We start from the raw sequence: 115,343 nt of genomic DNA, 5'->3' as shown, positions 1-115,343 counted from the left end.
GAGCCTGCTTAATCCGGAACAATCCCTCCCCGGCCTGGGCCAATCCTATAATTTATTGTTCGACACCCGTGGAGAAATCCCGTCGCTTTTGATAGACCGCCCAGGGTATCTGACCGATCCCGCCAATTACTCCTTCACTGCCATTCAGCCTTATGCGGAAAAGAATACGGCAAATGCCGATGCGATCCGGGGGGACCTCGATTGGGATTTTGACGATGGCTCCCTGCTCCGCAAGCTGAGCGTGGGCGCGCGTTATTCTGCCAAGAGCGCGATCAACCGGAATACCACATGGGGCACTTGGACAACCATCGGGTCGACCTGCGCCAACTGGTCCACGCCAGAAGGCTGTTATCTTGCCTCCGACTTTCCGCAATTCATAGAGCCCAACCCGCTCCAATCCAGCCTGTTGCGGGGCCAAGCCGCGAACTCGGTCTTTGGTTCTGTACTGCAATGGCGTTTGAGCTCTGCCGCCAATCCCGAACAGGCCTTTGCCGATGTCCAGGCGATTTCTGGCCAGACCGTAGGATTCCGCAGCTTCGACGCTCCTGACGCGTTCAATGGCAGGATCAGGGAAAAGGATGTTTCGGCCTATTTTCGCGCGGCGTTCGCATCGACCATCTTCGGCATGGATTGGGACGGCAACGCTGGTCTTCGTTATGTGTTGACGGACGAGACCGGCAAGGGATTCCGCACCCTCACCTATCGCGATCCCAACGGCACCGTTACGCCTGGAACCGCACCGGAACAGGTGTCTGTTTTCGAACCTTATGAAGGTGGACGCAAATATACAAAATGGCTGCCCAGCGTGAACCTTCGCCTCAAGATGACGCCGGAATTGCAAGCGCGGTTCGCCTTCTCCAAAAACATCTATCGGCCTGATTTCACGCAGATCAATCCCAGCTTCACGCTGAGCCCGCTCTATAACGGCGACAGCATGGTGCCCCAGACCGTCGATCCCAGCCGGCCTTATGACGCCCAGACCAATCCATATGCCGGCACAGGGACAGTAGCCGGGAATGCGGATCTCAAGCCGCAGCGGGTGACATCCTTTGACGCAGCGCTGGAATGGTATTTTGCGCCGACAGGGTTCATCTATGGAACGATTTTCAAGAAGAACTTGCGTGATCTGCTCGATAGCCGAACCTTTGCACTCACACAGAATGTCGAAGGTCTGGGCAATGTCCAGTTCAACGTGACGTCGATCGTCAACGTCTCGAAAGGCGGAGTAAAGGGCTTCGAAATCGGCGGTCAGCGCTTTTTCGACTTCCTGCCCGGCTGGTTGTCTGGTTTCGGCATCCAGGCCAACTATACCTTGGCCGACAGCAATGCCGGCGTGGTCGCGCAAGGGACGATCGGCAGCACCAATCTGGTGGAGGTGCCGCTCATTGGACTGTCAAAGCACAGCTACAACCTCATCGCCCTCTACGACAAATATGGTCTCAACGCCCGGCTCGCCTATAATTGGCGGGGCAAATATCTTTTGACGACGCAAGGCGTTGGCACGCAGACATTGCCCGAATTTGTTCGCCCCTACGGCGTTCTCGACGCTTCGATCAGCTATGATTTCACGCCCAATGTGTCCTTCACGCTCGACGCGTCCAATATCACCAACACCAAATATCGCTCTTATCTGGCCGAACCCAGCAATATCCGCGACTTCAAATATGACGATCGCCGGATTTCAGGACGAGTCCGCCTGCGTTTCTGACGCGGGCCGGGGGCAGGTCTGCACGCCTGCCCCCTCCCCCCTTCGCGCTCTCGCCCTGCGGCGCTATACTCGCTTGGCTATAAAGACAGCAGGTAATCCATGGGCCACAATCAGGTGCGCGACATCGTCATAGTCGGCGGCGGAACGGCGGCATGGATGGCGGCTGCAGTGTTGGCCACGGGCCTTCCACAGGGCCGCGGGACGATCACATTGGTCGAATCCTCCGCTATTGGAACCGTAGGCGTTGGTGAAGCAACGATCCCGCCCATTCTGCAACTCAACAGGTTGTTGCAACTGGATGAGGGCGAATTGATACGCCGGACACAGGCAACCTATAAACTGGGCATTGAATTTCGCGACTGGCGCGAATTGGGCGCCAGCTATTTCCATCCCTTCGGCGCCTATGGCGCTGATCTTGGCGGGGTCCATTTCCACCATTATTGGCTGAAGACGCAACAGGGGGCGCTGTCCGACTATTCCCTGCCCGCGGCCGCGGCATATGCGGGCCGATTTGCCGCTCCTGTAGAGGATCCCCGCAACGTCCTTTCCCGTCTATCCTACGCCTTGCATTTCGATGCGACCCTTTACGCAGCCTATCTGCGGGACGTGGCGACGGGGCGCGGCGTCACGGCGCTGGATGGTCGCATTGTGGACGTTGCGCTGGACGGAGAAAGTGGATGGGTGCGCTCGATCCTGTTGGAGGATGGACGCGAGATCGCTGGCGATCTGTTCATCGATTGCTCGGGCTTTCGCGGGCTTTTGATCGAAGAGGCCCTCAACACCGGATATGAGAATTGGTCGCATTGGTTGCCAATGGACCGTGCTTTGGCCGTTCCGAGCCAATGCAGCGGCCCGCCCGTACCCTTCACGCGATCGACGGCGCAGGATGCGGGATGGATATGGCGCATCCCCCTGCAGCATCGAACCGGCAATGGGCACGTCTATTGCAGCAGCTTTGTTGATGACCAGCAGGCGGCCGATCGTCTGCTCGATCAACTTGACGCGCCCGCAATCGCCGATCCCCGTCCTCTGCGTTTTCAAACCGGTCGTCGTCCCAAGGCCTGGAATCGCAACGTGGTGGCGTTGGGACTGGCATGCGGTTTTGTCGAACCGCTAGAATCGACGTCCATTCACCTGATCCAGCAGGGCGTGACGACGCTCCTGTCGCTTTTCCCAAGGGATGGAATCAATAAGGCCGAGGTCGCTGAATATAATAGGCTGATGCAAAGGGATTTTGAACGCGTCCGGGACTTTGTTATCTTGCATTACAAGCAGACCTTGCGTCGAGACACGGATTTCTGGCGAGAAATGGCGGCAATGCCCGTCCCGGACAGTCTATCGCATCGCATGGAATTATTCGCTGCCAACGGGCGTGTCATGATCGAACCTGGCGAGCTATTTACGGAAACCAGCTGGGTTGCGGTGATGCTGGGTCAAGGCTTGACCCCGAACGGATATGATCTTCAGGCAGATCTCTTGCCCGAGGCTGAAGTCCGTGAAAAATTGGATCGCATGCGCACCACGATCGCGCGTGGCGTGCAGGCATTACCGACCCACAAATCCTACATTGACCGCCTGTGCGCCGGTTAAATCAGGGTTGCTCTTCCAAAGAATAAATCCGTTCCGTCAAGACCCATTTGACGTCGCCAGGGGCGCCGGGCAGGCGGCGCTGGAACCGCTCCATCAGGGCCTCCCACGCCTGGACGTCAGGGTCAGCGGCATCGGTCCGCGCCTTGGCTTCGAAGGAAAAGCCAGGCTCCGTTTCCATGATCATCGCCAATCGATCGAGCACATGCCAGATTTCCAGCGACACTATGCCGCTGGCCCGGATCGACCGGGTGACGTGCTCGGGCGGACCCCCTGCACGATGCCATTGGCGATAGGCGGCGACACTGGCATCGTCGGGATGAATGTCCAGCAGCAGGACGTGTCGCATTCTATCTCGCGCCATATGGCTCTCAATCCCTTTCCGGGTCGATCGTTATCAGCACGATGTCATTGGTGCTGATAGGCAATTCGCGGTCTATGCGCCCATCGCCCTTGACTACGATCTCCTCCATTATTTCGGGTTCATCGCGTGTCAAAGCCTGAAGCGACGCAATTTGTCGGGGCGTCAGCGACTTGGGCATCCCCATGTCGATATAGGCGGAATAGGCGTCATTGTGGCGATAGCCAGTGCGATGGATGCGCAGTCTGTAGCGGCCAGGGCGCACGCCCGTAAAATGGACCATCGCGTTGCCGAGCCCGATATTGGGCAGCAATTTTGTGTAGAAGGATCTGTTGCTGACGGGCTGCACCGGCTTGGTCCAGTCCCATAGCAGCAAACTGATCTTCGCATCCTGCGTCGCCGCCCAGCTTTGACGATCGACAGTCGGGATTGATTGCCCGCGGATGGCAGTCAGATATTTATAGGCGAACCAGGACGGCTTGCGAATACCTTGGGGATTCATCAGGCCAAAGCCCCCTTCAAAGGGCGCAGTGGGTGGACCGGGTTCCTCGAACAGGTCAGAATAGGTCCAATAACTCATGCCCTGCACGACCCCTTCGACCGATTTGAGCTTATCCAGAATATAGGGCGCACTGATATAGCTGTCGTGGATGGAGTCACGCGGGCTGTAGCTGGTGCTCCATTCGGTGAAGAATAACGGCGCATCGCGAAAAGCGGATGCCTGAATCTGCGATCGCACATTGCGCACATCGTCGGTGATGGCATGAGGATCATCGGACAATTTATTGTCCTCTTTGCCATTTTCATCCAGGAAGCCGCCATTGACCCCATAGCTATGGGTCGTCACGAAATCGACCGGCAAGTGGTTTTCCTGAGCAAAATTTAACAGATCCGGCACCCAGGCAGCCCCTGCCGTCCCAGGACCGCCCACGCGAAGCGCCGGATCAACGCTCTTGAGCGCCATGGCCGTGATTTTGTAGAGTTCGAGATAAGCTGCCTTGTCAGCCTTCTCCCAAAAACCATCCAGATTGGGTTCGTTCCAGACCTCAAAATACCAGCTTCGGACCTCCTGCGCGCCATAGCGCGCTTCCAGATGCCGGGCGAAGGCGTCGATCAGGGATCGCCACTCGTCAAGCTTTGGGTGAGATGTGTTGCCCTTCCAATAGAAAATCGAGCTGTCAGACGTCTTGAGCGCCTGAGGCGTGAAGCCCAGCTCGACAAACGGCTTGAGACCGCGTTTCAGCAGATCGTCGTAAAGACGGTCGATACCATCCCACACATAAATGATCCTACCGTCCCTGACCTGCACCGTCCTGAGGACGTCGTGAAAGATGGCATGGAAGCGAATATAGCGGAAACCCAGTTCATCGCGGGCGACCTGCAATTGCGCCATACTGTCTTCGCGCATCAGCGTGCCGGGATAGTCAGACCCGACCGACAGATTAAAAAACCGATCGACAGGTTCAGCCGCGCGACCCACATCCACCGTGATCGTGCGTTGCGCGGACGCCGAAACAGGCAAGCCCACGATCAGGAGGGCCATCGCCGATGGCAGACAGCGCCAAAACCAACGGACAAGCTCGAATATCGCGTTCATGGACGCTCGACCGTGATGGCTGCACCCGTGTAGCGGACCTGCGCGTCAAAATCCTGTTCGTCCCCGATTCCTGTGCCCGGCTTTACCCATTTGACGCGGATCGTACGGCTTTCGGGCATATCCTGCCATGCCTTGCCTTCCCTCTGGCCCAGGGATACCCGGCCATTCTTATCGTCGTAGCGAATGGCGATGCGGCTGAAATAGCCATTTTTATACTGTTCGCTGCGCCCATCATCTTCGTACAAGGAAAATTCGCCGTCTGCGCCTGGATAGATGGCCAGGGTCAGGGGAGCATCCCGTTTCTCATTCACATATTGGGTAACTGGCCCCATTGGAATGATTGCGCCAGCGCGCACAAATACCGGCATGCGTTCAAACGGCGCGCTGACCTGCGCATTTGTACCGCCTCGATAGGACTGGCCGGTGGTAAAGTCATACCAGATGGCCTGCCCCGGAAAATAAACATGCCGCGAGCGCGCTCGATATTGGGTGACGGGCGCGACCAAAAACGCATCACCAAACATATATTCATCGTTGATATCGCGCGCCGCAACGTCTTGCGGGTAGAGGGCGGCCATGGCCTTTATAATGCTCCCATCGCGCATATAGGTATCGGCCGCCAATGTGTAGATATAGGGCATCAAGCGATAGCGCAGCTCGTCATACCAGACCATTGACGACCGCATCGGCGATCCTTCGGGGCTGATTTCGTAAATCTCCCGATAGGGGAATTCCCCATGGCTTCGGAATAAGGGGCTGAAGGCGCCAAACTGAAACCATCGCAGATTAAGCTCTCGCCATTCGTCCAGATCGGCGGCTGCGGGCTTCTCTGCCGAATAGCGATCTTCCAGGGCAAAACCGCCGATATCATGCGTCCAGTTTGGCAGCCCGGACATGGACGCGTTGACGCCAGCCGATATCTGCGCTCGCAAATCGAACCAGCGCGACGCAACGTCGCCCGACCAGATGGCTGCGCCATAGCGCTGCAATCCACCAAAGCCTGACCGGGTCAACAGGAAAGGTCGGACATCGGGTTTATACTGTGTCCATCCCTCGTAAAATGCGCGCGCATTCATCAAAGGGTAGCTGTTGAAATATTGCGCGGCCGGCCCGATCGCGGTCGGTCCCATCGTGTCGATCCGCTCCTCGATCGACAGGTTGGAATGCATATCCGGTTCGCTGGCATCGGCCCACCAGGCGTCTATGCCCAGATCAGCCAGCTGCCGTTCAATCTGGCTCCAGAATATTTGCCGTCCCTTGGCCGAATAAGGATCATAGAAGGTGCTGGCATAGCCAGGCCCGACCCAATCCTTGTTTCCTTGCCTTAAATTGCCCTGGTAGATGGCTCCCGCCTGAGCCAGTTCCTTATAGTTCTGGGTCGTGGGATAGAATTTGGGCCAGACGGATATCATCACATTGGCGTGATCGGCATGGGCCGCGTCGACCATCGCCTTTGGATCGGGAAAGCGCGCCGGATCAAAGACATGGCTGCCCCATTCAGCATCGCGCCAATAACGCCAGTCCAGCACGATATTGTCCAGGGGGATATGTCGTTTCCGATATTCGGCGACGACATCGGTGAGTTCCTTGGCAGTGTCATAACGCTGGCGCGACTGCCAGAAGCCATAGGCCCATTTGGGGAGCATCTGCGCCTTCCCCGTCAACTGACGATAGCCCGCAATCGACCCTTCGATGCCGCCACCAGCGATAAACCAGTAATTCTTGGCTTGGCCAACCTCACTGGTAAACCAGATTGAATGGCGATCAGGCTGCGGTAGGGGGTCGCTATGGAAAAACGCCATATAGCCGGCGTTGGGCTCCCATTCTATGCGCACCTGCGCTGGCTTTCCGGCGGTCAGCGGCACGTCGAAATTGGCATACCAGGGGTTCCAGTTCTGGCGCCACCGGTCAAGCACCAATTTGCCGTCGACAAAGACCTTGAAATAGCTTGATCCGTAAAGCTGGAACTTGTGAACGCCGCTTGCGGTCGGATGGATATCGCCGGACCAGACGACCTTCTGCTTTTGTGCTGCATTGCCAGCTGTATTCTGACCACCCGTTGCCGCGACCGTCTTTGCTGTCGCGGCCTCTGGCCAGCGTTTAAGGTCACGAATATATTGATAGTTGATGCTGCCTTCCCGACGCGACACCACGCGCTTGCCGTCGAGATAATAGTCCGCCTGCCATCCCGGCTGCCCGCCACTTGTGACCGTCATGCCCTCACCGACCAGAGTGTAGGGCTTTGGATTTCCAAAGCGCGTGATGCTGTTATTGTCCCACAACAGGCCATAACCGCGCGTAGAGACGAGGAAGGGGACCGCGATGTCCATATTATGCTGCGCGAGTTCGACGTCCGCGCCGTTATGGTTCATCTGCGCATTCTGATGCTGGCCCAGGCCATACAGGCCTTCATCCGTCCCGCGGTTGAACTGCTGGGACACGGTCACGAACGTCTCTCCGCCCGCAGTCGCTGGCGCGAAGGCAACGGCGCGCGCTTCACTCAGGATCGGCGCTCCGGCTGGATCGAGGAACCGTACCGAACCAGTGTCAATGTCGATATCCGCTGTCGCTTGTGCAGCCTTGACCAGCACATGATGGCCCTTGGCGGTCACGCTATATGGTCCGGCCGCCGGCGGGTCCGGCGCCATCAGACTGGGCGCGCGCGGCTTTTTCACCATGGCTCGCGGAATGGCGACCACATGGAAAATCCGGTCGCCATGGACCGTCACCTCAACCCGCGCAGCGTCGCCCTTTGCGGGCGTGATGGCTACGCCGCCATCGATCCGGGCATATGGATCGCCCTGCGCCTGTACCGGCATTGACAGGGCCGTAGTGCTGACCGACGCCAGCATGAACAAAAATTTCATGGTCGTCCCCCGTCCTGTCAACGATAATGGCCCATGGTGATTTTCAGCACCTGCGGCAGGTCGGTGAGATTGAGGCCGTAATCAGTCTGATCGCCGTTCCAAACGCGAGTCATCACCCATTTGCCGTTTTCAAATCGGCCCTCTTCAGCGCGCAGCATGATGCCATTGCGCGGGGAGCCCGGCGCCGGCTCGAAATTCACCCGGACATGGTCGCCCACGAGCAGAAATTCGTCAGCCGACAGCTGAATAACTGCAAAGCCTCCGACCGGCTTGTCCGCATCGGGCGTCGGTTCCGGATTGAACATCGTCCATTCCTTCATCCCGAACTGCCACTGACCCCATTCGCCGCTGATTTTCCAATTACCCATGATGGTAGAGATGGGCGACCCATCATCGGGCTTTGCGCCGCCCCAGGTTGGGTGCTGGTAGGCCAGACGCGCCCAGTCCCGCATCATGGAGCCGACCATGGTATAAGGCAGCGCAAAAGCGCCGATCACCTTCTGGTCTACCGCCTTGGCGCCCAACGGATAATTATAATATCCGCTGCGGTCCATACCGAACGGGGCAAAGCCAATCGCGCCACGCCCGATGGCAGAATAGAAATAGCGCGCAAATAATTCGGAGTTGCCGATTTCCGGCACCATCAATGCATTGTCGGGTCGGGCATATTTGTCGAGATACTGAATGACATTGGCGCTTTTGCCGTCATAAATGTCCGGTGCCTGAAAATCGACTGACGGCGCGCCCGCCTTCCATATGTCAAGCACGTCCTGCTGAGGACCACCGCTGGCGACGCCGGTGGGATCGGGCACGTTCGACGGCCCCGCCAGCGATGCGTTCACATACATGGGCAGGGGTTTGATCGCCTTGCCCGCCTTGGCAATCTCTTCGACATAGGCTGCCGTGTACCACGTATTGAATGCGCGGTCGGCCTGATCTCCGAACGCCTCCCCCCATGTGCCCCGCTTTCCAGTAGCGCGCGAGAGGGTGGCAGGAATTGTCTGATTAAAAAGTCGATTTCCTTCGGCGCTGTAGTCGCGTGGGACGCGGTAACTGCCGGTCTCATTTTCCACCTGCATCATGATGACCGTATTCTGGGCATCATGATCGCGGATATATTCCATCAATCTGACGAACGCCTTGCGGTCGGCGGCCAGGGTCTGGCTACCATGTGCGCTCAATACGCCATGATCCTCGCCAGTCTTCGTTTTCAGCCGGGGGAACCGCTTGCTGTCGAGCTTCACCCAGTCGGGCGTATAGGCATAGCCGGTGTTCTTCCATGTGCCGAACCACAATAGCACCAACCGCTTGTCGTGCGATCGTGCCTGCTTCAGCAGCACGTCAAGATAGGAGAAATCAAATTTGCCCTCCACCGGTTCGATCTGTTGCCAGGCAACCGGGATTTCCAGCGTGTTGGCGTGCATTTCCTCCAATACCGGCCAGACCGTGTCGAGCATTGCGGGGTAATTAACCGCATTGTTCGCCTGCGCCCCCAGCATGAGGAATGGCGCCCCATCGACGATCAGGGCATGCCGACCATTCTGGCTTTCCAAGCGGGGAATGGGCGATGCTTGTTGAACTGGCTGCGCCTGCGCGGCGATCGACATCATCAGGCCAATCGTGGCGATCATGGACCGATAGTGCTTCATGCCTCTCCCCCTATTTCGCTATGTGACGCTGAATGCAGCTATGCGTCTGAGCCAAGAGCAATGCGCGCCCGGCTTTTCCGGTGGCGTCTAGCGCCCTGCCCTTCATACCCGAAATTTTCTCTGAGAAAAGAACTTTGCACCAGAAAAAGTCTGATTTATTCGTCTTCAGGCTCTGGCAGCGAAGTGAGCTCGGATGTTGCAATATGAAAACATATTTGCAAATATGCGATTTAAGCAAAAGATTTCAGGCGCCGGGCGTTGCACGATCTGCGACGAGATGCGTCGTCTATTGTGGTGGGCTGGTGCCAGGAGAGGGGTGCACGAAATGGGCGCGTACAGCAAAAGGCAATTATTGGGCGGCTCCTTGGCTGCGGCTGCTGCCGGTCTTGGCATGTCCGCCCGCGCTCAGGACGGTTCCGATGGTCGAGCCTGGCCCGATCCCGTTATCCCAAGGGGGCGCTACGATGGCAGCATGGCATCTTTGCGAACGCACTCGACGCCCGACTGGTTTGGCGACGCGAAATTCGGCATCTGGTCACATTGGGGGCCGCAGTCTGTGCCGCGCCAAGGCGACTGGTATGCGCGCTTCATGTATGTGCCGGGCCATCCGCATTATGACCATCATGTCAAGACATATGGCCACCCTTCCTCATTCGGCTACAAGGACATTATTCCGCTCTGGAAAGCAGAAAAATTCGATCCAGATGCGCTGATGCGGAAATATGCGGCAGCGGGCGCCAAATATTTCGTGTCCATGGGTGTTCACCACGATAATTTCGACCTCTGGAAATCTTCGACCCATCGATGGAACGCCGCGCTTATGGGACCCAAGCGCGACATTGTCGGGGAATGGCAAAAGGCCGCCCGCGCGCAGGGGCTGAAATTTGGCGTTTCGGAACATTTGGGTGCCAGCTACACCTGGTGGTATCCCAATCGCCTCTATGACCAGTTTTGGCCGAAACTCGGCTTGGCCTATGATGGCGCGGATCCGCAATATGCCGATCTCTATCATGACAATCGCGACGAACCTTTCCGCAACAGCGGCGAAAGCTGGTACACGAAAAAGCACGCTTTCCATCGGCTCTGGTTCAGCCGCATGCGCGACCTTATCGACCAGTATGACATAGACCTCCTCTATTCGGACGGCGGATTGCCATTTGGGCAGGTTGGCCGATCGCTGGTCGCTCATCTCTACAATCGCAGTAAAAGCGGCGCGGTATATACCTGCAAGGATTCGGGGTCGGGCGAATTCGACCCCGCATTCGTCCAGGATGTCGAACGCGGCGTGCTCAAGGGCATCAATCCACGCCCCTGGCAGACCGACACATCGAACGGCGACTGGTTCTATAGTGACGATTATGAATATAAAAGTTCGGCCCAGATCATCACGATGCTGGCCGACATCGTCAGCAAGAACGGCAACATGCTGCTCAACATAGTCCAATATCCCGATGGCAGCCTGCCGCCGCAATCGGAGGATTTGCTGGCTGACCTTGCACAATGGATGAAGATCAACGCGCCGGCGATCCACGGCACGCGACCTTGGAAGATTTTTGGTGAAGGCCCGACCGAAACTGCGGCGGGCATGTTCCAGGAAAAGAGCGACTATACCTCGCGCGATATCCGCTTCACAACCAAAGGCGACACGCTCTACGCAATGACATTGGGCGAGCCATCAGACACGGTCGCCATCTCGGCGCTCGCAAAGGCAAATCCGCATGACCGGCGCGCGATAAGACGCGTGCGGCTTCTGGGGCATGGCGCACCTGTGTCCTTCCGGCAAACCGATCAGGCGCTGGTCATCCAATTGCCGGCGTCGCTGCCTTCCCGCCATGCGAGCGCCTTTGAAATTCATTTTGCCTGATCGCCCGGGCTTATTTCCATTCATCGTTCAGCAGACAGGACATCCATGATCCGTTTCTCTATCCGCGCCAGCCGACTGGCTTGCCTCACGCTTGCTCTGGGTTTCACCACCAGTTTGGCGGGCGTCGCGCTGCCGACGACGGCCACTGCGCAGAGCGCCGCCGGCGATCCGGATTGGCCGGGCAAGGGCGATATTTTTGTCGGCACCTGTTATCAACCGGTCGATCGGTCGCCGGAACAGATCAGGCAGGACATCGCGATAATGAAGGCGGCCGGCTTCACCATGGTCCGCATGGGCGACCTGTCCTGGGACTCATTCGAACCTGAAGAAGGACGGTTTACCTTCGAATGGTTCGACGATGTCATTGCGCAAATGCATGCAGCCGGAATAAAAGTTGTGGTGGACATTCCGGGCCAGCCCGCGCCCATCTGGATGCACAAAAGCTATCCGGGCGTTGATCTGGTCAACCAGGATGGCGTGCGGTTGAACGCTGCAAGCCGTTACTGGGACAATATCAGCGACCCGGACTATCGTCGACTGGCCAAGCGGCTCGCCGAAAAGATGATGCAGCGCTATGCGCATAATCCTGCGGTCATCGCCTTGGGCTATGACAATGAAATCGGGAATGGACATATGTCCTATTCCGAAGCCGATCGATTGCGCTTCGTCGAATGGCTCAAGGCGCGCTACGGATCGATCGAGGCCTTGAACAAAGCGTGGGCGACGCAGCGCTGGTCGCGACGGATCAATACCTGGGATCAGGTCGATCTTCCCTATAACCGTGGTCCAGGGCCGAATGAACGCTATCTCGACCTGCATCGCTATTGGTCCGACGACACGGTGGGAGCGCTCAAGGATCTGGAATCCGTCCGTAAACAATATGCTTCCAATCTGCCGGTCGCGTCCAATTTCTGGCCGACAGCCTGGACCAAAGGCTTCAACTATCTTCGCGCTTGGCAGGATATTTCGACATATGGCGCCCAGGGTTTCTACCCGGGCGATCCCATGGGCGCATCCTTTGAAGTGATGATGAACCGGGCCGGACATCAAACCCCGGTGTGGTTCAACGAATTTACCGCTGGAGGCGGTGGCTATTATGGCACGCCGGGGCGATCGCGCATGTGGGCCTATTTCGGGCTTTTAAACTACTCGCAGACGTTCCTGGCCTGGACCTTCAATTCACATATCGGCGGGGAAGAACAGGCGCTATTCGGCCTTGTCGATCATGATGGCCGCCCGTCCTGGAAAGTGGATGAATTCGGGCAAATCGCACGCGAGTTTAAGACGCTGAAGACAATGGGGTTCCCCCGTTATCGGGACCCTGAGGTTGCAGTGCATTTCTCGTTCGACACCATGTGGCTTACCAGTCCGCCGCCCGGACCCAACACCATGCCAGAATATTTCAAGGGCAACTATACCGATCAGGTCAAGGAGGGCTTCAAGCCGCTCTATCAGGACAATATCGACACGGCGGTGATTGATATTGGCCACGATGCGATCGACAAATATAAGCTGGTCGTGCTGTCGAGCGCCTATCTCATGGACAAGCCCATGCGCGAGGCGGTCCGCGCCTATGTAAAACAGGGCGGAACCGTCATCATGACCGGATATTCCGACAAGGTTGACGTTACCGGCAAATGGTATGAGACGCCTTTGCCAGGCGATCTGACTGATGTTTTCGGTTTGCGAACCAATGAATTTTACCGGTCGCAAACGCCGCTTGAAGTGCGTTTTGGCGCCTCCACGCTGACGGGCACCGATCCTTATTATGAAGTGCTGGAGCCGAGCACTGCCAAAACCCTGGCAACCTTTGAAAATACACCGCGCAAAAGTCCGGCGATAACGGTCAACGCATTTGGCAAGGGACAGGCGATCTACCTGGCAACCGCGCCGCAATCGGCCCTTATGGGGCCATTGATCCGGTCGCTCTATGACCAACTGGGCATCGAGCGCGGCCCCGTCACACCCGATGGCGTGACCGCCCGGGAAGTGGACGGGCGCATTCTTTACGTCAACACGTCGGACAAACCTGTCGCCGTCCCCTTCTCGGGCGCCAAACAGAGCGCTTTGTCCGGGAAAAGCTATAGCGGAACAATCGACCTGCCGGGCTATGGCGTGGAACTTCTGCAATAGCCGCCAGGGAAATTGACAGTTATCACTTCGCCGATCATGACTTTTTACGGCGTTCGTTGGTTCAGGGAGATGAGATGCGCAGTGGCCCCAAGGCGAGCTATGCAGCGCCGGCTGTCGAAAAGGCATTTGAAATCCTGACCTTGCTTGGCGACCGGCCCGGCGGGTTGATGATCACGGAAATGGCCGTGCTTATGGATCGATCCGTCGGGGAAATCTTCCGGATCGTGATCGTGCTGGAAAAGCTTGGCTATCTCAGGAAATCGCCTGCCGACGATCGCTATTCCGTGGCGTATAAGCTGCTTGAACTGGCGTTTCGCGCCACGCCCGCGCAAGATCTCGTGGCGGCGGCAACACCCACGATGCGCAAGCTTGTCGTCGATACCGGCCAGTCCTGCCACCTCGTCGTCATCAATGAAGGCGCGGGGTTGGTCATTGCCCGGGAGCAAAATCCGGGCGTCCGTGGTTTTTCCCTGCGCCTGGGAGCAGAGGTCAATCTTTTGACCAGTTGTTCAGGCGCCGTGCTCCTCACTTATCTGCCCGCCGACATGCGGCAGAATGTCATTGATCAGGCCCTGCGGCTCTCGACGACCGGCATCAGCCTGAACGATATGGATGCCAAATTTGCGGTCATCCGCAAACGCGGGTTCGAACAGCGAAAAAGCTTCATCACGCGCGGCGTGACGGACCTGAGCTATCCCATATTCGGCTATGATGGAAAGGTGGTGGCAGCTCTCACCATCCCCTTCCTTGAGTTGATCGATGGATCGCAGAAGATCGATATGGTTTCCTGCAAGCGCATCCTGGGTGCCGCCGCAGCGGAAATTTCCGACACCCTCGGCCATACGCCCGCAGGATCAATGAAAGGGAATGATTAATCCCTGATATCGGCCTATGCCCGGCAGCGGCCCGAGGGAGACAAGGCCCGCGATCACGCCATCATTGTCTGCGATTGGCGTAGTCGAGCACTATCGCGTGCGCGTGGCGTATAGCGCATGGTGCGTGAGAATGTAGAGCGTCCTGCCGTCGTTGCCACCAAAGACCAGTTGCAAGGGTCGCTCGGGCACGTCTATCCGTCCAATCTCCTTGCCGTCGGGCGCGTAAACGAAAATCTGACCATTGGCGACATAGACACGTCCCTGCGCATCGGTGGCGACTCCTTCCCCGCCGCGGTTCGCGAACGGCTTGAGATCGGTCAAAGTGCCACCTGCACCCACCACGCCGCTATAGGTGCGGTTCTCCGATCCGTTGGTGACGAACAGCCTTTCGCCCGGCCGCGCCTGAACGAAGCCATAGGTGTCGAGTGCATCGGAAAAGCGCCGGCCGCGATGATCCGTCGGACCTTGGGAAAAGACGCGAAATGCCGGAAGCGCGACAGAGCCATCGGGCGAGACAAACTGCTGCGCCTTGGGCTTGGCCATGTCGCGTGCGAACATTTCCTGGAGCGTCGTGAAACGATAGGTGTCGGGGTCGATCTGGTCGCGAAATTCGCCGTTGTTCCACCAATTGACGGGCATGGTGACGATCGCATCCTTGTCCTGCGCGACCGGTGTCGGCGCAATGACGGTCATCTGCGTCTCGGGCGTGCCGGGCTTGAAGCTGTAGACCGTACCATTGCGTCCCTGCGAGGAGAGCACCAGCAAATTGCCGGATTTGTCGATCGTCAGATTGACAGGGTCGAGCGCGGCGTCGCGGACGATCTCCAGTCTGCCCTCCTCGGACCAGCGCCAGATGCGCTGAAACTGCCGATCGATGAAGTACAGCCTGCCCTCGGCATCCACTGCGCCGCCGCCGATCGAATGAAAGTCATCGGCCAGTTTTTCGACCGGCGCGCCAAGGCGGGACGGCTCGGGAGCAGCAGGATTATCCGTTACGTCGAGCACGGCAAATTCGCGCTCGCGCACGTCGATGCCGTGGGTCACGTCTTGAATCGCGTTGGAATGGGGAAATTTGGTGACGCGTAGGAACGTCGCGCAGCCATTTTCGTCGCACGTGCCAAGGCCGCTCTCGCCGTTCACATGCACATTGCGAAAACGAATGTCGCGCACATTATACAAGGTAACGGCCGCCGGCGCGGCCTTGCGCGTGCGGGTGACGCGATAGCCGTGAAAATTGGCGACCAGGATATTGTCGGAGTCGCGGATTTCCAGCGCGGTGGCGTCACCGCTTTCGCCCCCCTCTCCCTCGGTCTGCGGGGCCAGCAATTCCCAGTTGGACACCCGGTTCAGCGTGATTTCACTGCGGACATGATGTTCGACTGATGCCTGAATGATCCGTCCGGGCGTTTTCGTGTCGGAAATCAGGATGCCGGGATGCGCGAAGGTGCTGGGGCTCCATATATTGGCGAAGGTGCCGCCGCCGCCCTGCGTGACCCAAAGGCTGGCATATTGCCCGTCCCAGCGCCGCGCCGCATCGGGGTCGCCCGTGGCGTTGTTGTTATAGGGATTGACGCGCGTGCCATCGAGCAGGTTGGTGCCATGCCCGCCTTGGAATTTGACATCATTGACCATCGACTTCTCGCCGGCCTTCCACAGCAGGGCGGTCGCCCGCTGATTGGCGCCGTTGCTGTTGATGCCGATGCCCTGGACGATCGCATCGCCGCCCTGTGTGCTTTCGATGACGGCCTTGGGCGCGCCGACGCCTTGAAACCCTGGCGACCCGTCCGGCAGGACGATCTGCGTCAGGCTGGGGTGCAGGCCCACCAGCACCGTGTTTGGGCGCAGGCGCAAAGTGTCACTGACGCGATAGAAGCCGGCAGGCAGGTAGACGACGCGATGCGTGTCGATCGCCCGTTGCAACGCGGCGGTGTCATCCGTCCGGTCATCTCCCTTCGCGCCCAGCGCCCGCACGCTGACCCAGTCGCTGACCGGGGGCAGCGCGCGGATCGCGGCATCGCTCGCTTTTGGCAGGGCATTGAGCGCTGTCGCCTTCATGGCGGTTTCATAGGTGCCCATGCGCCCCGTGCCGGGCAGGGTCAGCCCATAGGTGAAGCTGTCGACCTTATAGGCGGCGCCCGTTCCTTGCTGGGTGCGGCCACTGTCCCGGAAATGCGCGAACACAGGCATGTTGGAAGCCACGACATTCTGGAAGCCAACCTGTGTATAGACATTCTCCTCGTTGGAGATGATGACGCCGGCCTTGGAAACATTTTCAAAGCGCATGTCCTGGCCCCACAGCCAGTCGCCATAGCCCTTGTCGATTTCGATGCCGACCGGCGTGTCGCGAATTGATACATTGACCATGGTCAACCCGGCTTCATGCTCCCGAATGGCGGCGTCGCGCTGCCCTTCGAATGTGGAGTCGACAAGGGCAAAGGGCCAGGCAGGGGAGGTTTTCTCGGCCAATATGCCATAGCGTCCGCCATAAAAGCGCAGATCCTCGGCTTCATTGGCGACATGATAAAGCCCGGCCAGCCCGGACCCGATGTGGAAGTCCGCGTGGGACACGAAACTATGCTGTGCCGAATGAAATCGGATCGCCGTCGCGGCCGGATTGCCATCCAATATGCGAAAATCGACATTGGCGAGCGCGGAGTAGAAGGTGCCGGGGTTCGCGTCGGCAATATTCTTGTTGAACGGAACGCTGCCCGCTGGCGGAAACGCCGCGGCCGGCGTGCCCATGTCGGTCTGGCGCTGGCTCCCAGTGAACATCAGCATATGGGCGACGCCCCGTTGAAATCCGGGCGTGTTCGCGCCAAGGAGGATGACGGGTCGCTGCGCGCCGATGCCGAGAAGCCGCACGCCGGGATAGAGGAACAATGTCCGGCTGATGCGATAGGTGCCGGCGGGCAGGAAAACGATACCGCCCCCGGCAGTCGCGGCCTGGTCGATCGCCTGCTGGATCGCGGCGCTGTCATCGGCGCGGCCGTCGCCTACGCCCTTCACCGTAACGGCACGCGGCTCGTCCGGGGCCGTCACATAGACGGATGGCGACGCCAGCGCTGGCTGCGCGCCCGCCAGGCACAGCAGCATCGATGCGCAGGCTCCGCTCAATCCGTATTTCATGCAATGCTCTCCACTGAGAAAAATATGTCCCGGCCGTGCAGGGCCGGGACAGGTGGGTGGGGACAGGGGATATCAGATCAGAAGTTGAAACGGACACCTGCACGATAGATGCGGCCCAATGTGTCATAGAGCGCGGGGTTGATGTCCAGACCGGTGTTGGTCTGCGGCGATGCCACGGGATCCTTGTCGAACAGATTGTCGACCTTGCCATAGATCGATACCTGATCCGTGATCTTGTAGGTCGCGCCCACGTCCATGTAGAAGGCGCCCTTCATCTTGTTGTAGTTGATCGTCGGGTGGTTGCCGGTCGATGCGGGGCAGCTGGACTGACAGACGATATATTGATTGCCGAAGGTGCCGTCGCTGAACCAGCGCTCCTGCACCGTCAGTGTCAGCTTGCCCGTATCGTAGGTCTGGACCGCCAGCCATTTCCAATCCGGCGTCGCGCCGTTGTTGGCGCCCGCCTGATCAACCGGATCGACGCCGGCGATACCGGCATTGACGATGAACTTGCGGATATGGGTGCCCAGCGCCCGGATCGTAAAGTTGCCCGGAAGGCCGAGCGGCTGCTGCCACTGATAGCTGGCTTCGATGTCGAAGCCACTGGTCTTCCAGGACGCCAGGTTGAATGGCTGGACGTTGACGAAATTCTGCTGCTGGTTCGCATTGTCGAGGCTGAAGCCCCCGCAGAAGGCTTGATTGCCTTCGAAGCAGAATTGCACGATCTGCTGCGCGGACAGGCTGGACACGACGCCATTCAGCTTGATGTTGTAATAGTCGAAGGACAGGCTGAGGCCCGGCGCCCAAGATGGCCGGGACAGAACGATGCCCAGTTCGGTGTTGCGCGCAATTTCCGGCTTGAGGTTCGGATTGCCGATCGTGTTCTGGAAGGTCGACACAGCGACATTACGGAACGGATCGTTGAAGTTGGGCAGCGTCGTCACCGTCGGCGCGGCGAACAGCTCCGACAGGTTGGGCGCACGCACGTCGCGCGACGTGACGGCGCGCAGGCGAATGCCATCCAGCGGCGTGTCCCAGGTGCCGCCGACCTTCCAGGCCCAGACCGTGCCCGACGTGCTATAATGGGTGCCGCGACCCGCCGCGTTCAGGTTCGCGCGGCCCGCGCCCTCGCTGTCGAACAGCGGCAGGTTGATTTCCAGGAAGCCTTCATAAACTTCATATTTGCCGCGGCCATTTTTGTAATTACCCGCCGCCCAGTTGCTGCCAAGGTCGGAATTGAGCAGCGGATCGGCTGGATAATTCTCGTCATTGGGGCTGAGTGGCGACACGCCTGCGCCATAGGGATCGGCGTTTACGCGATAAAATTCGCGCCGATATTCGCCGCCGAACGCCACCGCGAGCGGCCCTGCCCACAATTCGACCGGTTCGCCCGAAAAGTTGGCGCTGACCACGTCCTGCGTCAATTTGGTGTGCTGGAAGGGGCCATTTTCGTGCGGCGCGACATAGGCCAGCGCTGAGGCGGAGGGGGTGAAGTTGCCAAAGATGTTCATCGGCACGCAGCCATTGGCGCGCGCGACCGGATCGCGGCATACGACCGCGCCGTTCAGATTAATGGCATCGGCCGCCGCGACATAGCGGTTTTGCAGGACGATATCACGCACGCGAATGTCGGAGATCGTGATGCCATGTTCATAATAGGCGTCATAATTCCAGTCCGTGCCGCCCAGGCCGAACTGCCCCTTGAGGCCGCCGACGAAGCGATATTGCTTGCGATCGGTATAGACCTGCGGATCGGGCAGTTGCGCGTTGGAAGAGCCGAAGTCGAAGCTGGTGATGCCCGCCGCCGCACATTGGTCGCGGATCGTCTGCGGCAGGAACGCATTATCGCACTGCACGGTCAGATTGGAGCGATTATAGCCAGGGCTTGGCTGGTTATTGGTCTTCACCTGCGCTATATTGACCGTCAGATAGGCTTCATTGTTATCGGCAAAGTCATAGCCAAGGCGCGTATAGCCGTTGATGCGCTCCAGCGACGATTTGAGCGATGCGCCCGAACCGGGCGCGCCCGACAGGTCGCCACCCTGGCAGAAGCTGTTCCCCTGAAAACAATTGCTGACCCGGCCATTGCCGAGCGGCTGACCATTGGATCCATATTGGAAATTATAGGGCGTGCCGTTCGCGTCGAAAGCGATGCCCTGAAGCGGACCATTGTTGATCAGGCCATAGCGGGCATATTGGTAGGGCTGCGCATAATCGCCATAGACATATTGCGGCAGGCCGTTGTTGGTCTGGCCCGTGTTAAATAGCGTCGTGGCGCGATACCAGTCGCGGCTGCCGGCGAGATCGGTCCCGAAGTCGCCTGCGCCCACGCCCCCTTCATGGTCATATTCGCCGCTAACGACGAAATGCAGCCGTCCATCCATCGCCGATGCGCCGTATGCCGCCTGGACGAGCGCGGTCTCATCGTCGCCATATTTGGTGATGCTGCCCAGGATATTGCCCTTGAACCCTTCAAAACGGGTGTCGGTGATGAAGTTGACGACGCCGCCAACCGCGTCCGATCCGTAGGAAGCCGATGCGCCGCCCGTCACGACGTCGACGCGCTTCACCAGCAATTGCGGGAACATCGAAATGTCGGGGACGCCGGTCACGTTCGCGCCGACGACGCGCTGGCCGTCGAGCAGGGTGAGGGTACGGATGGTGCCCAATCCGCGAAGGGAGAAGGAACTGAGGCCCTGCTGACCGCTCGACGTGCTGAACGTGCCAGTGGCGGCGCCGGTCGAACCTTGCAGCGAGGGCAGCTGCGCGATGGTGTTGAACACATTGGGCTGCGCATTGTTGGCGATCTGCTCTTCGCCGATCACGGTGGTCGGCGTTGGCGCGGTGAAGCCGCTGGTGGTGATGCGCGACCCGGTAACGACAATGTCCGCGGCGCTCTGCGCCGATGTCGTGGCGGCTTCGTCCTGAGGGGCGACGTCGGCGACACTTTGTGCGTGCGCCAGGCCCGACAACGACATGATCGTTACCGCTACCAAACTTGCGCCCATGCAATGGCGGATAATGGACTTCCTCACCTTCCTTGATCCTTCCCTCTGTCGGCCACCCCCCCGGGTTGGCCACGCCTTGTGCGGCGATTATCGATTTCCCTATCGCAGCGGGGCTTCCGGAGCACTTACGACATAGGTCGTAGACGCGACGAAACCGCCGTTTTTCATGGCTTTGCTGCGTAAAGCGCGTGATGCGTCAGGATGAAGAGCGTTTGCTTGTCAGGACCGCCGAACAGGATTTGAAGCGGACGATCCGGCACGTCGATCCGACCCTTCTGCGCGCCGTCGGGACCGTAGACGAAAATCTGTCCATTGGCGACGAAGACGCGCCCCTGCCCGTCCACGGCAACGCTCTCGCCGCCGCGATTGGCGAAGGGCTTGAGGTCCACAAGCGACCCACCCTTTCCGATCGTCCCGCTATAGGTCATATTTTCCGAGGCGTTGGTGACGAATATCCGTTCACCCATTTTCCCGCTCACGAAGCCATTGGCGTTAAGCCCGTCGGACCAGCGCCAGCCGGTGTGATCGATCGGCCCCTGTTGCCAGACCCGAAAGGCCGGGAGCGCCAGGCTGCCGTCGGGGGAAACATATTCCTGCGCCTTGGGTGTGCCAACATCGCGCGCGAACATTTCGGCCAGCGTCGTGAACTCATAGCTTTTGTGATCCAGCTGGTCACGAAATTCGCCATTGTTCCACCAGTTCACGGGCAGCAAGGTACGCTTCTGGCTGGCTAGCCGCACCGGGGTGGGCTTGATGAGCGTCAGCGCGTCGAGCGGCCCTTCGGGATCGATCGAATAGACCCCGGCCTTGGGGCCAAGCGAGGAGAGTATGAGCAGATGCCCTGATGCATCCACGGCCAGATTGACCGGGTCCAGCGCCTGATCGCGCACGATCTCCAGACCCTTGTCCTCGCTCCAGCGGTGAATGCGCTGGAACCGCCGATCGATGAAGTACAGCGCGCCCTTGGCGTCCACAGCCGCCCCGGAAATGGACCAGAAGCCATCCTCCAGCTTCTCGACCGGGGCCATGCTTGGCGTGGGCGCCGGAATCGCCCGATCGGCCGCGCCGATGTCGAGCTTGGCAAACTCCCGCTCCCGGACGAACAATTTGCGCGAGACATCCTCGATCGCATTGTCGAACGGATATTTGCTGGCGCGCAGGAAAGTGCCGCATCCTTCATCGTCGCAGGTCGCATAGCCGCTTTCGGCGTTCACATGGACATTGCGAAAGCGGATATCGCTGGAATTATACAGCTTCACTGCGCTCTTTTCCGGCGCGTAGGTCCGGGTGACGCGATAGCCGTGATAATTGGCGAACAGCAGGTTTTTCGAATTGCGAATGTCGAGCGACACGGCGTCCGGTCCGTCGCCCACTTCCTGCTCGGTCTGGGGCGCCAGAAATTCCCAGTTCTGCACATTGTCGAGCACGAATTCATTGCGGGCATGATGTTCGACCGACATTTCATAGACATGGCCGGGCGTGCTGGTGTCGCTGATGTAAAAGCCGGCCTGGGCGAAGCTGTTGGGGCTCCATACGTCCGCAAATGTGCCGCCGCCGCCGTCCGTCACCCAGATGCTGGGATATTGCGCGTCCAGCCGATGGTCGGTCACCGGGTCGCCGGTATGGACCGTCAATGTCCCCAGCATCTTGCCGTCTGCGGTAGGCGTGCCGCCACCGCCCATGATCTTGACGTCTTCCACCAGGCTCTTCTCGCCTGACCGCCACAGCAGCGCCGACGCGCGCGGATTGACCCGGCCCGTAAACAACCCCAATCCCGACAGGATATTATCCCCGCCCTTGCGGCTCTCCAGGATCGGCAGCACCGATCCCAGCCCGGCATGGCGGGGGTTTTCATCGGGAATATAAAGCTGCGTGATGGCGGGATGCAGACCGATGAGAATGCTGTCCGGCCGCAAAGTCAGCTTGTCCGTGACCTTGTAGAAGCCCGTCGGGAAATAGAGGATGGGATGGGCATTGATCGCCTTTTGAATAGCGGCGGTATCGTCTGCCTTGCCGTCGCCTACGATTCCCAGCGTTCGGACATTGACCCAGTCTTGCATGGGCGGCAGGTCACGAATGGCTGGCGCGCGGCGGGCCGGCAGCGCGGGCAGCGCCTCGATCTCGGCATCGGTGCGATATTCGCCGACATGGCCCAGGTCCGGCACCATCAAGCCGTAGGAAAAGGACGCGACCTTATAGGCATCGCCCTTGCCGTCGACCGTGCGTCCGCTTCCGCGGAAGCGCGCGAAAACCGGGCTGTTCTTTGCCAGCGCATTTTCAAAGCCGATCTGGGTGAAAACATTGTTTTCATTCGAAATGACGACGCCCGCCCGGCTGACATTTTCAAAGCGGACATCCTTGCCCCACAAGCTGTCGCCATAGCCGCGGTCCACCTCGATCCCCACCGGCGTGTTGCGGATGGCCACATTGACCAGGGTCAGGTCGACCTCATGCTCGCGGATCGCGGCGTCGCGCTGGCCATCGAAGGTCGAATCGATCAGCGTGAATTGCCAGGCGGGGGAGGTCTTTTCCGTCACGATGCCATAGCGGCCACCTTGGAAATGGACATTTTCGATGATGTTGCCGGCCTGATAAACGCCTGCAAATCCATCCCCCAGGCGAAATTCCATATGGCTGAGGAAGGCGTGCTGCGCCATGTGGAAACGCACGCCGGCCGCCGCGGGATTGCCCGCGCCAATCTCTATGTCGACATTGCTCATCGCCGAATAGAAAGTGCCGGAATTGGCGTCGCGCACGACCTTGTCGCGGGGAACGATGGTGGGCACCGGCACGGGCACATCGCCGACGCGATATTGATCCCCGCCGCCAAAGACGATCATGGTCGACACACCCTGCTGGAACCCGGGAGTCCTGGCTCCTAGCAGGATGACCGGCCGCGTCGGACCCACGCCATAGATGCGCACGCCGGGAGGCACGACCAGCGTGCGGGTGATGCGGTAGGTGCCCGAAGGCAGGAAGACCATGCCATGACCGGTCTTGTCGCGCGCGCTATCGAGCGCTTGCTGGATTGCGTCGCTGTCGTCCGCCTGGCCGTCGCCCTTGCCCGCAACCGTAATCGCGCTCGGTTCCTGGGGGGCGGTGGGAAAGACCGATGGCTCGGCGGCGTGAGCCGCGTTCACGCCTACCATCGCGGTTGCGGTCAAAAGCGCCGCCATGATGTTGCGTCGGATCATCATCGCCTCTCCCAAATCATTGCATCCAGGAATAAGCGCTAAAGGACCATGGGGGTTGGGGCACTTGCGACAAAGGTCGTAGTTTTCAGGGGTTGGCCCGCGCTCCTATAGCATGATCCCACATAGCGACGCCTGTGCAGGGGTTTCGCACCGATTGCGAGGACCTGCTTTGTCGCCCCTACCTGACCCCGCTGCCACGCCGAATTTTGCCGTCATCGTGATGGGGGTCAGCGGCTGCGGCAAGTCCACGCTCGGATCACTGCTGGGGGCGGCACTGGACGCACCCTTTCTGGAAGGCGATGACTTCCACGCGCCCGAAGCGGTGGCCAAGATGCGCGCGGGCTGCCCCCTGTCCGACGAAGATCGCTGGCCCTGGCTTGATCGCATCGGCCTGGCAGCCAATGCCGCCGTTGCGACCCATGGCCGCACGGTGATCGCCTGTTCCGCGTTGCGCGCGGCCTATCGGGCGCGGCTGCACGCCGCCATTGCAACGCCCGTGCGGTTCATCCTGCTGGAAAATAGCCGCGAACGCCTGCTCGCAAGGCTGGCGTCTCGGGCCAACCATTATATGCCGACCAGTCTGCTCGACAGCCAGCTGGCAACGCTGGAGCGGCCAGGTCAGGATGAAGACGCCCTGATCCTGAATACAGACGCAGACCCCGCCGCATTGCGGGATGCAGTGCTGCACTGGCTGCGCTGATCGGCCAGAGCGTCAGGGCATCAGCCGCCGGCGTCCCTCCCACAAATGCCAGCGCATCGCCAGCGCCGCGCCCTCAGGGTCCTGCGCGCGAATGGCGGCGACGATCACTTCATGTTCTCGCAGCATCGTTTCGACGACTTCCGGGGGCCGGGACCGGGAAATGTCGACGCCTGCGCGCATGATCTTTTCGACATCGGGCCACAGCGCATCGAACGCCTGGATGAAGGCGGGATTGCCGGTCGCCGCCGCGATCCGCCGGTGCAGGTCCATGTCTTCGGCATGGGCTGGCTCACTGGACAGCAAAGCCTCGCGCAGCAGCGCCATGCCTTCCTCCACATGCGCCATTTCCTGCGCGGTTCGGCGGGTTGCCGCCAGCCGGGCCGCCTCCGCCTCCAGCACGAAACGCACTTCATAACTGCCCAGCGTCGTAGACAATTCGCTCATCGGCATGAAGGCTGCCAGCCGCTCGGAAGGCCGGCTCTTGACGAAGGACCCGGCGCCTCGCCGCGCCTCTGTAATGCCGTCCGACGCGAGCCGCACCAGCGCTTCGCGCACGATGGCGCGCGACACGCCAAAGGTTTCCGCGAGCTTCGCCTCTGACGGCAGGCGCGCGCCGACTTCCAGATCCTCCGACTTGATGATCTCGACGATGCCGGCATAGGCCTGATCGGACAACCGGATCTGGCTCATGACGTCGCCCGTGCTGCTGCGATGGCCATGACGGCTCCGCTCCCTAGATTATGCTGCTCGCCAGCATTACCAGCAGCAGGCCGACCACCGCCACCACAGTTTCCATGATGGACCAGGTCTGGAACGTCCCTGCCATATCGGTGCCGAGATAGCTTTTCACCAGCCAGAAACCGGGATCATTGACATGGCTGAAAAATAGCGATCCCGCTCCGATCGCCAGCACCATCCATTCAGGGTCCACGCCGGACGCGGCCACCAGCCCTTGCATCACGCCGGCCGTAGTGATCGTCGCCACCGTCGCCGAACCGGTCGCCAGGCGGATGCAGACCGATACGCCCCAGGCCAGTACCAGCGGCGAGATTGCGCCGCCGTCCGCCAACCGCACCAGAAGGTCGGACAGGCCGGCGGTCACCAGCACCTGCTTGAGCGCGCCGCCTGCGCCGATCGCCAGGATGATGCCGCCGGCCGGGGTCATCGCTTCGGTCCAGATCGCGCCCTGAATCCGGCTTTCGGTTATTCGGCGACCAAAGAGCAGCGGCAAGGCCACCAGCGTCGCGACCAGCAGCGCTACGACGGGATCGCTTACCCAGGCCAGCCAGGTGAAGTGCGCGGCCACGGGCGCGGGCATCAGGGCAACCGCTTGTCCTGCGGCGATGAGGACGACGGGCAGCAACACGGCCGTCAATGCCCGTCTCACCGAGGGCGTCGGCACATCGGCCCGGACCGGATCAAGCAAGGGGGGGCTGAGCTTCACGCCCGGGGCGGTGAAGCGTGCCAAGAGCGGACCCGCGATGATCGCGGTCGGAATACCGACGATCAGCCCGTAAAGAAGCGTGAGGCCCAGATTGGCGCCCAAAGCATTGACGGCCAGCAAGGGCCCCGGATGCGGTGGCACCAGTGCATGAACGACGGACAGGCCCGACAACGCTGGCAGCATGAGGCGCAGCTTTGCCGTGTCGCCATTCTGGCCGGCCGGCAAAGCCGCGGCCGCCGACGCGACGATCGGCAATAGCAAGACCAGCCCGGTCTCGAAAAACAGGGGCAGGCCAATGACGATGGCCGTCAGAAGACTTGCCCAAGGCGCGCCGCGCGCGCCCGACACTCGCAACGCCGCGCGGGCAAGACCGCCGGCGCCATCGGAAAGTTGCAACATGGCCCCGAGCCCGAGGCCGAGCGCGACCACAAGTCCGGTGCCGCCAAGGATCGCGCCAGCGCCTTTTTCGACGGCCTTGGCTGTTTCCTCCATGGGAAGTCCGGCCAGAAGGCCAACCGTAAACGCGCCGCAGAGCAATCCCACGAAGGGGTGCAATCGTCCGCGGATGATCAGGATGATGGAAAGCGCAATGCCGATGATGGCCGCTGCGATCAGCCGATAATCGGCGGGGGTCACAGGCGGCCCCCTTTCGGACAGTGCAGGCCCCGATCAAGCCGACGCAGTGCTATCGTCATCCTCTTCCCCCATGTTTTCGCTAACCAAGGACTCGGTGAAAACGTCCGTACTTTCTAAAATCTGTTAGACAGCTTTAGTCAGTAAAAGCAAGATATCCAGAATAAACGCGGCATATTTGATATTTTTGCTTGAACCTGTATGACCAGTGGCCATAGGATAACGCTAACGAATCCTAGTCAGAAGAAACTTGGTAGATTCTGAACCGGAACAGGGAGAGGGAAGATGCACGTCGCCTCGAATCCGCACGGCTATCGCGTTCACGACAATGGCCCACCCGCGCCGGCAGCTGTCACGCCGCCTCGCCTTACCCCCACGCAGATGAAGGTCATGCGTTGCGTCCACTCCGGTTTGCTCAACAAGCAGATCGCCTATGAGCTCGGCATGGCCGAAGCGACGGTGAAGGTCCATATGACTGCCCTGATGCGCAAGCTCAACGTGCGCAACCGCACGCAGGTCGCGATCATCGCCAATTCGCTCGCCTGGCTGCCGGACGCCTCCGATCGATCGCCGAGCAAAATGGCTGACTGAAAAGGTCGTTCCGACCTGTTACAGGGCGAAGCAAGGCGCTTGGCGCAACGGGAGAATAAGTCATGGACGGATCGCGACGATCGGCATTGAAAACGGTTGGCGCGGGGTTGGCCCTCTCCGCCATGGGCGCGGGGGCAGCCCGGGCCGCGCAGCGACCGATCGGCTATGCGATAGTCGGGCTTGGCTCTTACGCTACGCGGCAGATCATGCCCAATTTCGCCGGCTGCGAACATGCGCGCTTGGTGGCGCTGGTCAGCGGCACGCCCGAAAAATTGCAACGCTATGGCGAGCAATATAATATCCCGGCGACGCACCGCTACAGCTATGCCAATTATGATCGCATTCGCGACAATCCGGACATCGACGTGGTGTATGTCGTGCTGCCCAACAGCATGCATGCGGAATATAGCATCCGGGCGGCGCAGGCGGGTAAGCATGTCATGTGCGAAAAGCCGATGGCCATATCCGTGGCTGAATGCCAGGCGATGATCGACGCCAGCCGCAAGGCCGGCAAGCTGTTGATGATCGGCTACCGGTCGCGGTTCGAACCCTATAATCGTCTGGCCATTGACCTGGCGCGGCGCGGGCATGTCGGGCCGACGCGCATCATCACCTCTGAACATGGTTTCCCCATCCAGCCCAACCAGTGGCGGCTTGATCGCCCGTTATCGGGCGGCGGGTCGCTGATGGACATTGGCATCTACAGCCTCAACGCAACGCGCTATCTCAGTGGGGAGGAACCCGTGTCGGTCAGCGCGATCGAGGCGACCGACCGGTCCGACCCCCGCTTCCGCACTGTCGAAGACCGGATCAGCTTCCTGCTGCGCTTCCCATCGGGTATCGAGGCGACCTGCGTGTCGAGCTACAGTTCGGCGCATAATGCCTATCGTGTGGTCGGCACCCAGGGCTGGATCGACATGGAGCCGGCAACCCCTTATGAAGGCCATGCCATGCGCATCCGGAAGGACGGTGTTGTCGCTCCGCGCGTCCTCCCTGTCCCGGCCAAGAACCAGTTTGCCGGGCAGCTTGACCATCTTGCGGAATGCATCCTGAATGGCACCACGCCGATCGCGCCGGGAGAAGAAGGCCTCGCCGACCTGCGCGTTATCGAAGCCATTTATCGTTCGGCGGCGGAGGGGCGCACCATCGCCATGACCGCATGATCGGCCGTCGCACGATCCTCGCCGGCTTGGCCACGATTCCGCTCACGTCCATGCTGGCACAAGCGGCGGACGGCATGGCCGCGCCCCGCATTGACCGGCTCGATCCGGCGCTCGATCGCATTCTTGCGCCGGACGCGCAGGTAAAGGTCATCGCGCGTGGCTATCGCTGGGCCGAAGGGCCGGCCTGGGTGCCTCAGGGCGATTATCTGCTGTTCAACGATCCACCGTCCAACATCCTGTATCGCTGGACAAAGGCGCAGGGCGTCACGCCCTTCCTGTCCCCGTCTGGTTTGCAGACAATTGTGCCAGAGGGAATAAGGGAGCCGGGCCTCAACGGCATTGCGATCACGCCTGGCGGCATGTTGGCAGGCGCGGACAGCGGTACGCGCGCCATCGTCCAGATCGACCTGCGCACCAAGCAGCGCACGATCCTGGCGGATCGTTATGACGGCAAGCGTTTCAACAGTCCCAACGACCTGTGCGTCGCGCCGTCCGGGGCCATCTATTTCACCGATCCGCCCTATGGCCTGGCGCAGGCGGACGAATCGCCGCTGCGCGAGCTGGATTTCTGCGGGCTGTTCCGGCTTGATCCCGACGGCGCCGTCACATTGCTCGATCGCAGCCATCGCCGCCCCAATGGCCTTGGCCTTTCGCCCGACGGCGCCACGCTTTATCTGGCGCTGTCCGACGAAAAACGTCCGCAAGTGCAGGCCTATCCGATTGATGCTAAGGGCCAGACGGGCAGCCCCCGTCTGTTCCTGGACCTGCATGCCGAACTTGCCGCGGGCGAGCCGGGATTGCCCGATGGCATGGATGTGGCGCCGGATGGCCATGTCTTTGCGACCGGGCCGGGTGGCGTCCATGTCTGTGCGCCCGACGGCCGACGCCTGGGTGTCATTCGTACGGGCAAGGCGATCGCTAATTGTTGCATCGGGGACATGGGCAAAAGTCTGTTCCTGACGTCCAGCGACATGCTGGCCGTGGTCCCCTTGCGCACATCCTGATTGCCGGACCGCACTGGCCCGTTCCCCTCGACAAGCAAGAGTGATAGCGCTATCAATGCTGATGGACGTAGGTAAGCGGGAACCGCCCGCGCCGTCCGTAGGGGAGAAGATGCCGATGCGCCACCGCAGGAAAGCTCTATGTGCAGCGCTGCTGCTGAGTGTATCAAGCGCCCTTCCTGCCGCCCCCGCGCGGTTCGACCAGTTTCGCTACAGTGGCCAGGCGGATAAAGGCGTCGCGCCGCAAGAGGGCGAATTTCGCAATCCCATATTGGCCGGTTACTATCCCGATCCGTCGGTAACGCGGGTCGGCGACGTCTATTATCTCGTCAACAGTTCCTTTGCGCATTTTCCGGGTCTGCCGGTGTTCACGTCGAAAGACCTTGTGCACTGGACCCAGATCGCCAACGCAATCGACCGCCCCAGCCAGCTCGACTTTACCGGCCGGCGCATCTCGCAGGCCGTCTTCGCGCCTGACATCAGCTGGCACGACGGCCGCTTCTACATCGTCAACACCTGCGTTGAATGCGGTGGCAACTTTGTCATCACAGCAGACGATCCGGCCGGCCCCTGGTCGGACCCTGTCTGGCTCCCCTTCGAAGGCATCGACCCGTCGTTATATTGGGAGGGGGACAAGGCCTATATCGTCAATAACCGCGCGCCCGACGAGCCGCCCCGCTATGACGGCCATCGCGCCATCTGGATCCAGGAATATGACTGGCGCGCCGGCAAGATGGTGGGCGAGAGTACGCAGCTCATCAACGGCGGTGTCGACATCAGCAAAAAGCCCGTGTGGATCGAAGGTCCGCATATTTTCCGCAAGGACGGCTATTATTATCTGACCGCGGCAGAGGGCGGCACCAGCGTCAATCACTCACAGGTCGTGTTGCGCGCCAAATCCCTGCGCGGCCCTTATGTGCCGTTCGACCAGAACCCCATTTTGACGCAGCGCGACCTTGATCCCGCGCGCCCCGACCCCATCGGGTCCGCCGGTCATGCGAAGCTGGTGCAGACGCAAAAGGGCGACTGGTGGGCGACATTTCTGGCGGTCCGGCCCTATGCCGATGATTATTATAATATCGGCCGCGAAACATTCCTGCTGCCCGTGACATGGAAGGACGGCTGGCCGGTAATCTTGCCGAAGGGTGACGCCATTCCCCATACGCTCAAAGCCCCCGACCTTCCCCCGCAATCCGCCCCGGCGCTCCCCACCAGCGGGGACATCGCCTATACCGAAACATTCGATGGCCCCAAGCTGCCGATGCAGTGGATCGGCATTCGCACACCCAAACAGCCCTTCTATCGCCTGAGCAACGGCATGCTGGAACTGGACAGCGGGGCGCCGCTTGGCGACCTCGATGGCGTGCCGGCGTTCATCGGACGGCGGCAGCAACATGTAAACGCCACTTTTTCAACGACGCTACGCTATGTTCCGGAAAAGGATGGCGACCGCGCGGGCCTCGCGGCGGTCCAAAGCGACCGCAGCAACCTCTTCTTCGGCGTGACCCAGATCGCGGGTCGACCGATGGTCGCGCTCTATACCCGTGATGCGGCGGACGCCGATACGCTGGTACGATCCGCCCCCGTCGCGATCGATGGTCCCATCACCCTGACCATTCGCATGACCGGCGGAACGATGGGATTTGATTATACTGTCGGCGGCCATGCTCAAACGCTGGCGGACGATATCGATGCCACCTTGCTCAGCACCAAAAAGGCTGGCGGCTTCGTCGGCACGGTGGTCGGGCCTTATCATTATACGCCCGCGTCATGAGCGGACGGACATGGGCCCACCTCTGCGCGCTGTTGCTGGCCGCCGGCCTCGCTGCCCCGCTGCCCGCGCAAGTCTGGCGCTCGGATCAGGGCGATGGCACCTATCGCAATCCCGTGCTCTACGCCGACTATCCCGATCCCGACATCATCCGGGTTGGGGAAGATTTCTATTTCGTATCGACCACCTTCGCCAATGCGCCGGGCGTCACCATCCTTCATTCGAAGGATCTGGTGAATTGGCGGATCGCAAGCCATGTTGTCGATCGGCTGGATGGCGATCCGCGCTATGATCTGATCCAGGGCAATGCCTATCGCCGGGGCTTCTACGCCGCCAGCCTGCGCTATCATGATGGCCACTTCTACGTCGCGGTCACGCCCGTCGGGCACAAGACCCGCATCTATCGCGCAAAGACGATCGCCGGTCCCTGGACCTACAGCGAATTGGACCGCGAGGCCTTCGATCCTGCCCTGTTCATCGACGATGATGGGACCGCCTATCTTGGCACTTCTATCGGCAGCGACGGCACCGTCACGCTGCTGACGTTGAACAAGGACCTGACCACCGTCACCGCCGCGCGCAAAGCCTATTATAACAAGGGCGCGGAAGGATCGAAGATCATCCGCCACAATGGCTATTATTATCTCTTCAACGCCATACCCGGCAAGCTGGCGATGACCGTATCGCGCGCGCGCAGCCTGTGGGGTCCTTGGGAAACGAAGCCGTCCATCGACGACAGGACCGGGGGCCATCAGGGCGCGATCGTCGATATGCCCGATGGCAGCTGGTATGGTTTCGTCATGGTCGACGCGGGCGCGATCGGCCGCATGACCAATATCAGCCCGATTTTCTGGAAGGATGGCTGGCCCTGGTGGGGAACGCCCGATCGACCCGATGTCGTCCCCGAACGATCGCCCAAACCGATTGCAGGGCATGGCTTTTCCGAACCGCCGTCGTCCGATGATTTTTCGGCCACAAGACTAGGATTGCAATGGCAGTGGAACCATAACCCGGACGACAGCAAATGGTCGTTGACTCAGCGGCCCGGCTTTCTGCGGCTCCACGCCACGCGGTCCGACGGCATCTGGACGGCACGCAATACGCTGACGCAAAAGGCGCAGGGACCGCGCATGCGTGCGATTGCAAAGGTCGATGTGCAGGGCCTCCAGCCGGGCGATCTCTGCGGTTTCGGCAGTTTCGGCAAATATAGCGCGCAACTCTCGGTGGCCGGAGCTACGGGCGGCCAGCGCAGTGTGCGGATGCAGGTCACGGAAAGCACGCAGGACGGTCCGCAAACCAGCGTCCGCGTGCCCGCGCTTTCGCTGGATGCGGCGACGGTTTGGCTGCGTGCCGACCTGGATTTTCAGACCAATCTCGGCCGGTTCGCCTATAGCAGCGACAATCGGCAATGGCGCGATGCAGGTAGCCCCTTTCCGCTCGCTTTCGATTGGCGAACGGGCACCTTTCAGGGTCAGCAGATTGCTCTGTCCTGTTATAATCCGGGTTCTTCCGGAGGCTATATGGACGTCGACAGCGTCACGCTCATGCCGCTGGCTGACGCTATCCAGCCATAGGCACCGGTCGCCTCGCCACATTGCAAGGACCTTGTATGACGTTGCTCCGCTCTGTTCTGCCGCTCACCCTGCTGGTCGCCGGCACAACGCTTTCCGCGCAAAGCCCGGACCCGCTCGCGCCGACCGCGCGGTGGACCGCATACCAGGGCGGCAGCGCCCAATTGCCGCCGATGGGATGGAACAGCTGGAACGCCTTTCTCACCGAAATCGACGAAGAAAAACTGATGGGGTCGGCGCAGCGCATCGTTGACACGGGCCTGGCGAAAAAGGGCTATCGCTACATCAATATCGATGACGGCTGGTGGCTGAAACGCCGCACAAGCGATGGCCGTCTCATCATCCGCGCCGACAAATTCCCGTCCGCGCAGACGGACAAGGGCGATCCAACCTTCCGGCCGCTGACCGACCGGCTGCATCGTATGGGCTTCAAGGCTGGCATCTATTCCGACCTTGGCCGCAACAGCTGCTCCCAGGCTTATTCGGAAGGGCCCGCGCAGCTGCCCGAAGGCAGCGTGGCCGAACGAGAGGTCGGGCTCTATGGCCATAGCGACCAGGATTTGCGCCTGTTCTTCGCGGAATGGGGTTTCGACGCGATCAAGGTCGACGGATGCGGCATCCGCGCCTTCGCCGCCGACGCCCCCCGTGTACGCAGCGGTCAATATCGCGCCCTGCCGCCGCTCATCGACCAGCACAGCGTCGCCCGGTCGAATATCCCGGCTGTCAAGGCGCTGTTCGCCGACATCAATCAGTCGCTCGCCCGCTACAATCCCGACGGCGACTATATGCTCTCGCTCTGTATCTGGGGCAGCGCCAATGTCCGCGCCTGGGGCAAGGATGTCGGCAATATCTCCCGGACCAGCGACGATATCTCGCCGGACTGGAGCCGGATGCTGACCAATTATGACAGCGCTGTGCGTCGGGCTTTCTACGCGCATCCGGGCAGCTGGAACGATCCCGATATGCTGTTCATCGGCAAGGGCGATTTCGATGCCGCGCATCTTACCGAAGCACGGTCGCATTTCGCGCTCTGGGCGATGATGAACGCGCCCCTGCTGATCGGTGCGGACCTGCGCACCGTGCCGCAATCGTTGCTCGACATTTTCGGCAATGGCGACCTTATCGCCATCAATCAGGACGCAGCCGGAAATCAGGCAACGATCGCCTTCGACAGCGACGATCTGCAGATTTTGGTCAAGTCTCTTGCCAATGGTGACAAGGCCGTGGCGCTCTTCAACCGCACTGCGACACCGATGCAGGCCGTGTTGACGGCCGATCATCTGAAATTCAGCGCGGACAAGCCTATCGCGCTCAAGGATATGTGGACCGGCGATGCCAGCCAGTTCTCCGGCGAGCAGGCCTTCGACCTTGAGCCGCACCAGACGCTTGTGTTCAGGGCCACCGGCCAGCGCCAGCTTCGGGACGGTATGTATGTGTCCGAACAACCCGGGCGCGTGAATCCGGCGGTCGACGGCGTCAGCTATCCCGAACCCGATCCGACAATCCATCGATCGATCCCCGGCTGGCGTGGCACGCGCGGCGTGGGCGAACGCCCCCTCTATGCCGGCTGGGGCGGCGCCATGCCGGACGCCACGCCCTATAACCAGCCGCTCGCCATTGCCGGGAAGGCTTTCGGATCGGGCGTTGGGGTGCTCGCAAACTCCCGGCTCGAAATTCGCAATGAGGGCTTCAGCCGCTTCACGGCGCAGGTCGGCGTTGATGATAGCGCGCGCGATGCCGCCCATACCGTGCGCTTTACCGTCTATGGCGATGGTCGCAGACTGGCGAGCGCAAGCACGCGCCGGGGCGAGGCCGCAAAGCCGATCGACGTCGACGTGCGCGGCGTCGCGATCGTCGAACTGGTCGCACAGGCGCCGGACGCCCCTGGCGAGATGCTGCCGGTCAGTTGGGGCGATGCTGCCCTGAGGCGCTGACAGGCGGATCGTCCTGCCTCTCAAGCGCGGCCAGAGCGCGCAAGCCGCGCCGCGCCATCGGGGTGGTCAGCATGGTGCTCGCCAGCGCCATGAGCAACAGGGCGGTGAAGGTGCCGCCGCTGATGACTTGCCGGTCGAGCAGGATGTTGACGAAGATGATCATGATCAGCGCTTTGGTTTGCAACAACCAGCCAATGACGCCAGCTTCCCCGCGCCGCCATTGCAGCCAGTGCCCGGCGACGCGCAGACCGATCAGCTTGCCGCCGACCGCTGCGGCCAGTAGCAGCGCCGCCACCGCGATCAGGTCCACGCCCCCCATGGACCAGGCAGTGCGCAACCCGGTGCTGAGGAAGAAGACAGGCATCACGGTCAGCAACAGCATGTCGCGCAGCCGGTCGAGCGCCTGCGCATCGAACCAGGATCGATCGAGGATCACGCCGGCCAGAAAGGCGCCGACCATGAAATGCAGCCCGGCCCAGTCGGCCGCCAGTCCTGCCGCCGCCAGCCAGACCATCGACGCGCGCAATCGCTCTGCTTCTGCAAGCCGGCGCATCAGGAGGCGGATGCCCGAGGCAACGAAGGGAAAAGCGCAGATGAAGGCAAGCTGGCGTTCCATGCGCGGCCAGTCGAGCAGAATCACCGCCAGCACGGCCCAGATGGCGATATCATCCAGGCTGGCATAGCGCAGCACGCGCTGTCCCAGCGGCGTGCGCAGGATCGCCAACCGCTCCATCAACAGGATCAGGATCGGCAACGCCGTTACCGCGCAAGCCATGCCGATGCCCAGTATCGCCTGCCATGGCGCTCCCTTCGGTCCGATCCAGCCCGGATGCGTCAGGATCGCCGTGCCTGCCGCGCTGCCAAGCGCAAGCGGGGTCAGTAGCGCCATCCCCGCCGTCACCCAACTGTCCCGCCGCGCGGCCCATGCCGCGCCAAGATCAAGCTCAATCCCTGCCAGCCAGACGAACAGCATGACGGCCCATAAAGCGATGCCATTCAGCATGGTGATCGCGGTCGGCGTGAATATCCGTGCATGAAGCACCGGCGCGGCAGCGCCCAGCACAGCCGGCCCCAGCAGCACGCCGACCACAATCTGCACCACCACCAATGGCGCATGATCGGCATCGCCCAACAGCCGCCACGCAATCCATGGCATCCCCATGACAAGCACGAGGATCAGCAGAAATAACTCATTGTCCGTCATGCCCGCCCCAGACCGCCCTCTAACGCCTCACCGCCCGATCGGCATCTCGAATGGCCCGATTGGCAGCGGCGTCCCGTCGAACAGGTTCATGACAGGATAATCGGCCCAGGCATAGCGCACCCGCTCCGCCGGCTTGCCGTCTCCGGTCAGGATGACCTGATCCCCCTGCACCGTCGCGGGAACATAGCGGCAGGATTGGTCGTCCGACCCGCAAAGTTCAAACCCCAGCGCCTGCACCCCGCTTCGCAGGCGCAGCCCACCTTCGACGCCAGAGAAACGAAGGATGACGGTTCCGTCGCCGCCCTTGACCGCACTGGCCGCCTGCGGCCCCGCCCGCGCGATGGGCGCGTCATACGCCAGCGCGCGCATCACCCGCGCCAGCCGCCGCCCCAGTTCCTGCTTCTCGCCCGGATGAATATCGAAGGGATCGCCCAGATCAATGGCCGTCGCCAGTCCCGCATGCTTATCTGCCACGACGGCCTGACGTTGCGCCTCCCGCAGCCGTGCCCAGCCGCTATTCTCCGGCTTCGTAGCCGGCTCGCCATAGCCGGCCAGCTGGACAATCGCAAAGCTGAGGTCCGGTTGCCCGAACTGCCGCCGCCAGTCCGCCATCATCGCCGCCAGTCGATCGGCATAGCCGGGAATGTCGGTGTCGGATTCCCCCTGATACCAGGCGACGCCCTTCAGCTTGATCGCCCCGATCGGCGCGATCATCCCGTTATACAGCGTGCTGGTGCCCGTCACATCGCTCCATGGCACGCGCGGCGCGCCGGGGGGAGACATGCGCGCGACCGCGTAAGCCCAGCCGTCGCCCAGTGACACCGCATCGCCCTGCGCCGGGCGCAACGCCATGTCCGCCGCCGGCCCCAGCAGGCCGCCCTTGGCATAATTGTCGACGACATTGACGATCAGCACATTGCGTCCGGCCTTGAGGATACCCGCCGGCACGTTCAGCGTCGTAGGCTGCCAGGCGCGCGCACCCATGCCGACCGGCTGCCCGTTGATCCAGGCGCGTCCCACATCGTCCAGTGTGCCGAGCGACAGCGCCGCTTCGCCCCTCGCCTGCTCGGCTGTCAAGGTGAAGTCGCGCCGAAACCAGACCATCCCATTATAGTCCGCCAGGCGGGGGACATTCCAATCCTCCCACGCGCCGATCGCCGGCGCGTCGGTCCAATCCATCTTCGCATCCGCCTGCCAGGGCTCCGCGCCGGCGCGATCGCCTGTCGCCGCCCGCCACCAGCCTTCCCATTGCGCGCTCGCAGCCCTTTCGCCCTCCTCCGCGTTGCGGGCGTGAAGCGCCAGCAAGGCGGATTGCGCGCTATTGCCGACCGCCGCCTGCGCGCGTTCGCCCATCCACGGGCTGATCTGCGACCCGCCCCAGCTGCTCGCGATCGCGCCGATCGGGACACCTGCACTCTTGCGCAGGGTGCGCGCCATATAATAGCAGGCGGCCGAAAAGTCGGGGACGCTGTCCGGCCCCGCGGCTTTCCACAGGGGCGTTTGGGCAAAGGTGTCGCGGGGCTGGTCTGCAACGGCGCGAGGGATCGTCATCAACCGAAGCGCCGGATCCGCCGAGCTGCTTATCTGCCCCATCGCGTCCTGTGCATGGCGCACTTCCAGTTCCATGTTGGATTGCCCGGAACAGAGATACACGTCACCCGCCAGCACATTATGCGACACCACGCGACCCGACGGGCTGCGCGCCTCGATGTCGAACGGCTGACCTGTGGTGACGAGAGGGAAGGTCGCCGCAAAGCGACCATCCTTCCCTGCTTTGACCGAACGCTCCGCGCCACCCACAGATACCGTTACCAGCTTTCCGGCTGGCGCGGAACCGGTGATGGTGACGGGCTCGTCCCGTTGAATCACCGCATTGCTCCCAAACATCGGATCGATGCTGAGCAAATTGTCGCCCTGCGCCAAGGCGACCGATGGCATCGCCGCAGCCAAGAGAATTGATATCGTCCGCGCCTTCAGCATCGCCTTCTCCCAAATCCAAGTTTATAAACATGGTATCGCTACCACATCAGCCGTTATCCGCCCCGCAACATGCGCATGACGAGCGCGCGGATACGCCCGTAGTTACCCTCTTTCAGCGGCCCCAATATGCCGTGCCGCTCGGCGGGCAGGTGTGCCAGCGGATGGCCATCCGGCCTGAACACATAATGATCGAAAAAGGCGCGCCACGCCGCCCGTTCCGGCTCCGGCCGCTCGGCAATGGCGATCATCGACAGCAACATCGCAGCATAGGGCGCATCAGGCCCAGCTGCGGACGCATCCCACCAATAATTGGTCAGGATATTGATGCCATCGCGCGCCTTCACGCCGTGCCACCATAATTTGGGCAGATACAATGCATCGCCCGGGTTCAGATCAACGTGAAGCCTGCGCTGCGCTGCGGCCTCGAAACGCGGAAAGCGCTCTTGCGCGTCAGGGTCTATGGCTGCGAGCGATACCGGCTGCCCCGCCATGGTATGGTCGATCGGCCCCACATACAGGTCGCCAATCGCATCGGGCGGATACAGGGTGAAATGCCGCCGCCCCGCAACCGCGATCGCCAGATTGTCGAAACTGTCATAATGGCAGGCAATGTCGGACGCATTGCCGATCCAGAGGCGGGGCCGGACGTTGGGAGGCAGCAGCGCGCAGCCATGATCCTCGGCAAAACCGGGGAAATAGGTGTCGGACGGCAAGGAGCCAATATAGCATGTCTGTGCGCCATCATTCGCGTTCGCCGCAATGCGATCAAGCGCTGCGCCCATCTCGCTGCGCTGACGCGTGAAGTTGAACCCATCTGCTCCCTCTCCATAGGCATAACGCCCGCCCAGCTTTGCATCGGCAACGAAATAGTCGACACTGCCGCCGCTGGCATAGCGTCGCAGATGATCGAGCGCCGCGCCATTGCCGCCGCCCTGCGCCAGACGCACGATCGGCCAGTCCTTGCACAGGCCGCGAATGACGATCGGCTGGCATTGGTCAATCACAGGCCGCAAATCCTCAGGCTGCCGGAATTGCTGGCGCTCTATTTCCTCGATCTGCATGGCACGCTCCAGCCCTGTCAGCCGATCTGGGTCAGTCGGGCATTGCGCCGCCGGGCCATCAAGCCGACATGATGCAGCGAACCGGCCAGGGCGAACGCCGGTTGCAAGAGACCGGAACGAAACAGATCCACCACCGCCGCGTCCGGCAATTCGCTCAGCGCGTCCAGGCTGACCGTATAAAGTCCGTCCAGCCGCAACGTATCACCATCGTCGAACGAGAGGCTGATGTCGACGGGTTCGATCAGGCGATGGGCCAGCATGGCCGCGATGAAAGCGTCCGTCGCAGCCGCCCCGGCCATCAGCCCGCCAATCGCCTTTTGAACGGCGCGCAGCGCTGCGGTTGGCGTCCGATCGGGATGGAAGAGCGCTTCGCTACCGCCCACGGCGAAACGCGGGTGATCCGGGTCGAGCGCAATACTGTCTCCCGATGCAAAGAAGCCTTGCCGGTCGATTTCGAACGGCCGAAATGCCCAGCGGCCATCGGGCGAATCGATCAGCGGTTCGCCCCGTCGAAAACCGGTCAGCGCACCGACATAGAAGGCGCCGCTTTCGGCATGTTTGGAAAAAAATACCGGGCATGCCGCTGCTGCGGTCGCGATTTCACTGATGACAATGCGTACCAGCGGGTCGCTCATAGCATCGCCAGGATGCATGCGTACTGTTGCATGCGTGTCACTATTAAGCAGTTCCAAAGTCATCCTCCCACCTGCGTCCCGCTGCGCCGATCCGCATATTTGCGCGAATTTCGGCCAGTCCGGCAAACATGATCATGGCGCATATAATTTCGCTTGAACAGCAGTTTCGATAGCGCTAACATTTCCATCCTTAAAAAGAAGTATTGGGTGAGGGTGAAGGCCGCCGAACCGGCGGAAAAAATCACCCCGGATAAGACTATGGGATCGTCGCGACGATGGTGTCGCGGCGTTCGGGCGAGATATTGTCTGGACTAGGGGAGGATCATGACGTCAATTCCACTTCGTGCCGCAAACATGCGCACTCGCATCGGCCTGGCCATGACGGCCAGTTGCATGGCTTTGGCCGTCGCCATGCCCGCCTCCGCGCAGCAGGCGGGTCAGGGCGACATTGCCGACGGTGTCAGCACCGCCGATATCGTCGTCACCGGCATTCGCGGATCGCTGCAACGCAATCTCGACATCAAGCGGGAATCCTCGGGCGTCGTCGACGTCATCTCGGCGGAAGATATCGGCAAGTTCCCCGATTCCAACGTCGCTGCGTCGCTTCAGCGCCTGCCCGGCGTATCGATCCAGCGCTCCGGGTCGCGCGGCGAACCGCAGGGCATTTCCGTGCGCGGCTTTGGCGGCGACTTCAACGAAACGCTCATCGACGGACGGCGCCTGTCGACCGCGTCCGGCGGCCGTTCGGTCGATTTCACCACCGTGGGCGCGGACTTTGTCGGGCAGCTGGCGGTCTACAAGACGCCGGAAGTGTCGCTGTCCAGCAGCTCGATCGGCGCCACGCTCAACATTTCCTACCCGAAGCCCTTCGACAAGCCCGGCACGCGCATGGCCTTCACGGCGGCCGGCTCGGTGCAGGATGAAGCGGGCAAGGTCGTGCCGACCATCGGCGGCCTGTTCAGCACCACCTTTGCCGACGATACGATGGGGATTCTGATCGACGCGGTCTATACCCGCCGCGATACGCAGGCGAACCGCGTCTATGTCTCGGGCTGGCAAGGCGGACTTTACCGAGATTGCGCACTGACGCCGGTTTGCACCGATGAGCAACTGGACCAGCCAGGCGACATTGTAGGTTGGTATCCGCAACAATATGGCGCAGACCAGCGCTATACCAAGGATGAGCGCATCGACGGCCGCATCGCCTTCCAATGGCAGCCATCCGACGATGTCGTGCTGACAATCGACGACAATTATTCGCGGCAAAAGGTCGTTACCGATATTTCGGGCTTTGGCATCTGGTTCAGCCAGGATTCCCTACGCAATGTCGAACAGGACAGCAATGGCACGACCATCAACTTCCTGCAGGCCGGATCGCCGACCGACTTCACCGCCGGCACCGATACGTCGGTTCTGGAAACCAACCAGGTCGGCCTGAACGTCAAATGGGATGCGACGGAAAATCTGCAGATCGACGCTGACGCCAGCTATTCCAAGAGCCGGCTCAATCCCGATGGCCAGATCAGCAGCGAAAATGGCGATATCGGCTATGGCGGCCTGATCGGCACGACCCTGGGCGTCCGGGTCAATGGCAACAGCAGCAGCAGCTTTCCTGAACTCACCACCTATGGCCCGGCCGGCAATGAAGCAGCCTGGACCGATCAGGCGATCATTGGATCGCACGTCACCGTCCGCCAGCAGCAGCTCAACAGTGACGAGATCAAGCAATTCCGCCTCGGCGCGACCTGGAAACAGGATGATCTGACGATCAAGCTGGGCGGCCGCTATATGGAGGATGAATTCGCCCTCGAAAACCGCAACACCTTTGCCAATAATTTCTGGCAGGCCTATGCGGGCTATGGCGCACCGTCGGGCCGCGACACTGGCGTGCCCATCCCGGCCAGCCTGATCGACGGCACGATCAGCACCAAAAATTGGCTACCGGGTTTCTCCGGCAATCTCCCGCCCGTGCTGCTCAAATATGACGCCCGCGCCTATCAGCGCTATCTTGAAGGCCTGTGGCAGGGGCCGACCACGCCGGGCTATAATGCGGGCTGTTGCACGGGCTTCAATGGCACGTTCGACCTCGCGCTTGACCCCGGCAGTGTTCAGCGGATCACCGAAAAGAACTGGTCGGCTTATGTCAGCGTCAATTTCAAGGCTGACGTTGCCGGCATGCCCTTCCACTTCAACGCCGGCGCGCGCGAGGAAATCGTCAAGGTGATTTCGCGCGGGATCGGCCGTGTGCCCATCTCGATCACGCCCAGCACCGCGGACCCGACGCTGCTCACGGTCAATTTCTCGGATTCGCAGGCGGTGACGGAAAGCAGCAGCTATTCCTACTTCCTGCCCGCACTGGATATGAAGCTGGAGCTGACCGACAGCCTGCACCTGCGGTTCGACGCGTCGCGCACCATGACGCGGCCGCGCCTCGACTATCTGGGGCCGGTGCTGAACGTCGGCGCGGGGCAGCGTGTCGGCGCGCTGACGGCGACGGGCAACAACCCGTTCCTCAAGCCCTATCTGGCGGACAATTTCGACCTGGGCTTGGAATGGTATTATCAGCCAAACTCCTATGCCGCGGTGAACCTGTTCCTCAAGGACGTGTCCAACTTCATCGTTGCGGGCACCGATCGGCAGACGATCAACGGCGTCATCGACCCGTCGACCGGGCAGGAAGCCGTCTTCACCGTATCGCGGCGCATCAATGGGCCGGAAGCGACCGTCAAGGGCATCGAACTCGCATGGCAGCATGTGTTCGGCGACAGCGGCTTTGGCTTCAACGCCAATGCCACCTTCGTCGAAACCAACAAGCCCTATGACGAAAGCGACCTGTCGCAGAGCGGCTTTGCGGTAACGGGCCTCGCCAATTCGGCCAACCTTGTCGCCTTCTACGACAAGGACGGCATCGAATTCCGCACCGCGGTCAACTGGCGCGACAAATATCTGCTCCAGTTCGGCCAGGCCCAGAATAATTCGGCCTTCGGCGCGGAGCCGACCTTCGTCAATTCCGCCTTGCAGATCGACCTTAGCGGCAGCCTGCGCCTGACCGAGCAATTCAGCCTCTTTGGCGAAGCGCTCAACATCACCAACGAAACCTACAGCACCCACGGCCGCTTCTCCAACCAGCTGCTGGATGTCTATGGCTATGGCCGGCGCTTCACCGCCGGCGTGCGCTACCGCTTCTGACGGTTCTCGCCCTGGAAGGGATGTCGGTTGACATCCTTTCCCTTTTAATGGTCCCACAGACATATGGTCAGACCGGTTAGGAACATCGTGGTCGTCGGCGGTGGCACCGCCGGATGGCTTACCGCGGGCGTCATCGCGGCGCGCCATCGTACCCGCATCGGCCAGGACTTCAGCGTGACGCTGGTCGAATCGCCCAACACCCCGATCATTGGCGTGGGCGAAGGCACCTGGCCCACCTTGCGCGCCACCCTGTCGCGCATGGGCATTTCGGAAACCGACCTGTTTCGGCAATGCGACGCCGCCTTCAAACAGGGCGCCTGGTTCGCGCGCTGGACGGACGGCTCAGCCTCCGACGGCTATTACCACCCGCTCATGCTGCCGCAGAATTTCGGTCAGGTGAACCTTGCCCCGCACTGGCTGGCGCAGGATGGAGACGAGAGTTTTTGCGACGCCGTCTGCGCGCAGGGGCGCATCTGCGATGACGGGCTTGCGCCCAAGACGATAGCGACGGCGGAATATGACGCGCTCGCCAACTATGCCTACCATCTCGACGCTGGCAAGTTCGCGCCCTTTCTCCAGCGCCACTGCTGCGAGAAACTGGGCGTTCGTCATGTCCTGGCCGATGTCGAGCAGGTAGTCCTGCACGATGATGGCGACATTGCCGCTGTCCGCACGACACAGGCCGGGCTGGTGGAAGGCGACCTGTTCGTCGACTGCACCGGCTTCAAGGCATTGCTGATCGAGGGCGCGATGGGCGTGCCCTTCCGCGACTGCAACGACGTCCTCTTCTGCGACACGGCGCTTGCAATGCAGGTGCCCTATGCCGCGCCCGACAGCCCGATCGCATCGCACACCATTTCCACCGCGCAAAGCGCCGGCTGGATCTGGGACATCGGCATCCAGACGCGGCGCGGCGTCGGTCATGTCTTTTCCAGCAGCCATATCACGGACGAGCAAGCCGAACGCGAACTGCGCGCCTATGTCGGCCCGGCCAGCGACGGGCTAACCGCGCGCAAGATCAAGATACGCTCGGGCCACCGCGAAACCTTCTGGAAGCGCAACTGCGTCGCGGTCGGCCTTGCTGCCGGATTCCTAGAGCCGCTCGAAGCGTCGGCAATCGTCCTCATCGAATTGTCGGCCAAGATCATCGCCGAACAAATGCCCGCTTGCCGCGAAGTGATGGACATCATCGCATCGCGCTTCAACGCGACGACCCACTATCGCTGGGGCCGGATCATCGATTTTCTCAAGCTCCATTATGTGCTGACGCAGCGTACCGACAGCGATTTCTGGCGCGACAATGTGCGTCCCGAAACCATGCCGGATCGCCTGCGCGAACTGCTGCATCTCTGGCGCTATCAGTCGCCCTGGTTCCATGATGAATTTGATCGCGCGGAGGAGGTGTTTCCCGCCGCCAGCTATCAATATGTCCTCTACGGCATGGGATTTCGCACGCAGATTCCGCCAGCAGCCCTGGGGCGCGACGCCCATCTCGCCAGCCGGGCGATGCGGGAAAATGCGGCCGCGACCGCGCGGTTGCGCGCCGGCCTTCCGCGCCACCGCGACCTAATCGACCGGATCGTCTCGCACGGCCTGCAGCCGGTCTGACCGGCCACAGTCGCCCTTTCATTCTGTCCGCCGACTGGCGCTAGCGGCCGCATTGGCCAGTTCGATCCAGGCCGCGCCCTCGGGGATGACATATTCATTTTCGCCCCAGAAGAAGGGCCAATCCTCGTGATTTTCGGGAAAATCGGGTTTGACGATCAACACGCCGGGCACCACGCCGCCCGCGATGAAGGAGAAGTCCGCGCGGTTATTGCCGTAGGCGACTTCCTTTGACCGCGCGCCCACGCCCGACACGAAACTGATGTCCGAACCGGGATGATGCCCGGTCAGGAATGCGACCCCGCGATACATTGCGTCGCTGCCGACAATCTCTGGAAAGGCGCGATGCAGGGCATCGGCGATCAGCGCATGGCCGAGCACCGTGCCCGATCCCGCCCAGCCTCCGGTGGTGATCGGCACTCCGAAAGGATTGGCCTTGGCCACCGCCGCGCTCTGCGCCTGCCATTGGCGCACGGCCGGGACCATCGCCGCGCGATAGGCTGCGGGCATATGGGGTATCGCCGCCACTGCCGTCTGCGCATTGGCGGCGAAATGCGGTTCTATCTTGGGCCACAAGTCCATAACTACATTGGCATAGATCGGCTTGTTCGTAGTCCGCAGCAATTCGACGGCCGCGCCGAACATTTCGGCCTCCAGCGGCCCGCCCGTGGTATTGCCGTGACGGAACAGGTCCGGCGCCTGGCTCTGCTCCTGTGCCCAGACCCGCTCCGCCATGGCAAGCGCGCGCTGCGCCAGCGCGTCATCCTGTCCGGCAAGCACCCGCGCCGCCGCCGCCAGCCCGGCGATTGACCCATAATTCAACGCCGACGATTTGCTGGTAAAGGCCCAGCGATCGTCCGGCGTGCCGCTCCGGCCATCGCGCACCTGCCCGCTTTTCAGCGCGGGATCATAAGGAAGGCCGTCGGTCTTCGTCACGGCGTCGCCCAGATGCGTGTACTGCGCCACATCCGGTTCGACGATGCCATGGATCGCATGGCCCACCGCATCGAATTGCGCCAGCAACTGCAACGTCCCGTGGCCGACCTGCTGCACGATGTCGGGCTTGCCGTCGGGCACATGCATTTCCACATGCCGCCGCGCCTGATCGACGCTCACCGTATCGCGTGTCAGGCCATAGCGTTCGGCTGCATCGGCCAGCGACCGGATGACCTGATATTGGGATTGGGTCCGAATGTCGAAATCGCCCGCATCATACCATCCCCCGACATTGAGCCCTGGAATATGCTCGCCCGGCGCAAAGCGCGTGTCGGTGGTCGGCCCCTGGCGATAGAGGTCGATATGCTCATGATCGACCGGCGCTTGCCGCGCATCGTCGCGATGGGAATCCCCATGCCATGTGCGATAGGCCTCGTTGACCGACATATGATCCATCGCGACCGGGAAATAGACGTCATTGGTCGGGTGCCAGGCATCGTCATAGACATGGGCATCGATCCGGAACGGCGCCGTACGCACATCGCCATATTCCAGCATATAAAGGCCCGCTTCGCGCACCGCGCTGAAATCCAGTTGCAGATAATGATAACGAAGATAATCGCCCCATTCCTGCGCGCTTTTCGTCAGCACAGGCTGCGTCGCCCCATCGGCGCCGACACGCAACAATGTGACCGGCGGCCGTCTTTTGTCCTTCCGGTCCAGTTCGACCGTCGCGATCTTGGGCGCGTCAGGCGCATAGCCCAGCTGCGAATGCGCGATCACCGGCGTGCGCAGCCAGGCGGGGTCGGCCTGCGGCGTGATCGTCCATTGCAGCACCGTGCCCGTTCGGCCTGCGGGCAGGATCGATCGCAGGACGAACCATCCATTTTGCGCCTGGTTACGCCCGTCATACAGGGCGATGGGCTGGTCGCTCTGGACCATGACCCTTTTCGCCGCATCTTCTGGCGACAGGACGAACCGACGACCCTGAGCGATCGGCAACGGCTCTGCGCCCGGCCCTTCGCTGCGGCCGCTCGCGGCGTTGCGGTCCGGGGTGCGCGTCATGTCGCTGGCGGGATAGAGCGGAAACAGCCCGCTTTGCCCATCGGCCATATAGGCGTGATGAAAATAGGCCGACGGCAGGAATTCCAGATTGAAACCGGCCTTCCCGACCAGCGACGCAGGCAGCGGCTTGTCCAGGATCACCTGCACCTGCAGGGCATGGCCCTGACGCTCGGCCCGCACGCTATAGCTGAAATCCTGCGCGGCGTAGCGCAACTGCGTTTCGATAACGCCGGCCTTGGCATCGACCTTGCGCTCGACCAACGCAGCCGCTGGATCCCATTGTCCCGGCGTCGCGGACAGCCTGACATCGCCATTGGTGGCACTGCGAACGCCGCGCTGGATGATTTCCACTCCGCCGATCTTCGCGTCGGCGAACAGACCGTCATACCAGTTGGAAAAGGCCAGGATGTTGACCGCCGGCGCTTCGAAATAGCCCCTGTCATTGATCTGCAAGCCTTCCGGCGCGCCCGCCTGCGCGCTTGCAGGGCCGCTCATCATGACCGCGACGAAGGCCGCCAGCGAACCCATGGTCTGTCTCATATCATCCCCTCATGATTGCGCTATCACATCTTGGCAGCACTTTATCTAAAGTCATTCTGTCATTTGAATTGCGACCGTTCAATGGCGAATGCAGCCTTGCAAGACTATATTGTTAGCGCTATCTGTTAATTGAGAAAACAGAACCGACTCCTCGGGCAGCGCAGGCGCTCCATGGAAGTAGGAAATCCAGATGTGCGCACGCGCATCGGAACGATTGGGGAGGACGGATGAAGCGCAGGCTCGCCATCACGATCGCCATTGCCGCCGCGCCATGCTCGACTGCATGGAGCGCTCCTGCAACGGATGCCTGGGCGCAAGCCGACGACAAGGCCCGCGCCATCGTCCGCCAACTCACCCTTCAGGAAAAAACCGAGCAGCTGCTCAACACCGCGCCCGCCATTCCGCGCCTTGGCATACCGACCTATAATTGGTGGACGGAATCGCTCCATGGTGCGATCGGCCCGGTGCCGACCACCAATTTCCCCGAACCGATCGGCCTTGCCGCCACCTTCGATGCGCCCCTGGTCCATGCGGTTGCATCCGTCATCAGCACCGAAGTGCAGGCGCTGCATACGCTGGGGCGCCAGACCGGTCATTTGGGTCGCATCGGCACCGGTCTCGACACCTGGTCGCCCAATATCAACATCTTTCGCGATCCGCGTTGGGGGCGCGGCCAGGAAACCTATGGCGAAGATCCCTATCTGACCGCGCGCTTGGGCGTTGCCTTCATCCAGGGGATACAGGGCGACAATCCCGATCTGCCCAACGTCGTCGCCACGCCCAAACATTTCGCGGTTCATTCAGGGCCGGAACCAAGCCGCCACACCGACAATATTTTCGCGACCAAGCGCGATCTGGAAGACACCTATCTACCGGCCTTTCGCGCTGCCATCGTCGAAGCCAAGGCCGGTTCGATCATGTGCGCCTATAATCGCGTCGATGGCGAACCGGCCTGTGGCAGCACGATGCTCCTTACCGACTATCTGCGCGATGCCTGGGGTTTTAAGGGCTATGTCGTGTCCGACTGCGATGCCGTGGTGGATATCTATGCCCATCACAAATATGCGCCCAGCCCCGCGACGGGCGTATCCGTCGCGCTGCGGCGCGGCGTCGACAGCGAATGCAACAATGCCACTTTGTCGGGTCAGGCGGGGCTAGGTGATCGCTACAAGGACGCGCTGGCGGCCAACCATATCAGCATCGGCGACATAGACAGCGCGCTGGTCCGCCTGTTCTCCGCCCGCCTGCGCAATGGCGACCTGCCGGGCCTTGCCGCCCGCAAACCCAACAGCACGCCCGTGTCGGCGATCGGCACACAGGCACACAGCGCGCTGGCGCTCGACGCTGCGGTCAAAAGCCTCGTGCTGCTCAAAAATGAGGGCGCGCTTCCTCTGAAGACCGGCGTCCGGATCGCACTGGCGGGGCCGCTGGCCGACGCGACCCGCGTCCTGCGCGGCAATTACAGCTCGACGCGAAGCGCTCCGCCTATCTCGGTAGCGGACGGCTTACGGCAGGCGATGCCGGACGCGACCGTCACACTGATCCCCTTCTCACCCTCCATCACGGATGGCGATCCCGTTCCCGGCACGGCGCTTCGCACGCCCGATGGCCGACCGGGCATTCGCGCGGAATATTATAACCGCGTCGATGGCGACCATTATGCGGACAAACCTGCCCTAGTGCGCACCGAAGACAGCATTGTGTCGCGCGCATCGCAATATCGCGAGGTCGCCGATGACCACAAGGTCATCTGGACCGGCTATCTCGTCCCGCCTGAAACCGGCCTCTACCGTCTGGCGCTGACCGGAGTGAAAGGGCAGGTTTCCCGCGATGGGCAGCCGATTGTTTCCGCCACCGACTTTTCGCGCTGGGCGGAACCGCTGAAACTGGTCGATGTGCAGCTGACGAAGGGCGAGCGCTATCCTATCCGTCTGGAGGGGCAGAGCGGCGTCGCGGCCGCACCCGCCATCTTCTGGAAGCGCGTCACCGACGATCTCGACCGCGATCTTGCCGCGGGCGCGCAGGATGCCGACGTCATCATTGCGGTCATGGGCCTCACCTCCGACCTGGAAGGGGAGGAAATGCCCGTCAAGGTCGATGGCTTCGAAGGCGGCGACCGCACGACACTCGCCCTTCCCGCGGATCAGCGCGCGTTCCTGGAAAAGGCGAAAGCGACCGGCAAGCCGCTGATCCTGGTAACGATGAATGGCAGCGCGATCGACCTTGGCTGGGCGAAGGACAATGCCGCCGCCATATTGGAGGCCTGGTATCCCGGCCAGTCGGGCGGCCTTGCCATCGCCAACATCCTGTCGGGCAAGGCCGATCCGGGCGGCCGACTGCCGCTGACCTTCTATCACAGCGTCGATGATCTGCCGCCGTTCACCGACTACAGCATGGAAGGCCGCACCTATCGCTAATTCAAGGGCGCGCCGGTCTATCCGTTCGGCCACGGCCTCAGCTACACGCGCTTCGCCTATGCGCCGCTTGCCGTAGAACCCATCGATGGCGCGGTGGAAAAGGGGCTGCGCGTCTCGACCCGGATCACCAATGTCGGTCAGCGGCCGGGTGACGAAGTCGCGCAGCTCTATATCACCCCGCCCGCCTTTGACGGCGCGCCCCGCACCGCGCTTCGGGGATTCCAGCGGCTGACGCTCAAACCCGGCGAAAGCCGCGAGCTGTCCTTCACCCTGTCGCCCCGCGACATGAGCTTCGTCACCATGGCGGGCGATCGCATGCTGATCCCGGGCGACTATGAGCTCAGCGTCGGCGGCGGCCAGCCAGGCACGCAGGCGCCCGGCCAGCGAGCGCGCTACACCATTGGCACGGCACTGACGCTGCCGAAATAGGAAAGACATAAGCGGCCGCCAATCGGCCGGATCGAAAGGGAGAGTGAGATATGTCATCTACGTCATGGATTTCCCGCCTGTCGCGGCATCCGCTCCGGCGCGCCGCCTTGCCGGCCATCGCGCTGGGGATCGTGGCGCTCCAGCCCGTCATCGCCGTCCCGTCCGCATGGGCGCAGGACGACAAGATGACGCCGATCGCGATTCCCGCGCAGCCTGACGCCATTCCCCTCAACACCGGCCCGTTGCCCGGCGCCACGAACAAGGAAAGCTGGCACAGCCAATATGGCAGCGTCTTTGCCCGCAATGTGACCGAAGCGACGCTCACCCCCTTCCTGCCGGATCCCGCCAAGGCCAATGGCACGGCCGTCGTGGTGACGCCCGGCGGCGGCTTTCGCACACTGTCGATGGAAAATGAGGGCTGGGACGTCGCGCGCGCACTGGCAGCGAAGGGCGTTGCAGCCTTCGTCCTTAAATATCGCCTGAACCAGACGCCGGCCGGCATGCCCGCTTTCGAGCGCTCCATGGCCGAGATGTTCTCGGGCGTCGCCCGCCGGCCCCGGATGGACCCGGAACGCGCGATGGAGGATATCGCCCCGCAAATTGCTGACGCCCGCGCCGCCTTCGCCCTTATCCGCAGCCGCGCGGCTGAATGGCATGTGGATCCGCAACGCATCGGCATGGTCGGCTTCTCGGCCGGCGCGATGCTGACACTGGCAACCGCGCTTAAGGGCCAGGACGCAAAGCCAGCCTTCATCGGCGACATTTACGGTCCGCTCTCTCCCGTCACCGTGCCCGCCGATGCCCCGCCGATGTTCGTCGCGCTGGCCGCCGACGATCCCTTCTTCGCCAATGGCGGTTTTGGCCTCATCGACAGCTGGAAAAAGGCCGGAAAGCCCGTGGAATTCCATCTTTATGAGCAGGGCGGCCATGGCTTTGGCATGTATCAGAAGTCCACGACCAGCACCGGCTGGTTCGACGCCTTCACCCGCTGGATGGACATGCATGGCTGGCTGAAGCCCAAGGGCTGACATGGTGGCGGGTTGAACAACGCCGCTGACGCTGCGACAAGGATGGGGTGGTCGGGCTGGTTCCGCCACCCCGCCTGACAGGAGACCCAGCTATGATCCGCAGCGCGCATGAGTGACATTCTTCTCCACGGCTATTACCGGTCGACCGCCAGCTATCGCGTGCGCATTGCCCTTAATCTCAAGGGCCTGCCCTATCGCCAGCAATCGCATCATTTGCGCAAGGGCGAGCAGAAAGCCCCGGCCTATCGCGCGCTCAACCCGCAGGCCATGGTCCCTGCGCTGGAAATCGACGGCGCGGTGCTGACGCAGAGCCTTGCGATCTGCGACTATCTGGACGAGCGTCAACCCGATCCCCCGCTCCTGCCCTCAGACCCGATCCTGCGCGCCAAGGTTCGCGCCTTCGCCCAGGTGATCGCCTGCGACATTCATCCGATCCAGAATCTGCGCATCCTTGATCGCCTGCGTGACGCGGGCCTGGACAATACCGCAGTCAAACTCTGGGCGGCCACCGTGATCGAGGATGGGTTTGACGCCTGCGCCGCCATGATCGCGGATCAACCCGGTCCCTATTGCTTCGGGTCGCAAGTCACGCTGGCGGACCTGTTCCTCGTGCCGCAACTGGTCAATGCCCGCCGCTTCGGCGCCGATTTGCGCTGGCCCCGGCTGCTGGACATCGAACGCGCCTGCCTGGCCCTGCCAGCCTTCGCCGATGCCGCGCCCGAATGCCAGCCGGACGCGGAATAGCGGGTCGAACCTTCAGCGTCCGTTGGCGCGATAACCCGCAAGGAACAGCGCGCCGTCCAGGGCATCGCCCGCTGCCGGGCTGAGGCTCGCGACGGTCCGCGCCCGCAACCATGGCTGCATGCGCGGCGCCAGCCCACCCAGCAACGCGCACCGCTCCGCACCCCGCTCAAAGATCGTCTCGATGAACCGCTCGATATGTTGGACCGCATCCTCGACGATCGACCGGGCGATCGCGTCATCGGCTTCGGCATGGTCCATGACCAGCGGCGCGAAACTGCCATAATCCTTGGGGCTGGCCGCATCCATCCAGGCAATGGCGCGCGCGGTGTCATGGTCGAACCGCTGTGTCACGGCGCGGCTGAGCGGCGTCGCCTGTGTCCGTCCATCAAGCGCACGCAGCGCATGGCGCATCGCGCTCAGCCCCAAAGCCGCGCCGCTGCCCTCGTCCGAAATCGGAAAGCCATAGCCCCCGATGGTGAAATCCCGCCCCTTCGCCCGCACCTGCGCGATGCTGCCTGTCCCCAGGATCAGGATGGCTCCATCCCGCCCGCCATGTGCACCCAGATTGGCGATGAAGGCGTCGGTTTCATAGGCCACCGATGCGAAGGGAAAGGCAAAGCCTTCCAACGCGTCGCGCACGCCGGGCCGCGATATACCCGCTATCCCCATGCCCGCGCGGATCGTCGCGACCTCATCGGTGCCAAGACCCGCTTGCGCCACGGCCTGATCGCATACATCGCGCAACCTGTCGTAAAGCACGTCGAGGCCGATCCGCGCATTGGCAGCGCCACCCTGACCAGTGCCGATCACTACGCCATCGCTGCGCACCAAACGCGCGCGGCAATGGCTGCCGCCGGCGTCTATTCCCAGATAATAGGTCATGGACGCGCCGCCTCCTTCTGCTGCTCGCCCCAATATCGCTCTCGGCTGGTCTGGCCAAGACCCGGATTGCACTGGTTGCGCGGATCGATACTGCGGTAGAAATGCTCCAGTGCTGGCTTGGCGCGATATAGATGCCCGACATTATGTTCCGCCGGATATTCCGCGCCCCGCGCGTCCAGCAGCGCCCAGATACGATGTTCGAACGCCAGCGGATCGACCCCGGCGCGCACGATATAATCCTGGTGAAAGACGTGGCAGAAGAAATGGCCATAATAGAGGCTGTGGACACATTGCTCCGCCAAGTCGGGCGGCAGGATTTCCTGCCAGTCGCTGGCGTTGCGCGGCAGCGCGATGTCCAGCGCCACGATATCGGCCACCGTTCGCCGATGCACCGCGCGATAGCGCACGGCCGCCCCCGCCGCGACGAAACGATGCAGGAAGGCCTTGGCCGCGAGCCGCGGCGTGCATTCAAAATGATCGGCCTCGTCCCCGGTGCAATCGGCGCGCAGCAGGGCGCGCGCCTCGCTCACCCCGCTTGCAGGCATTTTCAGCAGCAGATGATGGTCGAACCGATCGCGAAAGAGCCGCATTTCGGACGGCAAATGATCGGGGAGAAGGCGGCCCGCCCGCTGCATCATCCGGTCGCTCGCCCCCGGCCTGACGAAGGGCAAGGCGTCCACCCACGCCTTGGCGGCGAATAATCGGGGCAGGCGCGCGGTGCCGATGCGCTCGATCGCGACGAACATGTCCTTGCCATAGCGGTCGGCAATATCGAACGCGTCGCGATGCATATATTCGCCGGCGATGGGCAGGGCGGAAAAATCACGCAATATCGTGCGACGCAGCCGCGTCAGCCGCGCCGGATCATTAGTGCCGATATAAAAAGTGACCGCGCCTTCCTCCTTGGGAAAGCTGTCGACCCGAACGGCAAAGACGATGGCCTTGCCCGCGCTGCCCGACGCCTCGAACAGCCGTCTGGCGTCAGCATTGAAGCGCGCGGGGGTGGCGCTATCGACGGCGCGCACATGGGCGGCATAATCATGGTCATGCGCCCAGCGATCCGCCGCATCCTCGACATTGGCCGCGTCGAAATCGCCCGCATCCAGGCGTCGCAAAATGGTTTCGGGATCATCGCCCAGCGCCACGCCCAGATGATTGACGAGGTCCAACGTCCCATCGGGTCGCACGACCGCATGGAGGCTCAGTTGCGTGAAGGCGGGGCCACGCTGCACCAGCGATCCGCCGCTGTTGTTGCAGATGCCGCCCACCACCGACGCGCCGAAACAGGATGATCCGATCACCGAATGCGGCTCGCGCCCCAGGGGTGCCAGCGCCTGTTCCAGCGCATGCAGCGTCGTACCGGGAAGGCAGATGGCTTGCCGGCCACCGTCGATCAAATGCAGCGCCGCGATCCGCGTCGTGCTGATGACGACGCAGCCACCGGGATAATCGTCGCCATCGGGGGTCGATCCGCCGGTCAGCCCGGTATTGGCCGCCTGCATGATGATCGACACATCCGCCGCGACGCAGGCCTTCGCGACCCGCCATAGCTCGACCAGGCTGCCCGGCCGCACCACCGCCAAAGTCGCGCCCGACCCGGTGCGGTATCCCGCGCGATAGCGCGCCGTCTGGCGGTCGCTGGTCAGGACATGGCGATGCCTGACAATGGCGCGCAGCCGGGGCAGCAGATCGCTCACTCGCCTTCCTCGCTGATATCGCCGGCAATCCAGGTGCGGCGCACCCGCCGCTGTGCGTCCAGATGCACCAGATCGGCGCGCAATCCGGGCAGAATGGCCCCGGTCTGCCGCTCGATCCGCAGGAAGCGTGCGGGATTGCCGCTCGCCATGCGGGACGCCTCCACCATGGAGCAGCCCAGCATGTCCATCGCATTGCGAAGGGCCTGCGCCATGCTGAGCGCCGATCCGGCCAGCGTGCCGTCCGGGCCGCGGCAGGTGCCGTCGACCACGTGAATATCCTGCCCCATCAGCGAAAAGCGCCCTTGCGTGCCGCCAACGGGCGGCATGGCGTCCGTCACCAGCATCGCGCCGTCCAACCCCCGCGCCGCCAGCGCCACGCGCAAGGCGGCTGGGTGGACATGCAGCCCATCGACGATCAGCCCGAAATGACTGTTCCGGTCCAGCAGAGCGGCGGCAACCATGCCGGGCTCCCGGCTACCCATCTGCGTCATCGCGTTGAACAAATGGGTAAAGCCGGCCAGCCCCTCGTCCAAAGCCATAACCGTCTGGTCATAATTTGCCAGGCTATGGCCGGCGGCGACGATCACACCAGCTTTCGCCAATGCCCGGATCGCGCCGGGTGGCGCAAGTTCGGGCGCCAGCGTCACGATACGCTGTCCACTCGTCGGTCGCGTATATCGTTCCAGCACGGCGGCATCGATCGGCGCGAACTTGGCCGCATCATGAATGCCCTTCTTGCCGGGGTTCAGGTGCGGCCCTTCGACATGTACGCCCCATATGCCCGGCACCGATTGCGCGATCGCCGCCTCGCCAGCGGCAATGGCGGCATCGACGACGTCCGCATCATCGCTGATCAATGTCGGCATCATGCCGGTGGTGCCAAAGCGCCGATGCGCCTCCGCGATAGCGCGGATGCCCTCGACATCGGGACGAGCGTTGAGCAGCACGTCCCCGCCGCCATTGACCTGCGTATCGATGAAGCCGGGCAGCAACCACCCGTCCTGCAGCTCGATCTCCCCGCAACCAGGCGGCAGCGCGTCCCTCCGAACCACATCGACGATGCGCGCGCCCTCTATCAGCAGCGCATGATCCTGCGCGATGCCGTCTGGCAGCACGATTTCCGCGCCGACAAGGGCCGTAACGCTCATAGCGTCCGCGTCACCTTGGCCAGATGCGGCGGCTGGTCGGGATCAAGGCCCCGCGCCAGCGCCAGCGCATTGGCCAGACCGTAGAAACTCTGCACCTGCGCGATGGCGGCGAGCACGGGATGGTCCGGCGCCACGCCGGGCAGCGCCAGCGTCGCGCCGGCCATATCCTCGTCCAGCCCCGCCGCTATGACATGCGCCCCGCGTGCGCGAAAATCCGCCAATCGATCGCGCAACCCTTCGCGCGCCACATCCACTGGCCCGAAGGCCAGCACCGGATCGCCCTCCCCGATCAGCGTCATCGGGCCATGCGCCACCTCCGCGATGCTGAAGGCTTCGGCGTGCACGCGCGACGTTTCCTTGAGTTTCAGCGCCGCCTCTCCCGCGATCGGCAGCGTCAGCCCGCGTCCCAGCACCAACATCGCCCGCGCATCCTTGAGCAACGGCACCGCGCCGGTCCAGTCGGCCGCCAAGGCATCCTTCAAGGTCGGGCCAATCGCCGGCAGCGCGTCGAGCAGCGCCTTATCGCCGCTCCATTCCGCCACCAGATGCGTCAGCGCCACCAGCGTCGCGATGAAGCTCTTGGTCGCGGCCACGCTGGTTTCCGGCCCCGCATGGATCGGGATGCAGATGTCGGCGAGCTGCGCCAATGGCGCGTCGGCATCGTTGACGATCGCGATCAGCAGCGCCCCCTGCCGTTTGGCATCGCGCGCCGCCGCGATCAGGTCCGGACTGCGGCCCGACTGCGAAATAGCGATCAGGGGTATGTCCCGGAAATGCGTGGACGTCGCGCCATAGAGCGACCCGATCGACGGGGCATGGCTTAGCGTCGGGATGCCCGCCCGCGTTTCCAGCAGCACTTTGGCGAAGGCGGCGGCATGGCCCGAACTGCCGCGCGCCAGCGTCGCTGCAAAGGGCGGAGCCAGTTTCCGCAATCTTGCGCCCGCCTCCCGCATAAGGTCGGCGTTGCGCGCCAGTTGCTGCGCACAGCGGTCGGGCGCCTGCGCGGTTTCACGCGCCATCAACGTCCCGATTGCGTCGGAATGATCGGTCATGCGGCCACCATACCAAATAGGCGATCCAGGGCAATTGGATTTAATTTGGTTGCATCATACCGTGAACTGATAATACCAATGTGACGACGCCGATGCCCTCGCCCCGGAGCCTCTATGAGTACCGAAGCCATTGATCCCCGCTATGTCGATATCGACCAATGGCCGACCACGCTCGCGGTCGAAGCGATGCTGGAAGGGCAGATGGCCGCCATCGCCGCGATAGGATCACAGGCTCTGGCCATCGCGCAGGCCGCCGAAGCCGCCGCCGCGCGCCTCAGCCAAGATCGGGCCCAGAAGAGCCGGCTGGTCTATGTCGGCGCAGGAACCTCCGGCCGCGTCGCGGTGCAGGACGGCGTCGAACTCTACCCCACCTATAACTGGCCGGAGGATCGTCTGCTCTTCCTGATGGCGGGCGGCCTCGACGCGCTGACGCAGGCGGCCGAAGGCGCGGAGGATGACGCTGCCGCCGCCCGCGCCGCCGTCGCCGTCGCGCAAATTGCCCCCAATGATGTCGTGATCGGTGTCGCCGCCAGCGGCCGCACCCCCTTCACCTGCGCCGCCATCGCCGCCGCGCGTGAAGCCGGCGCGCTCACCATCGGCATCGCCAATAACGCCGCCACCCCGCTTCCGGACGCGGCTGACCATGGCATCGTCGTGGACACCGGCACCGAGATCATCGCCGGATCGACACGGATGAAGGCTGGCACGGCGCAAAAGGCGGTGCTCAACATCCTCTCGACCGCGATCATGCTGCGGCTGGGCCTCATCTATCGCGGCCGCATGGTCAACATGCGCATCTCCAACGCCAAGCTGCGCAAACGAGGTGAAGCGATGATATGCGACCTGGCGCAGGTTGATCAGGCCGCCGCCGCGCAGGCGCTCGACATGGCCGGACAGGATATCAAGCTGGCGGTACTGATCGCCAGGGGGTTTGATCGCCAGGCCGCCGAAAGCCTGCTGGCGGCGCATGGCGACAATCTGGCCGACGCAATCGGAGCAACGCAAGGGGGGGCATAAGCGATGCGAGACAAGTTGGTGGCGCGCAGCGACGACGGGACGCCGCTCTACCTGCAACTGGCGCGCAATTTGCGCGACCATATCGACAGCGGCGGCATCAGCCCCGGCAACGCCCTGCCCTCCGAACGCGACCTCAGCGAAATGGCCGGCATCTCGCGCGTCACCGTGCGCAAGGCGATCGAGCAGCTGATCGAGGAAGGCGTGCTATTCCGCAAACAGGGTTCAGGCACCTTCGTCGCCCGCCGGATCGAGGCGCCCGCCTCCGTCCTTTCCAGCTTCACCCATGATGCCCGATCGCGCGGCGAAGATCCCGGCGTCATATGGATGATGAAAAATTACGCCCAGCCGACCGAGGAGGAAGCCGCCGCGCTCGCCCTCTCCCTGTCGGCCCGCGTCGCCCGCCTGGGCCGCGTGCGCCTGTCTGGCGGCGAACCGCTCGCGATCGAACATGCCGTCGTGCCCGCCGATTGCCTGCCTGACCTGTCCACCATCGGCGACTCTCTCTACGAAGCCATGGGCCGCAGCGGCTTTCGCCCGACATCGGGCACGCAGCGGGTGCGCGCCTCACTCGCCACCCCGACCGAAGCGGGATTGCTCAGCGTCCGGCAGAATAGCGAAGTGCTGCGCATCGAACGCCTCACCCGCATTCCCGGTGGCCGCGTGGTGGAATTCACCCGCTCGGTCTATCGCGGCGACCGCTACGACTTCGTGACCGAACTCAAGGAGATCGACGGATGAGCGCCCCCTCTCCGGCCATATCCGCGCCTGCCTCGTCACCTGTGGCAGATGCCCCCCGCCCGCCGATGCGCACGCTCGGCCTCTATCTGCTCCTCGGCTTTTCCGCCGGCCTGCCCTTCTACATGTTCAACGCGGTGCTGACGCTGCGGCTCGCCCGCCATGGCATTGACATCGTCATCATCGGCTTTTTCGCATGGATCGCATTGCTGCCGACCTTCAAATTCCTGTGGGCGCCGCTGCTTGACCGCTACAGCGTGCCCGGCTTTTCCCGCTTCTGGGGCAGGCGGCGCGGCTGGATCATGCTGTCTCAGCTCGGCATTTTCCTCTCGATGGTCGCCATGGCCTTCACCTCCAGCGACCAGAGCCTGCCCCTCACCGCGCTCTTCGCCATATTGCTCGCATTCTGGACCACCACGCTGGAAGTTGCCGCCGATGGCTGGCGCATCGAGCTGGCGCCGACGCAGGCGCAGCAGGGTCCCATCGTCGCGGCTAACCTGTGGGGCTATCGCAGCGCCATGGTCGCGGCGGGCAGCGGCGCGGTGCTGGTCGCCGCCTGGGCGGACTGGACCTGGGCCTATCTGGTGATCGCCACGGCCGCCTTTCTCCCCTTCCCTATCCTCGCCGCGATGCGCCCGGAACAGGATGGCGCGCGCGGCCGCTCCAGCGCGCTGCTGGGCGGCACCCTCTTTGCGTTCCTGATCCTGACCGGCACCGGCGCCGCCACCGCAATCCTCGGCTGGGGCATATTGTCCGCCGCTCAGGGCGCTGGCTTTTCGGCCGAAACCAATGTCACGCCCATCGTGCTCGCTGTGGCACTACTCCCTTTCGTCGCGCTCGCCATCGCTTTGCCGCGCATCCGCCGCCTGCCCGCCGACGCGCCGGCGAAAATGCCCGGCTTCATTGCGCCCTATGTCGAGATTTTCTGGCGCTATGGCTATGCCGTGCTGCCGGTGCTCGCCTTCGTCTCCTTCTACCGCATGGGCGACGTACTCACCCTCACTTTGTCGCATCCGCTCTGGAATGCGGCGGGCTACAGCCTGGAACAGATCAGCATGGCCGACGGCGTCGTCGCCCTGACCTGCTCGATGGCGGGCGTGGCGCTTGGCGGGCTATGCGCCGCGCGCCTGCCGATGACGGTCGCGCTCATCATCGGGGCCTGCGCCTCGGCGATCGGCAATTGGGTGTTCGTCTGGCTCTGGTATGCCGAACCCTCCGCCTTCGTCCTCTATGTCGCCGCCGGCGTCGATCAGTTCGGCCATGGGCTGGAGGGGGCGGTGTTCGTCGTCTACCTCTCCATGCTGGTCAGCCCGCGCTATCCCGGCACGCAATATGCGTTTCTGTCGGGCTTTGCCTTCCTTCTCCCCCGCCTGATCGGTGGCGCGGCGGGCGCGATTCAGAAACAGATCGGCTATGACGGCTTCTTCATCCTGTCTGGCGCTTTGAGCTTTGCCGCCATCTTCTTCCTGCCTGTCGTGATGCGCGTTCGCGCACGCACGGCTTGAGGTCCATGACCATGATCGACCAGCATTGCCAAGCCGCCTTCGCGCCCGCCGCCCGGGCCGTGGCGGATGGCCGCATCCCCGGCGCAACTCTGGGGATCGTCACCGCCGACGGGCGCAGCGCGGTTCGCTTTGCCGGGTCGGCCGCGATCGTGCCGGATCGCGAAGCCCTGACCCGCGACCATTGGTTCGACCTCGCATCGGTGTCGAAAGTGATCGCGACCACGACGATGGTCCTCACATTGGCGGAGCAGGGCCGGCTCGACCTCGACCGGCCGCTGACTGACGCCATTCCCGACCTGCGCCAATATGATGTCGCTCATGCGGCGGAGCGTCGCCTCACCTTCCGCGATTGCCTCGCCCACCGCACCTTCCTGCCTGCGGTCGAACCGATCTACACCTATGGCGACGATCCCGCCCGCCTGCGCGCTTTCGTGCTCCAGCGCGAATGGCGGCAGGGACCGGCCGTCTATTCCGACATCAACTTCATCCTGCTCGGCATCGCGATCGAACGCATCACCGGCGCGCCGCTGTCGGACTGGCCGCTGGGCGAAGGCCTCTCCTTCGGCCCGCCGCCCGGCCCCGCCGTCGCCACCGAAGCGTGCAGCTGGCGCGGCCGGATGCTCAAGGGCGAAGTCCATGACGAAAACGCTCACGCGCTGGGCGGCGCGCCCGGTCATGCCGGGCTATTCGGCACGGTCGATGGCGTGCTGCGCTTCGCGCAGGCGATGCTCGACGGGTCGATCCTGTCTCCTGCGATGATGGCGCAGGTTCGCACCGCACAGGAAGGGCACCGCACCTGCGGCTGGGAACGCGCCTTTCCCGGATGGTCGGGCGGCGACGCCTGCTCGGCGGAAACCATCGGCCATACCGGCTTTACCGGCACGGGCCTGTGGATCGATTTCGACCGCGGCCTGGCCTGGACCCTTCTCACCAACCGCGTCCACCCGACGCGCCACGCCGACAGCGGCATCTTCACCCTGCGGCCCGCCGTGGGCGATGCGCTGGTTAGGACGTGGGACACTCAGCTGTAGCCGGCTTCCCTCTGATGGCGGATCGCCAGTATGGCGACTATCCTGTCATCAACGCGATACAGGGCGACATAGCCACTATCGCCGAACTTGATCAGCCTCTCCCGATATTCGAGGTCCATATTCTCTACCGGGCGACCTATATGCGGCGATGTCGCCAATATGCCTATTTCCGCCCGGATTGTCGCAACTGCGCGCGACGCGGCTTCTGCATCCTTGGGCAACAGCCAGTGATAGAGGCGCTGAACATCCTCCAGCGCAGCAGGTGTCCAGATCAGCCGTGGCACGTTGGCGGCTCGACATCCTCTCCTGCTTCGAGCTTGCCCAACCAGGCATCGGCTTCCTCATGAGACAGATGCAAGCCGGTCCGGCGATACTCTTCCCAGGCGCGGATGGCATCCTGTCGGAAAGTCTCTCGCTTTTCCTCCCGCTCGACATATTGCGCGATGGCTTCGCGCATGATCGACTCCGAACTGCGTCGACGGACTTCCGCCAATTGCCGGAGACGCCCTTCCAGAGCATCATCGAGTTTGATGGATGTCACCGCTGCCATGGCATAGCTGTCACTCAAATATTGGCTTGTGCTAGATTATCCTACCGGTGCGGCGCTGTCCATATTTCGGCAAAGTGACAGCCGCAGCCGATCCCGAAGCGCCGATCCCTCATTTCTCTTCCAAAATAGGGTTTTGTCTGTTCTACAATTTAAAATGAGCGCCCCTCCCGATTTCTGTGCATCCACTGGAACGTCCCGGCGCCGGCCCTCATCTTTCCGGTGTCGCTTCGCGGTCGCGTTCCTGTCGCCTCGTGGTCGCGTGATGGTCGCTTCGCGCCTGAAAAAAGGCCCATGACACTGTGAACTTCGACGCCACTCCTTACGACTCGCATCGGGCCGGATCTGCCCTGGCAAGGGCATTGCCACAGGTTATGGCTTGCGCCGTGCGCGCATCTGTTCAACCGGCCTGCTTGCGGTCTAGGATCGGCCTCATGCGCCTCCTCCTTTCCCTCGCCGCTCTCGCCCTGCCATTGGCTGGCGCTGCCGCCCAAAATGCGCCGCCGCCGCTGTTGGCCAGCATCGAACAGCAATTGGAGCAGGGGCCAAAAGGCACGCGATACGGCCTGTTGGTCGCCACGCTGGATGGCGCGCCAATTCTTGCCATCGCGCCGGACGAACGCTTCATCCCTGCCTCCAATACCAAGATGTTCACGACCGCCACCGCCTATGCCGATCTGCCCGCGCTCGACCGCACAGCGCAGGGCACGGGCGTGCGGCTCGATCAGGGCGACGCCATATTGGAAGGACGCGGCGACGCCCGCCTCTCCAGCGCGCCGGATTGCACGGTCGATTGCCTCGCGACGCTGGCCGACGCCATTGCCGCCCGCACCCGGCGCGTGCGCGATGTAGTGGGCGACGACAGCTGGTATCCGGACGAACGCTGGGGTCCGGGCATGAGCTGGAACAATATCCAGTCCCGCTATGGCACCGGCATTTCCTCGCTGACGCTGGACGATAATCAGTTGTCAGCCACGATCACGCCGGGCGCGATCGGCGCGCCGCCGGCGGTGCAGGCGACGGGCTACTATGCCATCGATAATCGCATCATCACCGTGCCGGGCAAGGAACAAGCGATCGTTGCGGACCGCGCACCCAATAGCCGGCTGGTCCGGCTGACGGGAACTATCGGCCAGGACGCCGCACCCGACACGCTCTATTTCAGCGTCGACGATCCGGCGCATTATGCCGCCTGGCGGCTGCGCGACTTGCTGGTTGCGCGGGGCGTCACCGTCACCGGCACGATCCGCACGCGCCATCGCCCGCTCAGTCCGGGCGATGATCCCGCCACCCGGCGCGCCGCACCGGCCGCGCGTCCGCCCGCAGCGCCGCTGCTCGCGCAATTGCCCGCCCTGCCGCTGGCCGACGACATGCGCATCATCAACAAGCAGAGCCAGAATCTCCATGCCGACCTGATGCTGCGCCGCGTCTCGCGGGCGCAGGGCAGCGGCTCCATCGCCGACGGCCAGGCCGCGCTCGACCGGCTGATGGTCCAGGCAGGCGTCGACAAGGCAAGCTACAGCTTCGCCGACGGGTCGGGCATGTCTTCCTATAACCGCATCACGCCCCGCGCAGCCGTCACGTTGCTCAGCTGGATTGCACAGCAGCCCTGGGGCGCGGCATGGCGGGACACGCTGCCGATCGCCGGACAGGACGGCACCCTGCGAAATCGTTTCAAGGGCACCGTGCTGGAGGGGAAATTGTTCGCCAAGACCGGATCGCTCAACGCCGCGCGCGCGCTGTCGGGCTATTTCATCACGAAAAGCGGTCGAACTCTCGTCTTTTCCGCCCTCGCCAACGACATGCCCGATGGCACCGACGCGCAGGCGAGCGCCGCGGTCGACCGGGCGCTCGTCGCTCTTGCCGAAGCGATGTAGCGATCAGCCGGGCGTCACCAGCGTGCGCGCCACCGCATGGCGCTCCACCGCCTCCCGGCTGAACCAGAGCGGTTGCATCTCTCCTGCCAGCCAGCGCGGATAAAAATCGCGGTAACGTGGCGAGCGGGGATCGGCCGACTGTCCGGGGAGAAGGAGGAAGCGGCTATTGTCCCACGCCCCCACATCCGCGACGAGCAGATAGCTGGCGCCGTGCGACACCTGATAGCCACGCTTGGCATTGAACCCGCGCGCCATGGGCGTGTAGCTGTCACCGCCCGAACGCCCGCCGTCGATCGGCGGAAATGCCGCCGCGATCGCCGGCACCGACGACGCCAGCGGATGGGTGATCCTGACCCGGTGCAGGTCGCCCCAACGCCATGCTGCCGGGTCGCCGCCCGCCTGCGCCTGCGCCTTTTTCCACCCTTCGGCCAGCGCGCCGTCGATGAGCGCGTCACGCGCCGCAACGGGGTCGGTGCCCAACCGTTTGTCAGGCTTGGCCAATATGCTCAGCATTTCGTAGAGATTGACCGAGGGGATGAAGGCCTTTGCCGCCTCCGGCACCACCGCGTCGCGAAAATTGCTCAGCAATTGCGGCATCACCATTTCATACAGCAGCGCCGCCGCGCTATCCGCCTCGATCCCGCAATCCCATCGCCGCAGCAGCCCAGCGGCCTTGGCGGCATCAAGCGACAGTTTGGCGGGGATCAGCGCGATCAGCGACCGGGCCGGCAGCGACTGAACATCATGCTGCAACGCGATGCTGTCCGCGATACTGTGCCGGGGCTGCGCGTTCAGCACTTCGGAAATGCGATCATACCGAAACGGATCGCTCCAGTTGAAGCTGATGATCTTCTTGTCATAGGGATAATCGGCCGGAATATTCATCTGGTTGGCCGAGGCGAACCACCCTTCCTTCGGATTATGGACATGGGGCATCTGCTCGACCGGCAAAATGCCCGCCCAGTCATATTCGCCGTCGCCCGGCGCGGGGAAGAGGCCGTCATGCTTGGGTCGGATCGGCGTATAGCCGATGGTCTGCCACCCGGTATTCCCGTCAATATCGGCATAATGGAAATTTGTCGGCGAAGTATGGATGCGGAAGGCCCGTCGCAGGCTGGTCCAGTCCTTCGCCAGATTGATGGCGATGATGGCAAAGCGCATATTGCCGCCGGGCAGCATCGATACGGTGGCGAAGGCGCTGGCACGCTGCCGCTCGGGATCCTGCGCCACGATCGGCTTGCCCTGGGCGTAACGCTGCACCACCCGCTGCGTTGGCGCATCCTTGACCTTGATCTCATCCTCGAAGCTTTCGAACCGCTTCCATTGCCCTTTGTGCCAGTACAGCTCGGGGTCTTCCTTCGCAGTGCGCAAGATGAACAGGTCGGTCTGGTCGATATGGAAATTCGTGCGGCCAAAGGCGAAACGGTCGGTATGCCCCTGCATGATGCCGGGAAGGCCGGGCGCACCGGCGCCGATCACATCAAGGCCCGGCGCGGTCAGATGCACCATATGGCGCGGGCTGAACCCGCCAATGCCCAGATGCGGGTCATTGGCCAGGATCGGCCGTCCGGTGGCGCTGCGCGACGGCGCGATAGTCCAGGCATTGCTGCCCTGCGCGAAACGATCGGTCCGGCGTTCAGCCGGATCAAGGGCGGCTTCCTGAATGGCGTCGAACGGCACCGGCCGCGCCGATGGCAGCAATATGCCAAGGTCCACCTCGCTCACGGCGGCACAATCCAGTCCTTTGGGCACAGTATAGGACCAGGCGGGCCGCAGGGGCGCCATCAGCTGATCCGCGTCCAGCACGCCCTGCGCCTGCATCTGCGCGCGGCGCACCTCGTCGTCGGCGTCGCCCATGCCGATGCCGCGAGCCCGGACAAGGTCGCGCACGTCCCACCGCATCGGGCTGATGCCCAATATGCCATATTCCAGCGGCATCTGCGCCGGATCGGCCTCCAGCTCCGCGATGCGCGCGTTGACGCCAGCGACATAGCCTTCGGCACATTCCAGCACGCCCGGCGGCAAATCGGCAAGTTCGGCGTCGATGTCGCCGCGATAGTGGAACAGGCGCGCCGCCTTGTCCGCCGCGACGAAGGCTTCGCCAAAGGCTTCGGCCATGCGCCCCATGTCGCGGCGATGGTCGATATCGATCTGGAACAGCCGATCGCGCGCGACCAGATAGCCCTGGCCGAAATACGCATCATGCAGCGAATTGGCGCGCACATGGGGCACGCCCAGTTCGTCCTCGACAATGTCGATTGGCGCACGCGCTCCAGTCAGTCGCACGCGGGTAGACCGGCCCTTTACCAGCGGCTGCGCCAACGCGGACACAGCCGGCATGGTGAGGGCGGCTGCGGTGGCCAACAGAAATGCACGACGCTGAAGCAATACAGCCTCCCTTTTTCTTATCCGTATGAAATTCGCAGTGCGAAGCCCATGAAACCTATCGCAGGTTCGTCGCCCAGAGCTATAGCAACCCACCTGCGAGGCATAACCCTGAGCTATCCTGCCTGTGGCATCGATGGAGCCATGACCCTCTATTCCGCAGGGCTATACCTTTATGCGATCAAAGTAATACCAAAACTATTGACCAGCCGCGACCGGCCTGTAACCTTCACGTCATGGAACCGGTCATGACCGCCAGTCGGCGGCAGGGCGCGGCGCCTCGGCGGCAGCTGGCGGACAGCGCCTCGCTACGCCGTCGTCATCGCTAGAATGGGTCGGGCAAGACGGCGCTCTGACGCTGCGCACGCTGCAATTGCGTGCAGCTCCTCCCTGGCAGAGGGGGTTTATATGGGTGATTTCGGAAAAACTCGCCGGCCGATCGGCCACCGGCATAGCCTGGGACTGGCGATGACCGCCATCGCCCTGGTCCACGCAGCGCCATCGATCGCGCAGGATGCCATTGCGCCGCAGGAAAGTGCGGAAGCCGCCACGGCCGACCAGATCATTGTCACGGGCACCCGCATTGCGCGGGACGGGTTTCAGTCGCCGACCCCGCTGACGGTCGTCACGCAGCAGGAAATACTGAACCAGTCGCCGACCAATAATCTGGCCGACTTCATCAACCAGATTCCAGCGCTTGCCGGCAGCACCCGCCCCGCCAACTCGCGCCTGGCGATCAGTTCGGGCCTGGCGGGCATCAACACGATGAACCTGCGCAACCTGGGCGAAGTCCGCACGCTGGTGCTGCTCGATGGCCGCCGTTCCGTAGGCTCGACCATCACCGGCCTCGTCGACATCAACACCTTTCCGCAGGCGCTGGTGAAGAATGTCGAGATCGTGACCGGCGGCGCATCGGCGGCTTATGGGTCGGACGCGGTCGCGGGCGTCGTCAACTATGTGCTCGACAAGAAATATACCGGGTTCAAGGTCAATGCCGATGTCGGCATCACCGACCGGGGCGACGGGTTCAACTATAGCTTCTCCGGCGCGGCGGGCATGGATTTCGCCGATGGTCGCGGGCACATATTGGTCGCGGGTGAATATGCGCACAAGGATGGCATTTTCGAGGTGGATCGCGGCTGGAACCAGATCGGGTACAGGACCCTGTCCAACCCCGATTATACTGCCGACAATGGGCAGCCTGCCAACATCGTCGTGCGCGGCGCGGGCACCTGGAATTCGACCCCAGGCAGCATCATCCGGTCGCAAGTGGGCGGGACCACCGCCTTGCGCGGCACCTATTTCGGACAAGGCGGCGTCGCCCAGCAATATCAGTTCGGCAGCATCACCGACAGCAGCCAGACGGTCGGCGGCGACTGGCAGATCAACGACACGTCACGCCGCATCGGGCTGGACGCGACCGACGATCGGCGCGGCGTCTACGGTCGGCTGAGCTATCAGCTGGCCGACTGGGTAGAGGTTTTTGCCGAAGCCTCCTATAACTGGAACAAGACGCTGTTCAATGCGGGGCCGCAGGCGGCGACCTTCACCCTGCAATCGGACAATGCCTATCTGATCCAGGCGCTGGGACCAGCGGCCCTGGCCGGGGTGACGTCGGTTTCGCTCGGCACGTCGGCGGCGGACCTCCCCTATCGCAAGAATAACAGCAGCCGCGAAGTACAGCGTTATGCGCTGGGCGCGGGCGGCGAATTCGCCGCGTTCGGCAACAAGGCGGTGTGGGACGTCTATGCCCAATATGGGCAGACCGATACGCATGAACAGCTGCGCGACATCATGAACACGTCGCGCCTGGGCCTGGCGACCGATGCCGTCTTCGCGCCCGACGGGTCGATCGTCTGCCGCTCCACATTGACCGATCCGGGCAATGGCTGCATTCCGCTCAATCGCCTGGGCATCGGCGTCGCCAATGCCGCAGCGGTCGACTGGATCCTGGGCGATCCCTATCGCAACCAGCGGTTCAAGCAGACGGTCGCGGGCGCCAACCTGTCGGTCACGCCGTTCGCCACCTGGGCGGGCGATGTCAGCGTCGCGGTGGGCGGCGAATATCGCAAGGAAGAAGTGTCCGGCTATGTCCCGCCCGAATTCCAGTCCGGCTGGTCGGTCGGCAATTTCCGCCCGACCTTTGGCAGCTACAATGTCAAGGAAGCCTATCTTGAAACGCTGATTCCACTGGGCTTCGGCGCGGAATTCAACGGTGCGGTACGCGCCACCGACTATTCGACGTCGGGATATGTGACGACATGGAAGGCAGGCCTGACTTGGCAGCCGATCGAGGACATCCGCCTGCGCGGAACAAGGTCACGGGACATTCGCGCGCCCAACCTCAACGAACTGTTCCAGTCAGGCACGTCGCGCACCAACACATTCGCCACCAATACGGCGGTGGGGCAATATGCCGGCGCGACCTTCCGCGAGCTGACCACGGGCAATCTGAACCTCGACCCGGAAAAGGCCGATACGCTGACGTTGGGCGCGGTGCTCCAGCCGCGCTTCCTGCCCGGCTTCTCCTTCTCGGTCGACTGGTTCCGTACCAAGGTGTCCGACGCGATCAGCCAATTCTACGCCGACGATATCGCCCAGCGTTGCACCGAAGGGTTCCAGAGCTTCTGCGCGGCGATCGTGCCGGACCCCGAGGGCGTGCGCGACTATTTCGTGTCAGCCAGCCCCTTCAACTTCGCGAAGGTCAAGGTACGCGGGATCGACTATGAAGCCAGCTATCGCGTGCCGCTCGACAAGATATTCAACGGCAGTTCAAGCAGCCTGACGCTGCGCGGGACGGCGACCAACTATCTGGAAAATACCGTCGACAACGGCATTTCCGAGCCGGTCGACACCGTTGGCCAGAATAGCGGGCAGTCGAGCACGCCGGACTGGATCTTCCGCATGTCGGCGACATTCGACACGCCGACCTATTCGATCACGGCAGTCGGGCGAGGGGTGAGTTCGGGCACCTACAACAATACCTATATCGTGTGCACCACCGATTGCCCGACCAGCACGGCGGCCAACCCGACGATCAACAGCAATCATATCGACGGGACATTCTACACCGACCTCAATTTCACCGCGAAGATCAATGTCGGCGGGGCGGACGGGCAGTTCTTCCTGAACGTCACCAACCTGTTCGATACCGATCCGATCCTGCTGTCGGAAACCGGACTGTCGGCCAATTCGACCTATAGCGATTTGCTGGGCCGGGCCTTCCGCGTCGGGGTGCGGTTCAAGACCAACTGAGAAAGAGCAGCATGGAAGAAAGGGCGGGGAACCACAGGTTCCTCGCCCTTTTTCGTGTCTGGCGCAGTTCAGTGCGACAGTGATGGCGACAGGTGAAAAATTATGCCGGAATGATTAGTTAGCTACCTATATATAGGAGATGGTCATTTCGGCGGGCAATGGGCCGGCGTGGGACGGAGCAGCGCGCGACCGGCGGTCGTGCCCGTCGCCTGGCTGTCGCTGACGGCGAGCGCGCCGTTCACGAACAATTTAGCGACGCCAACGCTGAGTTCGCGCGGGTGCATATAATCGGCGCGTGGCGCATAACGCGCGGGATCGATTACCACCACATCGGCATAATAGCCCGGACGCAGATAGCCGCGATGGTCGATGCGATAAATGTCGGCGGTGCGCCCCGTCGATTGCCGCACGAAGGTACCAAGGTCGATCACCTTGCGGTCGCGGACGTAACGGACATATTTTTCCGGGAAGGTGGCGAACATGCGCGGATGGCCGTTCGATCCATCCGACGACGTCACCATCCATGGCTGGCGCATCAGCAGATCGACGTCGGCCTGCGCCATGTTGAAGGAGGCGACGGCGGTGCCCCGGCCCGCATCCTTTTCAATGCTTTGCCGAATGATGCGCAGCGCGGCATCGCGCGGGTCGAGCTGCCACTGCGTCGCGACCTCCTCAAGCGTCTTGCCGGTCCAGAGAAAGCCCTGCGCGATCAGCAGCAGGGATTTGGCGCCCCCGCGCCGACGCATATTTTCGGCCATCTCCTGCCGGATGCGCGCCAGCGTCGGCGCATCGTCGAGCCGCTTCAACAGCGCGTCGCCGCCGCCATCGACGGCCCAGCGTGGCAGCAATGATGCGTCAAGGCTGGAGCCGGAGGCGAGCCAGGGATATTGATCGGCGGTGACATCCTGCCCAGCCTTCCGCGCGGCGTCAATTTCCGCGATCACGGCCGGGGCCTGCCCCTGCACGTCCACGCCCAGCGCCTTCAAATGCGCGAAGTGAACCGGCATTCCTGCCTTTTTGCCGATCTCGATCGCTTCGCGGACGGAGCCGAGCAAGCCGATGGAATAGCTCGATTCATCGCGCTGATGCGTGTCGTAAAGGCCGCCCCGGATGGCGGCTTCGCGAGCCACGGCGATCACCTCGTCCGTCTTGGCGAAACTTTGCGGCGCATAGAAGAGGCCGGCGGAAAAGCCCGTCGCGCCTTCGCACATGCCCTTGGCCACCAACGCCTTCATTGCGCTGAGTTCCTGCGCGTTGGGCGCGCGGGCGTCCAGGCCCAGCACGCGCTGGCGCACCGCGCCGAAGCCGACGAAGGGTATGAAATTGGTGCCGACGCCCGACGCCTCGATCTTCGCCGCATCAGCGCCGACGTCGGGCGTGCCATAGCCATCGACGCCGATGACCACGGTGCTGACGCCCTGGTCCAGCCAGGCGGGATTGACCCGCTCCGCCGCATCGGACGAGCGTAGAAAGCCATCGGCATGGGTGTGGGCGTCGATGAAGCCGGGCGCGACGATCATCCCCTTGGCGTCGATCCGCTGTGCCGCCCGCATTGGTGCGGCGCGGCCGACATAGACGATCCTGTCCCCTTTCAGCGCCACGTCGCCGACATAGGGCTTGCCCGTTCCGCCGTCATAGATGGTCCCGCCGGTAATGAGGATGTCCGCCCTGTCCGCGCCCGACGTGCCGGCAGGCGCGGCGCCGGTGGCGGAGGGCAGCAGCATGATGCTGCCCGACAGCAGCAAGGCGCGGGCCGCCTGGCGGACGCGGCGACGGACGGGAAGAAGCGGCATGGGCAAGGGTCCTTGGCTTGAAGGCGCAAATCGGCACCATGGGCCGTCTCTATCCCGCGCGTCCAGAGCGGGTCTGTTGCATATGCCATAACCAAATGGCATAGCGGCCATGGCAAGCCGGATCGTCGCGCCGGACGGGCAGGCGGCAGCCAGAGAAAGTGAATCGATGAACCTGCGCCAGATCGAGATTTTTCATGCCGTCTATCTGCACGGCACGGTCAGCGCCGCGGCGCGCGCGCTCAACGTGTCGCAGCCCGCCGTGACCAAGGTGCTGCGCCACGCCGAACGCTCTATCGGCCTGCCCCTGTTCGAGCGGGCCAAGGGGCGGCTGATCCCGACGCAGGATGCGCGCACGCTGTTCGACGAAGTGGCCGACATTCAAGAACGTGTGCGATCGCTGCGGCAGGCGACGCAGAATATGCGGCATGGCCGGGGCGGGTTGCTGCGCATATCGGCCCTGCCCTCGCTGGGCCTGGGCGCGATTCCCGACGCGGTCGCGCGGTTCCTGCGCGGGCATGAGGATATCATGTTCGACCTGCAGACGCTGCATCATGATGAAATGGTGCGCAAATTATATGAGCGCGAAACCGACATCGCGATAAGTTTCGAAGTGCCGCTGTCGGCACCGGTAGCGCATCAGGTGGTCGGTGAAGGCGAATTGGTCGTGCTTTATCGTGAGGAGGACATGCCCGATGCGCCGAGCCGGCTGCATCTGGAGGAATTGCGCGAGCATAAATTCATCAGCCCGGTGCAGAGCGGTCCCATTGGCCGGATGCTATCGAGCGAATTGAAGCGGCAGGATGTCGAGTTGAACGAGGTCGTGTCGGCGCGCACCTATTATATCGCCGCCGCGCTGGTGCGCGCGGGCGTCGGCATGGCCATCGTCGACAATTTCACCGCCCATGCCAGCGTATCGCCGGGGCTGTCCAACCGGCCGCTGCAACCGGCGATCACCTTCGACATCAATGCGGTCTATTTGCAGAACCGGCCGCCATCCAAGACGGCGTCGGAATTCCTGGCGCTGTTGTCGGAGGTTATCGAGAGCCTATAGCAAAAGGCTATAGCCTATGCGGCCATGGATATTGGGGAACGGCTCGGGCGGGCGATAAGGTCGCGGTCCCATATCCAAGCAGGTTCATCCATTCATGATCGCGACGCCCTATCTCCTCTACCTTGGCCACAGCAATGACGAGATCGGCATCAAGACGTCGCGCGGGCTGGCGGTGTTCCGGCCCGACATTTGCGTCGGCGAATTTCGCCATGACGATTGCGGACTGACGCTGAACCTGCCGCGCATGGATTTTGCGCAGGCCCATGATGCGGGCGCGCGCACGCTGGTGCTGGGCATCGCCAATGCGGGCGGGCGGCTGGGCAGCGATCTGGTCGATGACGCGCTGGCGGCGATGGAGGCAGGGCTGGATATCGCGTCGGGCCTGCACCAGCGACTGAAGGACGAGCCGCGACTGGTCGCAGCGGCGGCGCGGCTGGGCCGGACGCTGCACGATGTGCGCGATCCCCGGCCCGACATTCCGGTCGGCACCGGCAAGCGGCGCGCGGGCAAGCGGCTGCTGACCGTCGGCACCGATTGTTCGGTCGGCAAAATGTATACGACCTTGTGCCTGACGCGGGGATTGCAGGCGCGCGGGGTGGAGGCGGACTTTCGCGCGACCGGGCAGACGGGCATCCTGATCGCGGGTGACGGTGTGCCGCTGGACGCGGTGGTGGCCGATTTCATTTCCGGCGCTGTCGAACAGATTTCGCCCGACCGTCATGACGGCGGATGGGACCTGATCGAAGGGCAAGGGTCGTTGTTCCACCCGTCCTTCGCCGGCGTGTCGACCGGCCTGATCCACGGTGCGCAGCCCGATGCGCTGGTGCTGTGTCATGACCCCATGCGCCAGACGATGCGCGGGCTGCCCCACTATGCGCCGCCGTCGCTGGAGGACTGCCTGGAGGCGAACCTGCGCGCCGCGCGGCTGACCAACCCGGATGTGCGCGCGGTGGGCATCGCGCTCAATACGTCGGCGATGGAAGACGGCCCGGCAAAAGAGCTATGCGCCCGCACCGCCGACCGGATGGGCCTGCCCTGCTGCGACCCCTATCGCATGGGTGTCGACGCGATGGTCGATTTGCTGATAGCCATGGACGCGCCCGCCCCCGCCACGGAGACGATCTGATCCCCATGCCCCGTTCCCTGTCCGTCACGGGCGAGACATTCCCGCTCGCTACCCCCTTTCGCATATCGCGCGGCGTCAAGACGGCGGCCGATGTCGTCACCGTGACGATCGTGGAGGGCGGGGTCGAGGGGCGCGGTGAAGGCGTCCCCTATCCGCGCTATGGCGAAAGCGTCGCGGGCAGCATCGCCGAAATCGAGGCGGTGCGCGCATCGATCGAAGCTGGGGTGAGCCGGCGCGGGCTGCTGGAAATTCTACCGGCGGGCGCGGCGCGCAATGCGGTCGATTGCGCGCTATGGGACTTGGAATTGCGGCTTGAAGGGCGGGATTTCGCGGCGGCGACAGGGATCGCGACGCCATTGCAACCAATCGCCACGGCGATGACGGTGGGCCTCGACACGCCGCACAATATGCGGCTGGCAGCGGCGGCGCTGGCCGATGTGCCGCTCATCAAGGTGAAGGTGGACGCCAGCGACCCGGTCGCGCAGTTGCAGGCCGTGCGGGCCACCGCGCCGGGGCCGCGCATGATCGTCGATCCCAATGAAAGCTGGACCATCGCTGAGGTCGAAACAATGCAGGGCCTGGCGCGGGAATTGCGCATCGACCTGCTGGAACAGCCATTGCCAGCGGGAGCCGATGATGCGCTGCGCGGCTATGCGTCCGTCATCCCGATTGCAGCGGACGAGTCGGTCCATGTCGCCGCCGATCTGGACGATTTGCCCGATGGCTATGGGGTGGTGAACATCAAGCTGGACAAGGCCGGCGGGCTGACCGCTGCCCTGGCGCTGGCGCAAGCGGCGCGCGCGCGCGGGCTGGGCGTGATGACCGGCTGCATGATCTGTTCGTCGCTGTCGATCGCGCCGGCCTGGGCGATCGCGGCGCAAAGCGATTTCGTCGACCTGGACGGGCCATTATGGCTGGCGACGGACCGGGCGGGTGGCTTTGCCGGCGACAAGGGTTATTTGCTGCCGGCGCAGCCGGGCTTCTGGGGCGGCCTTTGACCATGGGGGCGGCGCGCCGCTGGTTCGCCATCCCCTTGTGGCGGCGGGTAGTCGGCGGTTTGGTCGTGGGCATCGCGATCGGACTGTTCTGGCCGGCCGCCGCGCCATGGATCGCCTTCGTCGGCGAATTGTTCGTGCGGCTGATCCGCATGCTGGTCGTGCCGATCGTGTTCGTGTCGATCGCGTCGGGCGTGACGGCTCTGGGCGATCCCCGGCGGCTGGGCGCGGTGGGCGGGCGCACGCTCTTGCTGTTCGCGGCGACGACGGCCTGCGCGGTGTCGATCGGCATGGCGCTGGGCCTTATCGTCGAACCGGGCGGCGGCGCGGCTTTGGGGGGCGCGGCACCCCATGCGCTGGGGGTCGCCAAATCCGTGCATGACCAGCTGATCGGCATCGTGCCGGTCAATATCGTCGCGGCGCTGGTCGAAGGCGACATGCTGGCGATCATCTTCTTTGCGATGCTGTTCGGCTTCGGCGTCATCCTGGCGGGGGAGAACGGCCGGCCGATGGCGCGCGTGCTGGAATCGGCCGGGCGCGTGCTGTTTCACCTGGTGCGGATCGTGATGGAGGTAACGCCCTTTGGCGTGCTGGCGCTGATCGCGCAGGCGGTGGCGGACAATGGCGTGGCGGTCTTCACCAATATCGGCTGGCTGGCGCTGTGCGTCGTGCTGGGCGTGGCGGCGCAGATCCTGCTGGTGCACCTGCCGCTGATCCGCCTGATGGCGCGCCTGTCGATCCGCCGCTTCTTCCGCGCGGCGGTGGACCCGTTGCTCGTCGCCTTTTCCACCGCATCATCGGCCGCGACGCTGCCGGTCGCGCTGCGCGTCGCGCAGGAGAAGCTGGCAATCGAGCCTGCGGTCGCCTCCACCGTGCTGCCGATCGGGGCGAGCATCGGCAAGGACGGGACGGCCATGTATGTCGGGCTGCTTAGCGTTTTCAGCCTGCAGGCGCTTGGGGTTCAGCCCGATGGCCCGATGCTGGCGATCATGCTGCTGACCGGATCGCTCGCCGCCTTTGGCACCGCGCCCATTCCGTCCGCTTCGCTGTTCATGCTGGCGGCGGTTCTGTCGGCTGTGGGCGTTGCGCCCGAACAGACGGCGCTGGTGGTGGGCTTCGTCCTGCCGTTCGACCGACTGCTCGACATGACGCGCACGGTCGCCAGCGCCAGCGCCAATTTGACCGTCACCGCCGTCGTCGCGCGGCAGGAGCGCAAGGCGCTGGCCGGCGGGAATGTCCCCGGACCGGCCAGCGACGTGCCGATCAATCCAGCGACTTGACGATTTCCTCCACCATTTTCTTGGCGTCGGCCAGCAGCATCATGGTGTTGTCCATGTAGAAAACCTCATTGTCGACGCCGGCATAGCCAGCCCCGCCCATGGAGCGCTTCACGAACAGCACCGACTTGGCATTGGCAACGTCCAGAATCGGCATGCCGTAGATGGGCGAGGATTTGTCGGTTTTGGCCGCCGGGTTGGTGACGTCGTTCGCACCAATGACGAAGGCGACGTCGGCCTGGCCGAATTCGCTATTGATATCCTCCAGCTCGAACACTTCGTCATAGGGGACATTGGCTTCGGCCAGCAGCACGTTCATGTGGCCCGGCATGCGGCCCGCGACGGGGTGAATCGCATATTTGACGCTGACGCCTGCCTTCTTGAGCATGTCGCCCATTTCGCGCAGCGCATGCTGTGCCTGGCTGACGGCCATGCCATAGCCCGGCACGATGATGACGCTGTCCGCCTGGCTCATCAGGAAGGCCGCATCCTCCGCGCTGCCGCGCTTGTAGGGGCGGTCCACCGCTGCCGCGCCGCCCGACGCGCCGCCGCTTTCCGCGCCAAAACCGCCGGCAATGACGCTGATGAAGCTGCGGTTCATCGCCTTGCACATGATGTAGGAGAGGATCGCGCCCGACGATCCGACCAGCGCGCCGGTGATGATCATCGCGCTGTTGCCCAGCGTGAAGCCCATGGCGGCGGCAGCCCAGCCCGAATAGCTGTTGAGCATCGACACGACGACGGGCATGTCCGCGCCGCCGATGGGAATGATGAGCAGGAAGCCGATGACGAAGCTGAGCGCCGTCACCGTCCAGAACACCCAGGGGCTCTGGTCGGTCACGAAATAGGCGACGAGGCCAAGGATCGCGGCCAGCGTGCCCAGGTTGATGAGGTGGCGCGCGGGCAGCATGATCGGCTTGCCCGACATATTGCCGTTGAGTTTCAGGAAAGCGATGATCGACCCGGAAAAGGTGATCGCGCCGATCGCGACGCCCAGGCCCATTTCGACCCGGCTGGCCTGATGGATCTGGCCGGTCAGCGTGTCGAGGATGCCAAAGGCGCCGGGGTTGAGATAAGCGGCCGCGCCCACCAGCACGGCGGCAAGACCAACGAGGCTGTGGAACGCCGCGACCAGCTGCGGCATGGCGGTCATGGCGATGCGGCGGGCGATGACGAAGCCGATGCCGCCGCCGATCAGGATGGCGCCGATAATTTCGGGCAGGCTGGCAATGTCATGGGTATAGAGCGTGGTCACGACCGCGATGGCCATGCCGATCATCCCCATGCGGTTGCCGCGCCGGCTGGTCGCCGGGCTGGAGAGGCCGCGCAGCGCCAGGATGAAGAGGACACCCGCAGTCAGATAGGCGAGCGCGACGAAGGGCGAGACGGGAGCAAGCTCGTGCATCACTTGCGCTCCTTCTTCTTGTACATGGCGAGCATGCGTTCGGTGACGGCAAAGCCGCCAAAAATGTTGACCGAGGCAAAGACGACCGCGAGCAGCCCCAGATATTTGGCCGCCGCGCTCCCCGCTTCGGCCGATGCGACCAGCGCGCCGACAATGATGACGGATGAAATCGCATTGGTAACCGCCATCAGCGGCGTGTGCAGCGCCGGCGTCACCGACCACACCACATAATAGCCGACGAAACACGCCAGCACGAAAATCGACAGGATGGAAATGAAGTCCATTCTAGTCCTCCCCTATTTGCCCCTTGGCCGTCGTCATAATGCCCATGACGGCAGCATCGAGTTCGTTCAAAATTGCGACAGCCGGTATGCGAAGAACCGTAAGTCCTTTAGCTGAGAACCAATCATCGCGTTGCTCGTCTCTTTGCGGCGAATTGCCGCGATTATGCGCTTCGCCATCGACCTCGATCACCAGTCTCGCTTCGTGGCAATAGAAGTCGGCGACATAGGGACCGCAGGGGTGTTGACGACGGAATTTCAAGCCCTCCGGTCTTTGGCGCAGCACTCGCCACAGCTTCACCTCGGGCAGGGACATTGCGCGCCGAAGCTGCCGTGCCCTATCAGTTCGCCCGTGCAACATCCTCATCCTCCCCCTGAAGGGGAGGGGGACCGTTCGCGAAGCGAATGGTGGAGGGGTGTCACCCTATCGAAAGCGGGACACCCCTCCGTCAGGGCTTCGCCCTGCCACCTCCCCTTCCAGGGGAGGATGGAGGGTATCGCCGAGTTCACCCCAGCAGCCGTTCGTTGACGACCTTCCCGTCCTGCGTCAGGCGGATGGCATTGCCGATCTCCTCGTCCAGCACTGGCGCGTTCCTGTCCTTGTCCCAGAAGGCGGAGAGGAAATTATAGAGGTTGCGCGCGAAGAGGGCGGACGTGTCGGCGGCGAGGCGCGAGGGGACATTGCGGTGGCCGACGATCTTGACGCCGTGGCGCTCGACCACGTCGCCGGCGACCGCGCCCTCGACATTGCCGCCCTGTTCGACCGCCAGGTCGACGATCACGCTGCCCGGCTTCATCGTCGCGATCTGAGCGTCGCTGATAAGGCGAGGCGCGGGCCGGCCCGGGATCAGCGCGGTGGTGATGACGATATCCTGCTTGGCGATATGGCCGGACACGAGCTCGGCCTGCGCGGCCTTATAGTCGTCGGACATTTCCGTGGCGTAGCCACCGCTGCCCTCGCCCTCAATCCCTGCGACCTTTTCGACGAAGATGGCCCTGGCCCCCAGGGATTCGATCTGTTCCCTGGTCGCGGCGCGCACATCGGTAGCGCTGACCTGCGCGCCCAGCCGCTTGGCGGTGGCGATGGCCTGAAGCCCCGCGACGCCCACGCCCATCACGAACACCTTGGCGGCCGATACCGTGCCCGCGGCCGTCATCATCATTGGAAAGGCGCGGCCATATTCGGCGGCGGCGTCGAGCACGGCCTTGTAACCCGACAGGTTCGATTGCGAGGACAGGATATCCATCGACTGGGCGCGGGTGATACGCGGCATGAACTCCATCGCCAGAGCCTCGAAACCCGCAGCGGCATAGGCATCGACGCGGGCGCGCTCTCCAAAGGGGTTGAGGCCAGCCACGATCCAGGCGCCCGGCTTCGCACCGGCCAGGCTGTCGGGCGATGGCCCCTGCACGCCCAGTAGAATGTCGGCGCCCGCGACCGTGGCGGCGCGGTCGGCGACGGCGGCGCCAGCGGCGGCGTAATCAGCGTCGGCGATCGAGGCGGTAAGCCCTGCCCCGGATTCGATGGCGACGTCCGCGCCAAGCGCCCTGAATTTCTTGACGGTTTCCGGCGTGGCGGCGACGCGGCGTTCGCCGTTCGCCTGCTCCCGCACGATCGCGATTTTCACTATCCCCTCTCCCTCATCCTGTACCGGCGCGCCAGACGCGCCCACGCGTTGGGCGCGTCCCGATACCCCCGATCCGTCTTTGCCCCCGCCTCTATTTCTGTCCTGTGGCGGCGGCAATACGCATCATGCGTATCGTTTCTATCAGCTTCCAAGCAATATCTTTATGCGACTTTTCGTCAGTTGCTCAGGGACAGGGGCGCAGGCATTCAACGCGGTTGCATCCGGATCGCCCCGTCGAGGCGGATGACCTCGCCATTCAACATAGGGTTGCGGATGATCGATTCGACCAGCTGCGCATATTCCGCCGGTGCGCCCAGACGGCTGGGATGGGGCACCTGCGCGCCCAGCGCGTCCTGCACATGCTGCGGAAAACCTTCCACCATGGGCGTGCGGAAAATGCCCGGCGCAATGGTCATAACGCGGATATGATGCTGCGCCAGATCGCGCGCGATCGGCAACGTCATGCCGACGACGCCGCCCTTTGACGCGGCATAGGCGGCCTGGCCGATCTGGCCGTCATAGGCGGCAACGGACGCCGTATTGACGATGACGGCGCGTTCCCCCTCCACATCCGGTGCAGCGGCGGCGCGGGCGGCGAATTTGGATATGAGGTTGAAGCTGCCGATCAGGTTGACCTCTATCGTCCGGCGGAAAATGTCCAGGGGGTGGGGCGCATTTTCCTTTCCCACGGTCTTGCTGGCCGGCGCGATCCCCGCGCAGTTGACGAGGATGCGGGCGACCCCGTGGGCCTGTTCCGCCGCTTCGAGGGCGGCGGCTACGGCAGCGTCATCAGCGACATTGAGCGCAAAGGCGGCAGCGCCGATATCCTGCGCGGCGGCGTTGGCGGCATCCTCATTCAGGTCGAGGATGGCGACCTTCGCGCCATTGGCGACCAGCATCGCGGCCGTAGCCTTGCCAAGCCCAGACGCGCCGCCCGTGACGATAGCGGCCATATTGTTGATGTCCATGGCTTTACCCCTTTGTTCAGATCAGTTCGACGGCCATGGCGGTGGCTTCCCCGCCGCCGATGCACAGGCTGGCGACGCCGCGCCGCAGGCCGCGGTTTTCAAGCGCCGCAATCAGCGTCGTCAGGATGCGCGCGCCCGACGCGCCGATGGGATGGCCGAGCGCCGTCGCGCCGCCGTTGACGTTGAGCTTTTCAGCCGGGATCGATAGTTCGCGCGCTGCGATCATGGCGACGACGGCAAAGGCTTCATTGACTTCGAACAGGTCGACGTCATCCACCGACCATCCGGCCTTGTCGAGCAGCTTGCGCATCGCAGGCACGGGCGCGGTCGTGAATTTGGATGGCTCGTGCGCATGGGCGGCGGTCGCCACAACCTGGGCCACGACGGGCAGGCCAAGCCGGTCGGCCACGCTGCGCCGGGTCATCACCAGCGCCGCCGCGCCATCGGATATGGACGAGGCATTGGCGGCGGTGATCGTGCCATCCTTGGCAAAGGCCGGGCGCAGCGACGGGATCTTGTCGGGCTTCGCCTTGCCGGGCTGTTCATCCGTGTCGATAAGCGTGTCACCGCTGCGCCCCGACACGGTCACGGGGGTAATTTCGCGGACGAAAGCGCCAGACTCTATCGCGTCATTGGCGCGGGAGAGCGAGCGGATCGCAAAGTCATCCTGATCCGCGCGGCTGAACTGATAGTCGCGCACCGCTTCCTCGGCGAAAACGCCCATCGCCTTGCCCGGCTCATAGGCATCCTCCAGCCCGTCCATCATCATCGTGTCGATGATGCGGTCATGGCCGATACGCGCGCCGGCGCGATGCTTGGGCAGCGCGTAGGGGGCGTTGGTCATGCTTTCCATGCCGCCAGCGACGATGATATCCGCCGCGCCGGCCGCCAGCGCCTCATGCGCCATGATCGCGGCCTGCATGCCTGATCCGCACATCTTGTTGACGGTCGTCGCCTCCGTATTGAGTCCAAGGCCAGCGCCGAGCGCCGCCTGGCGCGCGGGCGCCTGGCCCAGGCCGGCGGGAAGGACGCAGCCCATATAGATGCGATCTACGGCGTCGGCGGGGAGCTTGGAGCGCTCGATCGCCGCCTTGACCGCCGCCGCGCCAAGATCGGTTGCCTTCAAGGGTGAAAGCGCACCTTGAAAACCGCCCATGGGGGTGCGGGCATAGCCGGCGATGACAATCGGATCCTCTTGCATTGCGCGTCCTCTTCCTTGCAGCGTCGCTGACGCCTTAAATCTACTGGCGAGTATATTGCTTATTCCCGCGTTTTTTGTCAAGCTGACGGGCGGAGACAGACAGTGCAAATGGACGTGGACACCAAGCCCGCTTCCCCCTTTCGGACACGGGCGGAAAAGGCGCAGGAGCGTGAGCAGAAACGGGACGCCGTGCTGACGGCGGCGGTGCGCATGTTCAACGCGCGCGGGTTTCATGCGACCTCGCTGGACGATGTCGCGGCGTCACTAGGGATCAGCAAGCCCACCATCTATCATTATCTGGGCAATAAGGAGCAGGTGCTGATCGAATGCGTAACGCGCGGACTGGAGCCGCTGCGTGTTGCGGCCGAGCAGGCGCGGAGCGAGGAAGGTCGGGGGATCGATCGGTTGCGGCGCTTCCTGATCGCCTATGCGCGCACCAACATGGATGATTTCGGGCGGTGCATGGTGCGCACGGGGGATGAATTGCTGTCACCGGCGAGCGCGGCGGAAATTCGCGCGCGCAAAAGCGAGATCGACAGGACGCTGCGCGCGCTGATCGCTGATGGCATAGCGGACGGGACGATCGCCGCGGTGGACGTCAAGATGAGCGCTTTTGCGATTGCCGGCGCGCTCAACTGGCCGGCCCGCTGGCACGACCCCAACGGGCCGTCGGGGCCGCAGGACATTGCCGTCGCGCTGGTCGATACGCTGATCGGCGGCTTGGCGCCGCGCTGACGGTGACGCGTCAGCGACGACGTCCGTCACATATTGACGCTGCCCGGTTCGGCAGAGGCTGTGGCCGCGCGGTCGATCGGCGCGTCGGACCCGAATATCCGGCCGGTGCCGCGCATATGGCGTTTGGCCTGATAGAGAGCCAGATCGGCGCGCCGCATCAATTCCATCTGCGTGGCGCCCGGCCCCTCGGCAAGCGTTGCGCCGACGGTGGCCGACACGCGTCGGGTCTGGCCATCCTGGGTGATGGACACCTGCAACTGATCCAGGACCTGCTGGACATAGGATTGCAGATCGGCGCAATCGCGCGGGCGCGTCACTAGCAGGGCAAATTCGTCGCCGCCCAGTCGCGCCGCAAAGGCGTTCGCCATGCATCCTTCGCGCATGCGAGCCGCCATCGCGCGGAGAATGTCGTCGCCCGCGGCATGGCCGAAATTGTCGTTGACCGCCTTGAACCCGTCCAGATCGATGAGCAGGAGAGCGAGGGGTTCGGACCGCCGGTTCGACCGCCCCAGGACATCGGCCAGACGCTTTTCGAAACTCGCGCGATTGGACAGGCCGCTCAGGCTGTCGGTGCTGGCGTCGTGACGCAATTCCTGCTCGCGCAAATGACGGTCGGTCACGTCCTGAAACACGCCGACGATGGCGGCAGGCCGATCATGCCGGAATTCGACTTCGCCGATACTGCGCACCCGCCGCATCTGTCCGTCGGCCGCGATCAGGTCGGTTTCAAAGTCGAACCCCTGCCCGGTCCGCATGGCCTTGCGCAAATGCTTCTCGATCATGCGACCGTCTTCGGCCGAATAGAAAGCGAGCGCTTCCTCCAGCGGCGGGGCGGACCCGACCGGCAGGCCATGGATGACGTAAACCTGGTCGGACCACTGGATCACGCCATCGTCCAGCGATACGCGCCATGATCCCACACCGGCAAGCTTTTCCGCCTGGCGCAACAGCCGGTGCTGACCGTCCAAAATGTCTGCCCGCTCCTCCGCCAGCTCCGCGAGATAATGGGCGTCCTGCGCCGTGGCATGCGCGCGCAGCAGCGATTCCGCGACTGTTGCCAGATCGCGCAAAATCGCCTGTTCCTCATCGGACAAGGTGCGCGGCTGCGTGTCGATGACGCAGAAGGACCCAAGTCCTGGCAGCGTATCGGAAAATCCGTCATGATGCGGGCGCAGCGGAACGCCGGCGTAAAAGCGGATATGCGGACTTCCTGCCACGAGCGGATTGTCCGCGAAGCGGGGATCGGCGCTGGCATCTTCCACCACCAGCATATCGTCATGATGGATGGTATGCGCGCAAAAGGCCTGGTCGCGCGGCGTTTCCCGCACCTTGCCCAGCCCCTGCGCCGATTTGAACCATTGCCGATCCTGATCGACCAGCGAGACCAGAGCGATTGGGCAACCCAGCAGCCGCTGCGCCAGCGCGGTCAGCGCGTCAAAATCCCGCTCCGGCGGCGTGTCGAGGATGTGGAAGCTCGCCAGCTTGCGCAGGCGGGCGTCCTCCAGCGTCTGGTGCATGCGCCCTTTCCTTCTTAGCCAAGAGTTTAGCGACCAATCCTAAGATTTCCTTACCAAAGCCGGCCAATCACCGCCTTATCGGCTCGAACGGTCGCAGGGACTGTTCGGTTGCGCTTGTCACTGTCAGCGGTTTTTCCGATTTTCCTTCCGCCACGCGTGGGGCGTATAGGTTAGTGGCCGCTGTTCCCCCGAGCGGCCGATTGAGAGAGGAGTCAATCCATGGACGCAAGGACGAGTGGAAGCCCCCTGAGCGATCCGGGCAAGGAGCCTGCCGCGATGCGCAGCCTGCTGGGCCGGACCAACCGCGACTGGTGGCCCAACCAGCTGTCGCTCGATATTCTTCATCAACAGGGCCGCACCGGCGATCCGATGGGTGATGATTTCGACTATGCCGCGGAATTCAAGACGCTGGACCTGGCCGCGGTGAAGCGCGACCTCACCGCGCTGATGACCGACAGCCAGCCCTGGTGGCCGGCCGATTATGGCCATTATGGCCCCTTCTTCATCCGCATGGCCTGGCACAGTGCGGGCACCTATCGCACCGGCGACGGACGCGGCGGCGCATCTTCGGGCACGCAGCGCTTCGCGCCGCTCAACAGCTGGCCCGACAATGCCAATCTGGACAAGGCGCGTCGCCTGCTGTGGCCGATCAAGCAGAAATATGGCCGCAAGCTGAGCTGGGCGGACCTCATGATCCTGGCGGGCAATGTCGCGATCGAATCGATGGGCGGCCCGGTATTCGGCTTTGGCGGCGGACGCGCGGATGTGTTCGAGCCGGAGAAGGATATTTACTGGGGCACGGAAGAATTCTGGGTCGGACAGGAAGGCAATCTGACCCGCATCGACGAAGAGGAAGGCCGCGCGCTGGAAAGCCCGCTGGCCGCGATTCAGATGGGCCTCATCTACGTCAATCCCGAAGGGCCGGGCGGCAAGCCTGATCCGTTGCAGTCGGCGCGCGACATCCGCGAAACCTTCGCCCGCATGGCGATGAATGACGAAGAGACGCTGGCGCTGACGGCGGGTGGCCATACATTCGGCAAATGCCATGGCGCAGGGGACGCATCTCTGGTCGGCGCGGAACCCGAGGGCGCGGACATCGCGCAGCAGGGGTTGGGCTGGCAGAGCGGCCATGAAACCGGCATCGGCGACCATACCATCACCAGCGGCCTGGAGGGCGCGTGGACGCCAACGCCCATCCAATGGTCGATGAACTATTTCCGCATGCTGCTGGATTATGAGTATGAGCTGGTGAAAAGCCCGGCGGGCGCGCAGCAGTGGCAGCCGATCAACCAGAAGCCCGAAGATATGGCGCCGGGCGCGCACAGCCCGGACAAACGGTTGCCCACGATGATGACGACCGCCGACATGGCGTTCAAGATGGACCCCGAATATCGCAAGATCGCCGAGCGATTCTATGCCAATCCGGACCAGTTTGCCGACGCCTTCGCCAGAGCTTGGTTCAAGCTGACCCATCGCGACATGGGACCCAAGGTCCGCTATCTTGGTCCCGACGTGCCGGAAGAGGATCTGATCTGGCAGGACCCGGTTCCAGCCGGCCCCGTGCTGAGCGACGCCGATGTATCGACGCTCAAGGGCAAGATTGCCGATAGTGGCCTCAGCATCAGCCAGCTGGTCAAGACCGCCTGGGCGTCGGCCGCGACGTATCGCGACTCCGACAAGCGCGGCGGCGCCAATGGCGCGCGCATCCGCCTGGCTCCGCAAAAGGACTGGGACGTCAATGAGCCCGACGAACTGGCCAAGGTGCTGGCCGTCTATGAGGGCATCCAGCGCGACTTTGGCGACCGTGTCAGCATCGCCGACCTGATCGTGCTGGGCGGCAATGTCGGCGTCGAGCAGGCGGCGAAGGCGGCCGGGCACGACCTGCACCTCCCCTTTGCCTCGGGTCGGGGCGATGCGACGGACGAGCAGACCGACGCCCATAGCTTCGAGCCACTGGAGCCAAAGGCCGATGGTTTCCGCAACTATCTACAGGTGCGCTTCAACGTGCCGACAGAGGAGCTGATGGTCGACCGTGCGCAATTGCTGGGCCTCAGCGCACCGGAGATGACCGTGCTGGTCGGCGGCCTGCGGGTGCTGGGCGCCAATCATGGCGGCACGCAGCATGGCGTGTTCACCGATCGGCCGGGGCAGCTGACCAACGACTTCTTCGTCAATCTGCTCGACATGGGCACGGCGTGGAAGGAAGTGGACGATCGCGGAGACGAGGTGTTTGTCGGCACCGATCGCGCCAGCGATGAAGAGAAATGGACCGCGACGCGCACCGACCTGGTGTTCGGGTCCAATTCGCAGCTGCGCGCGCTATCGGAAGTCTATGCGGCGTCCGACGCCGGCGACAAGTTCGTCGCCGATTTCGCCCGCGCCTGGACGAAAGTCATGAACGCCGACCGGTTCGACCTCAAGGCCTGACGATCAGCCGCCGGGGTGCGCGACGCATCCCGGCGGCCTGTTCGCTTACTGCACGGCGGCGATCAGGTCCGCCACCTGGTGGAAGACGCCATTGGCGACCACCGTCTTCACCTTGAACGTATTGGCGATGTCGGCGCGTGGGTCCCCTTCGATCAGGGCGATGTCGGCCAGTTTGCCCGGCTCCAGAGTGCCCGCATCCAGATTGAGCGCGCGGGCCGCATTGACAGTGGCGGTCTGCAACGCCTGAAACGGGGTCAGCCCGCCATCGACATAGGACGCGATTTCCGCATGGAGGTTGGTCGCGATCATCGTATCGGTGCCGGCCACGACCTGCGTGCCCGCGTCATACATCTTCTTCATGGAGGCAAGGCCGCCCTTGAGCAGCGGACCGACGATGCGGGCGATCGCATCGTCATCCTGCGTCACGCTCTCCTGCGCCCAGCCAGGATAGAGCTTGACCCGCGGATCATTGCGATAGTCGGGATGCCTTTGCAGATAGCCGGTGAGCGCGCCGAAATTGGTCGGTGTGAGCGTCCGCCGGCTTTGTCCGAACAGCTGGATTACATCCTCATAGGCCATGCCGCCCGGCCCCTGCTTGGGCGAATAGCCGCGCCGGCTGGTTGCGCCCATATGTTCGGTGCCATCAACGCCCGAATAAGCGGCGGGGAAGATTTCATGGCCCGACACCGGAATACCCATCGCGTGCGCCGCCTCCACGATGCGCCGCTGATACAGGTCGGGCATGCGCACATAGCTTTTCTGAATGTCATATCGAAGCGCGCGGGCGCGGCCCAGCTCGCGTTCCAGATGCGCGGGGCTGGAGACGGCGATGCCCATCTTGTAATAGACGCGCTGCCATTCGAGCAGCGGGCCGCCGGTGTATAGGCGCGGGCTGATCCGCACGCCCGCTTCTGCTGCTTCCCTATCCTCGATCGCGTCATAGACCTGCGTGCCGGGGTCGCGCACGGTGGTGATGCCATAGGCCAGCCAGGCTTTTTCCAGGTTCGATCCGAAATCCTTCTGGATGTGGGAATGATATTCGATGAGGCCGGGGATGGCGGTCAGAGTGCTGGCGTCGACATAGCGCGCGGTCTTGTCGCTCTGGGCCGGATCATGATCGCGAATGGCGGTGATCCGGTTGCCGTCGATGACGATATCCTTGTTCGTCTGCGTTGCGTCGGTGACGGAATCGACCAGCGCCCCCACATGAATGATGGTGCGCCCGGTCGGCTTGGCGAGACGGTACGTAAGGTCGATCGGTACGTCGGTGATGACGCCGGTTTCCAGATTGACGGTCTTTAGCGCGTCGTTCGACTGAACCAGAATGGTTTTGCCATCGCCGCTCCAGGTGGGGAAGAAGGCGATGTCCGACGTGTAGCTGCGCGCCGGGCCAAGCGGCCTGGCGTCGGCCGCGACCGGCCAGACCTTCAGCAGGCCTTCATAGATGCCCGCCATGCGGGTGCCGTCAGGCGACCACACCGGGCCGCTGCCGCTGCGCGTGTCGAGCGACATATTGTCCTGCGGTATCTGCCAGAAGGGTTTGGTCGTGCCGTCGACCGGAATGACATAGACCTGATTGGTCCCTTCGCGGAAGCTGTTGGAATATTTATAGGACAGGCTGATGACGACATATTTGCCGTCCGCCGACCAGCTGGGGCTGCCGGGCTGGCCGAGCGATCCCTGGAGCCGCGTCACCTTGCCGCTCGCGACATCGACCACGCACACGCCCGCCACGCCCCAGCGGCCATCGACGTCGATGAAGGCGATCTGCTTGCCATCCGGCGACCAGGCCGCGCCCAGCGGTTGCGTGTCCATGCTGGTCAGTTGCCGGTCCTTGCCGGTCTTCAGATCCTTGATGAAGAGCTGCGGCAGGCCGCCGACCCGGTCGGAGGAAAAGACGATGCTCTTGCCATCGGGCGACCAGTCGGCGTCGGCGTCGAGCGCGGCGTCATTGGTGAGATTTTCGGGCTTTCCGCCCTTCGATGAGACGACATACAGGTCGCCGAGCGCGACAAAGGCGATGCGACTGCCATCGGGGGAAAGGCGTGGATGGGTGATGCCCAGCGCCTTGCGCGGCGCGGTCGAATCCCAGTCGCGTTTGGCACGGGCATAATTGGGCCGAACGACTTCCAGCGTCGCTGCAAAATCGACGGTGGATTTCCGCGAACCGCCCTGCCGGATCTTGCCGTCCGAGACATAATGATAGCGCCCGCCCGATCCCCAGGAGATACGGAAGGGAAAGACATTTTCGGTGCCGCTGACAATCTTGTCATCGATGACCAAATGGCTGCCGCTTGCATCCTGCACGACATAGGCAAGCGCGCCGTCGGGGCCGAAGGAGGGGGCGTCGACCTTGCCATCACCCTGTTTCAGCAGCGTTTCCGCGCCGTTGCCCAGGCTGGTGACGTAAATGGCGGTGCTCGCCCCGTCCGCGCCCGCATAGGCGATGCGCTGGCCGTCGGGCGACCAGGTCGGCATCCGGTCTTCGCGCGGATTGCTGCTGATCTGCTTCATCGCCCCGGTCGCGACGTCCATCGTCCAGATGTCGTAATTGCCGCTGCGATCGGAGGAAAAGGCGATGGTCCTGCCGTCGGGCGAATAGACCGGCTCGCGATCGTCATAGGCCCCTTGCGTCACCTTGCGCATGTCGCTGCCGTCGGGCTTGATCGTCCACAGGTCATAACCGCCGTCGCGATAGGCGAAATAGAGGAGATGCGATCCGTCGGGCGCCCAGACGGGCTGGCGCGCGTCATTGAAATAGTCGGTGATGCGCCGCGCCTTGCCCCCGGCGGCTGGAATGATCCAGAGACTGCCTTGCAGGTCGACCGCCAGCCATTTGCCATCGGGGGAGGCCGATACCGCCATCGACGTGCCTTCATGCACGTCGAACGCGATCGGCTTTTCGCCGCCGGGCGGCGGGAGGTTGGCGGGCTGGGCCAGCACCGGCGCGGCCGTGCCAAGCCATGCGAGGAGGGCCATGGCCTTGAGCGACACTGTCATCCTATATTCCCCCTTACCAACCAAAGACATAACGTTCGCGCCGCACGTCCGCCGCGCCGCGCAGGGTGCCGGTTTCCGGCACGACGCCCGCCGCGACGATGCCGGTCGACACGCCGAACGGCCCCAGCACGTCGAGCTTGTGCCCGCGCGCGGCCAGCCCGTCGCGAACCGCCTGCGGCACCCGATCCTCAATCTCCAGCACGCCCGGTTCGTCCTTCTTGATTGCGAAGGAGCCGTGGAAATGACTGGAATTAATGCGCGGCGCTTCGATCGCCGCCTGTAGCGGCTGGCCAAAGGCGAGCACGCGCAGCAGCACATTCATGATCTGCTGGTCCTGATTGTCGCCGCCCGGCGTGCCGATGGCGAGATAGGGCGCGCCATCCTTCATCACCATCGACGGCGACAGGGTCGTGCGCGGCCGCTTGCCCGGCGCCAGGACATTGGGGCTTTCAGGGTCGAGATCGAAGACGGTCATACGATTGCTCATCGGCACGCCCGTGTCGCCGGCAATATAGGCGCCGCCCAGCATCCAGCCGGAACTGGGCGTGCAGCTGAACAGATTGCCATGCCGGTCCACCACCTCGATCGCGGTCGTGTCGGCGGTGGGGACCGGCGGCTTCTTGAGCATATGGGGCGTGAAGACCGGCGCTGGTCGCGCGCCGACCTCCATCGCCCATGGATCGCCATAGCGATGCTCCAGCGACGCCTTGGGTCCGATCAGCTTGGCGCGCTGGGCGGCATAGGCCTTGGACAACAGGGCCTTGGCCGGCACCTTGGCAAAGTCGGGATCGCCAAAATAGGCGTTGCGATCGTCGAAGGCGAGCTTGATCGATTCCGCCATCGTGTGAAGATAGGCTTCGCCGCCCGGCTCCATCGCGCCGATGCCGGCCGCTTCGGCGATGTTGAGCGCGATCAGCAGCGCTGGACCTTGGCTCCAGAAGCCGCCCTTGCACACGGTATAACCGAACACGTCCGTCGTGACCGGTGCCTCCGTCTTGCCCTGGTAGCTGGCAAGGTCGGCATAGCGCATGAGGCCGCCGTCCGCTTCCATCGCCGCGCCGAGCCGCCGCGCAATATCACCCTTGTAAAATTCATCGCGCCCGGCCTGGATCGCGGCCTTGCGATCCTTGGTCCGGGCAAGCGTCGCCTTGTCCGCCGCGGCGATGGCGCGCATCGTGCGCGCCAGATTGGGCTGGCGGAATATCTCGCCGACCCTGGGCAGCGCGCCGCCGGGGTAATAAGCGTCATAGGCGGTCTTGTATTTTGCCGTCGCCTTCTGCTGGCTGACAAACACCTCGGCCAGGAAATTATACATGACGAAGCCGTCGGCCAGCTCGATCGCGGGCTGCATCACCTGATCGAGCGACATGGTGCCATTGAGTTGCAGCGCGCGCGCCATGGCGTCGACCATGGCAGGAATCGTCCCGCCCGTCGGGCCGTTGCCCGGGATCATGCCAAGGGACGCGAACCTGTCGGGCGTGGCGAGCGCCGGGGCTGTCCCCTGCCCGTTGATGACCGTTACATCCTTCGAGCCGCTGTCATAGATGATCGTGGGCGCTTCGCCGCCAAAGCCGAAATGCGATATTTCGGTGACGGCGGCGGCAAAGACGGCCGCGACGCCCGCGTCGGTGGCATTGCCCCCCGCCATCAAAATGCGGGTGCCCGCCGCCACGGCATAATGGCGACCGGCCGCGACGATGCCGAAATTGCCGACGATTTCGGGCCGCAGCGTTTCGCCCGCGCTTTTAAGGCGCGTGGGTTCGGGCGGCGGCGGGGGCGTCTGGGCGGCGGCCTCCGACAGGCCTGCGACCATGGCCGCGCCGCCGCCCACAGCCCATGCGCCGAGCGCGCGACGGCTCCATCCCGTTGCCGGGTCCTTCGTCCTCATGTCTGCTTCTCCCCCTTTTCTCCATGCGCGTGCAGGAGAAACGCGTTGCGCTCGCCCGAACCGATCAGGACGGGCTCAAGATGATCCGGCCAGCGTCGATCCGCGTCACCACGCCCAGGCTTTCGGCCACCGCCTGGGCAAAGCCGCGCGGATCATTGGCGATGAACAGCCCGGTAATGGTTTCCTGCGCCAGCACCGGATCGGTGATGACGATATGTTCGTCATTGTAACGGGCAAATTGGGCGGCTGCGCTGGCCAGCGTGGTGTCACGAAAGGCGATCTTGCCTTCGCGCCAATAGAGTTCCTGTTCGATCGTGTCGGGCGCGATCGCCGCAGTCTCGATCGGGGTCGCGGCGCGGGGATCGACCATCGCGCGCATCCCTTGGGATACACGGACCGGCGCCGCCTTGGGCTCGCTCACCTCCACCACGCCTTCGCTGACGATGACATCGACCGGGCGGCGCGCTTCGTGGCGGACGGTGAAGGCCGTGCCCACCGCGCGGACCCGCGCATCACCGGCAATGACGACGAAGGGCCGGGACGCATCCTTGGCGACGGCGAACAGCGCCTCGCCGCCGCGCAGGACGATCCTGCGCTGCTGATCGGAGAACTGCACGTCCATTTCGCTGGCGGTGTTCAAATTGACGATGCTGCCGTCCGACAGGGCGATGCGCAGCATTTCGCCCTTGCCGGTCGCATAATGATCGCCCTCGCTCCACAGGCCAAGGGCAACCGCCCCGACCGCCGACGCCGCCAGCGCCATGCCCGCGCCGCGCAGCAGGAACCGACGGTTCAGCCATGGGATACGGGCGGGGGCATGGGTATTCCCGGACGCCTGCGCCAGCTCCACGCGCGCCAGCGCCGCCCGCGCCATCGCCCAGGCGCCCAGCCTGCGGCTGTCGCCGGCGAGCCAGGCATCCAGGTCCGCCTGTTCCGCCGGGGTCAGCGCGCGCGCGTCAAGACGGGCCGCCCATATGGCCGCCTGTTGCTCGATCTGCGCGCTGCTGTCCCTGGCTGTCATGATGCTCCGTATCCGGGATTTGGTCGTAAGACGCGGGCTGACCGGATTTTCCGCCACGTCCGAAAATATTTATCAGGTGCCGGATGCCGCGACCGACATGCTTTTCCACCGTGCTTTCCGACAAGCCCAACCGCTGCGCGGTTTCCCGCTGCGACAATCCCTGCACCTTGCGCAACATAAAGGCTTCGCGGCACCGCGCGGGCAACTGGTCGATCGCGTCGGCGACCAGCCGAAACTCCTCGCGCTGTTCGGCCTGAATGTCGGGTGGCAGATCGTCGGCGGCGAACGTCATCCGCTCGACCTCGCTCAGCGTCTCCATCGATACGACCGGCGCGCGGCGCAATTCGCTCGCCACCACCGACAGCGCGGCGCGGAAGAAATAGGCGCGGGGATTTTCGATATGGTCGACGGCGGCCAAGCTGGCAAGCTTGGCATAGGTTTCCTGAATCACGTCGTCGATCAGAACGCCATGCTGAATGCGGCCCGAAAGCCAGCGTCTTAACGCCGGTTCGTGCGGACATATGTGGCGCGCCAGCCAGAAAGCCCTGCTGTCCTGAATCGGTCGATCCCTTCCCCAAGACGATCATCGCTGTTCAACGAAGGGGTGGAGCAAATCCGCCGTATCGGATGAAAAACAGGCGTCATGTAAAAAATGTGACGGCACCATGGCGGATAATGTGCGCGCCGCTGTCTTTCCTCATGTGACCGGCGGCCATGCAGCCGGACGCAGGGAGGGGATGCCGCCGCTTTCCGCAAGGAAGGTGCAGAGAGGCGTCAGTCGGCAGCGATACCGGCATCGAAGCAGTGGGATTTCTTGTCGATCAGCCAGTCCGGTGCGCGGTGGCAGCCGTGCGCCCGGGGGAAGGTGCGCGCCCATGGCGCGTCATGAGGGGGAAGCGAAGACATGACCAGATTGAAATGGACGGCCATGATCCTGGGCGGGGCGAGCGCGCTGGCGCTCGGAAGCGGCACGGCGATGGCGCAGCAACGCAATTTCGACCTGCCCGAAGGCCGCGCCGCCGACATATTGCCATCCTTTGCCCTGCAAAGCGGATTGCAGATCATCGCCCCGGCGCGCAAATTGCGCGATACCCGCACGCCGCGCCTGCAGGGCGCCTATGACGCGCGCCAGGCGCTCAAGCGCCTGATCCGCGGCACCGACCTGGTGATCGCGTCGGATCGCAATGACGTGGTGACGCTGCGCGACAGGAATTTGTCGGCGCTGCGCGGGGACAATAAGGCGCAGCGCCCTATCGCCTTTGCCGAAATGCAGGTGGCAGGCGCCATGTCGGATGCCGCGCCCGCGCCCCTGCCCGCCGAACCGCAGGGAGCTGACGGAGCAGAGATCGTCGTCGTCGGTACGCAGATCAAGGGCGCGAAGACCACCGGCGCGCTGCCGGTCAGCGTCGTCGGCCAGGAACAGGTGGATGCCGTCGCGGCCGTGTCGGGCGGCGACCTGTTCCGGTCCATCCCGCAATTGGGCGGCGTCACCTTCAACGAACAGGTGCTGGGCGGCGGATCGGGCAATGCGGCGCGCGGCGACGTGTCCACCGTATCGCTGCGCGGCCTGGGCCAGGGCAATACGCTGCTGCTGATCAACGGCCGCCGCACGGTGTTGCACCCGACATCGCAGGCGATCACCGGCGTGGTCGATTCCGGCGTGCCGACCTTTGGCTTCAACGCCAACACCATTCCGGTGGGCGCGATCGAGCGGGTCGAAGTGCTACGCGATGGCGCGGCGGCGCTTTACGGCTCCGACGCGGTCGCGGGCGTCGTCAACAATGTGCTGAAATCCAACTTCACCGGCGCCACTTTCGATGCGCAATATGGCGCGGCCGAAGGCACCAATTTGCGCGAATTCACCGTCAATGGCCTGGTCGGCTTCAACTTCGGTGGCGGGCGCGGCAACATCTCGCTCTTTGGCGGCTATGCGCAAAAGTCGAAACTTTACAACAGCGATCAGGACTATACCGCCAATCTCGACCGGCGGCCCTATGTCGTGGGCACGCCATTCGAAGGCAATGCCGCGTTCAACGGCACATCGACCAGCACGCCCTGGGGCACGTTCCAGGCGACCGGATCGGGCATCATCACCAGTAATGGCGTCGCCCTGACCAATGCGTCGCAGCAATTTCACATCCAGCCATCGACCAATCCGGGTTGCCAGGTCGCTGCGACGACGCCGGGCATGTGCTGGGATGACGCCAGCGGCACGACGCAGATGGCGACGGTCGATTCCAACCTGCGCTACGACGCCAACCAGACATTTTCGGACCTGACGACCCAGCCGTCGGTCAGGCGCATCAACCTGTTCAGCTTCATCAATTACGAATTGACCGACAATCTGGATTTCTTCGGCGAAGTCGGCTTCTACCGGGGCAAGACCGAAGCCATCATCGGCAGCGGCGGGTCGTTGGGCAATATTCCGATCACGGTCGCCGCCGACGCCTATTGGAATCCGCTTGGTCCCACATTGCTGGCCGACGGATCGGTCAATCCCAACCGCCTGCCCGGGCTGGTCGGCGTGCCCGACGAAGGGCTGCCGGTCACGATCCGCAGCCTCAACTATGTCGACGCTGGCAAGAAGATGGTGAACGTCACCAATTATCAATATCGCTTCCTGGGCGGTCTGCGCGGCAGTTTCGGCGACTGGAACTGGGAATCGGCGGGCCTCTACACCTGGGCGACGGTGAAGGACGTGATGGACGGCACGTCCAGCACGCTGTTGCAGGCGGCGATCAACAAGACCACGCCCGACGCCTATAATCCCTTCAACGGCGGGTGCGTCGATACGCCATCGGTCGGCGATTGCACCCCCAATGACGAAGCGGTCGTGGATAGTTTCCGCATCCAGTCGACCCGGCGCAACAAGACCACGCTGGCCTTGTGGGACCTCAAAATCTCCAACGCCAACCTGCTCGATTTGTGGGGCGGCAACAGCGTCGGCATCGCCAGCGGCGTCGAATTCCGGCGCGAAACCTACCGCGACAATCGCGATCCGCGCCAGGGCGGGGTCGCGGGCGTCGACATCACCTATACCGACGCTGTGACCGGCATTTTCTATGGATCGGACCTGATGGGCGCCAGCCCCAGCCCGGACGTGTCGGGCAGCCGCAAGGTCTGGTCCGCCTATGCCGAACTGGCGCTTCCGCTGGTCAGTCCGGAGATGGAAATCCCGATGATCCGTTCCTTCGACATCCAGGTCGCGGGCCGATACGAACGCTACAGCGATGTCGGCGACGTCGCCAAGCCAAAGGTCGCGGCAAGCTGGGACCTGCTTCAGGGGTTCCGCTTGCGCGGCTCCTGGTCGCAGGGCTTTCGCGCCCCCAATCTGGAAGTGCTCAACACCGCGACGCTGGATCGCGTGAACGGCGGCACCGAATATATATTGTGCGAGGCGGACCTGCGCGCCGGGCGGATCAGCAGCTTTTCCCAGTGCGCCCGCAACGTGTCGGTGCTGCGGCGATCGGGCGGCAATCCCGACCTGAAGCCCGAGGAATCCACCAGCTGGAATTTCGGCGCCGTGCTTCAGCCGCCGCTGCCCGACGGGCTGGGCCAGGTGACCTTCACCGTCGATCGGTGGCGGATCAAGCAGAAGGGGGTCGTGGGCCTGCTCGATTATCAGAATGCGCTCAACCTCGACTATCTGCTGCGGGTGCAGGGCAGCAGCAATCCGGCGGTCGTCCGGCGCGAGCCGACGGCGGACGATATCGCGCTGGTCGCGGGCACCGGATTGGCGCCGGTGGGTGAGCTGCTCTACGTCACCGCCCCGTTCCAGAACCTGTTGCCGATCCAGGTCGACGGCATCGATTTCAATCTGGACTATCGGGTCAACACCAGCTCGTTTGGCAATTTCAGCCTGAACGTCAACGCCGCGCGGCTCATCAAATATCAGGTCGATGCGCCGGCTGCGGTACAGGCGGTGATCGACGGACAGGCCGACGGCACGATCAACGCCGCCGTGCCGGTGTCGGGCGGCGGCGACGTGGTGAAGCGTGACGGCCAGCCACGCTGGCGCATATCGGGCAATCTGACCTGGGACTATGGCCCGGTGCGGATCGGCGCCTTCACCCAGTTTATTTCCGACGTCTATCAAAATGGCGTGTTCGACGCGGCCGGCAATAATTTCGTGGTCAAGGGACAAACGACGGTCAATCTCTACGCCACCTACAAATTCGACCAGGGCATGATGAAGGGCACTGCGATCACCATCGGCGCGCGCAACATTTTCGACAAGAACCCGCCGCTGGCGTCCACCGGCTATCTGTCCAGCCTCTACCAGCCGCAGGCGCGTTACTGGTATACCAGCATCAAGAAGAGCTTCTGATGCAGGATAAGGGCCTTGCCCGTCGCGACGTGATCGCGGCGGGCCTCGCCAGCGCGGTCGCAAGCCTGCCCATGCCGGGGCTGGCGCAGTCCGGCGCGCGCGCGCCCGATGCGCCGCGCAGCGCGCCGGCTACGGTCCGCGCCCACCGTGTCGAAGTGCCCATGCCCCATGGCGGCGTCGCCGCCGGGCACCCCCTGGCCGCGATGGCCGGAACGCGGATGCTGCTGCAAGGGGGCAGCGCGGCCGATGCCGCGGTCGCGGCGATGGCGGTGATGAATGTCGTTGAACCCTGGGCGTCGAGCGCGGCGGGCAATGGCTTTGCCACCTGCCTCAATCGCAAGGCGGGACAGGTCCATTCGCTCGCCTTCACCGGCGGCGCGCCGGCCCTGTTCGATCCGGACGTCGACCCGGCAGAGCTGGACAGCGGGCACAAGGCGGTGACCGTACCCGGCGCCTTTGGCGGCTGGATCGCGCTGGCGCGGCGGTTCGGCAGGTTGCCGCTCGCGACCCTGCTGGAACCCGCCATCGGCTATGCCCGCGACGGTCACCCGCTCGACGCATCCATTGCCATGTTCATCGGTCGGCAGCAGGCGGTGCTCGCCCGCTATCCGACCAGCGCCGCCATCTTCCTGCCCGGCGGCAAGCCCCCTGCCCCGCGCGCCCTGTTCAAGAACCCGCCCCTTGCGCGCACATTGCAAAGCCTGGCCGACGCGGAAACGCGTGCGCTGCAAGGCGGCGCGGACCGCGACGCGGCGTTGAACGCCGCCTATGACCATTTCTACACCGGCCCGGTCGCGCAGGAGATGTCCCGCTTTTCCGCCGCCAATGGCGGTTGGCTGCGCATGGCCGACATGGCGGCCTACAAGCCGGTCTGGGAAGCACCGGTGTCGACCCGCTATCGCGGACTGGACGTCTATTGCAGCCCGCTCACGTCCCGCACCGGCCTTGAACTGTGCGAGCAGCTCAACATCGTCGAGGGCTGGGATCTGGCTGCACTGGACGTGACCGATCCGCTGCTGACCCACTGGCTGGTCGAAGCGATCAAGGTGACCAAGGCGGACGTCTATCGCCATGCCGCCGATCCGCGCTTCGTCACGGTGCCGGTCGATCGCCTGCTGTCCAAGGATTTTGCCGCCCAGCGCCGCGCGCTTATCGACCGGACGCGTGCCATCGCTTTTCCGCAAGGGGCCGACATCGCGCAAAATGGCAGCCCGCCACTGCTGGCGATGGCGGATACGCGCGCGCGCGGTGGCGACACGACCAGCCTGTCGGTGGTGGATGCCGACGGCAATGCGATCGCGGTCACGACCACCGTCGGCGGCGGATTTGGCACATCCGTCGTGATGGGCGACACGGGCCTGCTGTGCAACAACGGCCTGCGCATCGGATCGACCGCGCCCTATGACGGTCATCCCAACCGCGCCGCGCCGGGCAAGCGGGCATTGCTGGGCAATGGCCCGATCATCGTCCTGGACAATGGGCGGCTCAAGCTGGTGTGCGGAACGCCTGGTGGCGAAACCATCGGCCAGACGCAATTCCAGTTTCTGGTTAATGTCATTGACCGGGCCATGCCGATCCAGCAGGCGATCGAAGCGCCGCGATTCGCGCTGCATGCCGAACCCAGTTTCTACAAGCCGGGAGCAGCGATCAGCGTGCAGATGGAAAGCCGCTTCGATCCCGCCATCACGCAAGGGCTGGCAGCAATGGGGCACAGGGTGGACATGGTCAGCCCTTATGCAATTGGCAGCATTCAGGGCGTGCTGGTCGATGCATCGGGCGCGCGCATGGGCGGCAGCGATCCCCGCCGCATGGGCTATGCGGTGGGCTATTGATGCCACTGAAACGGGGCTTGGATCAAATCGGTAGTTCGTTGGTGGATTTGATTTCGGACAGTGCGACGGTCGAATGAATTTCCTGAACGCCCGGCAATTTGCTCAACCGTTCGAAGAAGAAACGCTCATAGGCGTCGATATCCTGCGTGACGATGCGCAGCATGAAATCCATCGTGCCCATCAGCACATAGGCGTCGAGCACTTCGGGGAAGGCGCCGATGGTGGCGCCGAATTCGTCCAGATTGGCGCGGCCATGAGCGTTGAGCTTCACCTGGGCAAAAATCTGCGCATTGAGCCCGACCTTGCGCCGGTCGAGCAACGCCACGCGCTTGCGGATCAGCCCTTCACGTTCCAGCCGGTCGATCCTGCGCCAGCAGGGCGAAGGAGTCAGCCCCACCCGTTCGGCGATTTGCGCCGTGGTCAGGCTCGCATCGCGTTGCAGCTCGCGAAGAATCTTGCGCTCAAACGGGTCGAGGTCGATCATATTTACCTTGTTAGCAGCAAATTCGGGATAAATCATCCCAAACAGGGCAATGCTCACCCGATTTCGAGCAAGACTCTTCGCGCGACTGCGTCCATAAGCCGCCTCCGAAATGCCTCGACAGGAGAATATGATGGTCGATCACGCCCTTTCCCCCAGCCAGATGATGCGCACCGTGCGGCTGCGCGATGCGGCGAGCGGTCTTGACGGCGTGATTGCCATTCATTCGACCGCGCTTGGACCGGGCGCGGGCGGCTGCCGCTTCTGGCGCTATCCCGATATCGAGGCGGCGACCCAGGATGCCTGCCGCCTGGCCAAGGGCATGAGCTACAAGAACGCCATGGCCGAATTGCCGCTGGGCGGCGCGAAGGCGGTGTTGCGCTATCCTGAAGGCGATTTTGATCGGGCCGCGCTGTTCCGGGCCTTTGGCAAGGCGGTCGAGGCGCTTGAGGGTCTTTATGTGACGGCGGAGGATGTCGGCACCAGCGTGGCCGATATGGAGCAGGTGTCCACCATGACCCGCCATGTGGCGGGCTTGCACCCGGCGCAGGACATGGCCGGCGGCGATCCGTCCCCCTGGACCGCGCTCGGCGTGTTCGATTCCATGCGCATGGCGGCGCAATTTGCGCTGAAGGCGGATCTTGATGCGCTCACCGTCGCAGTGCAGGGCGTCGGCAATGTCGGCGCGAGCCTGTGTCGACAATTGGCTGAAGCTGGCGCGAAGCTGGTCATTGCCGACATTGATGCGGATCGCTGCCGCGCGCTGGCGGACGAACTGGGCGCGCGCATGGTCGATGTGACGGACATCGCCGCGGCGGAGGCCGACATCTTCGCCCCCTGCGCCCTTGGCGGGGCGCTGACGCAGGACAGCGTCGCGGCGATGAAGGCCAGGCTCGTCTGCGGCGCGGCCAACAATCAGCTCGCGACGCCGGACGTCGCCGATGCCCTGCTGGCCCGCGCGATCGTCTACGCCCCCGACTATGTCGTCAATGCTGGCGGCATCATCAGCGTGTCCGCCGAATATCTGGGTGAGGACGAAGCGAGCGTTCGCACCCGCGTTGCCCGGATCGGCCCGCGCGTCGCGCGCATTTTGGAGCAGGCCGCGCGCGAAGGCCGGTCCCCGGCGGTCGTGGCGGATGAAATGGCCGAGAGCATCATCGCGCGAGCGGCCGACAAAGCGGCCTAAGAACTTTGGCCGACGGCACTGCTCATTAGATGGCGCGCCGTCGGCCAGCGGCCTTTCCCTAAAGCGGCGCGCCAGATGCGCCAACAATTGGCATTTTACCCGATTGCATGGCAAAATGCGCACGAATTTTTAAGGCGTTAGTCTAGCAACGCACGCAAATCCGGGCTTTTCGCGAAGTTGGCACACCCCCTGCAACGCTGTTGGCACGATCCACAAGGGACCGTGACATAGTCAGGGAAGGAACCACATCATGAAGACCATCATCATCGCCACCGTCGCCGCCGCATTCGTCGCCACCCCCGCTCTGGCGCAGCCCGAAGGCACTTTCGGCCGCGCCAAGGTCAGCTATGACGAACAGTCCGACACCTATTGCTTCCGCGAAACGCCCGCCGGCTCCATGGTGCCGCGCACCGAATGCCGCACCAAGGCGGAATGGGCGCAGGCCGGGCTGACGATCAGCCGCAAGCCTAGCATGCAGCTGGCCCAGCGTTGAGCGGACCGTGCAGGCCCGGCGCGGCGGATTGGCCGCAAAGCCGGGCCTGTTGGCCCAATCTAGTTGGTTTCGCGCTTCAATCGCTCGGCCAGAGCCTCGATCTCCTCCGGCTCCAGCAACCAAGTGCGCGTCTTGCGTCCTTCGCGGTGTACGGGCTGGGTCAACAGCACGCGGGCCTGCGCGCGGGCGGCAGGCTTGTATAAGCCAAAATGCACCGCGCAATCGCGGATCGTGCCAATGAGCGGCGGTTTTCCGTCCAGGTCGATCATGGTCGCGGCCTGATCCCAGGGGATGGACGCGACGCCGGGAAATTTCTGTTCCATCATGCTGCGTCACCACGGCGCGCGCACGAAATCAAGGCCTAACCCAGCAGGGCGATCAGGACAGGATCGCCTGTGGCGCGCGGATCGCGGCGGATTTCCGCCTCTTCCCGCCCGATCGCACGAAAAATGGCGTCACCTATCTGGTTCGAGATATTGGTGGCCATGGCCGCATAATCCCGGCCCCCGCTGGCCGACAGCGCAGCAGACACCATTTCGAACATATCAGACCGAAGCGCGCGCGACGCGCCGGGGATCAGCGCATCGACCACTGCTCCGCGCGTCTCGCGGGCGAGCAGGTCGCTAGCCGCGGTCGGGCCGCCACGCAGCACCGATACGGCGTCAGCCAGCGTCATGCGCTGCACCGCGTCCATAACAATCGGCGCCGCATTGTCGGCGAGGTCGACCGCCACATCGTTCAGCGCCATCGCCACGCGATTGCGCACCGCATTGGTGCGTAGCAAGGCCGACAGGACCGCGCCGCCCTGCCCACCGCCCAGATCGGGCGGACTGATGCGCGTCAATTGATCGTCATAGAAACCGCCCGGCTCGGTCAGGCGCGCAAAGGCGCGCTCGCTCGACAATTGTAGCAGCCGGCGCACCGCCTGTTCGACAGTATAGCGCCCCATCGGCGTCGCGCAGGCGGCGAGCGGCAGCATGGCCAGCGCCGCGATGAGGCTGCGCCGATCGGAAAGAAGAGCATGTGTCGAGGGCATGGCGTGTCTCCCGGAAGTTATTGTCGGCGATGAACCTGGCCGCTTTGACCAAAGCTGAACGCAGCAACGTCGAAGGATGCTTTTGCCTTGCGCCCCAGCGCGGTTGCCAAACGCCGAGGCGCGATATACTCGGACAATATGGGCCAGCAGGACTTTATCGCCGTCGATTGGGGAACGACCAACCGGCGCGCCTATCGCCTTCGCGAAGGCGTGGTAATCGACAGCATGGCCGACGGCCTGGGCGTCACCGCCGTCTCGCCAGGCGGCTTCGAACAGGAGGTTGCGCAATTGCGCGCGCGCCTTGGCGATATGCCGATGCTGCTTGCGGGCATGGTGGGGTCCAATCGCGGCTGGGTGGACGCGGGCTATGCGGCGACGCCCGCAACCCTGGAGCAGATTGCCGCCGCCATGGTCACGCCGATGGAAGGTGTGCGCATCATTCCTGGCATATCCCATGTCGCGGACGGGCGCGGCGACGTGATGCGGGGCGAGGAGGTGCAATTGCTGGGCGCGATGTGCGCGGGACTTGCGCCGCGCGATGCCTTGCTGTGCCAGCCGGGAACCCATTGCAAATGGGCCTGGATGACCGATGGTGCGATCGCTCGCTTTGTCACCGCCATGACGGGGGAGATGTTTGCGCTGCTCAAGAATCACGCGCTGATCGGGCAGGAAATGACGGGCGACGTTAGCCCAGGCGACGCCTTTGCCGACGGTGTGCGTGACGGCGCGCGCGGCGATGTGCTGGCGTCGCTGTTCGGCGTGCGTCCCGCCAGCCTGCTTGGCCTGCGCGCCCGCGCGGACGCCGCATCTTATGTCAGCGGCCTGCTGATCGGTGCGGATTGCGCCGCGCATGCTGCGGGAGAAAGGGTGCATCTGCTGGCTGACCCGACATTGGGCGCGTTCTATGCCAGCGCGATTGCGCAATTGGGCGGGCTGGCGGTGCGGATCGACAGCCAGGCTGCCTTCATCGCCGGCGCGACCCGGCTTTGGGAGACTATGACATGAACCTTGATTTCGCGACCGCCTTTGCGCGCTGCCCGCTGGTCGCCATTCTGCGCGGCGTGCGACCGGACGAAGTCGAACCGATTGGCGACGCCTTGGTCGACGCCGGCTTCACTCTGGTAGAAGTGCCGATGAATTCGCCCGATCCGCTGGACAGCATCGGGCGGCTGGCACGTCGGTTGGCGGGCAAGGCACTGGTCGGCGCGGGCACGGTGCTGACCCCCGATCAGGTGGATGCCGTGCAGCAGGCCGGCGGCCAGCTGATCATTTCCCCCAATAGCGACCTGTCGGTGATCGGCCGCAGCGCGCAGGCGGGCCTCATCTCCATGCCGGGCTATTTCACCCCGACCGAAGCCTTCGCGGCGGTGCAGGCCGGTGCCCGCGCGCTCAAGCTCTTCCCCGCCGAAGCGGCGACGCCTGCGGTATTGAAGGCCCAACGCGCCGTGCTGCCCAAGAATCTGCCGATCCTGGTCGTGGGCGGCATCAACCCCGGCAACATGGCCCCGTGGATCGCAGCGGGCGCCAATGGCTTTGGCCTGGGTTCGGCGCTTTACAAGCCCGGCGCGAGCGCGGCTGATGTCAGTGAGGCGGCTGAGGCTTTTGTGCGCGGATGGCGGGCGGCGCTAGCCTGACATATATGCTAATGCGATTGACTCGCATCTGATGATTTCCTATCGCGCTAGGGAGGCCGGTTGCGCGAAGGATCGTGATATAATGTTTTCTCCGCCATCATCAGGGATGCTCGCGCCTGTCGGCGGCGCCGGGCGGAGCCGGGTGCGCGTGACGGCATCGGCGCGGCGGCATACGGGATGGCGCTATCGCGGCAATGTGGCGCTGCGCGCGCTGGCGGGATCGGTCGGCGCCTATCTCGTGATGGCGCTGACCGCAGCGCTCCTGGCGCGAACCCTGCCGATGAGCCGGGTGGAAGCCGTCGCCGTTGCGACGATGGTCGCCTATCCGGTTGCGCCCGCCGTCACCATCTGGGCCTTTCTGGCGTCGGGGCCGTGGCGCGCGCTGGCTGGTGTTGTCGGCATCGCGGGCCTGCTCGCGCTTGGCGCCTGGGCCGCAGGACAGCCGGCATGAAAGGATCGGCGCCAGCGACAATTCGCGATGGCGCGCGCCAGTCCATGGCCTGGCTGCACGGCTGGACCGGTCTATTGCTGGGCCATGTGCTGTTTATCATGTGCCTTACCGGCACGCTGACCGTCTTCAAGGACGAAATTGGCCGCTGGATGCGCCCGGAAACAACTGCGATCGCCGCGCCGGCAGATGCGATCGTCGCGGCAACCCGCTGGCTGGAAGACAATAGTCAAGGTTCCGCCGGCTGGTATCTGACCGCCCCTCATGCCCATCAAAATGTGGTGCAGGCGACCTATGACAGCGATGGCGCTTATCTCACCCGCGCGCTCGATCCGGTGAGCGGCGCGCCGGTAGCGCGTGAAACGCTGGGCGGGGAGTTTTTCTACCGCCTGCATTTCGAACTGGAACTGCCCTATCCATGGGGCCGACTGCTTGCGTCGCTCGCCGCCATGATGATGCTAGTCGCGTTGGTAACGGGCATCATCGCGCACAAACGCATCTTCAAGGACATCTTCACCTTCCGCCCGGCCAAGGGACAGCGCAGCTGGCTCGACGGCCATAATGCGCTGGGCGTCCTGGCCCTGCCCTTCCATATCATGATCACGTTTACCGGCCTGCTGACACTGGCGTCGATCAACCTGCCCTGGGGCATCGTGGCGGGCTATGGGACGGACGTGGCCGCCATGTACAGCGACCTTGCGCCCGGCTCCGTCACCCGCGCAGCCACGGGCGACAAGGCGCCGCTCGCTCCCATCGCGCCGATGCTCGCAAGCGCGCAGCGCCAGTTCGGCGAAGCGCCGATCGGGCGCGTCTATGTCTTCAACCCCGGCGACACGGGCGCGGTGGTGGTGGCCTATCCATCGGATGCCAAGGCGATCGGCTATATGCCCGGAGAAATCAGTTTCGACGGGGTCACCGGCCGGATGATAAAAGGCTGGACCGAAAACCGCCCGGGCGTGCGCGCGTTCCAGACCGTCTATGGCCTGCATATGGCGCGCTTCGCGCCCGACGTGACGCGCTGGCTCTATTTCCTTGGCGGGGCGATGCTGACCATGGCGATCGCGACCGGCATGATATTGTGGACGGTGAAGCGCCGCGAACGCGCGCCCTTGTCGCTCGGCAATCGCCTGTTGGAACGGATCAATATCGGCATGCTGACTGGCGTGCCGATCGGCGCGGCCGCATTTCTGATCGCGAACCGTCTGCTGCCGCTGGACATGGTCGCGCGCGCGGAAGCGGAGGTTTCGGTCGCACTTTGGAGCGCCGCCGGGGCAGTGCTGGCCGGGCTGCTGCTGCCACCGGCGATTGGCTGGCCGCTATTGCTTGGCCTGCTGGCGCTGGCCTGCACAGTCGCCGCGCTGCTGGGACCGATCTGGGCGGTCGATCCTGTCATGCTGACGATGAACCTGATGCTGCTCGCCGTCGCTTTTGCGCTGGCCCCGGTGATCCTGCGTCATGTGCGGCGTCGCGCGACAGCCGCCCCCGTGCGCCGGCGGGCGGTGCCGGCATGATCGCGGCGGCGGGCCTTCTCTATCTGGGGCTGTTCGCGCTGGCCGCGAGCATGAACCGGCACCAACGCGCGCTGGCCGGTCCCTGGCACCAGCAAGGGGCTGCGCCGCTGCTTGCGCCCGGCGGCTGGTTGCTGATCCTCTGCTCCCTGATCGCGATGCTGCCGCATTGGCAGGGGGGTATCGGGCTGGTCAGCTGGATCGGGCTGCTCCCGCTGGTCGGCGGACTGCTGCTGCTCGGCCTCAGCTACCGGCCGCGCTGGCTGGTGCAGGCTGTGGGCGGCGCGATCGCGATCGTCATCCTTGGCGTCATGACCGGCGCCTAACGCCTTATCCCTTCATGTCGATAGTGGCGACAACGCCGCCTTCGGGCGCGTTGCGCAAGCGCACCGATGCCTCGAAACTCATCGCCAGCGACCGGGCGATGGTGAGGCCAATGCCCGTGCCATGCCGCCCGCCCGGCTGACCGCTCGGCCCACGGGTGAAGGGTTCGAACATCTGGTCGATCTGGTCTGCGGGGATGCCGGGGCCATGGTCGCGCACATGGATCATCAGCCGGCCGTTTGCGCGCGTGCAGCTGATGTCCGCGCCGCCGCCATATTTGACGCCATTGTCCACCAGGTTGGAGATGCAGCGCGTGAGCGCATTGGGTTTCACCCGCACCGTGCCGCCGCATCCGCTGACGAACCGCACGGGCGCGCCCAGATCCTCGGCATCCTCGGCCATGCTGGCGAGCAGGGAATCGATGTCGATGACCGACCATTCCTCCCGTGATTCAGTGCTGCTCGCCAGGTCCAGCCCTTCGCGCACCAGCGTCAGCATTGCCTGATGATCGGCCAGCAGCCGTTCGCGAAGTTCGACATTGTCGACCAGTTCCAGCCGCAGCCGCATGCGGGTCAGCGGCGTCTGGAGATCATGGCTGATCGCCGCCAGCAATTGCGTGCGTTCGGCAAAGCCCGCCCGCGCCCGGCGCTGCATCAGATTGAAGGTGGACAGGGCGGCGCGCACCTCCTCGGGACCGCGCTCGGGAATTTCCTCGGGGTCGAGCGACAGTGAGAAGGCTTCGGCCGCGCGCTCCAGCCGCCGCAACGGCTTGGCCACGGATCGCGCGACCAGGATCGCCAGCCCCGCCGACGCTGCGATGATGACCAGCAGATAGGCCGGGTTGAAGATGGTGCTGGGCGGTTTGACCAGCCGGGGGAAGCTCAAGGCCATGGCGCGCCGCGCGCCACGCACATCGGTGAAGCGCACGATCCAGCAGTCCGGGCGCGGCGCGTCGATCACGCCTGCCGCGCGTTCCTTATTGCCGCTGGGGAAGCACAGGCCCGCCGGCACCTGCCCCGCTTCGGGTTGCGATCGCCTGCCCAGTCGTTCCGTCAGGATCGATTCCAGTTCCGCGTCGGTGTCGCTCAGCGCCACCCCGGCAGGCGCCATAGCCGCGCCGACGATGCGGTGATTGGCCATCATCGCTTCGACGCGCGCAGGATCGCGCTGCAGCCGGTCGGCGATATCGACCGCGCTCGCCACTACCCGCGCGCGCCGTACCCGTTCGAAATCATGATGCCGCGCCTGTTCCGCGACCAGCAGGGCGATGATCGCGGCCACCGACATGCCGAGCGTCAGGATCAGGAAAATCTGCCCCGCCATCGTCCCGAAAAAGGCGCGGATTCGCTTCACTGGGCGCATACCCGTCATAGCTGCTCCACCGCGCTCGCGAGCACATAGCCTTCGCCCCGGACCGTCAGGATCAGTTCGTCCCCGCCCGGCACCGTCGCCAGCTTTTGACGCAGGCGGCTGACCTGCAAATCGATCGACCGGTCGAAAGCGGCGGTCGCGCGGCGTTCGGGCACCAAAGTCTCGCGCGACAGCACGACATTGGGTTCCTCGATGAAGCGGGACAGCAGCCGGAATTCGGCGGAAGAAAGCATCACCAGACTGTCGTCGGGCGCGACCAGTCGCCGCTGTTGCAAATCCAGCCGCCAGGGGCCGAAGCGGGTGAAGCGCGCGGCAGCCGGACGCGCCGCCGGCTCATTGCGCCCGCGTCGCAACAGGTTGCGGATGCGCACCAGCAATTCGCGCGGCTCGAACGGCTTGGTGAGATAATCGTCCGCGCCCAGTTCCAGCCCCAGCACCCGGTCGATCGCGCTGCCGCGCGCCGTTACCATGATGATCTGCACCTCCGTTCCCTCGGCGCGCAACTCGCGGCACAGCATCAACCCGTCGCCATCGGGCAGGTTGAGATCGAGGACGATCAGGTCCACCGCCTCCTCCTTCAGCGTGCGGCGCAGATCGGCCAGGCTGGCGGCGGCCAGCAGGCGATAATTTTCCTGATGCAGCTGACCAATGATGAGGTCGCGGATATCCGCGTCGTCGTCGACCACCAGCACGGTCGCCGGGCGGGCAGGGATTGAGTCCAGCATGCCCTTTCCTACCGCGTGATCCCGGCAAAGTCTGCGCTTCTTCGCGCGCGATACAGGCTGATACAAAGGGATACGAAGGGGCAGGGCGCTGCAACAGTTGGAGCGCAAGCGAAAACAAGTCCCACTATGACGTGACGTGCAAACTCCCGAAGAGGATGCGGTCGGCTGACCCCCTGTGGCCGACGCAAAGCGGAGCTCCTGCGATGACCCCTCGCCGCTGACGCGGCCGGATAAGCCGAACGGACAGGCCTGATCGACCTGGCGCGCGCCCCCACCCCTCCCCCCTGCGCGCCCGATCATCCCCCTTGTTCCCAACCGGCGGCATCGCAGGAGCCCGTAACGCCGATGCCAAGGAACGACAGCCGATCCATGCCGACCTCCGCACGATCCCATGGCCTTCGGGTCGCACCGATTGCCCTGATGATGGTGCTGGCCGCATGCAGTCAGGAAAAGGCCCCGAAAAAGGGACCGGTGGAGGTCGGCGTGGTCACGCTGACGACGCAAAATGTGACGGTGGCCAGCGAATTGCCTGGCCGCACGGTGTCGACGCTGATGTCGCAAGTGCGGCCGCAAGTGTCTGGCATCATCCAGAAACGCCTCTTCACCGAAGGCGCGCTGGTGAGCGCCGGCCAGCCGCTCTACCAGATTGACCAGCGCCTCTATCGCGCCTCGCGCGACGAGGCGCTCGCCACGCTTGCCAGCGCACAGGCCACCGCCGCCGCCGCGCAGGCCAAGGCGCAGCGTTATCGCAGTCTGGGCGACACCGAAGCGGTCAGCGCGCAGGACCGGGATGACGTGATCGCCACCGCGCGTCAGGCGCAGGCGGCGGTGCAGCAGGCGCGCGCCACGTTGCAGACAAGCAACGTCAATCTGGAATTCACGCTGGTCCGCGCCCCGATCAGCGGGCGGGCAGGCCGCACGCTTTTCACGCCCGGCGCGTTGGTCACTGCCAGCCAGACCGATCCGCTGACCACGATCCAGCAACTGGACCCCATTTATGTCGATGTGACGCAATCCAGCGCGCAATTGCTGGCGCTGCGCCGGTCGCTGGCGTCGGGCAAGACGCTGCCCGCCAGCGCGACGATCCGGCTGAAATTGGACGATGGCAGCGACTATCCGCTGGAGGGCCGCATCGAATTCGCCGAACCGATCGTCGATCCCGACAGCGGCACGGTAACGCTGCGCGCGCGCTTCCCCAATCCCGACGGCCTGCTGCTGCCCGGCATGTTCGTGCGCGTGGTCGCGCCGCAATCGGTCGTCCCCAACGCGATATTGGCGCCGCAGCAGGGGATTGCACGCGACGCGAAGGGTAATGCGACCGCGCTTGTCGTCGGCGCGGACAACAAGGTCCAGCAGCGCACCGTGACGGCGGCGCAGGCGATCGGCGACAAATGGCTGATCACTGCGGGGTTGAAAGCAGGCGACCGGCTGATCGTCGAAGGCACGGACAAGGCGCAGCCCGACGCCACGGTGAAGCCCGTGCCGGCCAGCGTGAAATAGGGCCGTCATGCTCAGTCGCTATTTCATAGACCGGCCGATCTTCGCCTGGGTCATCGCCATCGGCATCATGCTGGCGGGTCTGGGCGCGATGCTGTCGCTCCCCATCGCGCAATATCCCGACATTGCCCCGCCCGCCGTCGGCATCAGCGCCACCTATCCCGGCGCCAATGCCGAAACCGTGGAAACCAGCGTCACGCAGGTCATCGAGCAGCAGCTGACCGGCATTGACGGCCTCATGTATTTCTCGTCCTCCTCCACCAACAACGGGCAGGCGCGGATCACCGTCACCTTCCAGAAGGGCACCGACCCCGACACCGCCCAGGTGCAGGTGCAGAACAAGGTGCAGCAAGCGCTCAGCCGCCTGCCCAATGCAGTGCAGCAACAGGGTCTGACCGTCACCAAGCAACAGACCGACTTCCTGCTCGTCGTTGGCCTCTATGACGAAACCGACACGGTCACGCAGGCCGATGTCGCGGACTATCTGGTCAATAATTTCCAGGACCCAATCGCGCGGATCGACGGGATCGGCGCGACCCAGGTCTTCGGGTCGCAATATGCGATGCGCATCTGGCTCGATCCGTTCAAGCTGGCGACCGTCAAGCTGATGCCGTCGGACGTGCAGAGCGCCATCCAGTCCCAGAATGTCGAGGTATCGGCGGGTCAGATCGGCGCTGATCCCGCACCCGAAGGGCAGCAGCTAAACGCCACCGTCCGCGCGCGCTCGCGGCTGCAAACCCCCGAACAATTCCGCAACATCATCGTCAAGACGCAATCGGACGGATCGGTGATCCATCTGTCCGACGTGGCGCGGGTGGAACTGGGCAATGAAAGCTATACGACCTCGGCCCGGCTGAACGGTCATCCGGCGTCCGGCATGGCGTTGCAGCTGGCGCCGGGCGCAGATGCGCTCAAGACCGCTGAACTGGTAAAGGCCAAGGTCGCCGACCTATCGGCCAACCTGCCCCATGGCTACAAGGTCGTCTATCCGCGCGACACCACGCCCTTCATCCAGCTGTCGGTCGACGAAGTCATCCACACGCTGATCGAGGCTGTGGTGCTCGTGGTCGTCGTGATGTTCCTGTTCCTGCAAAGCTGGCGCGCGACGCTGGTGCCCGCCATCGCCGTGCCGGTCGTGCTGCTCGGCACCTTCGGCATCCTTGCCCTGTTCGGCTATTCCATCAACACGCTGACCCTGTTCGGCATGGTGCTTTCGATCGGCCTGCTGGTCGATGACGCCATTGTGGTGGTGGAAAATGTCGAGCGACTGATGGAGGAAGAAGGGCTTTCCCCGCGCGACGCGACCATCAAGTCGATGGGGGAAATTGGCGGCGCGCTAGTCGGCATCGCTCTGGTTCTGTCCGCCGTCCTGTTGCCCATGGCCTTTTTCGGCGGGTCGACCGGCGTCATCTATCGCCAGTTTTCCATCACCATCGTGTCGTCGATGCTATTGTCGGTGCTGGTCGCGCTGATCCTGTCGCCAGCGCTGTGCGCGACCTTGCTCAAGGCGTCGGCGCATGACCAGCGGCAACGCGGCTGGGCGGGCAAGTTCAATCGCTGGTTCGATCGCCTGACCCATGGCTATGTCCGCCGGACCGAGCAGGTGCTGGGCAAGTGCATGCTGTTCTGGGGCGCTTATGTGGTGATCCTGGCGGTGCTGGTGCTGCTGTTCACCCGCCTGCCCACCAGCTTCCTGCCGGTCGAGGATCAGGGACAGGTCATGGCGCAGGTGTCGCTGCCGGCCGGCGCCAAGTCCAGCCGTACGGCGGTCGCGGCCGAACAGCTGCGGCAATATTTCATGAATGACGAAAAGGACAATGTCGCCTTCGCCTTCATCCTCACAGGCTTCAGTTTCCAGGGGCAGGGGGAGAATGTGGCGCAGGGCTTCATCAACCTTGCCCCGTGGGATGATCGCAAGGGCAGCGCCAATTCCGCCAGCGCCATCGCCCAGCGCGCCAACAAGCAATTGGCGGCGATCCGCGATGCCACCGTGCTGGCGATGACGCCGCCCGCCATTCGCGGTCTTGGCCAATCCAACGGCTTCACCTTCGAACTGCTCAACAGCGGTGGACTGAGCCGGGACCGCTTCCTGGCGCTGCGCAACCAGTTGATCGCCGCCGCCGCGAACGATCCGATCCTGTCGGGCGTGCGCGCCGCCACGCTAGAGGATACGCCGCAGCTTCAGGTCGATATCGATTCTGAAAAGCTGGCGGTGCTGGGCCTTACCCAGTCCAGCGTCGACAATGTGCTCTCCTCCGCCTGGGGCAGCACCTATATCAATGACTTCATTGATCGCGGGCGGGTCAAGCGCGTCTATATGCAGGCCGATGCTCCCTATCGCGCGCTGCCCGACGATCTCGACAAATGGATGGTGCGCCAGAGCGCGACCGGTGAGATGGTGCCCTTCTCCGCCTTCGCCACCACCCACTGGGTGATGGGGCCGACGTCCGTGTCGCGGTTCAACGGTCTGTCGTCCTTCGAAATTCAGGGACAGGCCGCCGAGGGCGCGAGTTCGGGCGAGGCGATGGACCGGATCGTCGAACTGCAAAAGCAATTGCCCGCCGGCACCAGCTATGCGTGGAGCGGCCTGTCCTATCAGGAACAGCTGTCGGGCGGGCAGGCGCCTTTGCTCTACGGCCTTTCGGTGCTCGTCGTCTTCCTCTGCCTTGCGGCCCTGTATGAAAGCTGGTCGATCCCGCTCGCGGTGCTGCTGGTCATCCCGCTGGGCCTCGTCGGCGCGGTCATCGCCGTCTGGGCACGGGGGCTGGAAAATAATATCTTCTTTCAGGTCGGACTGCTCACGACCATGGGCCTTGCCGCCAAAAATGCGATCCTGATCGTCGAATTTGCCGAGCTCGCCCATCATCAGGGCAAAAATGCCTGGGACGCGGCGCTGGAAGCCGCACGATTGCGCTTTCGCCCGATTCTGATGACCAGCCTGGCCTTTATCGCGGGCGTGGTGCCGCTGGCGATCGCGACAGGGGCCGGCGCGCAAAGCCGCGTCGCCATCGGCACTGCGGTGATCGGCGGCATGACGACCGCGACGCTGCTGGCGATCTTCCTCGTGCCCCTCTTTTTCGTGACGATCCTGCGCTTGTTCGGCAAGGACAAGCCCGCAGGCTCCGCCGCTGGAACGGAGGCCATGGCATGACCCGCGCATTGTTCGGCATCACCACGCTTCTGCTGGCGGGCTGTTCGATGACGCCCGCTTATGAACGGCCGGCTGCGCCCATCCCTGCCGCCTTGCCGCAGGGCGAAGCCTATGCGCCCCAACCCGATGGAACGCGCGCGGGCCTTCCCTGGACGCAGCTGGTGCAGGACCCACGCCTGCGTACCATCATCGACCGCGCGCTCGTCAATAACCGCGACCTGCGCGCTGCCATCGCCAATGTGCAGTCGGCCCGCGCGAAGTATCGCGTCCAGCGCGCCGCGCAGCTGCCCACCGTGACGGCAGACGCGAGCGCCAGCATCAGCCAGCGCAATGACGCCCGGCAGGATAGTTACAGCGCCGACATCGGCTTCAGCGCGTTCGAGATCGACCTGTTCGGCCGGGTGCGCAACCTGACGCAGGCCGCGCTGGAATCCTATCTGGCGACGGAGGAAGGGGCGCGTTCGACCCGCATCGCGTTGATCGCGGAAACCGCCAGCGCCTATGCCACGCTGGCGGCGGATCGGGACCTGCTAGCGCTGGCGCGGCAGACGCAGGCCAGCGCGCAGCGAACACTAGACCTCACCCGGTCCCTGAACGCCGCCGGACTGGCCGGGAAGCTCGACGTGCATCAGGCCGAAACCATCGTCGAGCAAGCCGCGTCCGATGTCGCCGCCACCGTGACGCAGGTAGCGCAGGACCGCAATGCACTGGACCTGCTGATCGGCGCGCCAGTCGAGGACGCGCTGCTGCCCCAGTCGCTCGACAGCCTGATCCCCGGCATCGCGCGCGTGCCCGCCGGCCTGTCGTCGGACATATTGCTCCAGCGACCCGATGTGCTGCAGGCCGAACATCAGCTCAGGGCCGCCAATGCGGATGTCGGCGCAGCGCGCGCGGCGATGTTCCCGACGATCAGCCTCACATCGGCCATCGGCGTGGCGAGCACCGCCTTGTCATCGCTGTTCAGCGGAAACGCCTTTGGCTGGTCGGCCAGCCCGTCGGCCAGCCTGCCGGTCTTCGGTGGTCCCAATCGTGGCAATCTGGAATATAGCAAGGCGCAGCGCGACCTATATCTCGCGCAATATGAAAAGGCGATCCAGACGGCGTTTCAGGAAGTGGCGGACGGATTGGCGCGCGCCGGAACGATCGATGCGCAGCAAGCGGCGCAGCGGCGGCTCGTAACCGCCAACGCCCAGGCCTATGACTTGGCAGAACAGCGCTATCGCGCCGGGATCGACACGTTCCTGACGGCACTCACCAGCCAGCGGTCCCTCTATAATGCTCGGCAATCGGCGATCGCCACGGACTTGGCGCTCGTCACCAACCGCATCCTGCTCTACCGCGTCATCGGCGCCGATCAGTAAGGATCATCGGTTCGTTATCCGGCCAGGCAGAACAGGCTTGGCTGGCGGGGACGGCTCGTCAACATAGATGCGGTCCACCGAGGCTTGCGCGCGCAAGGCCAACCCTTATCCGTACCACGCCGTATCATTTGCGTCACCCCATGCCCAATGTCTTATCATCAGCCAGCCATATGATAACATAGCCGCAAAAGAAGATTGGTGGAGTGGATCATGCTGTTGGTGGCACGGTTTCTGGACTGGCTTTGCGCGCTGTTCGCGTCAGGCGCGCAGGATGCGCTGCGGATCAATCAGTTAATCTGTCCCTTGTCGCATCATGGCGAACGATCGGACGGCAAACGCCGCTGATAGCTCGCACCCCCCTAAGCCTCTGTAAAAAAAGGGCCGATCCGAAGACCAGCCCGTGAAAGTTTTTAGGAGAGGATGCCTGAAAGGCAGGTTTGTTTTGCGATAGAATTATTCTCATCGCAAGTGCGAAAGTCATGTGAGCGGTTGCAAAATGTGCAATCGTGGCAAAATGCAACGCTTTCCGTAGCGAAAACGCCTCATGCCTTTTCGCCAGCCTCACCCGATTCGCGCTGTCCGCTCTGTTCCGACTCGCAATGACGCAGCCGCCGCGACCAATAACGTGACCGCAGCAAACGCCATCGTCCAGATCGGCGCGCCGGGGAAAAAGGCCTTCATGATCGACCCCATCACCGTCGCGACGAGCAGCTGGGGCAAGACGACGAAGATGTTGAACAGGCCCATATAGATGCCGATCTTGGCCGCGGGCAGGCTGGACGCCAGCATGGCATAGGGCATGGCCAGAATGGACGCCCAGGCGATGCCGATGCCCACTTCGCTCAGCAGCAGCCAATGGGGATCGCGCACGAACAGGAAGCTCGCGAAGCCGGCAGCGCCAGCGGTCAGGCACAGCGCATGCGTCCGGGCCTGGCCGATGCGCCGAGCGACCCAGGGCAGCAGCGTCAGCGCCGCCACCGCCGCCACGCCATTATAGACGGAAAACAGGACACCTACCCAGTTGCCGCCGGCCTGATAGGCGCTGCTCGCCGGATCAGCGGACCCGAACATATATTGGGCAACGACCGGGGTGGTATGGATCCACATGATGAACAGGGCCGACCAGCTGAAAAACTGGATGACCGCCAGCCGCCGCATGATCGGCGGCATGGCGGAAACGTCACCCACGATATGCGCCAGCATCGTGTCCGCGCGCCCGGCGCGAGCCAGCGCTATCGCGGCCATGCTCGCAACGCCATAGCCGGCCAGCAGCGCGGCGAGCAGATAGACTTCCTTCTCCATCCCCCACGCATAGACCAGCATGGCGATCATCAGCCCCGCGCCGACCCAGGCCCAGCAGGGGGCTATGCTGCGTCCGGCCAGATCGGGGGCGGCAGGCACATCGGCCCCGCCGTCAAAGCCACGCAATTGGTCGGGGGTGTATTCGCGCGTCGTCAGGACGGTCCAGAGCACAGCGCCGAACAGCGCCGCACCCCCCGCCCAGAAGCTGTAGCGCACCGTGTCTGGCACCTCACCCGCCGCCGCGACATTGGAAACGCCCAGATGATCGAGCGCATAGGGGAAAAGCGACCCCACCACCGCGCCGGCGCCGATGAACGCGGTCTGCACCGCATAACCCGCGACATGCTGGTCCTTGCGCAGCATGTCGCCGACAAAGGCGCGAAATGGCTCCATCGAGATATTGAGGCTGGCGTCCAGCATCCACAGCAGAAGGGCGGCCATCATCAAGCCGTGGCTTTGCGGCATCGCCAGCAGCGCGATTGCGGCCAAAATCGCGCCGGCCAGAAAATAGGGCCGCCGCCGCCCCAGTCTTCCCAACCAGGTGCGGTCCGACAGGTGGCCGATCACCGGCTGCACCAGCAGGCCTGTCAGTGGCGCGGCGACCCACAAAGCGGACAGATCATCGATGCTGGACCCCAGTGACTGGAAGACGCGGCTCATATTGGCATTTTGCAGGGCAAAGCCGATCTGGATGCCGAAAAACCCGAAGCTGATGTTCCACAGCCCGGCAAAGCCCTGACGCGGCTTGTCCATGCCTTTCCCTTCCCGTCCCTTCCCGTCCCTTCGCGGCCGGCCTTGCGCCGCCTGCGCCAACCCCAGGCGCTGGCACGAGCGATCACGGGATACAAGGACGCATACGAATACATCGGGCCATTGAGCAGGTTGCTTCCATCCGGTCGAGCGCCGCTGTGCCACTGCGGAAGTCTTGCATTATGTATGAGTAATGCGTTAGTGTGTCCTTCCAAAGACCGCACAACGCGCCTGCCCGAAGGAGAGTTTCCGTGCCCAAGACCCCATGCTGTGCCGGCCCGTCGCGGCGCGACCTTCTGGGCGGCGCTGGCGCGGCGGCCGTCATGGCTGGCGCGGGAACAATGGTCTGGCCAGCATTCGCCCTTGCGCAAACCGCGCCCACCGCACCGGCGCGCCCCGCCCGCCTCAAGCCTTTCGACATGGCCAATGTCACGTTGACCGATGGGCCGTTCCTCCATGCCCAGCGGATGACGGAGGCCTATCTGCTGCGGCTGGCGCCCGATCGCATGCTGCATAATTTCAGAATCAATGCCGGCTTGCAGCCCAAGGCGCCGGTCTATGGCGGATGGGAATCCGAGCCGACCTGGGCAGAGATTAATTGCCACGGGCATACGCTGGGCCATTATCTGTCCGCCTGCGCCCTGGCCTATCGCTCGACGCAGGACCGCCGCTTCAAACAGCGCATCGACTATATCGCCAACGAACTGGCCGCCTGCCAGGATGCAGCGCGGTCGGGCCTGGTCTGTGCCTTTCCCGACGGCCCTGCCCTGGTCGCGCGGCACATCAATGGCGAACCGATTACCGGCGTGCCCTGGTACACGCTGCACAAAATCTATGCCGGGTTGCGCGACGCCGCGACCCTT

Annotated in this window: 81 protein-coding genes and 2 pseudogenes (2 of these 83 cut by a window edge); 43 read left to right on the top strand and 40 right to left on the bottom strand. The window is 63.5% G+C overall.

Annotated features, from left to right (window positions below; all coding sequences use genetic code 11):
• Window positions 1–1,708, top strand: partial view of a TonB-dependent receptor gene (locus RLDS_RS46655; RefSeq protein WP_152528082.1) — the 3' portion only. The gene continues 1,178 nt to the left of window position 1, outside the view; 1,708 of the gene's 2,886 nt are visible here — the last part of the coding sequence; its start codon lies off the left edge, out of view; it ends in the stop codon at window positions 1,706–1,708.
• A gap of 99 nt (window positions 1,709–1,807) precedes the next feature.
• Window positions 1,808–3,298 (top strand): tryptophan halogenase family protein, encoded by a 1,491-nt coding sequence (locus RLDS_RS46650; RefSeq protein ID WP_021227326.1) that lies wholly within the window; start codon window positions 1,808–1,810, stop codon window positions 3,296–3,298.
• A 1-nt stretch (window position 3,299) separates the two neighbouring features.
• On the opposite strand, the gene RLDS_RS46645 is transcribed toward RLDS_RS46650, so the two are convergent.
• Genes RLDS_RS46645 through RLDS_RS46630 form a run of 4 tightly spaced genes read right to left on the bottom strand, consistent with a single transcriptional unit; the run spans window position 3,300 to window position 9,769 of the window.
• The gene (locus tag RLDS_RS46645) at window positions 3,300–3,644 is read right to left on the bottom strand and encodes an L-rhamnose mutarotase (protein WP_021227325.1); all 345 of its coding nucleotides are present in this window, start codon (window positions 3,642–3,644) and stop codon (window positions 3,300–3,302) included.
• Between the two features lie 22 nt (window positions 3,645–3,666).
• Window positions 3,667–5,199 carry a GH39 family glycosyl hydrolase gene (locus tag RLDS_RS46640; protein WP_052034177.1) on the bottom strand — a complete coding sequence of 511 codons (1,533 nt, stop codon included), beginning with the start codon at window positions 5,197–5,199 and terminating at the stop codon, window positions 3,667–3,669.
• Between the two features lie 50 nt (window positions 5,200–5,249).
• Window positions 5,250–8,120, bottom strand: coding sequence for a glycoside hydrolase family 31 protein (locus RLDS_RS46635; RefSeq protein WP_021227323.1), 2,871 nt, complete (start codon window positions 8,118–8,120; stop codon window positions 5,250–5,252).
• Between the two features lie 17 nt (window positions 8,121–8,137).
• On the bottom strand, window positions 8,138–9,769 hold the full coding sequence (locus RLDS_RS46630) for a DUF5597 domain-containing protein (protein ID WP_021227322.1): 1,632 nt from the start codon (window positions 9,767–9,769) through the stop codon (window positions 8,138–8,140).
• Window positions 9,770–10,046: 277 nt separating this feature from the next.
• Between RLDS_RS46630 and RLDS_RS46625 the strand changes: the two genes are divergently transcribed.
• The 3 genes from RLDS_RS46625 to RLDS_RS46615 all read left to right on the top strand — a co-directional run bounded on the left by RLDS_RS46625 (window position 10,047) and on the right by RLDS_RS46615 (window position 14,641).
• The gene (locus RLDS_RS46625) at window positions 10,047–11,633 is read left to right on the top strand and encodes an alpha-L-fucosidase (protein ID WP_330217104.1); all 1,587 of its coding nucleotides are present in this window, start codon (window positions 10,047–10,049) and stop codon (window positions 11,631–11,633) included.
• Between the two features lie 45 nt (window positions 11,634–11,678).
• The gene (locus RLDS_RS46620) at window positions 11,679–13,766 is read left to right on the top strand and encodes a beta-galactosidase (RefSeq protein ID WP_021227320.1); all 2,088 of its coding nucleotides are present in this window, start codon (window positions 11,679–11,681) and stop codon (window positions 13,764–13,766) included.
• Window positions 13,767–13,840: 74 nt separating this feature from the next.
• Window positions 13,841–14,641, top strand: coding sequence for an IclR family transcriptional regulator (locus RLDS_RS46615; RefSeq protein WP_021227319.1), 801 nt, complete (start codon window positions 13,841–13,843; stop codon window positions 14,639–14,641).
• 90 nt (window positions 14,642–14,731) lie between these two features.
• On the opposite strand, the gene RLDS_RS46610 is transcribed toward RLDS_RS46615, so the two are convergent.
• The 3 genes from RLDS_RS46610 to RLDS_RS46600 form a co-directional block, all read right to left on the bottom strand.
• Window positions 14,732–17,767 (bottom strand): glycosyl hydrolase family 28-related protein, encoded by a 3,036-nt coding sequence (locus tag RLDS_RS46610; protein WP_031298661.1) that lies wholly within the window; start codon window positions 17,765–17,767, stop codon window positions 14,732–14,734.
• A 77-nt stretch (window positions 17,768–17,844) separates the two neighbouring features.
• On the bottom strand, window positions 17,845–20,745 hold the full coding sequence (locus RLDS_RS46605) for a TonB-dependent receptor plug domain-containing protein (RefSeq protein WP_236616894.1): 2,901 nt from the start codon (window positions 20,743–20,745) through the stop codon (window positions 17,845–17,847).
• A 194-nt stretch (window positions 20,746–20,939) separates the two neighbouring features.
• Window positions 20,940–23,969 (bottom strand): glycosyl hydrolase family 28-related protein, encoded by a 3,030-nt coding sequence (locus tag RLDS_RS46600; protein ID WP_031298660.1) that lies wholly within the window; start codon window positions 23,967–23,969, stop codon window positions 20,940–20,942.
• A gap of 220 nt (window positions 23,970–24,189) precedes the next feature.
• Between RLDS_RS46600 and RLDS_RS46595 the strand changes: the two genes are divergently transcribed.
• Window positions 24,190–24,669 carry a gluconokinase gene (locus tag RLDS_RS46595; protein ID WP_031298659.1) on the top strand — a complete coding sequence of 160 codons (480 nt, stop codon included), beginning with the start codon at window positions 24,190–24,192 and terminating at the stop codon, window positions 24,667–24,669.
• 12 nt (window positions 24,670–24,681) lie between these two features.
• On the opposite strand, the gene RLDS_RS46590 is transcribed toward RLDS_RS46595, so the two are convergent.
• Window positions 24,682–25,359: a FadR/GntR family transcriptional regulator gene (locus RLDS_RS46590; RefSeq protein WP_021227314.1), complete on the bottom strand. Its 678-nt coding sequence runs from the start codon at window positions 25,357–25,359 to the stop codon at window positions 24,682–24,684.
• A gap of 43 nt (window positions 25,360–25,402) precedes the next feature.
• Window positions 25,403–26,749 carry a GntT/GntP/DsdX family permease gene (locus RLDS_RS46585; RefSeq protein WP_021227313.1) on the bottom strand — a complete coding sequence of 449 codons (1,347 nt, stop codon included), beginning with the start codon at window positions 26,747–26,749 and terminating at the stop codon, window positions 25,403–25,405.
• Window positions 26,750–27,031: 282 nt separating this feature from the next.
• On the opposite strand from RLDS_RS46585, the gene RLDS_RS0128580 reads away from it, so the two are divergent.
• The 6 genes from RLDS_RS0128580 to RLDS_RS46560 all read left to right on the top strand — a co-directional run bounded on the left by RLDS_RS0128580 (window position 27,032) and on the right by RLDS_RS46560 (window position 34,777).
• Entirely contained in the window at window positions 27,032–27,337 is a 306-nt protein-coding gene (locus RLDS_RS0128580) for a response regulator transcription factor (RefSeq protein ID WP_021227312.1), read from the top strand.
• 62 nt (window positions 27,338–27,399) lie between these two features.
• The gene (locus RLDS_RS46580) at window positions 27,400–28,500 is read left to right on the top strand and encodes a Gfo/Idh/MocA family protein (RefSeq protein WP_031298657.1); all 1,101 of its coding nucleotides are present in this window, start codon (window positions 27,400–27,402) and stop codon (window positions 28,498–28,500) included.
• Window positions 28,497–29,504, top strand: coding sequence for an SMP-30/gluconolactonase/LRE family protein (locus RLDS_RS46575; protein ID WP_021227310.1), 1,008 nt, complete (start codon window positions 28,497–28,499; stop codon window positions 29,502–29,504). The genes RLDS_RS46580 and RLDS_RS46575 overlap by 4 nt, the downstream gene beginning before the upstream one ends.
• Window positions 29,505–29,619: 115 nt before the next feature.
• A complete protein-coding gene (locus tag RLDS_RS46570; protein ID WP_031298655.1) occupies window positions 29,620–31,275 on the top strand; it encodes a glycoside hydrolase family 43 protein in 1,656 nt (551 codons plus the stop codon).
• Window positions 31,272–32,846 carry a glycoside hydrolase family 43 protein gene (locus RLDS_RS46565; protein WP_031298654.1) on the top strand — a complete coding sequence of 525 codons (1,575 nt, stop codon included), beginning with the start codon at window positions 31,272–31,274 and terminating at the stop codon, window positions 32,844–32,846. The genes RLDS_RS46570 and RLDS_RS46565 overlap by 4 nt, the downstream gene beginning before the upstream one ends.
• 35 nt (window positions 32,847–32,881) lie before the next feature.
• On the top strand, window positions 32,882–34,777 hold the full coding sequence (locus tag RLDS_RS46560; RefSeq protein ID WP_021227307.1) for an NPCBM/NEW2 domain-containing protein: 1,896 nt from the start codon (window positions 32,882–32,884) through the stop codon (window positions 34,775–34,777).
• Here RLDS_RS46560 and RLDS_RS46555 read toward each other — a convergent pair.
• The 4 genes from RLDS_RS46555 to RLDS_RS46540 are packed head-to-tail and all read right to left on the bottom strand — an operon-like array spanning window position 34,746 to window position 39,720.
• A complete protein-coding gene (locus tag RLDS_RS46555; RefSeq protein ID WP_021227306.1) occupies window positions 34,746–35,981 on the bottom strand; it encodes a cation:proton antiporter in 1,236 nt (411 codons plus the stop codon). The genes RLDS_RS46560 and RLDS_RS46555 overlap by 32 nt on opposite strands.
• Before the next feature lie 27 nt (window positions 35,982–36,008).
• Window positions 36,009–37,961 carry a sialate O-acetylesterase gene (locus RLDS_RS46550; RefSeq protein WP_021227305.1) on the bottom strand — a complete coding sequence of 651 codons (1,953 nt, stop codon included), beginning with the start codon at window positions 37,959–37,961 and terminating at the stop codon, window positions 36,009–36,011.
• 53 nt (window positions 37,962–38,014) lie between these two features.
• A complete protein-coding gene (locus tag RLDS_RS46545) occupies window positions 38,015–39,022 on the bottom strand; it encodes a cupin-like domain-containing protein (RefSeq protein WP_021227304.1) in 1,008 nt (335 codons plus the stop codon).
• A gap of 17 nt (window positions 39,023–39,039) precedes the next feature.
• The gene (locus RLDS_RS46540; RefSeq protein ID WP_031298653.1) at window positions 39,040–39,720 is read right to left on the bottom strand and encodes a SapC family protein; all 681 of its coding nucleotides are present in this window, start codon (window positions 39,718–39,720) and stop codon (window positions 39,040–39,042) included.
• A gap of 261 nt (window positions 39,721–39,981) precedes the next feature.
• On the opposite strand from RLDS_RS46540, the gene RLDS_RS46535 reads away from it, so the two are divergent.
• Window positions 39,982–42,846 (top strand): TonB-dependent receptor, encoded by a 2,865-nt coding sequence (locus tag RLDS_RS46535; RefSeq protein ID WP_031298651.1) that lies wholly within the window; start codon window positions 39,982–39,984, stop codon window positions 42,844–42,846.
• 63 nt (window positions 42,847–42,909) lie between these two features.
• Complete coding sequence (locus RLDS_RS46530) at window positions 42,910–44,454, top strand: tryptophan halogenase family protein (protein ID WP_031298649.1); 1,545 nt, start codon at window positions 42,910–42,912, stop codon at window positions 44,452–44,454.
• A gap of 18 nt (window positions 44,455–44,472) precedes the next feature.
• Here RLDS_RS46530 and RLDS_RS46525 read toward each other — a convergent pair whose 3' ends face one another.
• Complete coding sequence (locus RLDS_RS46525) at window positions 44,473–46,992, bottom strand: glycoside hydrolase family 9 protein (protein ID WP_021227299.1); 2,520 nt, start codon at window positions 46,990–46,992, stop codon at window positions 44,473–44,475.
• Window positions 46,993–47,219: 227 nt separating this feature from the next.
• Between RLDS_RS46525 and RLDS_RS46520 the strand changes: the two are divergent.
• From RLDS_RS46520 to maiA, 3 genes and pseudogenes are all read left to right on the top strand, one after another.
• Window positions 47,220–49,838, top strand: a pseudogene (locus tag RLDS_RS46520) (glycoside hydrolase family 3 C-terminal domain-containing protein).
• Between the two features lie 50 nt (window positions 49,839–49,888).
• On the top strand, window positions 49,889–50,866 hold the full coding sequence (locus RLDS_RS46515) for an alpha/beta hydrolase (protein WP_021227296.1): 978 nt from the start codon (window positions 49,889–49,891) through the stop codon (window positions 50,864–50,866).
• A 108-nt stretch (window positions 50,867–50,974) separates the two neighbouring features.
• Window positions 50,975–51,610: a maleylacetoacetate isomerase gene (maiA, locus tag RLDS_RS46510; RefSeq protein ID WP_021227295.1), complete on the top strand. Its 636-nt coding sequence runs from the start codon at window positions 50,975–50,977 to the stop codon at window positions 51,608–51,610.
• Window positions 51,611–51,622: 12 nt separating this feature from the next.
• Here maiA and RLDS_RS46505 read toward each other — a convergent pair whose 3' ends face one another.
• From RLDS_RS46505 to RLDS_RS46490, 4 genes are read right to left on the bottom strand one after another with little or no spacing between them, the layout of a single operon-like run.
• A complete protein-coding gene (locus tag RLDS_RS46505; RefSeq protein WP_021227294.1) occupies window positions 51,623–52,492 on the bottom strand; it encodes a BadF/BadG/BcrA/BcrD ATPase family protein in 870 nt (289 codons plus the stop codon).
• Window positions 52,489–54,189, bottom strand: a complete 1,701-nt coding sequence (gene dld / locus RLDS_RS46500; protein ID WP_021227293.1) for a D-lactate dehydrogenase — start codon at window positions 54,187–54,189, stop codon at window positions 52,489–52,491. The genes RLDS_RS46505 and dld overlap by 4 nt, the downstream gene beginning before the upstream one ends.
• Window positions 54,186–55,337 (bottom strand): N-acetylglucosamine-6-phosphate deacetylase, encoded by a 1,152-nt coding sequence (gene nagA / locus RLDS_RS46495; protein WP_021227292.1) that lies wholly within the window; start codon window positions 55,335–55,337, stop codon window positions 54,186–54,188. The genes dld and nagA overlap by 4 nt, the downstream gene beginning before the upstream one ends.
• The gene (locus RLDS_RS46490; RefSeq protein ID WP_021227291.1) at window positions 55,334–56,389 is read right to left on the bottom strand and encodes an SIS domain-containing protein; all 1,056 of its coding nucleotides are present in this window, start codon (window positions 56,387–56,389) and stop codon (window positions 55,334–55,336) included. The genes nagA and RLDS_RS46490 overlap by 4 nt, the downstream gene beginning before the upstream one ends.
• A gap of 114 nt (window positions 56,390–56,503) precedes the next feature.
• On the opposite strand from RLDS_RS46490, the gene RLDS_RS46485 reads away from it, so the two are divergent.
• From RLDS_RS46485 to RLDS_RS46470, 4 genes are read left to right on the top strand one after another with little or no spacing between them, the layout of a single operon-like run.
• Window positions 56,504–57,406, top strand: a complete 903-nt coding sequence (locus RLDS_RS46485; RefSeq protein WP_021227290.1) for an N-acetylmuramic acid 6-phosphate etherase — start codon at window positions 56,504–56,506, stop codon at window positions 57,404–57,406.
• 3 nt (window positions 57,407–57,409) lie between these two features.
• Window positions 57,410–58,144, top strand: a complete 735-nt coding sequence (locus tag RLDS_RS46480) for a GntR family transcriptional regulator (protein WP_009823566.1) — start codon at window positions 57,410–57,412, stop codon at window positions 58,142–58,144.
• The gene (locus RLDS_RS46475; protein ID WP_021227289.1) at window positions 58,141–59,646 is read left to right on the top strand and encodes an MFS transporter; all 1,506 of its coding nucleotides are present in this window, start codon (window positions 58,141–58,143) and stop codon (window positions 59,644–59,646) included. The genes RLDS_RS46480 and RLDS_RS46475 overlap by 4 nt, the downstream gene beginning before the upstream one ends.
• Window positions 59,647–59,657: 11 nt before the next feature.
• Entirely contained in the window at window positions 59,658–60,677 is a 1,020-nt protein-coding gene (locus tag RLDS_RS46470; protein WP_031298644.1) for a serine hydrolase domain-containing protein, read from the top strand.
• Here RLDS_RS46470 and RLDS_RS46465 read toward each other — a convergent pair.
• The 3 genes and pseudogenes from RLDS_RS46465 to RLDS_RS57025 all read right to left on the bottom strand — a co-directional run.
• Complete coding sequence (locus tag RLDS_RS46465; protein ID WP_021227287.1) at window positions 60,668–60,961, bottom strand: type II toxin-antitoxin system RelE/ParE family toxin; 294 nt, start codon at window positions 60,959–60,961, stop codon at window positions 60,668–60,670. The genes RLDS_RS46470 and RLDS_RS46465 overlap by 10 nt on opposite strands.
• Complete coding sequence (locus RLDS_RS46460; protein ID WP_236616892.1) at window positions 60,949–61,134, bottom strand: CopG family ribbon-helix-helix protein; 186 nt, start codon at window positions 61,132–61,134, stop codon at window positions 60,949–60,951. The genes RLDS_RS46465 and RLDS_RS46460 overlap by 13 nt, the downstream gene beginning before the upstream one ends.
• Before the next feature lie 21 nt (window positions 61,135–61,155).
• A pseudogene (locus RLDS_RS57025) lies at window positions 61,156–61,227 on the bottom strand (hypothetical protein); the annotation flags it as partial.
• Window positions 61,228–61,658: 431 nt separating this feature from the next.
• On the opposite strand from RLDS_RS57025, the gene dacB reads away from it, so the two are divergent.
• Window positions 61,659–63,101 (top strand): D-alanyl-D-alanine carboxypeptidase/D-alanyl-D-alanine endopeptidase, encoded by a 1,443-nt coding sequence (gene dacB / locus RLDS_RS46455; protein WP_021227285.1) that lies wholly within the window; start codon window positions 61,659–61,661, stop codon window positions 63,099–63,101.
• Window positions 63,102–63,104: 3 nt separating this feature from the next.
• Here the strand turns inward: dacB and RLDS_RS46450 are convergent, their stop codons facing one another.
• Window positions 63,105–65,489, bottom strand: coding sequence for a penicillin acylase family protein (locus RLDS_RS46450; protein WP_021227284.1), 2,385 nt, complete (start codon window positions 65,487–65,489; stop codon window positions 63,105–63,107).
• Window positions 65,490–65,894: 405 nt separating this feature from the next.
• Here RLDS_RS46450 and RLDS_RS46445 point away from each other — a divergent pair, with 405 nt between their 5' ends.
• Window positions 65,895–68,741, top strand: a complete 2,847-nt coding sequence (locus RLDS_RS46445) for a TonB-dependent receptor plug domain-containing protein (protein WP_021227283.1) — start codon at window positions 65,895–65,897, stop codon at window positions 68,739–68,741.
• 143 nt (window positions 68,742–68,884) lie between these two features.
• Here RLDS_RS46445 and RLDS_RS46440 read toward each other — a convergent pair whose 3' ends face one another.
• Complete coding sequence (locus tag RLDS_RS46440; RefSeq protein WP_021227282.1) at window positions 68,885–70,534, bottom strand: N-acyl-D-amino-acid deacylase family protein; 1,650 nt, start codon at window positions 70,532–70,534, stop codon at window positions 68,885–68,887.
• Between the two features lie 166 nt (window positions 70,535–70,700).
• Between RLDS_RS46440 and RLDS_RS46435 the strand changes: the two genes are divergently transcribed.
• From RLDS_RS46435 to RLDS_RS46420, 4 genes are all read left to right on the top strand, one after another.
• Window positions 70,701–71,585 carry a LysR family transcriptional regulator gene (locus RLDS_RS46435; protein ID WP_031298641.1) on the top strand — a complete coding sequence of 295 codons (885 nt, stop codon included), beginning with the start codon at window positions 70,701–70,703 and terminating at the stop codon, window positions 71,583–71,585.
• A gap of 94 nt (window positions 71,586–71,679) precedes the next feature.
• Window positions 71,680–72,711, top strand: coding sequence for an N-acetyltransferase DgcN (gene dgcN / locus RLDS_RS46430; protein WP_021227280.1), 1,032 nt, complete (start codon window positions 71,680–71,682; stop codon window positions 72,709–72,711).
• A gap of 5 nt (window positions 72,712–72,716) precedes the next feature.
• On the top strand, window positions 72,717–73,709 hold the full coding sequence (gene dgcA, locus RLDS_RS46425; protein ID WP_021227279.1) for an N-acetyl-D-Glu racemase DgcA: 993 nt from the start codon (window positions 72,717–72,719) through the stop codon (window positions 73,707–73,709).
• Between the two features lie 2 nt (window positions 73,710–73,711).
• The gene (locus tag RLDS_RS46420; RefSeq protein ID WP_021227278.1) at window positions 73,712–74,986 is read left to right on the top strand and encodes a dicarboxylate/amino acid:cation symporter; all 1,275 of its coding nucleotides are present in this window, start codon (window positions 73,712–73,714) and stop codon (window positions 74,984–74,986) included.
• Here RLDS_RS46420 and RLDS_RS46415 read toward each other — a convergent pair.
• The 6 genes from RLDS_RS46415 to RLDS_RS46390 form a co-directional block, all read right to left on the bottom strand.
• Window positions 74,970–76,388 (bottom strand): NAD(P)(+) transhydrogenase (Re/Si-specific) subunit beta, encoded by a 1,419-nt coding sequence (locus RLDS_RS46415; RefSeq protein WP_021227277.1) that lies wholly within the window; start codon window positions 76,386–76,388, stop codon window positions 74,970–74,972. The two genes, RLDS_RS46420 and RLDS_RS46415, sit on opposite strands and share 17 nt — an antisense overlap.
• Window positions 76,388–76,672: an NAD(P) transhydrogenase subunit alpha gene (locus RLDS_RS46410; RefSeq protein WP_009823552.1), complete on the bottom strand. Its 285-nt coding sequence runs from the start codon at window positions 76,670–76,672 to the stop codon at window positions 76,388–76,390. Before RLDS_RS46410 ends, RLDS_RS46415 begins: the two co-directional genes overlap by 1 nt.
• A 1-nt stretch (window position 76,673) precedes the next feature.
• Complete coding sequence (locus RLDS_RS46405; protein WP_021227276.1) at window positions 76,674–76,985, bottom strand: endonuclease domain-containing protein; 312 nt, start codon at window positions 76,983–76,985, stop codon at window positions 76,674–76,676.
• A 190-nt stretch (window positions 76,986–77,175) separates the two neighbouring features.
• Window positions 77,176–78,297, bottom strand: a complete 1,122-nt coding sequence (locus RLDS_RS46400) for an NAD(P) transhydrogenase subunit alpha (RefSeq protein WP_021227275.1) — start codon at window positions 78,295–78,297, stop codon at window positions 77,176–77,178.
• Between the two features lie 206 nt (window positions 78,298–78,503).
• The gene (locus RLDS_RS46395) at window positions 78,504–79,265 is read right to left on the bottom strand and encodes an SDR family NAD(P)-dependent oxidoreductase (protein ID WP_021227274.1); all 762 of its coding nucleotides are present in this window, start codon (window positions 79,263–79,265) and stop codon (window positions 78,504–78,506) included.
• Window positions 79,266–79,281: 16 nt separating this feature from the next.
• Window positions 79,282–80,466 (bottom strand): acetyl-CoA C-acyltransferase, encoded by a 1,185-nt coding sequence (locus RLDS_RS46390; RefSeq protein WP_021227273.1) that lies wholly within the window; start codon window positions 80,464–80,466, stop codon window positions 79,282–79,284.
• 108 nt (window positions 80,467–80,574) lie between these two features.
• Here RLDS_RS46390 and RLDS_RS46385 point away from each other — a divergent pair, with 108 nt between their 5' ends.
• Complete coding sequence (locus RLDS_RS46385) at window positions 80,575–81,201, top strand: TetR/AcrR family transcriptional regulator (protein WP_021227272.1); 627 nt, start codon at window positions 80,575–80,577, stop codon at window positions 81,199–81,201.
• Between the two features lie 26 nt (window positions 81,202–81,227).
• Here the strand turns inward: RLDS_RS46385 and RLDS_RS46380 are convergent, their stop codons facing one another.
• Window positions 81,228–82,718: a diguanylate cyclase domain-containing protein gene (locus RLDS_RS46380; RefSeq protein WP_021227271.1), complete on the bottom strand. Its 1,491-nt coding sequence runs from the start codon at window positions 82,716–82,718 to the stop codon at window positions 81,228–81,230.
• 219 nt (window positions 82,719–82,937) lie between these two features.
• On the opposite strand from RLDS_RS46380, the gene katG reads away from it, so the two are divergent.
• Entirely contained in the window at window positions 82,938–85,145 is a 2,208-nt protein-coding gene (katG, locus tag RLDS_RS46375) for a catalase/peroxidase HPI (protein ID WP_031298638.1), read from the top strand.
• Between the two features lie 45 nt (window positions 85,146–85,190).
• On the opposite strand, the gene RLDS_RS46370 is transcribed toward katG, so the two are convergent.
• The 4 genes from RLDS_RS46370 to RLDS_RS0128575 form a co-directional block, all read right to left on the bottom strand.
• Window positions 85,191–88,145 (bottom strand): LpqB family beta-propeller domain-containing protein, encoded by a 2,955-nt coding sequence (locus tag RLDS_RS46370; protein ID WP_021227269.1) that lies wholly within the window; start codon window positions 88,143–88,145, stop codon window positions 85,191–85,193.
• 13 nt (window positions 88,146–88,158) lie between these two features.
• Window positions 88,159–90,033 (bottom strand): gamma-glutamyltransferase family protein, encoded by a 1,875-nt coding sequence (locus RLDS_RS46365; protein ID WP_021227268.1) that lies wholly within the window; start codon window positions 90,031–90,033, stop codon window positions 88,159–88,161.
• Window positions 90,034–90,097: 64 nt separating this feature from the next.
• Window positions 90,098–91,054 carry a FecR family protein gene (locus RLDS_RS46360; RefSeq protein WP_021227267.1) on the bottom strand — a complete coding sequence of 319 codons (957 nt, stop codon included), beginning with the start codon at window positions 91,052–91,054 and terminating at the stop codon, window positions 90,098–90,100.
• The gene (locus RLDS_RS0128575) at window positions 90,990–91,577 is read right to left on the bottom strand and encodes an RNA polymerase sigma factor (protein ID WP_269078221.1); all 588 of its coding nucleotides are present in this window, start codon (window positions 91,575–91,577) and stop codon (window positions 90,990–90,992) included. The genes RLDS_RS46360 and RLDS_RS0128575 overlap by 65 nt, the downstream gene beginning before the upstream one ends.
• A 381-nt stretch (window positions 91,578–91,958) precedes the next feature.
• On the opposite strand from RLDS_RS0128575, the gene RLDS_RS46355 reads away from it, so the two are divergent.
• Both RLDS_RS46355 and RLDS_RS46350 read left to right on the top strand, forming a co-directional pair.
• Window positions 91,959–95,381 carry a TonB-dependent receptor gene (locus RLDS_RS46355; protein WP_031298635.1) on the top strand — a complete coding sequence of 1,141 codons (3,423 nt, stop codon included), beginning with the start codon at window positions 91,959–91,961 and terminating at the stop codon, window positions 95,379–95,381.
• Window positions 95,381–97,213 carry a gamma-glutamyltransferase family protein gene (locus tag RLDS_RS46350; RefSeq protein WP_021227263.1) on the top strand — a complete coding sequence of 611 codons (1,833 nt, stop codon included), beginning with the start codon at window positions 95,381–95,383 and terminating at the stop codon, window positions 97,211–97,213. Before RLDS_RS46355 ends, RLDS_RS46350 begins: the two co-directional genes overlap by 1 nt.
• A gap of 22 nt (window positions 97,214–97,235) precedes the next feature.
• Here the strand turns inward: RLDS_RS46350 and RLDS_RS46345 are convergent, their stop codons facing one another.
• Entirely contained in the window at window positions 97,236–97,697 is a 462-nt protein-coding gene (locus RLDS_RS46345) for an Lrp/AsnC family transcriptional regulator (RefSeq protein ID WP_031298634.1), read from the bottom strand.
• Between the two features lie 130 nt (window positions 97,698–97,827).
• Between RLDS_RS46345 and RLDS_RS46340 the strand changes: the two genes are divergently transcribed.
• On the top strand, window positions 97,828–98,880 hold the full coding sequence (locus RLDS_RS46340) for a Leu/Phe/Val dehydrogenase (protein ID WP_021227261.1): 1,053 nt from the start codon (window positions 97,828–97,830) through the stop codon (window positions 98,878–98,880).
• A 250-nt stretch (window positions 98,881–99,130) separates the two neighbouring features.
• Entirely contained in the window at window positions 99,131–99,373 is a 243-nt protein-coding gene (locus tag RLDS_RS46335) for a hypothetical protein (protein ID WP_021227260.1), read from the top strand.
• 59 nt (window positions 99,374–99,432) lie between these two features.
• Here the strand turns inward: RLDS_RS46335 and RLDS_RS46330 are convergent, their stop codons facing one another.
• Together RLDS_RS46330 and RLDS_RS46325 are read right to left on the bottom strand one after the other, a co-directional pair.
• Window positions 99,433–99,696 (bottom strand): hypothetical protein, encoded by a 264-nt coding sequence (locus tag RLDS_RS46330; RefSeq protein WP_031298633.1) that lies wholly within the window; start codon window positions 99,694–99,696, stop codon window positions 99,433–99,435.
• A 38-nt stretch (window positions 99,697–99,734) separates the two neighbouring features.
• Window positions 99,735–100,409 carry a DUF4197 domain-containing protein gene (locus RLDS_RS46325; protein ID WP_021227258.1) on the bottom strand — a complete coding sequence of 225 codons (675 nt, stop codon included), beginning with the start codon at window positions 100,407–100,409 and terminating at the stop codon, window positions 99,735–99,737.
• A gap of 138 nt (window positions 100,410–100,547) precedes the next feature.
• Here RLDS_RS46325 and RLDS_RS46320 point away from each other — a divergent pair, with 138 nt between their 5' ends.
• From RLDS_RS46320 to RLDS_RS46300, 5 genes are all read left to right on the top strand, one after another.
• Entirely contained in the window at window positions 100,548–101,414 is an 867-nt protein-coding gene (locus tag RLDS_RS46320) for a 2-dehydro-3-deoxygalactonokinase (RefSeq protein WP_031298631.1), read from the top strand.
• Window positions 101,411–102,043, top strand: a complete 633-nt coding sequence (locus tag RLDS_RS46315) for a 2-dehydro-3-deoxy-6-phosphogalactonate aldolase (protein WP_021227256.1) — start codon at window positions 101,411–101,413, stop codon at window positions 102,041–102,043. Before RLDS_RS46320 ends, RLDS_RS46315 begins: the two co-directional genes overlap by 4 nt.
• Window positions 102,044–102,125: 82 nt before the next feature.
• The gene (locus RLDS_RS46310; RefSeq protein WP_236616885.1) at window positions 102,126–102,494 is read left to right on the top strand and encodes a ketohydroxyglutarate aldolase; all 369 of its coding nucleotides are present in this window, start codon (window positions 102,126–102,128) and stop codon (window positions 102,492–102,494) included.
• Window positions 102,491–104,002, top strand: coding sequence for a PepSY-associated TM helix domain-containing protein (locus tag RLDS_RS46305; protein WP_021227254.1), 1,512 nt, complete (start codon window positions 102,491–102,493; stop codon window positions 104,000–104,002). Before RLDS_RS46310 ends, RLDS_RS46305 begins: the two co-directional genes overlap by 4 nt.
• Window positions 103,999–104,325: a DUF3325 family protein gene (locus RLDS_RS46300; protein WP_021227253.1), complete on the top strand. Its 327-nt coding sequence runs from the start codon at window positions 103,999–104,001 to the stop codon at window positions 104,323–104,325. Before RLDS_RS46305 ends, RLDS_RS46300 begins: the two co-directional genes overlap by 4 nt.
• A gap of 4 nt (window positions 104,326–104,329) precedes the next feature.
• Here the strand turns inward: RLDS_RS46300 and RLDS_RS46295 are convergent, their stop codons facing one another.
• Both RLDS_RS46295 and RLDS_RS46290 read right to left on the bottom strand, forming a co-directional pair.
• Window positions 104,330–105,694, bottom strand: a complete 1,365-nt coding sequence (locus RLDS_RS46295; RefSeq protein ID WP_021227252.1) for an ATP-binding protein — start codon at window positions 105,692–105,694, stop codon at window positions 104,330–104,332.
• Window positions 105,691–106,419: a response regulator gene (locus RLDS_RS46290; RefSeq protein WP_021227251.1), complete on the bottom strand. Its 729-nt coding sequence runs from the start codon at window positions 106,417–106,419 to the stop codon at window positions 105,691–105,693. Before RLDS_RS46290 ends, RLDS_RS46295 begins: the two co-directional genes overlap by 4 nt.
• Before the next feature lie 369 nt (window positions 106,420–106,788).
• On the opposite strand from RLDS_RS46290, the gene RLDS_RS46285 reads away from it, so the two are divergent.
• The 4 genes from RLDS_RS46285 (at window position 106,789) to RLDS_RS57210 (ending at window position 112,773) form a co-directional block, all read left to right on the top strand.
• Window positions 106,789–107,919, top strand: a complete 1,131-nt coding sequence (locus RLDS_RS46285) for an efflux RND transporter periplasmic adaptor subunit (protein WP_021227250.1) — start codon at window positions 106,789–106,791, stop codon at window positions 107,917–107,919.
• Between the two features lie 7 nt (window positions 107,920–107,926).
• A complete protein-coding gene (locus RLDS_RS46280) occupies window positions 107,927–111,067 on the top strand; it encodes an efflux RND transporter permease subunit (protein WP_021227249.1) in 3,141 nt (1,046 codons plus the stop codon).
• On the top strand, window positions 111,064–112,428 hold the full coding sequence (locus RLDS_RS46275) for an efflux transporter outer membrane subunit (protein WP_021227248.1): 1,365 nt from the start codon (window positions 111,064–111,066) through the stop codon (window positions 112,426–112,428). Before RLDS_RS46280 ends, RLDS_RS46275 begins: the two co-directional genes overlap by 4 nt.
• Before the next feature lie 210 nt (window positions 112,429–112,638).
• A complete protein-coding gene (locus RLDS_RS57210; RefSeq protein WP_269078220.1) occupies window positions 112,639–112,773 on the top strand; it encodes a hypothetical protein in 135 nt (44 codons plus the stop codon).
• Window positions 112,774–112,989: 216 nt separating this feature from the next.
• Here RLDS_RS57210 and RLDS_RS46270 read toward each other — a convergent pair whose 3' ends face one another.
• Window positions 112,990–114,483: an MFS transporter gene (locus tag RLDS_RS46270; RefSeq protein WP_021227246.1), complete on the bottom strand. Its 1,494-nt coding sequence runs from the start codon at window positions 114,481–114,483 to the stop codon at window positions 112,990–112,992.
• Window positions 114,484–114,731: 248 nt separating this feature from the next.
• Here RLDS_RS46270 and RLDS_RS46265 point away from each other — a divergent pair, with 248 nt between their 5' ends.
• On the top strand, window positions 114,732–115,343 hold the 5' portion of the coding sequence (locus RLDS_RS46265) for a glycoside hydrolase family 127 protein (RefSeq protein ID WP_021227245.1). 1,350 nt of this gene lie beyond the right edge of the window; the window shows 612 of its 1,962 coding nt (coding positions 1–612); the start codon lies at window positions 114,732–114,734; its stop codon lies beyond the right edge, outside the window.

It is taken from the genome of Sphingobium lactosutens DS20, assembly GCF_000445105.1.
Lineage (GTDB): Bacteria > Pseudomonadota > Alphaproteobacteria > Sphingomonadales > Sphingomonadaceae > Sphingobium > Sphingobium lactosutens.
The sequence above is the reverse complement of the archived record's forward strand: the minus strand, read 5'-3'. Positions and strand labels throughout refer to the sequence as shown.

Bases quoted from the DNA above. Each gene is read 5' to 3' on its own strand.
- RLDS_RS46555 (WP_021227306.1), bottom strand. From the start codon at position 35,981: ATGACGGACAATGAGTTATTTCTGCTGATCCTCGTGCTTGTCATGGGG.
- dgcN (WP_021227280.1), top strand. From the start codon at position 71,680: ATGATCGCGACGCCCTATCTCCTCTACCTTGGCCACAGCAATGACGAG.
- RLDS_RS46395 (WP_021227274.1), bottom strand. From the start codon at position 79,265: ATGGACATCAACAATATGGCCGCTATCGTCACGGGCGGCGCGTCTGGG.
- RLDS_RS46460 (WP_236616892.1), bottom strand. From the start codon at position 61,134: ATGCGCGAAGCCATCGCGCAATATGTCGAGCGGGAGGAAAAGCGAGAG.
- RLDS_RS46380 (WP_021227271.1), bottom strand. From the start codon at position 82,718: ATGCACCAGACGCTGGAGGACGCCCGCCTGCGCAAGCTGGCGAGCTTC.
- RLDS_RS46540 (WP_031298653.1), bottom strand. From the start codon at position 39,720: ATGACTTTGGAACTGCTTAATAGTGACACGCATGCAACAGTACGCATG.
- RLDS_RS46390 (WP_021227273.1), bottom strand. From the start codon at position 80,466: ATGCAAGAGGATCCGATTGTCATCGCCGGCTATGCCCGCACCCCCATG.
- RLDS_RS46435 (WP_031298641.1), top strand. From the start codon at position 70,701: ATGAACCTGCGCCAGATCGAGATTTTTCATGCCGTCTATCTGCACGGC.
- RLDS_RS46475 (WP_021227289.1), top strand. From the start codon at position 58,141: ATGAGCGCCCCCTCTCCGGCCATATCCGCGCCTGCCTCGTCACCTGTG.
- RLDS_RS0128580 (WP_021227312.1), top strand. From the start codon at position 27,032: ATGCACGTCGCCTCGAATCCGCACGGCTATCGCGTTCACGACAATGGC.
- RLDS_RS46600 (WP_031298660.1), bottom strand. From the start codon at position 23,969: ATGATCCGACGCAACATCATGGCGGCGCTTTTGACCGCAACCGCGATG.
- RLDS_RS46275 (WP_021227248.1), top strand. From the start codon at position 111,064: ATGACCCGCGCATTGTTCGGCATCACCACGCTTCTGCTGGCGGGCTGT.
- RLDS_RS46330 (WP_031298633.1), bottom strand. From the start codon at position 99,696: ATGGAACAGAAATTTCCCGGCGTCGCGTCCATCCCCTGGGATCAGGCC.
- RLDS_RS46350 (WP_021227263.1), top strand. From the start codon at position 95,381: ATGCAGGATAAGGGCCTTGCCCGTCGCGACGTGATCGCGGCGGGCCTC.
- RLDS_RS46415 (WP_021227277.1), bottom strand. From the start codon at position 76,388: ATGCACGAGCTTGCTCCCGTCTCGCCCTTCGTCGCGCTCGCCTATCTG.
- RLDS_RS46420 (WP_021227278.1), top strand. From the start codon at position 73,712: ATGGGGGCGGCGCGCCGCTGGTTCGCCATCCCCTTGTGGCGGCGGGTA.
- RLDS_RS46605 (WP_236616894.1), bottom strand. From the start codon at position 20,745: ATGTCGTTGTCGGGCCTGGCGCACGCACAAAGTGTCGCCGACGTCGCC.
- RLDS_RS46525 (WP_021227299.1), bottom strand. From the start codon at position 46,992: ATGAGACAGACCATGGGTTCGCTGGCGGCCTTCGTCGCGGTCATGATG.
- RLDS_RS46595 (WP_031298659.1), top strand. From the start codon at position 24,190: ATGGGGGTCAGCGGCTGCGGCAAGTCCACGCTCGGATCACTGCTGGGG.
- RLDS_RS46290 (WP_021227251.1), bottom strand. From the start codon at position 106,419: ATGCTGGACTCAATCCCTGCCCGCCCGGCGACCGTGCTGGTGGTCGAC.
- RLDS_RS46345 (WP_031298634.1), bottom strand. From the start codon at position 97,697: ATGATCGACCTCGACCCGTTTGAGCGCAAGATTCTTCGCGAGCTGCAA.
- RLDS_RS46650 (WP_021227326.1), top strand. From the start codon at position 1,808: ATGGGCCACAATCAGGTGCGCGACATCGTCATAGTCGGCGGCGGAACG.
- dacB (WP_021227285.1), top strand. From the start codon at position 61,659: ATGCGCCTCCTCCTTTCCCTCGCCGCTCTCGCCCTGCCATTGGCTGGC.
- RLDS_RS46480 (WP_009823566.1), top strand. From the start codon at position 57,410: ATGCGAGACAAGTTGGTGGCGCGCAGCGACGACGGGACGCCGCTCTAC.
- RLDS_RS46355 (WP_031298635.1), top strand. From the start codon at position 91,959: ATGACCAGATTGAAATGGACGGCCATGATCCTGGGCGGGGCGAGCGCG.
- RLDS_RS46485 (WP_021227290.1), top strand. From the start codon at position 56,504: ATGAGTACCGAAGCCATTGATCCCCGCTATGTCGATATCGACCAATGG.
- RLDS_RS46575 (WP_021227310.1), top strand. From the start codon at position 28,497: ATGATCGGCCGTCGCACGATCCTCGCCGGCTTGGCCACGATTCCGCTC.
- RLDS_RS46615 (WP_021227319.1), top strand. From the start codon at position 13,841: ATGCGCAGTGGCCCCAAGGCGAGCTATGCAGCGCCGGCTGTCGAAAAG.
- RLDS_RS46620 (WP_021227320.1), top strand. From the start codon at position 11,679: ATGATCCGTTTCTCTATCCGCGCCAGCCGACTGGCTTGCCTCACGCTT.
- RLDS_RS46490 (WP_021227291.1), bottom strand. From the start codon at position 56,389: ATGACCGATCATTCCGACGCAATCGGGACGTTGATGGCGCGTGAAACC.
- RLDS_RS46385 (WP_021227272.1), top strand. From the start codon at position 80,575: ATGGACGTGGACACCAAGCCCGCTTCCCCCTTTCGGACACGGGCGGAA.
- RLDS_RS46280 (WP_021227249.1), top strand. From the start codon at position 107,927: ATGCTCAGTCGCTATTTCATAGACCGGCCGATCTTCGCCTGGGTCATC.
- RLDS_RS46565 (WP_031298654.1), top strand. From the start codon at position 31,272: ATGAGCGGACGGACATGGGCCCACCTCTGCGCGCTGTTGCTGGCCGCC.
- RLDS_RS46440 (WP_021227282.1), bottom strand. From the start codon at position 70,534: ATGCCGCTTCTTCCCGTCCGTCGCCGCGTCCGCCAGGCGGCCCGCGCC.
- RLDS_RS46570 (WP_031298655.1), top strand. From the start codon at position 29,620: ATGCGCCACCGCAGGAAAGCTCTATGTGCAGCGCTGCTGCTGAGTGTA.
- RLDS_RS46365 (WP_021227268.1), bottom strand. From the start codon at position 90,033: ATGAGGACGAAGGACCCGGCAACGGGATGGAGCCGTCGCGCGCTCGGC.
- RLDS_RS46270 (WP_021227246.1), bottom strand. From the start codon at position 114,483: ATGGACAAGCCGCGTCAGGGCTTTGCCGGGCTGTGGAACATCAGCTTC.
- RLDS_RS46545 (WP_021227304.1), bottom strand. From the start codon at position 39,022: ATGCAGATCGAGGAAATAGAGCGCCAGCAATTCCGGCAGCCTGAGGAT.
- RLDS_RS46515 (WP_021227296.1), top strand. From the start codon at position 49,889: ATGTCATCTACGTCATGGATTTCCCGCCTGTCGCGGCATCCGCTCCGG.
- RLDS_RS46530 (WP_031298649.1), top strand. From the start codon at position 42,910: ATGGTCAGACCGGTTAGGAACATCGTGGTCGTCGGCGGTGGCACCGCC.
- RLDS_RS57210 (WP_269078220.1), top strand. From the start codon at position 112,639: ATGCTGTTGGTGGCACGGTTTCTGGACTGGCTTTGCGCGCTGTTCGCG.
- RLDS_RS46310 (WP_236616885.1), top strand. From the start codon at position 102,126: ATGTTTTCTCCGCCATCATCAGGGATGCTCGCGCCTGTCGGCGGCGCC.
- RLDS_RS46445 (WP_021227283.1), top strand. From the start codon at position 65,895: ATGGGTGATTTCGGAAAAACTCGCCGGCCGATCGGCCACCGGCATAGC.
- RLDS_RS46410 (WP_009823552.1), bottom strand. From the start codon at position 76,672: ATGGACTTCATTTCCATCCTGTCGATTTTCGTGCTGGCGTGTTTCGTC.
- RLDS_RS46285 (WP_021227250.1), top strand. From the start codon at position 106,789: ATGCCGACCTCCGCACGATCCCATGGCCTTCGGGTCGCACCGATTGCC.
- RLDS_RS46470 (WP_031298644.1), top strand. From the start codon at position 59,658: ATGATCGACCAGCATTGCCAAGCCGCCTTCGCGCCCGCCGCCCGGGCC.
- RLDS_RS46635 (WP_021227323.1), bottom strand. From the start codon at position 8,120: ATGAAATTTTTGTTCATGCTGGCGTCGGTCAGCACTACGGCCCTGTCA.
- RLDS_RS46360 (WP_021227267.1), bottom strand. From the start codon at position 91,054: ATGACAGCCAGGGACAGCAGCGCGCAGATCGAGCAACAGGCGGCCATA.
- nagA (WP_021227292.1), bottom strand. From the start codon at position 55,337: ATGAGCGTTACGGCCCTTGTCGGCGCGGAAATCGTGCTGCCAGACGGC.
- RLDS_RS46340 (WP_021227261.1), top strand. From the start codon at position 97,828: ATGGTCGATCACGCCCTTTCCCCCAGCCAGATGATGCGCACCGTGCGG.
- RLDS_RS46315 (WP_021227256.1), top strand. From the start codon at position 101,411: ATGAACCTTGATTTCGCGACCGCCTTTGCGCGCTGCCCGCTGGTCGCC.
- RLDS_RS46335 (WP_021227260.1), top strand. From the start codon at position 99,131: ATGAAGACCATCATCATCGCCACCGTCGCCGCCGCATTCGTCGCCACC.
- RLDS_RS46550 (WP_021227305.1), bottom strand. From the start codon at position 37,961: ATGCTGAAGGCGCGGACGATATCAATTCTCTTGGCTGCGGCGATGCCA.
- RLDS_RS46305 (WP_021227254.1), top strand. From the start codon at position 102,491: ATGAAAGGATCGGCGCCAGCGACAATTCGCGATGGCGCGCGCCAGTCC.
- katG (WP_031298638.1), top strand. From the start codon at position 82,938: ATGGACGCAAGGACGAGTGGAAGCCCCCTGAGCGATCCGGGCAAGGAG.
- maiA (WP_021227295.1), top strand. From the start codon at position 50,975: ATGAGTGACATTCTTCTCCACGGCTATTACCGGTCGACCGCCAGCTAT.
- RLDS_RS46325 (WP_021227258.1), bottom strand. From the start codon at position 100,409: ATGCCCTCGACACATGCTCTTCTTTCCGATCGGCGCAGCCTCATCGCG.
- RLDS_RS46505 (WP_021227294.1), bottom strand. From the start codon at position 52,492: ATGACCTATTATCTGGGAATAGACGCCGGCGGCAGCCATTGCCGCGCG.
- RLDS_RS46645 (WP_021227325.1), bottom strand. From the start codon at position 3,644: ATGCGACACGTCCTGCTGCTGGACATTCATCCCGACGATGCCAGTGTC.
- RLDS_RS46625 (WP_330217104.1), top strand. From the start codon at position 10,047: ATGCGTCGTCTATTGTGGTGGGCTGGTGCCAGGAGAGGGGTGCACGAA.
- RLDS_RS46535 (WP_031298651.1), top strand. From the start codon at position 39,982: ATGACGTCAATTCCACTTCGTGCCGCAAACATGCGCACTCGCATCGGC.
- RLDS_RS46300 (WP_021227253.1), top strand. From the start codon at position 103,999: ATGATCGCGGCGGCGGGCCTTCTCTATCTGGGGCTGTTCGCGCTGGCC.
- RLDS_RS46580 (WP_031298657.1), top strand. From the start codon at position 27,400: ATGGACGGATCGCGACGATCGGCATTGAAAACGGTTGGCGCGGGGTTG.
- RLDS_RS46610 (WP_031298661.1), bottom strand. From the start codon at position 17,767: ATGAAATACGGATTGAGCGGAGCCTGCGCATCGATGCTGCTGTGCCTG.
- RLDS_RS46590 (WP_021227314.1), bottom strand. From the start codon at position 25,359: ATGAGCCAGATCCGGTTGTCCGATCAGGCCTATGCCGGCATCGTCGAG.
- RLDS_RS46640 (WP_052034177.1), bottom strand. From the start codon at position 5,199: ATGGCCCTCCTGATCGTGGGCTTGCCTGTTTCGGCGTCCGCGCAACGC.
- RLDS_RS46630 (WP_021227322.1), bottom strand. From the start codon at position 9,769: ATGAAGCACTATCGGTCCATGATCGCCACGATTGGCCTGATGATGTCG.
- dgcA (WP_021227279.1), top strand. From the start codon at position 72,717: ATGCCCCGTTCCCTGTCCGTCACGGGCGAGACATTCCCGCTCGCTACC.
- RLDS_RS46560 (WP_021227307.1), top strand. From the start codon at position 32,882: ATGACGTTGCTCCGCTCTGTTCTGCCGCTCACCCTGCTGGTCGCCGGC.
- RLDS_RS46370 (WP_021227269.1), bottom strand. From the start codon at position 88,145: ATGACAGTGTCGCTCAAGGCCATGGCCCTCCTCGCATGGCTTGGCACG.
- RLDS_RS46295 (WP_021227252.1), bottom strand. From the start codon at position 105,694: ATGACGGGTATGCGCCCAGTGAAGCGAATCCGCGCCTTTTTCGGGACG.
- RLDS_RS46320 (WP_031298631.1), top strand. From the start codon at position 100,548: ATGGGCCAGCAGGACTTTATCGCCGTCGATTGGGGAACGACCAACCGG.
- RLDS_RS46405 (WP_021227276.1), bottom strand. From the start codon at position 76,985: ATGTCCCTGCCCGAGGTGAAGCTGTGGCGAGTGCTGCGCCAAAGACCG.